Source organism: Leucobacter sp. cx-42 (assembly GCF_014529985.1).
Classification (GTDB): domain Bacteria; phylum Actinomycetota; class Actinomycetes; order Actinomycetales; family Microbacteriaceae; genus Leucobacter.
Genome location: NZ_JACVMU010000004.1, coordinates 1 through 114,179 on the forward strand (window position 1 = coordinate 1; position 114,179 = coordinate 114,179).

Annotated in this window: 100 protein-coding genes, 3 tRNA genes and 1 riboswitch; of the genes, 45 read left to right on the forward strand and 58 right to left on the reverse strand. The window is 62.6% G+C overall.

Features of this window, described 5'->3' with window-relative positions:
* Positions 1-76 precede the first annotated feature (76 nt).
* The 5 genes from ICM05_RS04310 to ICM05_RS04330 all read right to left on the reverse strand — a co-directional run bounded on the left by ICM05_RS04310 (position 77) and on the right by ICM05_RS04330 (position 4,403).
* Complete coding sequence (locus tag ICM05_RS04310) at positions 77-1,432, reverse strand: uracil-xanthine permease family protein (protein WP_188023358.1); 1,356 nt, start codon at positions 1,430-1,432, stop codon at positions 77-79.
* 51 nt (positions 1,433-1,483) lie between these two features.
* The gene (locus ICM05_RS04315; RefSeq protein WP_353055818.1) at positions 1,484-1,861 is read right to left on the reverse strand and encodes a cupin domain-containing protein; all 378 of its coding nucleotides are present in this window, start codon (positions 1,859-1,861) and stop codon (positions 1,484-1,486) included.
* The gene (locus ICM05_RS04320) at positions 1,858-3,279 is read right to left on the reverse strand and encodes an FAD-binding oxidoreductase (RefSeq protein ID WP_188023359.1); all 1,422 of its coding nucleotides are present in this window, start codon (positions 3,277-3,279) and stop codon (positions 1,858-1,860) included. Before ICM05_RS04320 ends, ICM05_RS04315 begins: the two co-directional genes overlap by 4 nt.
* Before the next feature lie 129 nt (positions 3,280-3,408).
* Positions 3,409-3,648 carry an HPP family protein gene (locus ICM05_RS04325; protein ID WP_188023360.1) on the reverse strand — a complete coding sequence of 80 codons (240 nt, stop codon included), beginning with the start codon at positions 3,646-3,648 and terminating at the stop codon, positions 3,409-3,411.
* Complete coding sequence (locus ICM05_RS04330) at positions 3,645-4,403, reverse strand: CYTH domain-containing protein (protein ID WP_188023361.1); 759 nt, start codon at positions 4,401-4,403, stop codon at positions 3,645-3,647. The genes ICM05_RS04325 and ICM05_RS04330 overlap by 4 nt, the downstream gene beginning before the upstream one ends.
* Before the next feature lie 52 nt (positions 4,404-4,455).
* Here ICM05_RS04330 and ICM05_RS04335 point away from each other — a divergent pair, with 52 nt between their 5' ends.
* Positions 4,456-5,004, forward strand: coding sequence for a hypothetical protein (locus tag ICM05_RS04335; RefSeq protein ID WP_188023362.1), 549 nt, complete (start codon positions 4,456-4,458; stop codon positions 5,002-5,004).
* Between the two features lie 31 nt (positions 5,005-5,035).
* Positions 5,036-5,863 carry an SDR family NAD(P)-dependent oxidoreductase gene (locus ICM05_RS04340; RefSeq protein WP_251364514.1) on the forward strand — a complete coding sequence of 276 codons (828 nt, stop codon included), beginning with the start codon at positions 5,036-5,038 and terminating at the stop codon, positions 5,861-5,863.
* Positions 5,864-5,867: 4 nt separating this feature from the next.
* Here the strand turns inward: ICM05_RS04340 and ICM05_RS04345 are convergent, their stop codons facing one another.
* Positions 5,868-6,299: a DUF3995 domain-containing protein gene (locus ICM05_RS04345; RefSeq protein WP_188023363.1), complete on the reverse strand. Its 432-nt coding sequence runs from the start codon at positions 6,297-6,299 to the stop codon at positions 5,868-5,870.
* A 203-nt stretch (positions 6,300-6,502) separates the two neighbouring features.
* Between ICM05_RS04345 and ICM05_RS12835 the strand changes: the two genes are divergently transcribed.
* Entirely contained in the window at positions 6,503-8,473 is a 1,971-nt protein-coding gene (locus tag ICM05_RS12835) for a TPM domain-containing protein (protein WP_215401742.1), read from the forward strand.
* Positions 8,474-8,587: 114 nt separating this feature from the next.
* A complete protein-coding gene (locus tag ICM05_RS04355; RefSeq protein WP_188023364.1) occupies positions 8,588-9,304 on the forward strand; it encodes a PspA/IM30 family protein in 717 nt (238 codons plus the stop codon).
* Positions 9,305-9,666: 362 nt separating this feature from the next.
* Here the strand turns inward: ICM05_RS04355 and ICM05_RS04360 are convergent, their stop codons facing one another.
* On the reverse strand, positions 9,667-10,191 hold the full coding sequence (locus tag ICM05_RS04360; protein WP_188023365.1) for a hypothetical protein: 525 nt from the start codon (positions 10,189-10,191) through the stop codon (positions 9,667-9,669).
* 144 nt (positions 10,192-10,335) lie between these two features.
* Here ICM05_RS04360 and ICM05_RS04365 point away from each other — a divergent pair, with 144 nt between their 5' ends.
* Positions 10,336-10,806 (forward strand): hypothetical protein, encoded by a 471-nt coding sequence (locus ICM05_RS04365; RefSeq protein WP_188023366.1) that lies wholly within the window; start codon positions 10,336-10,338, stop codon positions 10,804-10,806.
* A 332-nt stretch (positions 10,807-11,138) separates the two neighbouring features.
* Here the strand turns inward: ICM05_RS04365 and ICM05_RS04370 are convergent, their stop codons facing one another.
* Positions 11,139-11,549, reverse strand: a complete 411-nt coding sequence (locus ICM05_RS04370) for a hypothetical protein (protein ID WP_188023367.1) — start codon at positions 11,547-11,549, stop codon at positions 11,139-11,141.
* 157 nt (positions 11,550-11,706) lie between these two features.
* Between ICM05_RS04370 and ICM05_RS04375 the strand changes: the two genes are divergently transcribed.
* Positions 11,707-12,282 carry a site-specific integrase gene (locus ICM05_RS04375; RefSeq protein ID WP_353055819.1) on the forward strand — a complete coding sequence of 192 codons (576 nt, stop codon included), beginning with the start codon at positions 11,707-11,709 and terminating at the stop codon, positions 12,280-12,282.
* Positions 12,283-12,313: 31 nt separating this feature from the next.
* Here the strand turns inward: ICM05_RS04375 and ICM05_RS04380 are convergent.
* The 4 genes from ICM05_RS04380 to ICM05_RS04395 form a co-directional block, all read right to left on the reverse strand.
* Positions 12,314-12,386: transfer RNA gene (locus ICM05_RS04380), tRNA-Arg, on the reverse strand.
* Between the two features lie 191 nt (positions 12,387-12,577).
* Entirely contained in the window at positions 12,578-13,267 is a 690-nt protein-coding gene (locus tag ICM05_RS04385; protein ID WP_188023369.1) for a hypothetical protein, read from the reverse strand.
* 307 nt (positions 13,268-13,574) lie between these two features.
* Positions 13,575-14,927 (reverse strand): NADP-specific glutamate dehydrogenase, encoded by a 1,353-nt coding sequence (gene gdhA, locus ICM05_RS04390; RefSeq protein WP_188023370.1) that lies wholly within the window; start codon positions 14,925-14,927, stop codon positions 13,575-13,577.
* A 92-nt stretch (positions 14,928-15,019) separates the two neighbouring features.
* Positions 15,020-15,721, reverse strand: coding sequence for a metal-dependent transcriptional regulator (locus tag ICM05_RS04395; RefSeq protein ID WP_188023371.1), 702 nt, complete (start codon positions 15,719-15,721; stop codon positions 15,020-15,022).
* Between the two features lie 104 nt (positions 15,722-15,825).
* Here ICM05_RS04395 and serC point away from each other — a divergent pair, with 104 nt between their 5' ends.
* Entirely contained in the window at positions 15,826-16,944 is a 1,119-nt protein-coding gene (gene serC, locus ICM05_RS04400) for a phosphoserine transaminase (protein WP_188023372.1), read from the forward strand.
* Between the two features lie 514 nt (positions 16,945-17,458).
* Here serC and ICM05_RS04405 read toward each other — a convergent pair.
* Together ICM05_RS04405 and ICM05_RS04410 are read right to left on the reverse strand one after the other, a co-directional pair.
* Entirely contained in the window at positions 17,459-18,103 is a 645-nt protein-coding gene (locus ICM05_RS04405) for a DUF3027 domain-containing protein (RefSeq protein WP_188023373.1), read from the reverse strand.
* Between the two features lie 19 nt (positions 18,104-18,122).
* Positions 18,123-18,500, reverse strand: a complete 378-nt coding sequence (locus ICM05_RS04410) for a cold-shock protein (RefSeq protein ID WP_188023374.1) — start codon at positions 18,498-18,500, stop codon at positions 18,123-18,125.
* Positions 18,501-18,694: 194 nt separating this feature from the next.
* On the opposite strand from ICM05_RS04410, the gene ICM05_RS04415 reads away from it, so the two are divergent.
* Genes ICM05_RS04415 through ICM05_RS04425 form a run of 3 tightly spaced genes read left to right on the forward strand, consistent with a single transcriptional unit; the run spans position 18,695 to position 22,661 of the window.
* Entirely contained in the window at positions 18,695-18,961 is a 267-nt protein-coding gene (locus ICM05_RS04415) for a hypothetical protein (RefSeq protein ID WP_188023375.1), read from the forward strand.
* A 52-nt stretch (positions 18,962-19,013) separates the two neighbouring features.
* Entirely contained in the window at positions 19,014-20,885 is a 1,872-nt protein-coding gene (locus ICM05_RS04420; RefSeq protein ID WP_188023376.1) for a helicase-associated domain-containing protein, read from the forward strand.
* Between the two features lie 54 nt (positions 20,886-20,939).
* The gene (locus ICM05_RS04425) at positions 20,940-22,661 is read left to right on the forward strand and encodes a DNA repair helicase XPB (protein WP_188023377.1); all 1,722 of its coding nucleotides are present in this window, start codon (positions 20,940-20,942) and stop codon (positions 22,659-22,661) included.
* A gap of 60 nt (positions 22,662-22,721) precedes the next feature.
* On the opposite strand, the gene ICM05_RS04430 is transcribed toward ICM05_RS04425, so the two are convergent.
* Positions 22,722-23,309, reverse strand: a complete 588-nt coding sequence (locus tag ICM05_RS04430) for a helix-turn-helix domain-containing protein (RefSeq protein WP_188023378.1) — start codon at positions 23,307-23,309, stop codon at positions 22,722-22,724.
* Between the two features lie 188 nt (positions 23,310-23,497).
* Between ICM05_RS04430 and ICM05_RS04435 the strand changes: the two genes are divergently transcribed.
* The 5 genes from ICM05_RS04435 to ICM05_RS04455 all read left to right on the forward strand — a co-directional run bounded on the left by ICM05_RS04435 (position 23,498) and on the right by ICM05_RS04455 (position 29,649).
* Positions 23,498-25,153, forward strand: coding sequence for a thiamine pyrophosphate-binding protein (locus tag ICM05_RS04435; RefSeq protein ID WP_188023379.1), 1,656 nt, complete (start codon positions 23,498-23,500; stop codon positions 25,151-25,153).
* Positions 25,150-26,127 (forward strand): agmatinase, encoded by a 978-nt coding sequence (speB, locus tag ICM05_RS04440; RefSeq protein WP_188023380.1) that lies wholly within the window; start codon positions 25,150-25,152, stop codon positions 26,125-26,127. Before ICM05_RS04435 ends, speB begins: the two co-directional genes overlap by 4 nt.
* A gap of 79 nt (positions 26,128-26,206) precedes the next feature.
* Positions 26,207-27,322 carry an extracellular solute-binding protein gene (locus ICM05_RS04445; RefSeq protein WP_188023381.1) on the forward strand — a complete coding sequence of 372 codons (1,116 nt, stop codon included), beginning with the start codon at positions 26,207-26,209 and terminating at the stop codon, positions 27,320-27,322.
* 122 nt (positions 27,323-27,444) lie between these two features.
* Positions 27,445-28,146: a response regulator transcription factor gene (locus ICM05_RS04450; RefSeq protein ID WP_188023382.1), complete on the forward strand. Its 702-nt coding sequence runs from the start codon at positions 27,445-27,447 to the stop codon at positions 28,144-28,146.
* Positions 28,147-29,649, forward strand: coding sequence for a HAMP domain-containing sensor histidine kinase (locus ICM05_RS04455; protein WP_188023383.1), 1,503 nt, complete (start codon positions 28,147-28,149; stop codon positions 29,647-29,649). It begins immediately after the preceding gene.
* 113 nt (positions 29,650-29,762) lie between these two features.
* Here the strand turns inward: ICM05_RS04455 and ICM05_RS04460 are convergent, their stop codons facing one another.
* The 4 genes from ICM05_RS04460 to ICM05_RS04475 form a co-directional block, all read right to left on the reverse strand.
* Positions 29,763-30,230, reverse strand: coding sequence for a hypothetical protein (locus tag ICM05_RS04460; protein ID WP_188023384.1), 468 nt, complete (start codon positions 30,228-30,230; stop codon positions 29,763-29,765).
* Positions 30,231-30,461: 231 nt separating this feature from the next.
* Complete coding sequence (groL, locus tag ICM05_RS04465) at positions 30,462-32,081, reverse strand: chaperonin GroEL (protein ID WP_188023385.1); 1,620 nt, start codon at positions 32,079-32,081, stop codon at positions 30,462-30,464.
* Positions 32,082-32,272: 191 nt separating this feature from the next.
* Positions 32,273-32,911 (reverse strand): LytR C-terminal domain-containing protein, encoded by a 639-nt coding sequence (locus tag ICM05_RS04470; RefSeq protein ID WP_188023386.1) that lies wholly within the window; start codon positions 32,909-32,911, stop codon positions 32,273-32,275.
* Between the two features lie 94 nt (positions 32,912-33,005).
* Positions 33,006-34,154, reverse strand: a complete 1,149-nt coding sequence (locus ICM05_RS04475) for a hemin ABC transporter substrate-binding protein (protein WP_188023387.1) — start codon at positions 34,152-34,154, stop codon at positions 33,006-33,008.
* A gap of 159 nt (positions 34,155-34,313) precedes the next feature.
* Here ICM05_RS04475 and ICM05_RS04480 point away from each other — a divergent pair, with 159 nt between their 5' ends.
* Positions 34,314-35,357: an iron ABC transporter permease gene (locus ICM05_RS04480; protein WP_188023388.1), complete on the forward strand. Its 1,044-nt coding sequence runs from the start codon at positions 34,314-34,316 to the stop codon at positions 35,355-35,357.
* Positions 35,357-36,172, forward strand: a complete 816-nt coding sequence (locus tag ICM05_RS04485; RefSeq protein WP_215401743.1) for a heme ABC transporter ATP-binding protein — start codon at positions 35,357-35,359, stop codon at positions 36,170-36,172. The genes ICM05_RS04480 and ICM05_RS04485 overlap by 1 nt, the downstream gene beginning before the upstream one ends.
* A gap of 115 nt (positions 36,173-36,287) precedes the next feature.
* On the opposite strand, the gene ICM05_RS04490 is transcribed toward ICM05_RS04485, so the two are convergent.
* Both ICM05_RS04490 and ICM05_RS04495 read right to left on the reverse strand, forming a co-directional pair.
* Positions 36,288-37,196 carry an HtaA domain-containing protein gene (locus tag ICM05_RS04490; RefSeq protein ID WP_251364515.1) on the reverse strand — a complete coding sequence of 303 codons (909 nt, stop codon included), beginning with the start codon at positions 37,194-37,196 and terminating at the stop codon, positions 36,288-36,290.
* A gap of 93 nt (positions 37,197-37,289) precedes the next feature.
* The gene (locus ICM05_RS04495) at positions 37,290-42,980 is read right to left on the reverse strand and encodes an HtaA domain-containing protein (protein ID WP_188023390.1); all 5,691 of its coding nucleotides are present in this window, start codon (positions 42,978-42,980) and stop codon (positions 37,290-37,292) included.
* A gap of 200 nt (positions 42,981-43,180) precedes the next feature.
* Between ICM05_RS04495 and msrB the strand changes: the two genes are divergently transcribed.
* Both msrB and ICM05_RS04505 read left to right on the forward strand, forming a co-directional pair.
* On the forward strand, positions 43,181-43,606 hold the full coding sequence (gene msrB / locus ICM05_RS04500; RefSeq protein WP_188023391.1) for a peptide-methionine (R)-S-oxide reductase MsrB: 426 nt from the start codon (positions 43,181-43,183) through the stop codon (positions 43,604-43,606).
* Positions 43,603-44,220, forward strand: coding sequence for a nitroreductase family protein (locus ICM05_RS04505; RefSeq protein ID WP_188023392.1), 618 nt, complete (start codon positions 43,603-43,605; stop codon positions 44,218-44,220). Before msrB ends, ICM05_RS04505 begins: the two co-directional genes overlap by 4 nt.
* 29 nt (positions 44,221-44,249) lie before the next feature.
* Here the strand turns inward: ICM05_RS04505 and ICM05_RS04510 are convergent, their stop codons facing one another.
* The 6 genes from ICM05_RS04510 to ICM05_RS12925 all read right to left on the reverse strand — a co-directional run bounded on the left by ICM05_RS04510 (position 44,250) and on the right by ICM05_RS12925 (position 50,692).
* Entirely contained in the window at positions 44,250-45,215 is a 966-nt protein-coding gene (locus ICM05_RS04510; RefSeq protein WP_188023393.1) for a DMT family transporter, read from the reverse strand.
* Between the two features lie 197 nt (positions 45,216-45,412).
* Positions 45,413-45,488, reverse strand: a tRNA-Thr gene (locus ICM05_RS04515).
* A gap of 41 nt (positions 45,489-45,529) precedes the next feature.
* A complete protein-coding gene (locus ICM05_RS04520; protein ID WP_188023394.1) occupies positions 45,530-46,486 on the reverse strand; it encodes a thioredoxin domain-containing protein in 957 nt (318 codons plus the stop codon).
* Positions 46,487-46,546: 60 nt separating this feature from the next.
* Positions 46,547-49,270, reverse strand: coding sequence for a preprotein translocase subunit SecA (gene secA, locus ICM05_RS04525; RefSeq protein WP_188023395.1), 2,724 nt, complete (start codon positions 49,268-49,270; stop codon positions 46,547-46,549).
* A gap of 225 nt (positions 49,271-49,495) precedes the next feature.
* On the reverse strand, positions 49,496-50,128 hold the full coding sequence (gene hpf / locus ICM05_RS04530) for a ribosome hibernation-promoting factor, HPF/YfiA family (protein ID WP_188023396.1): 633 nt from the start codon (positions 50,126-50,128) through the stop codon (positions 49,496-49,498).
* Between the two features lie 96 nt (positions 50,129-50,224).
* Complete coding sequence (locus ICM05_RS12925) at positions 50,225-50,692, reverse strand: phosphoribosyltransferase family protein (RefSeq protein ID WP_353055824.1); 468 nt, start codon at positions 50,690-50,692, stop codon at positions 50,225-50,227.
* Here ICM05_RS12925 and ICM05_RS12700 point away from each other — a divergent pair.
* Entirely contained in the window at positions 50,669-50,857 is a 189-nt protein-coding gene (locus ICM05_RS12700; protein ID WP_251364516.1) for a hypothetical protein, read from the forward strand. The two genes, ICM05_RS12925 and ICM05_RS12700, sit on opposite strands and share 24 nt — an antisense overlap.
* A gap of 264 nt (positions 50,858-51,121) precedes the next feature.
* Here the strand turns inward: ICM05_RS12700 and ICM05_RS04540 are convergent, their stop codons facing one another.
* The 8 genes from ICM05_RS04540 to ICM05_RS04575 form a co-directional block, all read right to left on the reverse strand.
* Positions 51,122-51,856: a chlorite dismutase family protein gene (locus ICM05_RS04540; protein ID WP_188023398.1), complete on the reverse strand. Its 735-nt coding sequence runs from the start codon at positions 51,854-51,856 to the stop codon at positions 51,122-51,124.
* A gap of 71 nt (positions 51,857-51,927) precedes the next feature.
* On the reverse strand, positions 51,928-53,655 hold the full coding sequence (locus ICM05_RS04545) for an LpqB family beta-propeller domain-containing protein (RefSeq protein ID WP_188023399.1): 1,728 nt from the start codon (positions 53,653-53,655) through the stop codon (positions 51,928-51,930).
* A complete protein-coding gene (gene mtrB / locus ICM05_RS04550; RefSeq protein ID WP_188023400.1) occupies positions 53,652-55,361 on the reverse strand; it encodes an MtrAB system histidine kinase MtrB in 1,710 nt (569 codons plus the stop codon). The genes ICM05_RS04545 and mtrB overlap by 4 nt, the downstream gene beginning before the upstream one ends.
* A gap of 9 nt (positions 55,362-55,370) precedes the next feature.
* Positions 55,371-56,054, reverse strand: coding sequence for an MtrAB system response regulator MtrA (gene mtrA / locus ICM05_RS04555; RefSeq protein ID WP_188023401.1), 684 nt, complete (start codon positions 56,052-56,054; stop codon positions 55,371-55,373).
* Between the two features lie 43 nt (positions 56,055-56,097).
* The gene (locus ICM05_RS04560) at positions 56,098-56,538 is read right to left on the reverse strand and encodes a metallopeptidase family protein (protein ID WP_188023402.1); all 441 of its coding nucleotides are present in this window, start codon (positions 56,536-56,538) and stop codon (positions 56,098-56,100) included.
* A gap of 34 nt (positions 56,539-56,572) precedes the next feature.
* Positions 56,573-57,979, reverse strand: a complete 1,407-nt coding sequence (locus ICM05_RS04565; RefSeq protein WP_188023403.1) for a DUF5719 family protein — start codon at positions 57,977-57,979, stop codon at positions 56,573-56,575.
* A complete protein-coding gene (locus tag ICM05_RS04570; RefSeq protein WP_188023404.1) occupies positions 57,976-61,140 on the reverse strand; it encodes a glycosyltransferase family 2 protein in 3,165 nt (1,054 codons plus the stop codon). Before ICM05_RS04570 ends, ICM05_RS04565 begins: the two co-directional genes overlap by 4 nt.
* 128 nt (positions 61,141-61,268) lie before the next feature.
* On the reverse strand, positions 61,269-61,577 hold the full coding sequence (locus ICM05_RS04575) for a WhiB family transcriptional regulator (RefSeq protein ID WP_188023405.1): 309 nt from the start codon (positions 61,575-61,577) through the stop codon (positions 61,269-61,271).
* Between the two features lie 171 nt (positions 61,578-61,748).
* Between ICM05_RS04575 and ICM05_RS04580 the strand changes: the two genes are divergently transcribed.
* Together ICM05_RS04580 and trpS are read left to right on the forward strand one after the other, a co-directional pair.
* On the forward strand, positions 61,749-62,609 hold the full coding sequence (locus ICM05_RS04580) for an exodeoxyribonuclease III (RefSeq protein WP_188023406.1): 861 nt from the start codon (positions 61,749-61,751) through the stop codon (positions 62,607-62,609).
* Positions 62,610-62,714: 105 nt separating this feature from the next.
* Positions 62,715-63,734: a tryptophan--tRNA ligase gene (trpS, locus tag ICM05_RS04585; RefSeq protein WP_188023407.1), complete on the forward strand. Its 1,020-nt coding sequence runs from the start codon at positions 62,715-62,717 to the stop codon at positions 63,732-63,734.
* A 317-nt stretch (positions 63,735-64,051) separates the two neighbouring features.
* On the opposite strand, the gene ICM05_RS04590 is transcribed toward trpS, so the two are convergent.
* Positions 64,052-64,774, reverse strand: coding sequence for a hypothetical protein (locus tag ICM05_RS04590; RefSeq protein ID WP_188023408.1), 723 nt, complete (start codon positions 64,772-64,774; stop codon positions 64,052-64,054).
* Between the two features lie 165 nt (positions 64,775-64,939).
* Positions 64,940-65,086, forward strand: a riboswitch (FMN riboswitch).
* A 61-nt stretch (positions 65,087-65,147) separates the two neighbouring features.
* Between ICM05_RS04590 and ribD the strand changes: the two genes are divergently transcribed.
* From ribD to ICM05_RS04615, 5 genes are read left to right on the forward strand one after another with little or no spacing between them, the layout of a single operon-like run.
* Complete coding sequence (gene ribD, locus ICM05_RS04595) at positions 65,148-66,290, forward strand: bifunctional diaminohydroxyphosphoribosylaminopyrimidine deaminase/5-amino-6-(5-phosphoribosylamino)uracil reductase RibD (RefSeq protein WP_188023409.1); 1,143 nt, start codon at positions 65,148-65,150, stop codon at positions 66,288-66,290.
* A gap of 2 nt (positions 66,291-66,292) precedes the next feature.
* Positions 66,293-66,967 (forward strand): riboflavin synthase, encoded by a 675-nt coding sequence (locus ICM05_RS04600; RefSeq protein WP_188023410.1) that lies wholly within the window; start codon positions 66,293-66,295, stop codon positions 66,965-66,967.
* Positions 66,964-68,223 (forward strand): GTP cyclohydrolase II, encoded by a 1,260-nt coding sequence (gene ribA / locus ICM05_RS04605; protein WP_188023411.1) that lies wholly within the window; start codon positions 66,964-66,966, stop codon positions 68,221-68,223. The genes ICM05_RS04600 and ribA overlap by 4 nt, the downstream gene beginning before the upstream one ends.
* Before the next feature lie 28 nt (positions 68,224-68,251).
* On the forward strand, positions 68,252-68,782 hold the full coding sequence (ribH, locus tag ICM05_RS04610; protein WP_188023412.1) for a 6,7-dimethyl-8-ribityllumazine synthase: 531 nt from the start codon (positions 68,252-68,254) through the stop codon (positions 68,780-68,782).
* 10 nt (positions 68,783-68,792) lie between these two features.
* Positions 68,793-69,698 carry an endo alpha-1,4 polygalactosaminidase gene (locus tag ICM05_RS04615; RefSeq protein ID WP_188023413.1) on the forward strand — a complete coding sequence of 302 codons (906 nt, stop codon included), beginning with the start codon at positions 68,793-68,795 and terminating at the stop codon, positions 69,696-69,698.
* A 15-nt stretch (positions 69,699-69,713) separates the two neighbouring features.
* Here ICM05_RS04615 and ICM05_RS04620 read toward each other — a convergent pair whose 3' ends face one another.
* Positions 69,714-71,141: an MFS transporter gene (locus tag ICM05_RS04620; protein ID WP_188023414.1), complete on the reverse strand. Its 1,428-nt coding sequence runs from the start codon at positions 71,139-71,141 to the stop codon at positions 69,714-69,716.
* A gap of 77 nt (positions 71,142-71,218) precedes the next feature.
* On the opposite strand from ICM05_RS04620, the gene ICM05_RS04625 reads away from it, so the two are divergent.
* Positions 71,219-71,989 (forward strand): TetR/AcrR family transcriptional regulator, encoded by a 771-nt coding sequence (locus ICM05_RS04625; RefSeq protein WP_188023415.1) that lies wholly within the window; start codon positions 71,219-71,221, stop codon positions 71,987-71,989.
* Between the two features lie 104 nt (positions 71,990-72,093).
* The gene (locus ICM05_RS04630; protein ID WP_370566766.1) at positions 72,094-74,112 is read left to right on the forward strand and encodes an ABC transporter ATP-binding protein; all 2,019 of its coding nucleotides are present in this window, start codon (positions 72,094-72,096) and stop codon (positions 74,110-74,112) included.
* A 58-nt stretch (positions 74,113-74,170) separates the two neighbouring features.
* Here ICM05_RS04630 and ICM05_RS04635 read toward each other — a convergent pair whose 3' ends face one another.
* From ICM05_RS04635 to ICM05_RS04660, 6 genes are all read right to left on the reverse strand, one after another.
* A complete protein-coding gene (locus ICM05_RS04635) occupies positions 74,171-75,751 on the reverse strand; it encodes a hypothetical protein (protein WP_188023417.1) in 1,581 nt (526 codons plus the stop codon).
* Positions 75,733-76,515 carry an ABC transporter ATP-binding protein gene (locus ICM05_RS04640; RefSeq protein ID WP_188023418.1) on the reverse strand — a complete coding sequence of 261 codons (783 nt, stop codon included), beginning with the start codon at positions 76,513-76,515 and terminating at the stop codon, positions 75,733-75,735. Before ICM05_RS04640 ends, ICM05_RS04635 begins: the two co-directional genes overlap by 19 nt.
* Before the next feature lie 125 nt (positions 76,516-76,640).
* Complete coding sequence (locus ICM05_RS04645) at positions 76,641-77,729, reverse strand: acyltransferase family protein (protein WP_188023419.1); 1,089 nt, start codon at positions 77,727-77,729, stop codon at positions 76,641-76,643.
* Positions 77,730-77,896: 167 nt separating this feature from the next.
* A complete protein-coding gene (nusG, locus tag ICM05_RS04650; protein WP_188023420.1) occupies positions 77,897-78,766 on the reverse strand; it encodes a transcription termination/antitermination protein NusG in 870 nt (289 codons plus the stop codon).
* 54 nt (positions 78,767-78,820) lie between these two features.
* Positions 78,821-79,093, reverse strand: coding sequence for a preprotein translocase subunit SecE (secE, locus tag ICM05_RS04655; protein ID WP_188023421.1), 273 nt, complete (start codon positions 79,091-79,093; stop codon positions 78,821-78,823).
* A 55-nt stretch (positions 79,094-79,148) separates the two neighbouring features.
* Positions 79,149-79,224, reverse strand: a tRNA-Trp gene (locus ICM05_RS04660).
* Between the two features lie 156 nt (positions 79,225-79,380).
* Here ICM05_RS04660 and ICM05_RS04665 point away from each other — a divergent pair.
* Complete coding sequence (locus tag ICM05_RS04665) at positions 79,381-80,589, forward strand: pyridoxal phosphate-dependent aminotransferase (RefSeq protein ID WP_188023422.1); 1,209 nt, start codon at positions 79,381-79,383, stop codon at positions 80,587-80,589.
* 109 nt (positions 80,590-80,698) lie between these two features.
* Here the strand turns inward: ICM05_RS04665 and ICM05_RS04670 are convergent, their stop codons facing one another.
* Positions 80,699-81,616, reverse strand: a complete 918-nt coding sequence (locus ICM05_RS04670; protein WP_188023423.1) for a biotin--[acetyl-CoA-carboxylase] ligase — start codon at positions 81,614-81,616, stop codon at positions 80,699-80,701.
* 102 nt (positions 81,617-81,718) lie between these two features.
* Here ICM05_RS04670 and ICM05_RS04675 point away from each other — a divergent pair, with 102 nt between their 5' ends.
* The 3 genes from ICM05_RS04675 to ICM05_RS04685 all read left to right on the forward strand — a co-directional run bounded on the left by ICM05_RS04675 (position 81,719) and on the right by ICM05_RS04685 (position 84,241).
* Positions 81,719-83,323 carry an acyl-CoA carboxylase subunit beta gene (locus ICM05_RS04675; protein ID WP_188023424.1) on the forward strand — a complete coding sequence of 535 codons (1,605 nt, stop codon included), beginning with the start codon at positions 81,719-81,721 and terminating at the stop codon, positions 83,321-83,323.
* Complete coding sequence (locus ICM05_RS04680) at positions 83,320-83,595, forward strand: acyl-CoA carboxylase epsilon subunit (RefSeq protein WP_188023425.1); 276 nt, start codon at positions 83,320-83,322, stop codon at positions 83,593-83,595. The genes ICM05_RS04675 and ICM05_RS04680 overlap by 4 nt, the downstream gene beginning before the upstream one ends.
* 385 nt (positions 83,596-83,980) lie before the next feature.
* Complete coding sequence (locus ICM05_RS04685; RefSeq protein WP_188023426.1) at positions 83,981-84,241, forward strand: hypothetical protein; 261 nt, start codon at positions 83,981-83,983, stop codon at positions 84,239-84,241.
* Between the two features lie 15 nt (positions 84,242-84,256).
* On the opposite strand, the gene ICM05_RS04690 is transcribed toward ICM05_RS04685, so the two are convergent.
* The 3 genes from ICM05_RS04690 to ICM05_RS04700 all read right to left on the reverse strand — a co-directional run bounded on the left by ICM05_RS04690 (position 84,257) and on the right by ICM05_RS04700 (position 86,627).
* Complete coding sequence (locus tag ICM05_RS04690) at positions 84,257-85,126, reverse strand: hypothetical protein (RefSeq protein ID WP_188023427.1); 870 nt, start codon at positions 85,124-85,126, stop codon at positions 84,257-84,259.
* 89 nt (positions 85,127-85,215) lie between these two features.
* The gene (locus tag ICM05_RS04695; protein ID WP_188023428.1) at positions 85,216-86,058 is read right to left on the reverse strand and encodes a hypothetical protein; all 843 of its coding nucleotides are present in this window, start codon (positions 86,056-86,058) and stop codon (positions 85,216-85,218) included.
* The gene (locus ICM05_RS04700; RefSeq protein ID WP_188023429.1) at positions 86,055-86,627 is read right to left on the reverse strand and encodes an RNA polymerase sigma factor; all 573 of its coding nucleotides are present in this window, start codon (positions 86,625-86,627) and stop codon (positions 86,055-86,057) included. Before ICM05_RS04700 ends, ICM05_RS04695 begins: the two co-directional genes overlap by 4 nt.
* 76 nt (positions 86,628-86,703) lie before the next feature.
* Here ICM05_RS04700 and ICM05_RS04705 point away from each other — a divergent pair, with 76 nt between their 5' ends.
* Complete coding sequence (locus ICM05_RS04705; protein ID WP_188023430.1) at positions 86,704-87,399, forward strand: CoA pyrophosphatase; 696 nt, start codon at positions 86,704-86,706, stop codon at positions 87,397-87,399.
* A gap of 56 nt (positions 87,400-87,455) precedes the next feature.
* Here ICM05_RS04705 and ICM05_RS04710 read toward each other — a convergent pair whose 3' ends face one another.
* Entirely contained in the window at positions 87,456-89,048 is a 1,593-nt protein-coding gene (locus tag ICM05_RS04710) for a deoxyguanosinetriphosphate triphosphohydrolase family protein (protein WP_188023431.1), read from the reverse strand.
* Positions 89,049-89,117: 69 nt separating this feature from the next.
* Between ICM05_RS04710 and ICM05_RS04715 the strand changes: the two genes are divergently transcribed.
* The 3 genes from ICM05_RS04715 to ICM05_RS04725 all read left to right on the forward strand — a co-directional run bounded on the left by ICM05_RS04715 (position 89,118) and on the right by ICM05_RS04725 (position 92,976).
* Positions 89,118-90,353, forward strand: a complete 1,236-nt coding sequence (locus tag ICM05_RS04715; RefSeq protein WP_188023432.1) for a MalY/PatB family protein — start codon at positions 89,118-89,120, stop codon at positions 90,351-90,353.
* Positions 90,350-91,747 carry an O-acetylhomoserine aminocarboxypropyltransferase/cysteine synthase family protein gene (locus tag ICM05_RS04720; RefSeq protein WP_188023433.1) on the forward strand — a complete coding sequence of 466 codons (1,398 nt, stop codon included), beginning with the start codon at positions 90,350-90,352 and terminating at the stop codon, positions 91,745-91,747. Before ICM05_RS04715 ends, ICM05_RS04720 begins: the two co-directional genes overlap by 4 nt.
* 215 nt (positions 91,748-91,962) lie before the next feature.
* Positions 91,963-92,976 (forward strand): type IV toxin-antitoxin system AbiEi family antitoxin domain-containing protein, encoded by a 1,014-nt coding sequence (locus tag ICM05_RS04725; protein ID WP_188023434.1) that lies wholly within the window; start codon positions 91,963-91,965, stop codon positions 92,974-92,976.
* Positions 92,977-93,107: 131 nt separating this feature from the next.
* On the opposite strand, the gene ICM05_RS04730 is transcribed toward ICM05_RS04725, so the two are convergent.
* The 3 genes from ICM05_RS04730 to ICM05_RS04740 are packed head-to-tail and all read right to left on the reverse strand — an operon-like array spanning position 93,108 to position 95,145.
* Positions 93,108-94,280: a UDP-N-acetylmuramate dehydrogenase gene (locus ICM05_RS04730; protein ID WP_353055820.1), complete on the reverse strand. Its 1,173-nt coding sequence runs from the start codon at positions 94,278-94,280 to the stop codon at positions 93,108-93,110.
* Complete coding sequence (locus tag ICM05_RS04735) at positions 94,277-94,702, reverse strand: MaoC/PaaZ C-terminal domain-containing protein (RefSeq protein WP_188023435.1); 426 nt, start codon at positions 94,700-94,702, stop codon at positions 94,277-94,279. Before ICM05_RS04735 ends, ICM05_RS04730 begins: the two co-directional genes overlap by 4 nt.
* Entirely contained in the window at positions 94,699-95,145 is a 447-nt protein-coding gene (locus tag ICM05_RS04740) for a MaoC family dehydratase N-terminal domain-containing protein (RefSeq protein ID WP_188023436.1), read from the reverse strand. The genes ICM05_RS04735 and ICM05_RS04740 overlap by 4 nt, the downstream gene beginning before the upstream one ends.
* A gap of 154 nt (positions 95,146-95,299) precedes the next feature.
* Here ICM05_RS04740 and ICM05_RS04745 point away from each other — a divergent pair, with 154 nt between their 5' ends.
* Positions 95,300-97,066, forward strand: coding sequence for a biotin carboxylase N-terminal domain-containing protein (locus ICM05_RS04745; RefSeq protein WP_188023437.1), 1,767 nt, complete (start codon positions 95,300-95,302; stop codon positions 97,064-97,066).
* A 194-nt stretch (positions 97,067-97,260) separates the two neighbouring features.
* Positions 97,261-98,247: an LLM class flavin-dependent oxidoreductase gene (locus ICM05_RS04750; protein ID WP_188023438.1), complete on the forward strand. Its 987-nt coding sequence runs from the start codon at positions 97,261-97,263 to the stop codon at positions 98,245-98,247.
* Between the two features lie 13 nt (positions 98,248-98,260).
* Here the strand turns inward: ICM05_RS04750 and ICM05_RS04755 are convergent, their stop codons facing one another.
* Positions 98,261-98,968: an alpha/beta fold hydrolase gene (locus ICM05_RS04755; protein ID WP_188023439.1), complete on the reverse strand. Its 708-nt coding sequence runs from the start codon at positions 98,966-98,968 to the stop codon at positions 98,261-98,263.
* Positions 98,969-99,056: 88 nt separating this feature from the next.
* On the opposite strand from ICM05_RS04755, the gene ICM05_RS04760 reads away from it, so the two are divergent.
* Positions 99,057-99,773: a YafY family protein gene (locus tag ICM05_RS04760; protein WP_188023440.1), complete on the forward strand. Its 717-nt coding sequence runs from the start codon at positions 99,057-99,059 to the stop codon at positions 99,771-99,773.
* Here the strand turns inward: ICM05_RS04760 and ICM05_RS04765 are convergent.
* Both ICM05_RS04765 and ICM05_RS04770 read right to left on the reverse strand, forming a co-directional pair.
* Entirely contained in the window at positions 99,760-100,167 is a 408-nt protein-coding gene (locus tag ICM05_RS04765) for a cupredoxin domain-containing protein (protein WP_188023441.1), read from the reverse strand. The two genes, ICM05_RS04760 and ICM05_RS04765, sit on opposite strands and share 14 nt — an antisense overlap.
* Before the next feature lie 26 nt (positions 100,168-100,193).
* Positions 100,194-101,633 (reverse strand): NAD(P)H-quinone dehydrogenase, encoded by a 1,440-nt coding sequence (locus ICM05_RS04770; RefSeq protein WP_188023442.1) that lies wholly within the window; start codon positions 101,631-101,633, stop codon positions 100,194-100,196.
* Positions 101,634-101,822: 189 nt separating this feature from the next.
* On the opposite strand from ICM05_RS04770, the gene ICM05_RS04775 reads away from it, so the two are divergent.
* A complete protein-coding gene (locus ICM05_RS04775; RefSeq protein WP_188023443.1) occupies positions 101,823-104,537 on the forward strand; it encodes an aminotransferase class I/II-fold pyridoxal phosphate-dependent enzyme in 2,715 nt (904 codons plus the stop codon).
* Positions 104,538-104,715: 178 nt separating this feature from the next.
* Positions 104,716-105,519 carry a purine-nucleoside phosphorylase gene (locus ICM05_RS04780; protein ID WP_188023444.1) on the forward strand — a complete coding sequence of 268 codons (804 nt, stop codon included), beginning with the start codon at positions 104,716-104,718 and terminating at the stop codon, positions 105,517-105,519.
* Between the two features lie 143 nt (positions 105,520-105,662).
* Here ICM05_RS04780 and ICM05_RS04785 read toward each other — a convergent pair whose 3' ends face one another.
* From ICM05_RS04785 to ICM05_RS04800, 4 genes are read right to left on the reverse strand one after another with little or no spacing between them, the layout of a single operon-like run.
* Positions 105,663-106,844 carry an ABC transporter ATP-binding protein gene (locus ICM05_RS04785; protein ID WP_188023445.1) on the reverse strand — a complete coding sequence of 394 codons (1,182 nt, stop codon included), beginning with the start codon at positions 106,842-106,844 and terminating at the stop codon, positions 105,663-105,665.
* Positions 106,845-106,849: 5 nt separating this feature from the next.
* On the reverse strand, positions 106,850-107,635 hold the full coding sequence (locus tag ICM05_RS04790; protein WP_188023446.1) for an ABC transporter permease: 786 nt from the start codon (positions 107,633-107,635) through the stop codon (positions 106,850-106,852).
* Positions 107,632-108,555: an ABC transporter permease gene (locus tag ICM05_RS04795; RefSeq protein ID WP_188023447.1), complete on the reverse strand. Its 924-nt coding sequence runs from the start codon at positions 108,553-108,555 to the stop codon at positions 107,632-107,634. The genes ICM05_RS04790 and ICM05_RS04795 overlap by 4 nt, the downstream gene beginning before the upstream one ends.
* A gap of 5 nt (positions 108,556-108,560) precedes the next feature.
* Positions 108,561-109,685 (reverse strand): extracellular solute-binding protein, encoded by a 1,125-nt coding sequence (locus ICM05_RS04800; RefSeq protein WP_188023448.1) that lies wholly within the window; start codon positions 109,683-109,685, stop codon positions 108,561-108,563.
* Between the two features lie 341 nt (positions 109,686-110,026).
* Between ICM05_RS04800 and ICM05_RS04805 the strand changes: the two genes are divergently transcribed.
* From ICM05_RS04805 to ICM05_RS04815, 3 genes are all read left to right on the forward strand, one after another.
* The gene (locus tag ICM05_RS04805; RefSeq protein ID WP_353055825.1) at positions 110,027-111,301 is read left to right on the forward strand and encodes an NAD(P)/FAD-dependent oxidoreductase; all 1,275 of its coding nucleotides are present in this window, start codon (positions 110,027-110,029) and stop codon (positions 111,299-111,301) included.
* A gap of 9 nt (positions 111,302-111,310) precedes the next feature.
* The gene (locus tag ICM05_RS04810; protein WP_188023450.1) at positions 111,311-112,738 is read left to right on the forward strand and encodes a PucR family transcriptional regulator; all 1,428 of its coding nucleotides are present in this window, start codon (positions 111,311-111,313) and stop codon (positions 112,736-112,738) included.
* A gap of 112 nt (positions 112,739-112,850) precedes the next feature.
* Positions 112,851-114,173, forward strand: coding sequence for an NAD(P)/FAD-dependent oxidoreductase (locus ICM05_RS04815; RefSeq protein ID WP_188023451.1), 1,323 nt, complete (start codon positions 112,851-112,853; stop codon positions 114,171-114,173).
* Positions 114,174-114,179: the final 6 nt, after the last annotated feature.

Below are 114,179 nucleotides of genomic sequence, written 5' to 3' on the forward strand. Positions count from 1 at the left end.
GAGCTATTAACCCCCAACACCCAGTTGGGGGCTCACCCCCATGAAACGGGGTGCCGCGCCTCTCACGCAGATCCGACTACTTCTCGTCGGCGTTCACAACGATGCCGCCGGTCACCACCGGATCGGCGACGTCAGGCTCGCCACCGCGTACCTTCGCCGCAAGGCGCATGAGGTGGTAGACGCCAACTGCTGCGATCGTGCCGAGCGCGATGCCGTTGAAGACGATCGGGTTCGCTTCGCTGCCGATAGTGAGACCGAAGTCTGCAATTCCAACGATGAGCGCGACAGCAGCGGTGAACTGGTTGATCGGCTTCGAGAAGTCGACCTTGTTATCGATCCAGATCTTCACACCGATGAGACCGATGAGACCGTACAGTGCGACAGTCACGCCAGCAAGAACACCTGCGGGAACCGTGAAGATCACAGCGCCAACCTTCGGGCAGAAGCCCAGGAGAATCGCGATGATGCCAGCAACCCAGTACGCAGCGGTCGAGTACACACGAGTCGCCGCCATGACGCCGATGTTCTCGCCGTAGGTGGTGGTGCCCGATCCGCCGCCGAAGCCAGCGAGGATCGTCGACAGGCCGTCAGCCAACAGCGCGCGGCCCGTTACCGGGTCGAGGTCGCGGTTGATCATGAGGCCGACGCTCTTCACGTGGCCGACGTTCTCAGCGATGAGCACGAGAACAACGGGGATGAACATCGGCAGCAGGCCCCACAGGGTGGGATCGCTGAACGGGTTCGCGGGCAGGTGGAACTCGGGCAGGCCGATCCATGCCGCGTCCTTCACCGCGGTGAAGTCGATCTCACCGAAGAAGATCGCTGCGATGTAGCCGACAACCATGCCGAGCACGATCGACAGACGGCCAATGAGGCCGCGGAAGAGCATCGTAATGAGCAGCACCGAAACGATCGTGATGAGTGCGACCCATCCCGAGTTCTCGGTTGCGTTCCAGTTGTTCTTTACCGCCGGCGCAAGATTGAAGCCGATGAGGGCCACGATCGTACCCATGACGACGGGCGGCATGAGCGCGTTGATCCAGCCGGTGCCGAACTTCTGCACCACGACGCCGACGATCGCCATGAGCACACCGATCGACAGGATGCCGAACGATGCTCGCGACAGGTCACCCTCAGGGCCGCCAGCGAGGGCTGCCATGATCGGGGCGATGAAGGCGAACGAAGATCCCAGGTAGCTGGGCAGACGGTTACCCGTCAGCAGCAAGAAGAGGATCGTGCCGAGGCCCGAGAAAAAGAGCGTCGCGCTGGGCGGGAAGCCCGTAATGAGCGGTACCAAGAAGGTAGCGCCAAACATTGCGACAACATGCTGTGCGCCAAAACCAATGGTTTTGGGCCAGCTCAATCGCTCCTCAGGGAGAACGATTGCATCGGGTGCGACGCGCTTTCCGTCACCGTGCTGCTTCCAGGCCATCCCCTGTGTTCCTTTCGGTGGAGCTGAAATATTCCTCGAAAGACTTTAGCCCTATTCTGAGGCGATATACACCTTGCGGATGTGATTTTCCACAGTCCAGCGCGTGCGCGAGCCGCCAACGAGGCGCATCACGTCGCCCTGCGAGACTTCAACCGGCTCATCGATGACGTTGTTCTCGGCGTCGAGGAACTCGATCCGCGCCCCACCAGAGAGCACGACGAACAGCTCGTCGACTTCGGTATCGGTGACAACGCCTTCGCGCAGCTCCCAGATTCCTACGTCGGCCGAGCCCATCGTGCCGAGCTCTGCGATGCCCTGACGGGGCGAGCCCGACACGGTATCTGCGGCGTCAACCGCTTCAAGCTCGATGGGGGTGGTTGTCGCATTAACCACGAGATTCTTGCCCTCGGGAAGCAGTTCGGCGCTCACGAGTCGAATCCAAGGCCGAGCGCGTCAAGGGTCTTGAGCAGCACATTGCGCTTGCCTTGGTTGTGATCTGCGCGATCGAGCGCCCACCGGGTCGCATTGATGCCGATCGAAGCTGCAGGCTCAGGTGGGAACGGCAGCGGCACCTTCTTCACCATCTCGACCTCGGTGCGCTCAGTGACGCGACCCTCGAGACGGTCAACGATGACGTCGGCCGCGAAGTGCGTCGTGCCAACGCCGAGGCCGGTGAAGCCAGCAACGTACTGCACGCGACCGCCGAACGCCTCGCCGAAGAACGCGCAGAAACGGGTGCTCGTGTCGATGACACCAGCCCAGCGGTGCGTGAACTTCAGGCCTTCAAGCTGCGGGAACGTGGTGAAGAAGTGGCTCGCGAGGCGGCGGTGGCTCTCCATACGGTCTTCGTACTCGGCCTTGATCTTGCCGCCGGTGAAGTAGACCGCGTCGTACCCGCCCCAAAGGATGCGGTTGTCTGCGGTGAGACGCGAGTAGTGGAACTGGTTCGCCATGTCGGCGAGGCCTTCACGTCCCTCCCAGCCGATCGACTGCAGCTGTTCGTCAGTGAGCGGCTCCGTCATGAGGACGTAGTCGTACACCGGCACGGTGTGCAGGCGGTAGCGCTTGAGCAGCGACGGGAAGACGTTGGTGCAGAGCGCGGCACGTTCGGCGCTCACGGTGCCAGCGTCGGTCGTGAGGCGGATCGGGCCAAACTTGTCACCATCAAGCTTTGTGACCGCGCTGCGCTCGTAGATCTCAACGCCGAGCTCGGTCGCGTGACGCGCGAGTTCAGCGGCAAGCTTCGCTGGGTGGATGCTGGCGTTCTCGCGTGGCGAGAACTCGCTGCCGAGGAATGTGGGCGAGTTGATGCGCTTGCGGGTTGCCTCTGCGTCGAGCGTCTCGACGAGGGGGTCGGGGCTCTCACCGAGCCAGTCAACCTGGTATTCGGCGTTGGCCACGCTCAGTGCACCGTTGCGCTCGAACTCTGCATCGAGTTTGTTGTCTGCGATGAACTTCTCGATCGCGTCGAGGTTCTCGTACCCAAGACGGCGGAGGATGCCGGTCTCGTTCGGCCAGCGCGCCTCAGCGTTGGGTTCACCGTGGGTAATGCTCGCCTCGCAGAAGCCACCATTGCGCCCGGACGCCGCCCAGCCAACCTCGACAGCCTCGAGCAGCGCGACGCGGCGCTCGGGGTGCTCGGTCTTGAGCTTGATGGCAGTCCACAGGCCGGCGTAGCCGCCGCCAACGACAACGTCGTCAACGGTGATGTCTGCGCCAAGCTTCGGGTAGCGTGCTGCCGAATCGCGAATATCGTCGAGCCAGAAGCACGCGAGCTTGGTGTCCGCAAGAGATGCGTCAACCACATGCGCTGCGGGTGGGTTGGTCTCGAAAATGGTGGGTTCCATGAACGTCCTTGTCTAGTTGAACCCCTGCGTTATTTCCTACGCGGGTGTCAGTACCGCGTACGATCTTTCCACATCATCGCGCAGAACGCTAGTGATTAGTCAAAGCCATTGACTAATTTGTTGTGATCGTTATTTGCGGCGCTTCTTCTGGTCTTCTTCTGCGGGGGGACGCATAATTGCGCCTGTCGCGAGGCCCATCGCAAGACCTGCAGGAAGCCACAGCCAGAACTGTGTGAGCAGGCTCAAGATGAGACCCATCACCGCACCCATGATGAGCGCGACGATGATCTGCTTCCGACGCGCCTCTGGGCTCACCTCGGGCTTCTTGTTGTTCCCGTTACGGCCCGAGTTCACTGGCTTCTTGCTCATGCGTCCAGCCTACGCGCAGCCTCTTGATCGGCCTGATCCATAGCTGTGAGTTTTTCAACGAGCGCGGTGGGAGCGCCCTGCGCCTGCGCAATTGCGGCAAGCTGCCCCGCCGCGCGAGCAATCTTCGCAAAGCTCGGTGACACGCTTGCGCCAGCGGCGAGCAGCACGGGCTCAAGTGCGTCAAGCGCCGCAATTCCCGCAGCGCCATCAGCAGCGATCGATTCGGCTTCCCACTCGCGCCAGGCACGCGTCACCCCTGCCCGCTCATCGCGGGCGACCACCCGGTCGTCGGCCAGCTCAATGCGGTCGTTGCCTACCGTGTCCGTGAGGCGGATCGCGACTCGCGTCGTCGCGATCTCAGCGATCGCGATCACCTCGTCGGCGGCCTCGCCGATCCGCGCACGAATTTCGGCAACCAGCCCCGCGGGCATCTCAGCCGCTGGCGGCCAGCCGAGCTCGCGCGCACCAAGCGTGTTCTTTTCCTTCAGGTGCCAGCCAGCGTCGGAACCACCCTCGCGCACCCGCACCGCTACTCGCTGCTTGCCAAGTGCACCGTCGCGGGTATCAAAGTAGCGCGCAACCATGCGATGCTCAACGCACTCAGCGACCTCGAGCCCCGCCTCGGCGAACTCAGTGGGCACGACCGCGTCCCACGCGACGTCGTATTTGCGCTCGACCTCAATGGACTCCTGCCCGGCGGGCGCGCTCGACGCCTGGTGGGCCGAGGCCTGATTGACTGGTACCTGATTGCTCATGGGACAAGCCTAACGAGGGTCTCGCCTCAGCGCCGCTCGGTAAACTGTACGTGTGGATAACTTGGTTCAGCGCAGCCTCGCGTCCCTCACCGAGGTGCGAGCGCGACTCATCGCGGCAGAGGTGCAGCCAGAAGAATTTGCCGAGTTTGTGCCGGAGCGACGCAAGTTCCTCATCACTCGCGCAGCCCGCATGCGACCCGTTGGTCAGGTGTGGCGGCTCGGCACGCTGCTGCTGCGCGCCGACGATCCAGCACCCGGCGAGCCAGTGCTCTACGCCGCTGGCACGGTCACTCGCGCAGCCGAGCGAGGCCGCCCGAACAACACGTCGGTCTCCCGCGAAGAACGCCGAGAGATCGCTGCGGCGGCCCTGCGCGGCGGATACCCAGCAGGCACCTCCGTCAACTATGACGCTGTCGCGCTTCCCCTCACCGAGGACGGCATCGCTGAGTTTGCTGCCGACGCGTCGCTGCCGGTGGGCATTGCCGATGGTGAGCTCCGCGTGCGCTGGCGCGCCGGCGCTGCGCTCACCGGGGCACCGACGCTCGCCGCATACCTGTCGGAGCGACTTGAATTCTTGGTGCACCCGCCGCAAGGCGCCTAGGAGCTACCTTCAGAGGGCGTAGGCTCACACCATGGCAATGTCGCACACCGCTCCCCAGAACGACCGCGTAGCACTCATCTCCGGCGCTGGTTCACCCACAGGAATCGGCTTCGCTGCTGCCGCACGGCTCGTGCGCGCTGGCTATCGCGTGGCGATCGGGGCCACCACAGGGCGGATCCACGAACGCGCCGCCGAACTCAACGAACTCGCGACCCAGTTTGGCTCGGTCGAGGTGTCGCTCGGCAGCCCGGTCGCCATCGGTGTCACCGCCGATCTCACCACCGACGAGGGCGCGGAACACCTCGTCGAGAGCACACTTGCTGCATTTGGCCGACTCGACGTTCTTGTGAACAACGCTGGAATGACCTCAGTCTCTGACCCTGAGGATCCGCAGCCTGCCACCGCGCTCGATCGCGTCGGCTGGGAGCACGCGCTCACTCGCAATCTCACGACCGCGTATCTCGTCACACGCAACGCAATCCCGCACCTGTCCGCCGCTCCGCACGGCCGCATCGTCACGGTATCCTCCGTGTCAGGTCCGCTCATGGCCTACCGCGGAGACGTCGGCTACCACGCGGCAAAAGCAGGCCTCGTAGGTCTCACGCGCTCCCTCGCGGTTGATCTCGCAGAGACCGGCGTGACTTCCAATGCTGTCGCACCGGGGTGGATCAACACCGGCTCCGCAACCGAGCACGAGAACCGCATGGGTGATGCCACTCCCCTCGGCCGATCAGGTACCCCCGATGAGGTCGCGGCGCTCATCGAGTTCCTCGCATCGCCCGGCGCTTCGTACGTCACCGGCCAGGTCATCGCTGTTGATGGCGGCAATACGATCCAGGACGAGCAGGGCGGCTGGTAGCGGATCAGCGCTTCGCGCTCCCCAACCAGAGCGATACGCCCAGCACCGCGGTCAATGGCCGGTAATACTCTGCGTCAAGGCGCATGAACTGCTTTCCAGGCTTGGGAAGCCCGAGCGCCGCAAGCGCTGTCTCCCCGCCGAAGCAGGCACGCGCAAGCATGACGCTCCCCATGGCACGCACCCCCGCGCGTTGCGGCTTTCCTTCACCGAATGCGCCTGCAGCGAGCAATGCAGCAGCACCGGTACCCGCAGCGACGACGAGCGTCGGACCGGCGCTCGGCATTTCGGTTTTTGAACCCACCACGGCTTCAGCGAGCGCCTTCTTGTTCTGTGCTGGCCAAGACGATCCTGCAGCCCAGGCCATGTGAAGTGCTGAGACCGCAGCAAGCCCGGCCACCCCGACAATACGACCACTCACCGCAAGCATTCGACGCATGCGGCCAGCCTAGCTTTGCGAGGTCCGGGCCGACAGTGTTGTTCGCAGGGAAACCTCGAATTTCCACACCATTCATAGCGAGACCAAAACAATAACCTAGAAGGCTCTAGTGAAATCCGGGCGTCCCTCTTACACTGTGGACACAGCGGCCACATTGAAGTGTCCGCGCAGCATTGCGATTCGGGGGACCGCGCATGAGGCGCTTGATTGCATTATTTGGACTGATGGTGTTTGGTGGAGTTGCCTTGGGTGGCGCCACGCTGGCGGCTGCCACCGCTCCCCCGGCATTCAATGGCGCGTACATCATCGATGACACCTCAACCGGCGCGGTTCGCTCTGACATGAGCGCTCTCGAAGATCAGGTGCGCTCGTTCGCCGATGCGAACGGCGTGCAACTCTTTGTGGTCTATGTCGATGCGTTCGAGAACCCGGCAGACCCCGCGGCCTGGGGCGCAGCTACCGCCGAAAAGAACTACCTCGGCGACGATGGAGTCTTGTTGAGCATTGCCGTGCAAGATCGCATGTTCGATCTCAATGCGCCCGAAGCGCTCATTGATGATGCGCAGTACTCGAAGATCACCAATGAGTACGTGCGTCCGGCGCTCAAGGCGAGTGACTGGAGTGGCGTCGTCGAGCGAACCCTGACAGGAATTGACGAAGCGGTGCTGAATCCAAGTTCAAACGGGACTGGCATCGCGGTTGCAGTCATCGGCGGAGTCGTCGTGGTCGGAGCCGTCGCAGTCGGAGTGACCGTCGCTCGCAAACGGCGCAAGAAAACCCAGCAAGAAACGGCCGACGCACCCGCGTCGCTTGCAGAACTCGAAGCAACGGCGAGCTCGCTACTCGTGCAGGTTGATGATGACCTCCGCAGCAGCGAGCAGGAACTCAGCTTTGCCGAAGCACAATTTGGCGCTGCTGCGGCTGAGCCGTTTGCCGCCGCGATCACCAACGCAAAGGAGCAGCTCACTGCCGCGTTCGGCCGTCGCCAACAGCTTGACGATAACGAGCCTGACAGTGACGAGGACCGACGCGCATGGCTCACCGAAATCATCGACCGTTGCACCGCGGCAAAGACCTCCCTCGATGAGCACACCGCGTCATTCACGCGCCTGCGCGAGGTCGAGCAACGGGCACCAGAAACTCTTGCCCAGCTCCGCTCAGGGCACGCGGCGACGACCGAGCAACTCACTGTGGCGCGGCAGCGTGCAGCGGAGCTTGGCGCCACCTACGCGCCCGCGATCATCGCCCAGGTTCAGACGAATCTAACCGAGGCAGCGGAACGCCTCACGTTCACCGCCGAGTGCATCGCCTCCGCAGACGCAGAACTCGCAGCCGGAAAGACCTCTGCTGCTGCGGTGTCACTTCGCGCAGGTGAGGCCGCGCTCGACCAGGCGAAGCTACTCTCTGCGTCACCAGAGACCGCGGCAGCAGAGCTCACCGAGAGCGCCGCGCAATACGAGGCAGCTGCGGCAGACCTGCGCGCCGATCTCACCGTGGTCTCACAGCTCATCAATTCGGCGAGTGACGCCGACCGGCAGGCGCTGCAGCAAGCTGCTGCGCAGGTGAGTGAGCTTTTGGAACGCGGTACGCAGGGCGACCCGGTGTCTGCCCTCGCGGCAGCGGCCGCGGCAAACGTACAGATCGACGCGGCCATCGGCTCGGCCCGAGAAAATTCTGAGCGTACGCGCCGTGCCGAAGCCGCGCGTGACGGCGCACTCGTTGCCGCTCGCAGCGAGGTGCTGAACGCAGAGCAGTTCATCGCCACGCGACGCGGAGCAATCGGCGCAACGGCTCGCACCCGCCTGTCAGAAGCGCAGCGTCAGCTACAGCTCGCCGAGCAGCTCGCGCAGCAAGACCCCGCCCGCTCATACGAGGCTGCCCAGCAAGCGATTCAGTATGCCAGGGCGGCAAGCCAACTGGCAGACAACGACGTCTCTGGCTGGGGCGGCGGCGGTATGGGCGGCGGATCAGGCGCAAACAGCAACCTTGGCACTGCAGTGCTCGGCGGCATCATCGGCACCCTGCTCAGCGGCGGTGGCGGTAGTGGCGGCGGCTGGAGCGGATCTGGCGGCGGGTTCACCGGCGGCTGGGGCGGAGGTGGCGGCCGCTCTGGTAGCGGATCGCGCGGCTCCGGCGGCGGCGGGGGCAGACGCGGTGGTGGTGGTCGGTTCTAAAGGCGCACCACACAGCTCACACCGCGCCACTCACAACAGCTTGCGGGCGGACATCGCCTCGCACTCACACTTCCTCCGAGCTGCATCGGTGGATCAACTGGAAAGGAAGCCACCATGGCAAAGCAATCAATTCTTGGCCGTATTACCCAGCTCGCCAAGGCAAACATCAACGCACTTCTCGACTCTGCCGAGGATCCGGAGAAGATGCTCAACCAGATGGAGCGCGACTACAAGAACAGCATCGTCGATGCGGAGAGTTCGGTAGCCCAGACGATCGGCAACCTGCGGCTCATGGAAGCCGATCTCGCAGAGGATCAGGCCGCCGTGACCGAGTGGGGCACAAAGGCTGCCGCAGCCTCAGGACAGGCTGACACCCTACGTGCGGCTGGAGATACCGCGGGGGCAGAGAAGTTCGACAACCTCGCTCGCGTTGCGCTCTCGAAGCAGATTTCCTTCGAGAAGGAGGTGGCGAGCGCAGAGCCGAGCATCATCGCGCAGCAGAAAGTTGTTGAGCAGCTGAAGACTGGCCTGAGCACCATGCGCGAGAAGCTCTCACAGCTGCAGGCCAAGCGTGACGAGCTCGTTTCGCGCGGCAAGGTCGCCAAGGCGCAGGAACAGGTGCAGGACGCCGTCAAGGACCTAGACGTGCTCGACCCGACGAGCGAGCTTGGCCGCTTCGAGGAAAAGGTCAAGCGGCAGGAGGCTATGGTGCGCGGTCGCGCGGAGCTTGCCGCTTCGACGCTCGACGCCCAGTTCAATGAGCTCGACGATCTAGGCGAGCTCAGTGAAGTAGACGCGCGACTGCAGGCACTCAAATCAGGCAACGCCTAGTCCGCAAGTCTCACCATCGCCGGTCGCTGCGACCAGACGTTCACGTCATCGCAGCGGCCGGCGATGTTGTATGTGTGCGCCGATGTTGGATGTTTACCCCATAGAAGAATCGATTCTGCACAGGGCGAGACTCCAACTAGAGCGCCCTAAAATCATGCCAATCTACCCAACTCATGAGTTTCCTTAGTTGGGTCAGGTTTGGTGAATCTCAATGATTTGTTGCAAACTCTGTTGCCACATTTCAGCTGGTCCTTTCGCTGGAGTGCCCAAAATGATCCGCTGATGTCTTAGGGACGCAGCTAAAACGTGATGCAAATGTGCAAGATAGGTGCTGGTTTTCCGTCTCGTTCTTTGGCACTCATTTACGTGATTTCATTGCCCAAAGTGTCCGATATTGCGTCGTTTGACTGAGAGTTTTTCTTGCTGGCACGGCCACTCTTTTTGTGTTTTCTGCTCCCCCCAACGATTCTCCAAGTTTCAGCAAGTTGGTGAACAGCGACCCATCCAAAAGAGAACGCGCCCAAAATAAGGAGAATGAGCCCAATGCCCACAAACACGAACATTCTCACTGGGTATTCGTCCGAGTCAATGAGAAGAGGAGCAAAAGTCGCAATGATCGCAGCTGCAAAGTAGAAGCAAACTGAGAGAAGAAGCATGCGAGATGTGTCTTCCCATGGTTCTTCTTTCTTGGAAATCTTCCTCGAGAGATTCTGGACAGCCGCTCTTACATATTCGAAAGACTCTTGATCGTAGCTCTTTAAGCTTTCCAGGGTTCCAGTAAGTTTAACCAACCTATTCAACGGGCTACTAAGACTCAAATGGCCAAAGAAAGCAGCAAGCACACTACCCACGACACCCAGTACAGAAAGCAATTCCATCCATTCCATGTATACGATGCTAAGCACTTGTTTGGAAAAGAAGGCGGGGTATGCCGACGGTGTCCCATCGTTTGCCCCCCCTGGAATGCAACAGCTCACACGTTCCAGAGATGGTGCAAGATCTTTGAGGCTCTTTTATATAGAGTGAGCGCCATGGAGCTTGCAGCACTACTCATCTCAATCATTGGCGCCATTGCCGCCGGCGGCTCCGCAATCATGGCGTGGACCTCCCGCGCTGATTCGATCAAGGCTCAGGATCTAGCTCAAGCCTCAGCGGACAAAGCCACGACAGCCAACACACAAATGGCAGCAATCCAGACAAGCGTATTCAACAGCCCTCCCTGGTCATTTGAATGGTGGGACGGAGATACCTTTCTCCTCACGAACACCAGCCCCATGGATGCAGTGGACGTTACCATCGGAACAGTTCCGGATAACCTTGGGATCCGGATCGGGCTGACCGAGATGCCAGCGACCATCGGAGCTCGGAGTGCAGTAAAGATCATGTACGGGGCAACGATGGCAGATCCCTGGGTTACAAATATCGTCGTTACATGGTCAAGGGTCTCGGACGGCGAAAGACTCACTTGGGCTTACCCGATGCCACCTAAGCCAAGGGGCTGAAGAAAAGCCCGCGCCTCAGGCAGAACGGTCAGCTAATCCCCCCCCCCCCCCGGATAGCACCCCTACCCGCTACCAGAATCAGGCTCACGACATAGTGACTTTTTGTACTCAGAAGCATCGGTTTGACATTTGGCATTCCCCAATTGGTGCACCGGGCTGGTTGCAACCGCCTGAGTACCCCAAAACCTATACCAAACAAGGGCAAACGGCCCCTGCAGGTCAATTGGTAGAGCCTGGAACTGACCCTGAGTAAAAGTCACTATGCCGCGAGCCTGCCTGTGCGCCCCGAGGAGAGGTGGGTTCCCTGGGGTGATGGTGCCGACTGGTTGAGCCTACAGTTCGGGGGCGACGGTGCCGCTGATGATGTCGAGCTCGTGAGGTTTAGGGATGTAGGTGTCGCATTCGAGTGTGTATTCGTTGCTGCTGCCCACGTCACCGCTCCAGATGTATTGACGGAATGATTCGCAGGTTGTCTGCTCGTTGCCTGCTTGCACCATGACTTTGAGCTTTGGCGATTTGTTGCGGCCGTTGAGCTTCGCGGTGCGTTCGATGCGCACGTTCAGGTAAGAGCTCTTGTCTGCGGGGAATGATTCGAGTCTGCCGTTTGGTGAGACTAGATAGTCGCTGTCTTCCGTTATTCCGCTGAGTGGAACTGTCGCGTCATCATGTTGTGTTGGGTCTGCTGTGCAACCTGTGAGCGCGATTACTGCGAGTGGGAGAATGAGTAGGTAGCTTCTGCGCATGTTGGCAGGGTATCCCGTGGGTGGGAGTGTGCTTGTGGAGGGGCCAGGGTTATTTTGTGAGAGTGATCTTGACGACGTAGCTTTCCTGGTAGAAACCGAAGCCCACATGGATAGTGTGCCGCGTACGCCCACACGGTCACTGCTGAGGTCAACTTCGGTGCTCACCGAGAAGGTATATATCAGAGCGGAGAACGATGGTGTTCTTGCTGCCGTCCAGTGCCCACGCGATGCTGGGCTCGACATTGAACGCAGTGTTGTGAGCATCGGATCAAAACTTATCGAAGGCACTCCCAAGTCACACAAGATCCGGCGTGTACCAGTTCAATCAATCGTCTGGGATCTCCTCAAGGAGCACTGCGCAGACAGGAAGCCTCATGAGCTAATCTTCGGAAACGCATACGGGACTTTCGTCAGTCCACCCTCAGGAGGGCGTAGCGGACGCAACTGGTACAACTCAGCACTCACACGTGCGAATCTGCGCCAGATGCGAGTACACGACCTAAGGCACACTGCGGCCAGCCTCGCGGTGCAAGCTGGGGCGAACGTGAAAGAAGTTCAGCGGATGCTGGGGCACAAGTCCGCAGCAATCACCCTCGATATCTACGCTGACCTGTTCGATGAGGACTTTACCGACCTTATAAGCCGCTTGGATCACCAGATTGCCAGCACAGTTGTTGTCAATTCTGTTGCCAAGGGCAAGCCGGAGACAGAAAAAGACCCTCACCACGGCTAGATTACGCCAAAGTGCAGGTCATTTTGTTCCGTGCCCCAGAGAAGAATCGAACTTCCGACACCCGCTTTAGGAGAGCGGTGCTCTATCCACTGAGCTACTGAGGCGTGGATCGCGCCCGCACGGTCAGAGCGCTCAGACAGAGCCCCGCTGCGGCGAACACAACAGTGCAACCCTATCGCAATCACACCGTGCCTCGGCAACGACAAACGGCACAGCATCGGGTCGCACGCGTAAACGCGAACGGGCGCCCGACCGAATGGTCGAGCGCCCGTTCACAGGTAGTTTGGGGTCGGACTTAGCCGAGGCGGATGATGTAATCCGGGTTTGCGCCGTGGTTCTGGTGGCCAGCGAACACTACGGTGTCGCCCCAGCCGCCGTGCACTGCCGAGCCGCTGTCTACAGCAACTGCAATGTGGGGTGCGCCAGGCCATACGAGCAGGTCGCCTGCTGCAACGGTCAGCGGGTTGTACGGGTAGATCGTGCCGTAGCCGTCGAAGCTGCCAACACCGTGGTCGTAACCACCCTGGTCGCGACGCTCGGTGAGACCGATTGCTGCGAGCGAGTTCTGTACGAGGTCGGTGCAGTCCATGTTCTGACCGAGCTGTGCGAGAGCTGCGTTCACGACACCCGAAGCGCCAGCGCCCGAGGGAATCATGGGAGCGTCCGAGATAGCTGCTTCGCCCTCTGCGGCGGTTGCCTCAGGGACAACGACTACAGGCTTGGGGATCTCTTCGGTAGGTACAGCCGCGGTAACAATCGGCAGCGCCTTCTCTTCGAAGTCGGCTACAACGAGTGCCTGGGTCTGTGCGCTTGCCTGAACCGCTACGTCCTGAGTGGTCTCAGCTGCGTATGCGGGAAGGGCTACTGCGCCAAAGAGGCCGAGAGCGAGAGTTGCTGCTCCGGCTACCTTTGCTACTCGCTTTGCCTTGCCCTTGGTGGGCTGCGAAGCAAGCGCGATTTCAGTGCCAGCATTCTGATTGTTCACGAAAATAACTACCTAACGTTTCTGTCTCCCCGTACTTCGTTGTGCGAAATACGGTCGGTGCAGGACTGTTTAAGCGTAACGGAAGATTACGAATATGTCACGCTGAGGTCACGGAACGCTCAGGTTTGTTAAAAATTCCGCAGAATCATGCGGAATTTTGTGTCACAGTTTTTTCGACATCGAAACATCAGACGCAGCTTTTCGCGTCACTCGGCACACATGCGTACGGCCGCCAGCCCGATCGTAACCGGGTGGCGGCCGTACGCGAGGGATCCGCGCCCTCGTCAGTGCCCTATATATAGGTGCGCTAGATCACGCCCTGCTCAAGCATCGCCTGCGACACGGTCGTGAACGCTGCGGCATTCGCGCCGAGTACGTAGTCGCCTGGCTTGCCGTAACGCTCCGACGCCTCGTAGGTGGATTCGTGAACGTCGGTCATGATCGCGTGCAGACGGTTCTCGCTCGTGTCGAAGTCCCAGCGCGAGCGTGCCGCGTTCTGTCGCATCTCGAGCGCCGACGTTGCGACGCCGCCCGCGTTCGCGGCCTTGCCTGGGGCGAAGAGCACCCGCGCTTCCTGGAAGAGGGCAACCGCTTCAGGTGTTGTCGGCATATTTGCACCCTCAGTGACCGCTCGCACGCCACCGCGGATCAGTGCCTGCGCATCTGCAAGCCCAATCTCATTCTCGGTTGCGCACGGGAAGGCGAGGTCGACCGGCACCTCCCAGACTTTTCCGGTCGCGACAAAGCGTGAGCCTGGCTTGCGGGCCGCGTATTCCGAGATACGGGCTCGCTCGACGGTCTTGATCTGCTTGAGGAGGTCAACGTCAATACCGGCCTCATCGACGATGTAGCCAGAGGAGTCTGACGCGGTGATCGCGCGACCGCCCAGCTGCTCAACCTTCTGGATGACGTGGATCGCGACGTTTCCTGAACCGGAGACCGCTGCCGTCAGGCCTGCGATTCCCTGGCCGGCACGCTTCAGCATTTCTTCTGCGAAGAAGACTGCACCGTAGCCGGTTGCTTCGGTGCGCACCTCGGCGCCGCCCCAGCCGACGCCCTTGCCCGTGAGGGTTCCTGCCTCGTAACGCTGGGTCATACGGCGGTGCTGACCGAACATGTAACCGATCTCGCGTGCGCCAACGCCAATGTCACCCGCGGGGACGTCCATGTTTTCACCGATGTGGTGCACGAGCTCCGTCATGAAGCTCTGGCAGAAGCGCATGACCTCGCCGTCGGAGCGACCTGCGGGATCAAAGTCTGAGCCGCCCTTGCCGCCGCCGATCCGCTGCCCGGTCAGTGCATTCTTAAAGATCTGTTCGAAGCCCAAGAACTTCACCACCGAGAGGTTCACGCTCGGGTGGAAGCGGAGCCCGCCTTTAAAGGGGCCAAGTGCCGAGTTGAACTGCACGCGGAACCCGCGGTTCACTCGCACACGACCCGTGTCATCTACCCATGGGACCCGGAAAAGGATCTGTCGCTCTGGCTCGACCAAGCGGTCGAGAATTCCCGCCTCAATGTATTCGGGATGTTCCTGCAGAACCGGTGTCAACGTCTCGAGAACCTCATGCACAGCCTGCATGAATTCTTTCTCGCCAACGCTTCGCCGTGCTGCTGTTGCCAGCACCGCATTCACGTGTTCTTCTGCTGTTGGAAGCGACATCTTCGTCTCCTTCTATGCCCTGGTTATCGGCTCCATATTGTTTCTGGCCATCGTTGGCCTACCAGTGCCCAAAGGATTCACGCCGCTATGACTTAACGAACCCCTTCGGCAATGAAAATGTGCGCGGCAATCTCGATCGGAATCTCGATCACCACTTCCGTCGCGTCGCCTGAAACGCGTACGAATCCCCTGTCACGCGAGAAAGTTGCGCGGTTCCCGGGGGTGATCCCGGCCTGCCGCAAACTCACCAGCGTTTCAGGGTCAACCTGTGCCGGCTCAGCAAGTCGCAGCACCTCTGCTGTGACCTCAGAACCATTCACAGGAAGCAGTTCGAGCACGCTCACCACGTTCTTCTGAGCGCGGATCACCCCGCGTGCTCCAAGTTCTTCAAGTCCCGGAATCGGGTTGCCGTATGGGGACACCGTCGGGTGGTCGAGGAGTTCGAGGAGCCTGCGCTCAACCCGCTCACTCATCACGTGTTCCCAACGGCACGCCTCGTCGTGGACGTACTCCCACTCGAGACCAATCACGTCTGCGAGCAGGCGCTCTGCGAGACGGTGCTTGCGCATGACCTGCACAGCCTTGGTGCGGCCCTCTGCGGTCAACTCGAGACGGCGATCTTCCGTCACGTTGACCAGGCCGAGGCGCTCCATGCGACCAACGGTCTGCGAAACGGTCGGGCCTGAGTGGTTCAGACGCTCTGAAATTCGGGCGCGGAGAGGCGTCACGCCCTCCTCCTCCAATTCGAGGATGGTGCGCAAATACATTTCCGTCGTATCAATGAGATCTGCCATGCGCACTCCAATTCGCCCAGCTACCGCATTTTTGTGCGGAGCGACCATCACCCAGTTTATGACAACGGACGTGATGTGCGCAGGAATGAGCGTAGAATTGTCGCATGGCAGACATCTCCATCCCTGAAAACCTGCTCCCCGCCGACGGCCGTTTTGGCTGTGGCCCTTCGAAGGTGCGCGACGAGCAGATCTCATTCCTGAGCTCGCTCCAGCCCGGCACCCTCGGCACCTCGCACCGCCAGGCTCCCGTGAAGAACCTTGTTGGCAGCGTCCGCGAGGGCCTGTCTGAGCTCTTCCAGGCACCTGAGGGTTACGAGATCCTCCTCGCAAACGGCGGCGCGACCACATTCTGGGATTCTGCAGTCCACTCGCTCATCGAGCGCCGTGGCCAGTTCCTCACCTTCGGTGAGTTTGGCTCGAAGTTCTCGAAGGCAGCTGCGGCAGCTCCCTTCCTCGAGGCACCCGATGTTCGTGCGGCTGAGGCTGGCTCGCGCTCGTCGCTCCTCGCAACCGAGGGCGTTGACGTCTACGCGTACCCCCACAACGAGACCTCGACCGGTGTCATGGCTGACGTCGTTCGCGCACAGGGCGATGCGGGCGCGCTGACCCTCGTTGACGCAACCAGCGCAGCAGGCGGCATCGACTTCGATGCAAGCCAGGCTGACGTGTACTACTTCTCGCCCCAGAAGAACTTCGCTTCTGACGGTGGCATCTGGTTCGCAATGGTGTCGCCCGCGGCTATCGAGCGCATCGAGCGCCTCACCGCAGGCGACCGCTACATCCCCGAGACCCTGAACCTCGGTGGCGCACTGGATAACTCGCGCAAGAACCAGACGCTGAACACCCCGGCGCTTGCTCCCCTCGCAATGATGGACGAGCAGATCCGCTGGATGAACAGCAACGGTGGCCTCAAGTGGGCTTCGGCTCGCACCGCTGAGTCCTCGCAGATCCTCTACAAGTGGGCTGAGGCTTCGTCGGTCGCTACCCCCTTCGTCACGGAAGAGGCGCACCGCTCGCAGGTTGTTGTCACCATCGACTTCGACGACTCGATCGACGCATCGGCTATCTCGAAGGCGCTCCGCGCCAACGGCATCGTCGACACCGAGCCCTACCGCAAGCTCGGCCGTAACCAGCTGCGTATCGCGACCTTCACCGCGATCGAGCCCGCAGACGTGCAGAAGCTCACCGAGTGCGTTGATTACGTGCTCGAGCGCCTCGCGTAAGTCGCTGACGGCGACATAGCGTCCCATCGCCAGCACTTATTGGCGGATCACAGCAAGGCCCCGGAGTTTTCACTCCGGGGCCTTGCTGTATTCGTGGCCAGTGTGTTGGGCCTGGGAGCGCTAGCGATTCCCTTGGTCGGCATCGAGCTGGCGCACATCCCCTGTATTCGTTCCACCCCGCCGGGGTTTGGTGGATTCAAATCAGGCAGCCCGGCCTTTGGCCGGCCCATTCTGTATTCCGGCAGTGCTGGTGCGGGGTGGACCAATAGTGGCCATGCAGGGGAGGCACCCGTTTTGGAGTCCGAGACCGGGTCTAGACAGCACTCAACCCCACGAAAAGGGGCCGTTCTGCCGAGATGGCCCCTTTCTACTGCCAGAAAGTGGCCATCTCGAGAGAAACTATCGTTTTCGCGGGGTTGAGGTTATGGCGCTCGAACCTGCGCGCCAAAGCGACGCAAGGCCACGCAAGGCCACGCACTGCACAGCAGCGCGGGCCGCGCCGCAGCGACCCGAGTTAGTCCTCGAGGTCGTCGTCATCGAGATCGACGTCGTCTTCATCTTCCGACTCGGAATCAGCGCCAAGCTCATCATCGTCATCATCGCTGTCATCATCGTCGTCGTCAAGATCATCATCGACATCAGCGCCGTGCATGTCCGAGTCAGCCTCAGAGTGATCGTTGTCGTGAATGTCGTCTTCTGCATCGACGTCATCAATGTCAGCGAGCTCGGCAGCAGCGGCCTCAGCCGCGTCTTCCTCTGCCTGGCGAACCTGAGCTTCGCGGTACTGCGCAAGACGGGTCGACCAGGGTACCCACTCTGGCGCGAGCACTGCGTCGTCACCGGGCAGGAGTTCAACCTCGAGCACGGTCACTGGCTCATCTGCGCCGACCTTCGCGAGCGTCGCAGCCCAGCGCCAGCCAGGATAGCCAGCGAGCAGGCTCTCGAAGTACAGCGTGACGACGCCAGCTTCGTGCTCTTCGTGTCCAGCCTCGCCACCGATGGTTGCAGCATCGGTGATCTCTGCGAGCGCGGTGCGAGCAAGCTCCCGCTCTGCAAGCAGCGCGGTGAGGAGCGCACCAGCATCGACCGCACCAGCGTCAGTACCTGCGTCGGCACCTGCCGCACCGGTCTCCGCCACGTGAGTTTCTTCTTCGGTCATGCGCTCTTCCTCGCTCAATCTAGACATCAAAATCATCTGCGATATGACGCAGCATCGTCGCGACCTTGCGCGACATGGGACGGTCGGGGTACTGACCGGCCTTCAGGTCCGTGCCGACGCTGTCGAGCAGCTTCACGAGATCCTCAATGATGATCGCCATCTCGTCTGCCGACTTCCGTGAGCGGCGCGCGAGACGCGGGGTATCAATGACGCGCACCGACAGCGCCTGGGGGCCGCGGCGGCCTTCGCCGACGCTGTACTCAAGCCGAGTTCCGGCGCGAACGTCTGCACCATCTGGCAGCACCGAGGCATGCAAGTAGACCTGCGCGCCGTCTTCGCCCTGGATGAAGCCGAAGCCCTTTTCTTCGTCGTAAAACCTGACCTTGCCGTTCGGCATGCCTTGACACTCCTGTTTCGTCTCTGATTCGCAGGGGCGCGGATCGTTCACACTCAGCAAACCACCGACGTCTTGCGGATAAGGGGCAGAACAATCGTCCACCTGCCGGTCAACCGGCATATCTCGTCAAGCTTACCGCGCAATTCCCAGCATCGCCCTGGGCAGTTTCGAGCATCGCCGGTAGAATGGTGCGGATGGATACCGACAATTCTTCCGCTTCGGTGATCGAGCGCGTCCTCGCGTACGCGACTATTGCGATCATCGCTCTCGCGCTTATTTCTTTCTTTGTCACGCTGGCTGCCGGTTTGAACGGCACCGCTGACCTCGCTGCGGGCTTCTGGCCGTACGTGTACGGCATGACGATTTACGGTCTGCCCGCTGGTTTCGCGCTGCTCATCGCACTGGTCATTACCGCGCAGGTTCGCCGGAGCCGCGCAGCAAAGAAGTCGCGCAAGTCGTAGTCCTCCGGGACACGGCCTCTGCACTCGGAACCTGCACAAGGAACTCGGCACTATGAGCGGAACCCTGGCGCTTGCTACCGCGATCGCGGATCTCGATCGCGACGGACTGACGTGCCTTGTGCGCGCCCGTCGAGTCAGCTATCCCGATCAGATCAACGACAGTATTGACCTTGCGCAGGCGCTCTTGCGTCCTGAGTCGGTGCAGAGCGTCCTGCGCACGCTGAATCATGCGCAGTTGCGAGCGCTGGCACGCCCAGCGAAGGCGCGTCCGGCTGAGATCAGGGCGCTGAAGCAGCTTGGCCTCCTTGGCCGCTCCCCTGAGCAGCCGACGGCGCAGCTACCAGAGGTCGATGCGATGCTTGCGGCCCTTGGTGCGGAGCACGGCTGGGACGCAGATCAGCAGGCGCCAGCGCCTTCCACCGCTGCAGCACCGTCTGAGCTCGCGCACTGGTATGTGCCGGCGCTGACGATGATGGGGCAGGTCGCTGCGGTGATCCGCGCCCTGTCTCAGGCGCCGCTGCGCCTGAATCGCACGGGCAAGCCGCAGACGACCGCGGTTCGTGGGCTCGCCGAGCAACACGGCACTACCGAGGACGAGGCGTTCGCCGTGCTCGCGCTCGCGCGTGCGGCTGGGCTGCTCGTCGCGTCTGATGCTGATTCGCTTGTGCCCGCCGCGGCTGGGCTGCGTTGGTTGGCGGATCCGCAGGCTGAGCGCTGGCTCACCCTCGCTGCCGCGACGCTCCCCGCTCCGGAGGTGTTGTCCTACGCGCTCGCAGATCGCGCGAATGTGACGGCAGCACTCGCCGATCTGCCGCTGCTCTTCCCCTTCGTTTCGCAGGCGACCCGTGACGAGGCCGCCTGCACCGCTGCCACCTGGGACGCACTTGGCGTCACGGTTGATGGCCAGCTTTCCGCTGCTGGCGTTGCCATGCTCGCGGGTGATCTTGCGGCTGCCCGCGCGGCAGCAGCTGACGAACTTCCCGCGCCGGTTCCCGGCGTCTACGTGCAGCCTGACCTGAGCGTGGTCGTTCCTGGTCCGCTCGCGGCAGCTGACGAGGCCGCGCTTGCGGAGTGCACGATCCCCGAGCACATTGGCGTCGCTTCAACGCTGCGCGTGACCGAGGCAGCGATGATGAGCGCGCTCGACCGCGGCGTGAGTGAGGCAACGATCCGCGCCACGTTTGCACGACTGTCACTCACGGGCGTTCCGCAGCCGCTTGACTACCTCATTTCGGCCGCGGCATCGCGCACCGGCAGCCTCGTCGTGCACGAGCACGACGGCTTCAACGGTCGCGCACGGCTGGAGGTGCGCGATCCTGCGCTCACCGCGACGTTGCTCGTCGACCGGACGCTCGCACACCTGCAGCTGCACTACGCTGAGCCCGTTCCAGGCGAGTCCACCGAGCGTGACGATCGCACCCTGTATTCACAGTTGCGTGCCGATCACGTATTGAGCGCGCTGGTTGAGGCCCGGTATCCCGCGATGGCACCGACCATTGTGGCGGATCCCGCACCAGCTGAACCGGGTGCCTCGGCGCCCGGAGCTGCCACGGCCGAGACTGCCGCAGCAGCCGCAGCAGCCGCAGCAGCCGCAACAGCAGCAGCAGCGGTGACACCGGCAGCGAGTGACGCCGAGCCAGCACCCGTCGACAGCATCACCGCGCTCGTCGACCGCGTCTCGAGCGTGAACTCGCAGAGCGACGGTCTTGGCGACATTCCCGGTCGCCTCGCGCTCGCGCACAAAGACAAGCTGACAATGCGTGTGACGGTGGAGATCCGCGGTGATCGCCGCGACTTCGTGGTGACACCGATCTCGATCGGGGCCGGTCGCGTGCGCGCGCTTGACGTGCAGGCTGGCGTAGAACGCACGTTCCCCGTTGCCGCAATCACGGTCGCTGAACCAGCTGAACTTCCGAGCAAGTAGCGAACCACGCCGCGCCCTGCCGAAGTTCGGGAGTCGCCGGTAGAATAGGTCGTTATGACTCTCGGTCCTCTTATCGTTCAAAGCGACCACACTGTTCTGCTCGAGGTGGCACACCCCGACGCTGAAGAGGCGCGTCACGCGCTTGCCGTGTTCGCTGAGCTTGAGCGTGCTCCCGAGCACATTCACACCTACCGCGTCACGCGACTCGGTCTGTGGAACGCGCGCGCGGCAGGCCACACGGCCGAAGAGATCCTCGAGACGCTGAACACGTACGCGAAGTTCCCGGTTCCGTCTGGCGTCGCGAGTGAGATCGCCGACACCATGCGCCGCTACGGCCGGCTCACGATTGAGCGCAAACCGCTCACCGAGGAGGAGATCGCTGCTGCGCAGGCTGCCCCGCTGCCCACCTCGGCAACGGAGGCGCTTGCGGCGACCGCTGGCGCACTCATCCTGCGTTCGGAAGAGCCAACGATCCTCCGCGAGGTCGTGAGCGCGAAGAAGATCGCTCCGCTCATCGAGACGAAGCTCGACGAGCACACCTACGTGATTGCCCCGTGGGCGCGTGGCGAGCTCAAGCAGCAGCTCGTCGCTCGCGGCTGGCCCGCAGAAGATCTCGCGGGCTACACCCCCGGCGAACCCTACGACATCGAGCTCGCACAGAGCGACGGCGAGGGTGGCTGGCAGCTGCGCGACTACCAGCAGCGCGCGGTTGACGCGTTCGAGAAGGGCGGCTCCGGCGTCGTCGTGCTCCCCTGTGGTGCGGGCAAGACCATCGTTGGTGCCGCCTCGATGGCTGCCGTCGGCGCGAAGACGCTGATCCTTGTGACGAACGCGGTCTCGGCACGCCAGTGGCGCGACGAGCTGCTGCGCCGCACGAACCTCACCGCTGAAGACATCGGCGAGTACTCGGGCCAGGTGAAGGAAGTGAAGCCCGTCACGATCGCGACCTACCAGATCCTCACGAGCAAGCGGAAGGGTGAGTACGCTCACCTATCGCTCCTCGATGCTGAGGACTGGGGCGTCATCGTCTACGACGAGGTGCACCTGCTTCCCGCTCCGGTCTTCAAGCTCACCGCTGACCTGCAGGCACGCCGCCGCCTCGGTCTCACCGCGACGCTCGTGCGTGAGGACGGTCGTGAAGGTGACGTGTTCAGCCTCATCGGCCCGAAGCGGTACGAGGCAGCGTGGAAGGACATCGAGGCGCAGGGCTTCATCGCGCCCGCTGAGTGCTTCGAGGTGCGTATCGACCTGCCAGAGGGCGAGCGCTACCAGTACGCGGCTGCCGAAGATCAGGACCGCTACCGCATCGCCTCCTCGACCCCCGAGAAGGAAGAGATCGCGCGCCGCATCATCGCGAAGCACCCCGGCGAGAGCGTGCTCGTGATCGGCCAGTACATCGACCAGCTCGAGTCGATGGCTGCCTCGCTCGGCGCTGCCCTCATCACGGGTCAGACCCCGGTGAACGAGCGCGAGGACCTGTTCAACGCGTTCCGCACGGGTGAGATCAAGACCCTCGTTGTCTCGAAGGTCGCGAACTTCTCAGTCGATCTCCCTGATGCTTCGGTCGCGGTGCAAATCTCTGGCTCGTACGGCTCGCGCCAGGAAGAGGCGCAGCGCCTCGGTCGCCTGCTTCGCCCGAAGGGCAAGGACGTCAAGGCGTCGTTCTACACGCTCATCGCACGTGACACCGTCGACCAGGACTTCGCGCAGAACCGCCAGCGCTTCCTCGCCGAGCAGGGGTACGCGTACACGATTCTCGACGCCGACCAGATCTAGGTCACATCAGGGCGCGGATCACGGCAGCAACGCCACGATCCGCGCCCTCTTCGTGCCCGGCTACGCCGAGGTCAAGACCCACATCACCCGGGTACGGTAGGTCCCAGACGGGTTGCGCCAGGTGTGCGCATGGCGCGCATCGAAGGTGACGGCGTCGCCCTCCCCGATGAGGTAGGTGTCACTCTCGATCGTCAGTTCGAGCACGCCCTCAAGCACAACCACGAACTCGCGGTCTACCGGGAGTCGGTAGGGTTCGGTCACGGATCCGCCGCCGGGTTCGATGGCGGTTTCGATGACTTGGAGTCCGCTCTGCCCGGGTGGCGTGAGGATGATGTCTTCAAGCCCGTTCCCCATGAGGTGCGACGGCGCGCGTTCTGCGTTGCGGCTGACATGCACGGTGGGCGGATCGAACAGGCGCCCCATCGGCATCGTCAGCGCATCACAGATCGCGGCAAGCGAGGTGATCGACGGGGAGGTGAGGCCACGCTCCACCTGCGAAATGAAGCCCTTCGTGAGGCCGGTGAAGTCGGCGACGCTGCTGATCGTCATGCCGCGTTCTTCACGGGCGACGCGAAGCCGGAATCCGATCTGTGTGAGCTGGTCCGTGCCGGTATTCAACGGTGGTCGCGCGGTGGTCAGCTCCGTCATGCGATCGCTCCTCGTCGTGTGATCTACCCCGATGTGTCTACCTGAAGCATACGGCTTCGTTACAAATCGATGATTGACCTTCCTCACACTGCGTGTTTAGTATCACTGCAAAGAGTAACGTGCCACAAAACATTGGGGTTGTGGCACACATCGATTGCAGACAATGACGTCTGCGCAGGAGGGGTCACATGCGACTCGGTCAGGCCATCAGTTCACTACTCACCGAATACGGTGTGGAACACATCTTCGGCATCCCTGGCGTGCACACGCTCGAGCTGTTCCGCGATATCGACAAGAGCGGGCTCAACGTCACCATCCCACGACACGAGCAGGGCGCAGGATTCATGGCCGACGCCTACACCCGCACCACCGGCAAGCCAGGCGTGTGCTACCTCATCACCGGCCCCGGCGTGCTCAACGCGCTCACCCCCATCGGCCAGGCCTGGCATGACTCGATCCCCATGCTCATCATCGGATCGACCGTCACCCGCCCCGAGCTCGGCGCCCACCGCGGCACCCTGCACGACACTCCTGATCTCGCAGATGTGCTCCGCCCATTCACGCTCATCAGTGAGACCGTCACCACCCCAGAGCGCGCGATCGAGCTCATCGACGAGGCATTCACCCGCTGGGAGACCGAGCGCCCGCGCCCCGTCTACATCGGAGTCCCGCGCGACATGCTTGAAGAAGAGGTCGGCGAGATCCACCGCCCTGCGGCGAGCGCGTCGGTCGCGGCAGGCGCGACGGCGGCGGCTCCCCCGGTTCCTGGTGCGACTGCGGCAGCCATCGACGAGGCGGTGGCGCGGATCGCAGCAGCCAAGCGCCCCGTCATCATCGCCGGCGGCGGTGCTCGGCATGACGGCCCTGCGGTGCAGGAGTTCGTGGAGCATCTTGCGGCCCCGCTCATCCTGACTGGCAATGCGAAGGGGCTGCTCACCACCGATCATCCGCTGAACGCTGGCATCAGCATGCCCTTCCCTCGCACGCAAGAGCTCGTGGAGGACGCCGACCTCATCATTGGCCTCGGCACCGAGCTGTCGGACTTCGAGGTGTTGTTCACCGGCTCCCCCGAGCCCAAGATGGCTGACATCGTGCGCGTCGACATCGACCCCACGGTCACGCACCCAGACCAGATCCGGCCGACGCTGCAGATGCGCGTCGGTGACTTCCTCGCGCACGCGCTCGCACACCTGCCAACGCTCGCCCCGGAGGTGTCGACGGCGGGCATGGCACGGGCAGCGGTCGCGCGCCAGGGGCTCGCTGAGGCACGTGAGGCGGATCCGCACACCCCATGGATCGCCGCCATCGAACGTGCGCTCCCCGCAAACGCGATTCTCACTGCAGACTCGGCGCAGGTCGCCTACCAGTCGCACCACTTCCTCACGCTTGACGAGCCTGGCCGTTGGCTCGCTCCCTACGGTTACGGCACGCTCGGTCCCGCGCTCCCGATGGCAATTGGCGCCGCGATTGGCAAGCCCGATACCCCGATCATCTCGCTCGCTGGCGACGGGAGCTCGCTCTTCACCCTCACCGAGCTCGCAACCGCACGCGACCTTGGTGCGAACGTCACCCACATCATCTGGGACAACGGCGGCTACCGCGAGATCGAGGTCTCGTTCGCGCGCACCGACATCATGCCGGCCGGCGTTCGCACGACCGCACAGGACCTCGGCATGATCGCGCGCGGCTTCGGCGCGCACGTCGTTCAGCCGACCACCCCGGAAGAGCTCGAGGCCGCCATCAAGGTCTCGACCGTCACCCCGGGCCTTTCCGTCATCGTGGTGCAGGCGCCAGCCGACCACCGCGTTGAAGCCGATTCACTGAACCCAGGAGCAGACGCATGAGTCTCGACTTTCCCTACGTACGTACCCCCGGCCCGGACGGCCGCGAGATCACCGGTCAGGTAGATTTCTCGCAGGTTCCGCGCTTCGCGGGTCCCGGCACCTTCGCGGGGCTTCCCCGCCTCGCCGACGTTGGTGAGTCAGCCGCCGGTGTCATCGGCATCCCCTTCGACTCAGGCGTCACCTATCGCCCCGGCGCACGCTTCGGCCCCGAAGGTATCCGTAGCGCAAGCCATCTGATCCGCCCCCATCACGTCGAACTCGATTCGTTCCCGTTCGCCAAGCACCAGGTCGCCGATGTTGGCAACCTTGCGGTGACCCCGTTCGGCATCGAGACCGCGATTGATGCGATGGTGACCGGCCTCACCGCTGCGCGCGAGCGTGCGGGGAAACTCGTCATTCTCGGCGGTGACCACACGGTCGCGTACCCGTCCATCAAGACGCTGTTCGACAAGCACGGCCCCATCTCGGTCCTGCACTTCGACGCACACATTGACACGTTCGGCACCTACTTCGGCGCTTCGACGCACCACGGCACCCCGTTCCGACGCGCGGCCGAGGAAGGGTTGCTGGATCCTGAGGGCTGCATGCACATCGGAATCCGCGGATCGCTCTACGATCACCACGACCTCTCCGATGATCGGGCGCTCGGCTTCCAGACGGTCCACGCAAGCGAGTTCCTCACCACCGGGCTGCACGGCATCGCCGATCAGATGCGCGCCCGCCTCGGTGATCGTCCCGTCTATGTCTCCGTTGACATCGACGTGCTCGATCCCGCGTTCGCACCAGGCACGGGTACGCCCGAGCCAGGCGGACTCTCGAGCCGCGAGCTCCTGTTCCTGATTCGCAGCCTCGCTCCCCTCAACGTCGTCGGCGCAGACGTCGTTGAGGTCGCGCCCTCGTACGACCACGCCAACGTGACCTCGCTCGCTGCGGCACACGTGGCCTACGAGTTCCTTTCGATTTGGGGTCTCTAGCCCCGCTCCTTCCCCGGTGGCGGTGCTTCGGCACCGCCACTCCCCGCGAGCACGCTCGCACCAGAGAAATGGAAGTTCAATGACGAACCCCATCAGAACCACAAGTCTCCTCGCATCTCTCGGCGCCGCAGCACTCCTGCTGACGGCATGCTCCGGTGGCGGCAATGACGCAGCCCCCGCAGCAGACCGTGACTTCGGCACTCCCGTCGCCGGCCAGATCAAAGAAGGCATTCTCGAGGGCACGACCCTCACGTACGCCGGCCCGGGCGGCATCTTCCAAGAGGGTCAGGACGAAGCCATCTGGCAGCCACTCGCCCAGACCTCCGGCGCCACCATGCAGATGGACGCATTCGACTCCGGCAAGCTCAAGGCGATGGTCGACAGCGGCAACGTGTCGTGGGACATCGTCGACACGACCCAGGTCGACTCAGCGCGCGGTTGCGGCACCATGTACGAGAAGATCGACCGCTCGCTCATCGATACCTCGAAGCTCCCAGAGGGCACACTCACCGATGAGTGCATGATCCCCAATGTCATGTACGGCTTCGTGATCGCGTACAACACCGAGGTCTTCGGCGACAATCCACCCAAGAGCGCGGCCGACTTCTTCGACACCAAGAAGTTCCCCGGCAAGCGCGCGGTCCCGCAGACCACCTACGTTGACCCGCAGAACCTCGAGTTCCCGCTGCTCGCCGCCGGTGTCGATCTCAACGAGCTCAAGCCAGAGCACATCGACCAGGCACTCGACATGTACCGCGACCTCGGCGACGACATGATCGGTTGGACCACGGGCGCACAGGCGCAGCAGCAGCTCGAGTCAGGCGAGGCCGTGATGGGCTTCGTCTGGTCAGGTCGCGGCTACGGCGCAGCAGAAGCCGGCGCCCCCATCGCCCCGGTCTGGGACGAGTGGCTTGTCGCGATCGACTCCACCGCGATTCCGAAGGGTGCCAAAGATGTTGCTGCCTCCCACGCGGCAATCAACTACTACCTTGGCGCGGATCAGCAGGCCGCAATGACCGAGCTCAACTCCATGTCGCCCGTCAACGTTGATGCGAAGCCCGATGTCGATCCGCTCCTCTCGGATTGGCTCGCAAGCACCCGCTTCGAAACCGGCAAGGTGTCGAACATCGATTTCTGGGTCGAGAACTACGACGCGATGTCGACCGCTTGGGCTGGCTGGGTGACCGGCAACTAAGCGATCCACCCGTTCCAGAGGTTGCCGGATGTCTTGTGCAAAGTGTCACAGGCATCCGGCAACCTCTGTAGGGTGTCACAGACTTCCAGCAACCTCATAGCAAATTGTCAGAGACTGAAATCATGACTACTCAGCACAAGGGCCCCCGTATCCTTATCGTCGATGACGAGCCCAGCATCCGCGAGTTGCTCAGCACGAGCCTCCGCTTCGCTGGATTCGGTGTCCGAGCGGTCGGCAACGGCGCCCAAACCATTTCTGCAGTTCTTGAAGAAGAGCCCGATCTCATCGTGCTCGACGTGATGCTCCCCGACATGAACGGCTTCAGCGTCACCAAGCGTCTTCGGTCGGCGGGCTACACCGCCCCCATCATCTTCCTCACCGCGAAGGACGACACCGAAGACAAGGTCGAAGGCCTGAACGTTGGCGGCGACGACTACGTCACCAAGCCTTTCAGCTTGGACGAGATCATCGCGCGTATCAACGCGGTGCTTCGCCGCACCATCCAGGACGACGAAGAGTCGATGCTCGAGGTCGGCCCCATCTCGATGGACCAGGACACCCACGAGGTCTCCGTCGGCGGTACCCCCGTCGAGCTCTCCCCCACCGAGTTCAAGCTGCTGCGCTACCTCATGCAGAACGCCAACCGCGTGCTGTCGAAGGCGCAGATTCTCGACCATGTCTGGGAGTACGACTTCAATGGCGATGCTGGCATCGTTGAGTCGTACGTCTCGTACCTGCGACGCAAGCTTGATCCGCTCACCGATGAGTCCCTCATCCAGACCAAGCGTGGCTTCGGTTACATGCTCAAGGCGGAAGCGAAGTAATTGCATCCTCTTCGTACGTTCAGCGAACGCTGGGCCGATGTTTCACTGCGAACGAAGATCACCGGCGTTACGGTCTTCATTCTCTTCCTCGGCCTCATCGTGGCGGGCGTGGGCACCCTCGGGGTGCTCCGCCCGATGCTGCTTAGCAGCCAAACCGCAACGCTGAACCAGCTTCGGCTGGACCCAACGGCGGCCCTCGCAACAGGCGCCGACCTGAAACAGCTCACCCAGAACGACGTCATCTTCGCTGACGGCCGCTACTACACGGCCTTGCTGAACACCGATGGCACCGTCCGATACAACAACAGTCGCGACGTCGACGGCAAACACCTGCCGCTCGTCCCTGCTGAGCTCGACATCTCCTGGGTGGTCGATCACGCCACCGACCTCTTCGAACTCGAAGCAATCGACGGCACCCACTGGCGCGCGGTCACCATCCCGATCTACTTCGATCAGGAACCCGGTGGCGCGCTTTTGATCGCCGCCTCGACGACGGCCATCAACCAGATGGTCGCCCAATATGTGATGATCTTCACGTGCTTCGGCATCGCGGTCATTCTGCTCGGCGCTGCCCTCACTCGGGTGCTCGTTACGACGACCTTCCTGCCGCTCGCAGAGGTTGAACAGACCGCACTCGAGATCTCGCGCGGCGACTACTCCAAGCGCATCATGGTGACGAGCCCGCACACCGAAGTAGGCCATCTCGGCGAATCGCTCAACACCATGCTCGACAGACTCGATGGCTTCATCGAAGACAAAGAGCACACGATTCTCCGCATGCGCCGTTTCGTCGGTGACGCTGGCCACGAGCTGCGCACGCCGCTCGTATCGGTGCGCGGGTACGCAGAGCTGTACCGCATGGGTGCCCTGCAGACCGACGAGCAGATCGCCCAGGCGATGGACCGCATCGAGAAGGAAGCCATTCGCATGACCTCGCTCGTCGAGGACCTGCTCGCGCTCGCCCGTCTCGATGAGCGGCGCCCGCTCGAACTCGCTGCGCTGCCGCTCAACCAGTTTGCGCACGACGCAGCACTCGATGCTGGGGCTCAGGCTCCCGATCGCGCGGTGACCGTCGTAGAGGACCCGACAGACCCGTACGTGCTCGGCGACGAGCACCGTGTGCGCCAGCTCATGACCAACCTCATCGGTAACGCCATGCGTCACACCCCCGACGGCAGCCCCATCGAAATTGTCATTTCGACGCCGGAGGTGCCCGAGGGCGCTGCACCGGTGGCGTGCTTCGAAATCGTGGACCACGGCGAGGGCATCCCCGAGCAGATTCGCGAGAAGATCTTCGGCCGATTCTGGCGCGCAGACACCTCGCGCAACCGGGAGACCGGCGGCTCAGGCCTCGGCCTCGCGATCGTCAAGTCCATCGTTGAAGCGCACGGCGGCAAGGTCGATGCGCGCGAGACGCCAGGTGGTGGCGCCACGTTCCACGTGGAACTGCCGCTCTCGCCCGTGTCGCAGGACACCGTGCCGATCGGGTCGATCAAGCGGTAGGTCCGCTTCCGGGTTCCGAACTCCAAGTTGCTGCGCTCCTGGATCTCGGAACTCCTGCGCTCCTGGCTCTCGCTCAACCTCGCAAGAAGAGGCGTTGTTGCCGAAAAGGGGAGTTATTCACGTGAATAACTCCCCTTTTCGTGTGAACGGGCCCGTTTAGCGGTGCTGGACTCGTCTTCGCCAGGCAGCTCAGAGTGCGCGGCGTCAGTCAAGTTCAATGGCCGGTCTGTGGGAAGGTGCGGTTCATTACGCCTCAGCTGGCACAGCGTGTAGAGACCTGCGACGACAACGATGAAGACACCCATGCCAATGAAGTTTGGTTCGAAGGAGAAGAACGGCTGCTCTCTGGTTCCGTGCGCGCCGTCGCCCACGCCCCTGAGGATTCCAGGAACGTGTAATTCATTTGTCGTGCCCGGGATATCTGCAATCGCGATGAGGCTTCCTCCGATGCAAATGACTGTGAGGATCGCTCCACCGAGCATCACGCCAACCACGAAGTAACCAATTGTTGTAATTACACGTTTCATGAGCGCCCGTCCGATGCGTAGTTTGTCCTGGTTCGGTCCATCCACGCTAGCCATGGGCTACGCCTGTGCACAGCGGTGACGTGATCTGCGCTTTGGTTCTTGTCACTCGCGGAGCGGGTCAGGTGGCACGGAGGCGTGCAATAGGGATGCACTGCGGTGTGCTTTGCTGTGCCGCTTTGTGCGTGTGGATGGCCTGTGATGCAGGCCCCGGTGCGAGGGGCGGGCGCCTACACAAAAGCGGGGGCCGCACCAATCGGTGCGACCCCCGCCAGAAGTGTCTCAGACTTAGAAGTCCATGCCACCGGTGGGATCAGCTACTGCTGCACCTGCGGGCTCGGGCTTGTCTGCAACAACTGCCTCGGTGGTGAGGAAGAGGCCAGCGATCGAAGCTGCGTTCTGCAGAGCCGAACGGGTCACCTTTGCGGGGTCAAGGATGCCCTGCTCGATGAGGTTGCCGTACTCGCCGGTTGCAGCGTTGAGGCCGTGACCGTTGGGGAGGTTGGCTACGCGATCAGCAACAACGCCGGGCTCGAGGCCTGCGTTGAGAGCGATCTGGCGGAGGGGAGCCTCGATAGCGGTCTGAACGATCTTCGCGCCAACAGCCTCTGCACCCTTGAGCTCGAGGGTAGCGAATGCTTCCTTGCCAGCCTGGATCAGTGCGACGCCGCCGCCGGGGAGAACGCCCTCTTCGACTGCTGCCTTTGCGTTGCGGACTGCGTCCTCAATGCGGTGCTTGCGCTCCTTGAGCTCAACCTCGGTAGCTGCGCCAGCCTTGATGACTGCAACGCCGCCTGCGAGCTTTGCGAGGCGCTCCTGGAGCTTCTCGCGATCGTAGTCGCTGTCGGTGTTCTCGATCTCGCGACGGATCTGCTGTACGCGACCCTGGATTGCGTCCTCTTCGCCGCCACCCTGAACGATGGTGGTCTCGTCCTTGGTGATGATGACCTTGCGAGCGGTGCCGAGCATGTCGAGGGTGGTGTTCTCGAGCTTGAGGCCAACCTCTTCCGAGATGACCTGGCCGCCGGTGAGGATCGCGATGTCCTGGAGCATTGCCTTGCGGCGATCGCCGAAGCCAGGAGCCTTTACAGCTGCCGACTTGAAGATGCCACGGATCTTGTTGAGCACGAGGGTAGCGAGTGCTTCGCCCTCGACGTCCTCAGCAATGATGAGGAGCTGCTTGCCCGACTGGATGACGGGATCGACGACGGGGAGGAGGTCCTTGATGTTCGAGACCTTGCTGTTGACGACGAGGATGTAAGGCTCCTCGAAGACAACTTCCTGGCGATCTGCGTCGGTGACGAAGTATGCCGAGAGGTAGCCCTTGTCGAAGCGCATGCCCTCGGTGAGCTCGAGCTCGGTACCGAAGGTGTTCGACTCCTCAACGGTGACGACACCTTCCTTGCCGACCTTGTCGATAGCCTCAGCGATCAGCGCGCCGATCTGCTCGTCAGCTGCCGAGATCGAAGCGGTTGCTGCGATCTGGTCGGTGGTCTCGATCTCCTGTGCGTTAGCGAGGAGCTGAGCCGAGACAGCTGCAACAGCCTTCTCGATGCCGCGCTTGATAGCGATGGGATCGCTGCCAGCCGCTACGTTGCGGAGGCCCTCGCGGACGATTGCCTGTGCGAGAACGGTAGCGGTGGTGGTGCCGTCGCCTGCGACGTCGTCGGTCTTCTTAGCGACCTCCTTGACGAGCTCAGCACCGATCTTCTCGAAGGGCTCGTCGAGCTCGATCTCACGAGCGATCGAAACGCCATCGTTGGTGATGGTGGGAGCGCCCCACTTCTTCTCAAGAACAACGTTGCGGCCGCGCGGGCCAAGCGTCACCTTGACAGCATCAGCGAGCGTGTTCAGGCCACGCTCGAGTCCGCGACGTGCTTCCTCATCAAACGCAATCATCTTTGCCATGTGTTCGCCCTCCTGGACGTTCGTGGATAACCCGTGGCGCAGGGGGTACCCGCGCTCACTTCTAGCACTCAGTCGATTCGACTGCTAACTCCAATTCTGGCACTCGAACCTGCCGAGTGCAAGAAATCTCGCTCGCGGGCAGCGAACAACCAGCCTTGCGGAGCTGGCTCCAGAGTCGATGCCGACTCGGGCTAGGCCGCAGGCTCAGCCGAGGCGTCTGCTGCAGCGCCAGCAATAGGCGGCACGGTATCCGAACCGGGTCCCTTGTAGTCTGCGCCGAGCAACACAACGAGACGCGCGTCGTACTCTGCGTATGCCTCGTTCTGGTAGGCAGCAATACCGCCCAATTCCTTACCCAGACCGATTGCGGCTGCTTCGTCAGCGGGGTCTGTGTAGAAGACAGCGGAAATCTTAATGTCATTCGTATCAGCGGTGATCGCGCCAACGACGGCCCCCAGACCCTCGGTGCGGATCGCAACGTCAACGGCTGCAGCAAGCGCGCCATCATTCGCGGTGCCCTCGAGAATCGTGATGGTTGCCTCAGGATCGAGCTTGCCTGCCACCTGCTGCGAAGATCCGGTCGCTTCTTTCGCACCCTGCAGTGCGGTGCTCGTGGCACCCGTTCCGAGCGTGAGCCACAGCACGCCAGCGGTCGTGAGAATCGCGACGCCGAGCACACACGCGATCAGCGTCTGCCAGACGAAGCGGGGGCGCGGGTTCACGCGGTGAGCACCAACACGACCGGAGTGTTCAACAGCGTCGAAGCGGTCAGCCGGATATTCCTGGCGTACACGCGTCGTCGCCTGCTTCTCCTCGGTGTTGCTTGGCACTGACTCCCCTATCGCATGGTTCACACGAACGGGGACACCCGTCGCTTGCATTCAGCGTACATTGCTCGTCTGCAAGATTGCAGCCGAGCGCGTGCTACTTATTGCCGCCAAGGCCCGCGAGTGAATCGGGAGCGTACAGTGCGCGAGCAAGGCCATCAATGACGTTGGCGCGCTGGGTGTAGGAGAACATCTGGGTGTCGTCGATATCGACGATGCGGTTGTTCTTCCCTGCCGTGGTCTGCGCAATGCTTGGCTGGGCCTTGATCAGGCCGTCAACACCGTTGGCGCTTTCAAGACCCTTGGTCATCACCAGGATGACATCGGGATCGAGCGCCACGAGCGCCTCGTCGGTCATGGGCTTTTCACCCTTCAGGCCAACCTCTTGCGCGACATCGAGCGCGTCAACCGAGTTGATGAGCGAGTCAGCGCCAGAGCCCTCACCGAAGAGGTAGTAGATGCCAGCGGTGCCACGTACATACAGGAACGCCACCCGGGGTCGCTTCGACTCATCAGCGGGAACGAGCTGCTCAATTTCAGCTTCCTTCGCCGCGATATCCGCAGCGAGCTGTGCGTTTACTTCTTCAGCGACAGAAGGAATACCGAGCGCAGCGGCAATCTGCTTCGAGGCATTGAACGAGGTCTCCGGATCGACTGCGCGATCCACCATCACGACGGGGACACCGAGATCGCGCAGCTGGAGCAGCACGTCGAGCGGGCCAATCGAGCCGTCGGTGAGAATGACGGTCGGGTTCAGGCTCATGATCGTCTCGGCGTCGATCTCGTGTCCGCCCTTGGTCACGAGTGGGAGGTCCTCCGAGCCGGGGAAATCAGTCGAGACGTCACGACCGACCATCTTGTCGCCGAGACCAAAGGTGTACACGATCTCAGCAATCTCGCCGGTCTGCGACAGCGCGATGATCCGCGAATCGTCAGTGACCGTCACTTCCTTATCGCCACCACGGTCCTTCGAGACCACGGTCACGGGCAGCTGCGGCTCCGGGGTATCGGAGATCGGCTCGAGGACGGGGCCGGACACCACAACGTTCGTGGGCCCGACGTAGCTCGTGGGATCCGCCACCGGTGTCAGTTCACTGATCGGTGGGAGGTCAATCTGCTCACGCACGGTCGCATCGGTCGTCCCGGCCTCGGTGCCGACCTGGCAGCCGGTGAGCCCAAGGGTCAGCGCAGCGACGATCGCGAGTGACCCGGTAAAACGTCGACGAACAGCGGTTGTGGTGGACATGATCCCCTTCCGAAAGGCAACTCAGCAAGCCTAACCTTTAGAAGATATGATGAAGTGAGAATTCCCCTGGAGTTTCTGTTGACATCGGCTCCCTTGCAGCCAATCCGCTCAGTTTAGAAAGCGACGTTCGTGCCAAAAAAGCCGTCCGACAGCACAGCTGTGTCGCGTCATTCGCTGCGTACCACCACACTCTTCACCCTGCTGACGGTAGGGCTCATCGCGGCGGTACTCATCTCTGCAGGCACGGGTCAGCTGGCGATCCCGCCGTCTGAAGTGCTTGGCTCGCTTCTGCATAAGATCGGCATCGACATCCTCCCGATGCCGACCCATCCCGCTGGCGACGCGACGCTGTGGGGCATTCGTTTCCCGCGCATCGCGATGGCCATGCTCGTGGGTATCGGCCTTTCGGTTTCTGGTCTCATCATGCAGGCGATCTTCGGCAACCCGCTCGCTGAGCCCGGTGTCATCGGTATCTCCTCAGGCGCCGCTGTTGGCGCTGGCCTCTCGATCGTCTTTGGCCTCACCATCTTCGGTGAGTGGACGACGGCAATCCTTGCGTTCCTTGCGGGTCTCGCTGCAACGTTCACCGTCTACGCCATGAGCCGCGCTGATGGCCGCACGGAGGTCGTCACGCTCGTCCTCACCGGTATCGCTGTCAACGCTATTGGCGGCGCAGGCATCGCACTCCTCACCTTCCTGGGTGATACCCAGTCGCGTGAGCAGATCGTGTTCTGGCAGCTCGGCAGCTTCCAGGGCAGCCGCTGGTCGCAGGTGCTCGTCATCACGCCGATCATTCTCGTCGGCATGCTCGCGGCCTATTTCTCTGCGCGCAAACTCGACCTCCTCGCCCTGGGTGAGCGCAACGCTCGTCACCTCGGCGTCAACGTTGAGTTGCTCCGTATCCTCATGATTTTCGTGGTGTCGCTGCTCGTTGGCGCATCGGTCGCGTTCGCCGGCATCATTTCGTTCGTTGGCCTCGTGGTTCCGCACTTTATGCGCGGTCTCATCGGCCCGGCACATCTACCTCTCGTGACCGCTTCGGCGCTCGGTGGCGCACTGCTGATGACGGTGGCGGATCTCGCAGCACGCACCATCGTGCCCATGGCAGAACTTCCCATCGGCCTCCTTACCGCCATCGTCGGTGGTCCCTTCTTCTTCTGGCTCCTGCGACGAACGCGCAAGCGGAACGGAGGGTGGGGATAATGGCCGGCCGTCACATCGCTCTCCCAGAGGCCGTGCCCGCTGGCGAGATCATCTGCGCAACCGAGGGCGTCTCACTCATTCGTGGCGGTCGTCACCTGCTCGACGATGTCAACATCGAGCTGCGCGCCGGCGAGGTACTCTCGCTCCTCGGCCCGAACGGCGCTGGCAAGTCCACGCTGTTGAGCCTCATGTCTGGCGACCTCGATCCTGATGAGGGCGCAGTCAAGTTCCACGGCAAGAAGATCTCTGAGTGGTCGCTGCTCGACCTCTCACGTCGCCGCGGAGTCCTCCTGCAGGACAATCAGCTCCTCTTCCCCTTCACCGTCCACCAGGTGGTCGAGATGGGTCGTGCGCCGTGGCGCCGAACCAACCGTGAAGACGAAGACAACGAGGCCATCGCCGAGGGCATCAAGGCCGCAGATATCGCGCACCTTGGCAGCCGGCGGGTGCCGTCGCTGTCAGGTGGCGAGCGCGCACGTACCGCGTTTGCGCGCGTGATTGCTGGCCGTTCTGGCATGCTCATGCTCGATGAGCCAACCGCGGCTCTCGATCTCAAGCATCAGGAGGCCGTGCTGAGCCTTGCTCGCGCACGCGCCGAGGCGGGTGACGCGGTGATCGTCGTGCTGCACGATTTGAACCTCGCCGCCGCGTACTCCGACCGCATTGCGCTGCTTCGCAAGGGCAAGATCGTGGCCTGTGACGCTCCTGAAGCGATTCTCACGCCCGAGATCCTCACTGACGTGTACGAAACCCCGGTTGAGGTTATTCCCCATCCCGTGACCGGTAAGGGCATCGTCCTTCCGCATCGCGGTTGATTTGTAGGGGGCGGATCAGCGCCGCTCTGTTCCGAGCAGCCGCGATCCGCCCCTTACACGCAAAAAGGCGGCCGACCCATCTCTGGGTCCGGCCGCCTTTTTGTGCGGTCAGAGGTTACTCTGCAGGCGTCTCCGACGATGCGGGTGCCTCGGTTGCCTGCTTCTTGCGGCCACCGAGGAGCATGCCGCCGGTCACACCGATGACGACGAGCGCGATGCCGCCGATGGTGATGGGGATCCAGGGGATCTGCTGCTCGGCAGCTGCGGGCTCTGCAACCTCGGCGTTGTCACCGGTCGTCGTGGGCTCTTCAGGCGCAGCTTCGGCCACGTGCGAGCCGAGCTCACAGCCGGAGACGGTTGCGGTGAGGTTGATGGGGTCGAGTTCTTCGCCTGCGACGTACGAGCCGTACTCACCGTTGAACGCCGCTGCGCCCTCGGCGGTGAGGCGGGGAATCGCGCCGTCAATCTTGAGCTCGGTTCCCTCGGTCGACAGCGCGGTCGTGAGGTCCATCTTGGCAACGCGCATCGAGGTCGTCTGTACCGCGCTTGCGTCGCCGCTGTCGGTCGCGCCGATCTTCAGTGCGAGGTAGGCAGCTTCTTCGCCGTCGAACTCGATGACGGGGTCAGCGAGATCGAACTGGAGTGCGCCTTCGTGACCGGTGAAGTGCACGGCACCGGTGAAGCTGATGAGACCGTCAGTAAAGTCGCTGGGGAATGCGCCAACGGACTTGTCCCAGATGAAGTCGGGGGTCTCGTACTTCATGTCATCGCTGACGGTCCATTCGCCGTTGGCGATGGTGCCACTGATGTACGCGCGGAAGCGTGACTTCACACCCCAGTGCAGGTTCGAGGATTCGACGGTGCACGTGGTTGCGGCGCTTGCCTCATGACCCTCGTGAGCCGACAGCGGGGTCGCGGTCGCCATTGCGGGGGTTGCGAGCGCGCCTGCAGCAATCGCCGCGGCGACTGCCAGCTTGGTGCCGGTCGCGGTCGCACGGCGCAGAGTGTTGGGCTTGTTGTTCATCAGGATGAGTCCTTCCAGACGGTCACACAAATCGTATCGAACAGTTGGGGCCTGCTCACGTTGTCGCGAGCAGGCCCCAGGCTGTATGTGGTGTTATTCGATCGTTCGGCGCTGACGCACGACGAGTGCCGCACCCACCACTGCGAGGATCAGCAGGAGGATCGCTGCAGTCCACCAGAGCCACAGCATGCTGCCGGTCGCTGCGAGGTCGCCCGCGGCTGCCCTCTCGACCGCGGCTGACTGTGCAGTCACGATCTCGTTGTCTGCCGTGGCTTTGGCCTTCTTCGCCTCTTCCTTGCTGAGAACGGTGATCTTGACGCCAGCGTTCTTGCTGCCCTGGAGGGTGAGCGTGTGCTCGCCGGGCTTCAGATCCTTGGGGAGGTTACCGATCCAGCGAACCACACCGTTTTCGTCTGCGCCTGCCGCATCGTCGAGGACGATCGGATCGGAGTAGACCACGACGAGGATGTCGCGCTCGTTGGGCTCGAAGCCGCTCGCCTCGAACTCAACCTCTGCGCCAGCGACGAGCTTCTTCTTGTCGGTGATCAGCGTGATGCCGGTCGTCGCAGGAGGAGCGTCAGCTGCAGTGCGCTTGGTCGAAGGTGCGGTCTGCTCGGTCGAACCGTAGCTCGTTCCGTTTGCCGCACCAACCGTGAATGAGAGCGGATCGGCCGAGAACGAACCTGCACCGCTGCCACCGCCGGCTGATCCGCCACCCGAGATGACGCCACCAACGGGGACACCGCTCCAGGTAACTTCACCGTTCGAGCCGACAACCTTGCTTGCCGAACCGAGGTCGAGCGTGAAGGTACGACCGCCAGCGTTCATGGTTGCCGAGCTTGCGCTGTTCACCGTGATGACGGGGTTGCTGAAGCTCTCAACCATTGCACCGTTGTGACCAGTGAAGGTCACGACGCCCGAGAACTGTACGGTACCGGTCTGCGACGCGGTGTTCCAGTTGCTCGATGCCTGCGGGAAGACGTACGCTCCGCCGCTGCGGCCGACGCCCTCAGAGGTGACTGCACCCTTGGCGATCTTGCCGGTGGTGTAGCCAGCGAATCCGCTCGAGACACCCCAGGTCAGCGAACCAGGCTGCTTCGAGTTGCCCTGGGGAACCACGACGGGCTTGGGCTTCTCGACGGGCTTGGTTTCAGGCTTGGTGGGCTTGGTCGGGTTCGTCGGCTTGACGTCCTTTGCCTTACCAACGGTGAAGGTTACGGGGTCAAGAACCTGCCCAGCCTTGTAGTAGCCAGCGAATACTGCAGCACCATCGGCGTTAACCACGGTCTTTGCATCAGTCCAGGTAATTTCACCGTTCTTGCCCTTTACAGGCTTGGGAAGGGTGATGTCAGCAACATTCGCACGCGTGATCTTGCCCTTCTTGTTCCAGGTCTCGACCGAGAGCATTGCCTTAGTGTCACTCGTCACAGTGATCGTCGGGTTCTGGAAGAGCAGGTTCAGTACGCCACCGTGTGCGGTGAACTGGACGTAGCCAGCGTAACGAGCCTCGCCCGTGGACTTCTTTTCGTTCCACTTGCCGCCGGTCTGCTGCGGGAAGGAGAAGATCTTGTTCTTTTCCTTTACGAGCTTGCCGTCGGTAGCGATGGTTCCGCCGCCCTTGATGTAGTCGTAGAAGCTCTCCTTGACGCCCCACTGGAGCGAGCCGGATGCCTTCTTACCAGTCTCACCGGTGCCAGGCTTCTCGGGTTCGGGCTTTTCTTCGCCACCGGTTCCCGGGTTCTCACCATCGCCGTCACCGGGCTCTTCAGGGTCAACGACCTCAGAAGACGATCCAACGGTGAAGGTAACAGGATCCATTTCCTGGCCGGCCTTGTACTGTCCGAACAGAGCTACAGCCTCCGCGCGGAGCGAAGTCTTAGCGTCCTTCCAGGTAATAGAGCCGTCTTCAGCGATCTCCTTCGCAGGAAGAGCGATATCTACGACGGGAATCTCTTCAACCTTGCCATTTGCATCCGTAGTGATGAATGACATTACTGCGGTAGAAGCATCCTTGACCGTAATCACGGGATTCTTGAATGCCATCGAGAGCGCGTAAACGCCAGTTTCGTCGTCCCTATGAGCAGCGAGCTTCACCGTGCCCGAATAGCGAATTTCACCAGTCAGGTCGTCTGCGTTCCAGCTTCCACCCTTCTGCTGGACAAAGTTGAACATGTTGTTCTTGTCGTTGGTCGCCGAACCAGTGACGCTGCCGTCGCCTGCGCCGTACTTGATGTAGTTAACGAAAGAACTCTTGATTCCCCACTGCAGAGCACCGGCTTCGGGCTCAGGTTCGGGCTCGGGTTCCGGCTCCACAGGCTTTTCAGCCTTGAAGTTAATCAGCGTGCCAAGCTCCTGCTCGGCGTTGACCGACCCTACGCCACCTGCATAGGTGTAGATGCCGTAGTTGCCCCCATCAAGCGATGTTGCAGGCGCCTTCAGCGTGATCTCAGCAGTGAAGCTTCCGGTGACCGGATCAAGAATTACGAGCTGAGATCCGATCTCTTCCTTGTGCTTGTCAGGAACCTCGTTATTAAACGTGTCCTGAGCGAGAAGCCACTTTCGGCTTTCCTTGTTCATGAGACGAGTTGAGGAGTTGGCTCCCTGCGAAGGCTGCCATTTGTCGGCGAATTCACCGAACACAAGGAACGTTCCCTGCGGGCTGCCATTAGGAATCGGACCAGCAGGAAGTCCTACTCTGTTGGCGTAAGGGTCGAATCCGCTGCCCTTGATGACAAGCTTGTCACCCTCATAGACTTCTTCATCTTTGAGAAGCGTCGTTCCGTCAGCCTTGTAGACCTCGAACTTCGGCTTGCCCATTACTGGAGCGGGGCGGGTGTTGTCGTTGTCGTAATCAAGGAACAACGACAGCTCCTGGCTCGCATTGTCCATCTTTCCAGCACCATAGGTGTACACACCGTAGTTACCATCCAGAACCGCAGCACCAGCACCGGTATCAGCAAGCGTCAACTCAGTCTCCCAAGTTCCATCCTCATGGATCTCAGACCAAGCCTTCTTCACGCCCGCCTGCATACCTGCCGAAAGCTTGTCCAGCGAAGCCTGCGTCATCGCCCACTTCTGAGGACCACCCGGACGACTCGTGCTCTCAGCACCAGTCGAAGGCTTCCAGTCATTAGCGAACTTGCTGAACACTACATAGTGGCCGGTCGAGACACCCACGGGCAGGTGGCTACCAGAACCCTCAGTCACCTTGTTCGACTCAGGATCAAAACCAGTGCCCTTGATCACAAGAACATCGTCCTTGTAAACCTTTGCGTTCTTCGCGAGAGGCTCATCCGAACCCTTCAGGAACACCTGAATCTCAGGAGTCCACTCCTTCGGGCGGGTGTTGTCGTTGTCGTAATCAAGCAGGAGCTCAAGCTCCTGGCTCGCGCTATCCATGCCACCAGCACCATAGGTGTAAACACCATAGCTACCGTCAGCAACAGCAGCACCAGCACCGGTATCAGCAAGCTTCAGCTGAGTCTCCCAGGTGCCATCCACATTGATCTCAGCCCAGTCCCTCTTCACTGCCGCCTGCATACCCGGCGCAAGCATGTCCAGCGAAGACTTCGTCATAGCCCACTTCTGCGGACCACGCGGACGAGTCGTGTTCTCAGCACCAGCCGAAGGCTTCCACTCAGTACCAAACTTGCTGAACACAACGTAGTGACCAGTCGACACACCCTGCGGCATGTAGCTGTCAGCAGCAGTCACTTTGTTCGACTCAGGATCAAAACCAGTGCCCTTGATCGTCAGAACATCATCCTTGTAAACCTTTGCGTTCTTCGCGAGAGGCTCATCCGAACCCTTCAGGAACACCTGAATCTCAGGAGTCCAAACAGGTCGGGTGTTGTCCTTATCGAAATCAAGCAGGAGCTCAAGCTCCTGGCTCGCGTTATCCATGCCACCAGCACCATAGGTGTAAACACCATAGCTACCGTCAGCAACAGCAGCACCAGCACCGGTATCAGCAAGCTTCAGCTGAGTCTCCCAGGTGCCATCCACATTGATCTCAGCCCAGTCCCTCTTCACTGCCGCCTGCATACCCGGCGCAAGCATGTCCAGCGAAGACTTCGTCATAGCCCACTTCTGCGGACCACGCGGACGAGTCGTGTTCTCAGCACCAGCCGAAGGCTTCCACTCAGTACCAAACTTGCTGAACACAACGTAGTGACCAGTCGACACACCCTGCGGCATGTAGCTGTCAGCAGCAGTCACCTTGTTCGACTCAGGATCAAAACCAGTGCCCTTGATCGTCAGAACATCATCCTTGTAAACCTTCTCGCCACCAGCAAGAGGCTTCGAACCACCGTTCAGGAACACCTGAATCTCAGGAGTCCAAACAGGTCGGGTGTTGTCCTTATCGAAATCAAGCAGGAGCTCAAGCTCCTGGCTCGCGCTATCCATGCCACCAGCACCATAGGTGTAAACACCATAGCTACCGTCAGCAACAGCAGCACCAGCACCGGTATCAGCAAGCTTCAGCTGAGTCTCCCAGGTGCCATCCACATTGATCTCAGCCCAGTCCCTCTTCACTGCCGCCTGCATACCCGGCGCAAGCATGTCCAGCGAAGACTTCGTCATAGCCCACTTCTGCGGACCACGCGGACGAGTCGTGTTCTCAGCACCAGCCGAAGGCTTCCACTCAGTACCAAACTTGCTGAACACAACGTAGTGACCAGTCGACACACCCTGCGGCATGTAGCTGTCAGCAGCAGTCACTTTGTTCGACTCAGGATCAAAACCAGTGCCCTTGATCGTCAGAACATCATCCTTGTAAACCTTCTCGCCACCAGCAAGAGGCTTCGAACCACCGTTCAGGAACACCTGAATCTCAGGAGTCCAAACCTTCTCGGGAACGGCAGCGGTCGAAGTTGACAGCTTAATTGTCGAAGCAGCCTGACCGGCGTAACCGCTGAAGTTATCGATAGGAAGCTGAGCTGCAAAAGTCGTTGCAACATCGGTCCAGGTGCGAAGCTCATTAGCCTCAGTCGCAGCACCAAGCGCGGGGAGCGTTGCAATGTCAGCGAGAGCAACATCGCTCGCGCTGCTCGTGTTCGAGGTGCTCATTTCGGCCTTCAACACCGCGGAGCCGTCAGCAGCCACAGTTACCTGTGGGTTCTGCATCGCAATGGCAAAGCCATGCTCCGGGTGGTTCCACTCAACACCACCGGTGTAGTTGATCACACCAGTACCGGTCTTGGGGTTGTACGTGGTCGACGCAGCCTCAGGGAAGCTCACGCGGCCCATAGCGCCAGCGGTCGCTCCGCCGTAAGCATTGACCTGGCCGCCGCTTCCAAGCAGGTAGCCAACCCAGCTGTCCTTGAAGTTCCAGGTCAGCTGACCACCATTGGCACGAACGGGCTCGAGCGACTCGGGAAGCGCAGCCTTCGCAGCGCGCGCAGCGGTCTTTGCTGCGGGCTTATCAGCAGTGACAGCCTTGCCCTCTGCGGGAGCGTCTTCCACGACCTCAGCCGCGGGAGCCTCTTCAACCGCTGCAGGGGTCTCTTCGACGGGGGCTGCGTCGCTGCCCTGATCCGCCGACTCGTTCTGCGCGTCACCCTCGGTCACCTCGGGCGACGAAGTTTCGCCAGCCGCGGGAGCCGTCTCGGCCTCTACAGCGGGAGCCGATTCCTCAGTGCTTGCAGCAGGAGCTTCACTGACTGCGGTGGGCTCAGGTTCGGCTGCGTAGGCTGCTCCGCCACCAACGAACGCACCTCCGGCCACCAAGGCTGAAACAAGCACCGCGGCGACCGCACCACGCGCTTTCAAACGGGCAAACATGCGCAAGAAACTCCCTGCTAGAGACTGATGATTTTCAAGATCAGAGGGTGGTTAGGCTACCCTTACTCACTTGAACCATCTATTAGTCTGACGAATATCATCTGATGATGCAAGTTCGCACACTAATTTGAGACAATCCGTGAGGCAGGGACTGGCATCTCTCGCCTACACTGAATGCATTACTACGGGGAGGAAATCACATGAGCAAGCCAATCGAATCTGCCGACTACCCGCTGCAGCGCACTGGCGAAGAGTGGCGCAGCCAGCTCTCGGCGGCCGAGTTTGAGGTGCTTCGCCAGGGCGGCACCGAGCGCGCGTGGACGGGCGAGCTGCTCGACGAAGAGCGCGCGGGCCTGTACACCTGCCGCGCCTGCGGTAACGAGCTGTTCCTTGCAGGAACCAAGTTTGACTCGGGCTGTGGCTGGCCGAGTTTCTACGAGAGCATCCGCGAGGGTGCTGTCGAACTGCTTGAGGATCGCTCGCTCGGCATGGTCCGCACCGAGGTTCGCTGCGCCAACTGCGGCTCGCACCTCGGCCACGTCTTCCCCGATGGTTTCGGCACCCCGACCGGCGACCGATACTGCATGAACTCTGTTTCGCTTTCGTTCACCCCGGAGGCGGAGTGACCCCCGCACAGTCTCCCGAAGTCCCAACCGAAAGCGCGCCGGCGCTTGCCGCGATCCGCGCCCGCCGATCGCATTCAAAGGTCACGCCGCAGGCACCCACGACCGCGGAGCTGCAGGCGCTCATCGAGCCACTGGCATCGGTGGCGGATCACGCAACGCTCCGTCCGTGGCGTTTCATCGAGCTGCGTGGCGACGCCCGCGAGGCGCTCGGATTCGCACTCGCGGAGGCAGCGGCTGAGGCTCGCACCACCCCCCTCTCCCCCGATGCGGAGTTCAAGAGCACCGCAAAGTTCTTGTCGAAGGCACAGCGGGCCTCGCTCGTGCTCGCGATCGTGGTGAGTCCGCGCACGCATCCCAAGGCGCCGCTCTGGGAGCAGGAAGCTGCTGCGTCAGGTGCCGCGCACCTGCTCGGCCTCGCACTCCACGAGGCGGGCTGGGGCTCGATCTGGCGGAGCGGACCGCATACCCGATCCGCGCCCGTGCACCGCGCGCATCGACTCGCGCCAGAGGAGTATCTGCTCGGCTGGCTCTACATCGGTGGTATTCCGGCGGATGAAGACCGGCCGAAGTTCCGACGCGCGCTCGATCTCAACCGCGTACTGACCGCCCTGTAACGCTGCGTGGTGCGTGGTGTGCGCTGTGGCTAACCCGCGGCGCGCTTGCTCGGCAGTGCGGCAATGACCACACCGAGCAGCGCGATCGCGGCGCCACACAGGAGCGACACCGTCACACCCGCCGAGAGTGGCAAGAACACCTCGAACGCGACCGCAGCCACCAGCTGGCCGGCAACGTTCGACATGCTCAACATGAGCACGCCCGCGGTGCGCACGAGCGCGGCCGCGATGGCGATGAAGAGGACGCCGATCGGTCCGCCAAAGTACAGCCACGGCGTCGCAGGCAGGCTCTCGGGAAGCCCGTTCAGCAGTACCGAGACCAGCGCCGCAACGCAGAGCGTCGAAGCGCCAACGATGAAGTTGCCGAACGTCGCAGTCAACGCGCTCTGGGCGGCGGATCGCACCAGCCCATTCGCCACCGACTGCATCGACACTGCAGCGCCGAAGAGCACCGGCAGCACCAGCCACAGCAACCCCAGCCAGTCGTGCACGTCGACAAATGCGGTAATCGCGACCGCGATAATCACCAGTACGGCGCCCGTGAGTCGGGTCGGCGAGGTCTGCATCCGGCCGCCTGGGCCGAGGCCGGTCGTATCGAGCACGAGCCCACCGATGACCTGGCCAGCCACGATACCGATCGTGTAGAGCGCGACGCCAACAATCGGTGTGATGGTGCCCTGACCCAGCACGAAGAGCGCGCCACCGAGCCCGCCAAAGAGCGCCCAGACAGGAAGTCTGCCGGTCGTAATCTCCTTGCGCACGAGCCCAATGCCGCGGCGCCCCTTCGGCGAGCACACCACAATCACCGAAACCAGCACGAGACCGATCGTGAACGAGAGCGCGGCCGCAACGTAGCCGTTGCCGAGTTCGACGCTCAGCTGGCCATTCATGCGCGACTGCGTGGCCACCAGCATGCCCGCGAAGCCCGACAGTAGCAGGGCAGCCCACACCGGCGTTCGCGAGGATCGTCGTGCTGGTGTTGCGCTGTTGGTCATGCATTCAGCGTAGCGCGTCGACGTTGCGGCGCTGGACCCCTCACATGGGATGTGCCGTAGCTATGTAATCGGCCATCAATATGTTGTTTGAGGCCGAATTCGCCATATTTAGGCTCGATTGCATATTGAAGACCCGGGCCAAGCCGAGCCAAGCCACCCCAGAAACACCGAAACCCCCACCGAAGTGGGGGTTTCGTTGGAGCCGCCTGTCGGACTCGAACCGACCACCTGCGCTTTACAAGGGCGCTGCTCTACCAGATGAGCTAAGGCGGCGTGCAGAGGGCGATCACTGACCGCCCTCTGACAGCATAGTGCTATTCGGCGGTCGCTGTCTCATTCGTAGCGGCCTGCTGCTCAATTTCGCTCTTGAGCTTCAGGATGTACTGCTCGAGATCGCCATCGCGGTTCGACACCCACTGCTGACCGTTCACAATGACGGTGGGGGTGCTGATGAGCGCCTGCTTGCCCTCGGGCTGCAGTGCACCGGTGTTGGGATCTGCAACGAGCAGTGCGCCCTCAGCGAGGCCGGGAACGCCATTATCGCTCAGCGTGCTGTAGTTCGCATCGAAGAACCCGCGGAAACGCTGTTCCTTCATGCAGCTCTTCAGCTCGCTCGTAGCTTCCACACCGACGCTCTTTGCCACGTCGAGGAGTTCCTGATCAGTCAGACCGGTCGTACCCTCTTCAGGCTGGACATCTTCACTCAGGAGAGTGTTGTGCAGCTTAAAGGCAAACTCGGGCTGCTCTTCAACGACACAGCCAACCATGTTTGCTGCGCGCGTGGAGTAACGGGTGCCGCTCGACTGCGGGTCAAGGAAGGTCACAGGGTAGACCTGCAACTGCACATCGCCGCTGCCAACGTACTGCTCAATCATCGAGCCATACTGACCTTCGAATGCGCCACATGCGGGGCACATGTAGTCGACGAAGATCGTCATGTCGATGGGGAGCTCATCGCGGTTGACCTTGGGCGCCTTGCGCTCCGAGGTCGGATCCTGCATCGCCTTGCTCTTGACGACCTCGAGATCCTTGCCGAAGATGATGCCACCGGTCGCCATGTTGGCGGGGCCGGGGCCAGCAGGCTTCATGCTGGTCGAGATCACAATGCCAACAACTGCGATGATCGCGATAATGCCGAGAACGACGCCGCCCTGGATGTACAAGCGCGAACGCTTCTCACGACGCTTCTCAGCAGCACGCGCCTGGCGTGCCTGCTCGCGCGCCTGCTCACGACGCTCATTCTTCGTGAGCTTCTTCTGGGTATCAGACATATCTTTTCTCCCTGTGGCCGCCAAAATGGCGGCCACAGTTACGGGTTACGTGGGTAGTCGTTACTTCTTCTTGTTTGCGCGACGCTGTGCACGGTTTGCGTCACCGGTGTTCTGACCGAATGCACCGCGGCCACCGGCCTGGGGCTTCTCGGCGGGAGCACCCGCACCGCTCACCTTCGCTTCACCGTCTTCGGTGGGAGCGCTGTAGCTCAGCTTCGACGCATCGGGAGCAGTGTTCTCATCGAGACCGCCACCCGAGAGATGCACATGGTCGTGAGCCTCGGTTGCGGGACGAACCTGAACCTCAAGGTTGAAGAGCAAGCCGGTTGCTTCTTCCTTGATCTGACCCATCATGCCTTCGAACATCGAGTAGCCCTCGCGCTGGTACTCGACCAGTGGATCACGCTGTGCCATCGCACGGAGGCCAATGCCCTCCTTGAGGTATTCCATCTCGTAGAGGTGGTCACGCCAGCGACGATCAATGGTGGTGAGCACGACGCGACGCTCGAATTCACGAGTTGCTTCGCTGCCAAGCTGCTCTTCGCGCTTGCTGTATGCGACGTCTGCGTCGGAGTTAATCTCACGGCTCAGGAAATCGCGGTCGATACGGGACGCGGATCCACCAGCCTCAGCAAGCACCTCGTCGGCGGTGATGCCGATCGGGTACAGCTGCTTCAGGTCGTTCCAGAGCGCATCGAAGTCCCAGTTGCCGTCAGCGCCGTGGGTATCGACGATCGCGTCGATGGTCTGCTTGCGGAACTGCGCGACGCGCTGAGCGATGTCTTCGCCGTCAAGGATCTGTGCGCGGTCGCCGTAGATCGACTTACGCTGGCGGTCGAGGACGTCATCGTACTTGAGGACGTTCTTGCGGATCTCGGCGTTACGAGCCTCAACCTGGCTCTGCGCGCTCTGAATTGCGCGTGAAACAACCTTCGACTCGATCGCGAGATCGTCGGGGAAGCCATCGCGGCCCATGAGGGCAGCTGCTGCGCCCGAGTTGAACATGCGCATGAGGTCATCAGCGAGCGACAGGTAGAAGCGGCTCTCACCGGGGTCACCCTGACGGCCTGAACGACCGCGAAGCTGGTTGTCGATACGGCGCGACTCGTGACGTTCGGTACCAAGGACGTAAAGACCACCGGTCGCGATGACCTTCTCTGCTTCTTCGGCGACGGCGGTCTTGACCGCTGCAAAGACGTCGTCCCAGGCGTCTTCGTATGCCTCGGGATCTTCGTCGGTTGAGAAGCCGCGTGCGGTCATCTCCTGGACTGCGAGGAACTCAGCGTTACCGCCGAGCATGATGTCGGTACCGCGGCCAGCCATGTTGGTTGCGACGGTGACGCCGCCGAGGCGGCCTGCCTGCGCGATGATCGACGCCTCGCGTGCGTGGTTCTTCGCGTTGAGGACCTCGTGGCGAACGCCAGCCTTTGCGAGCAGACGCGAGATGTACTCACTCTTCTCGACGCTGGTGGTACCGACGAGTACGGGCTGTCCAGCCTTGTGACGTTCAGCAATGTCAGCGACAGCAGCCGCGTACTTTGCCTCTTCTGACTTGAAGACGAAGTCAGGCTGGTCCTTGCGCTGCATCGTGCGGTTGGTCGGAATGGGAACGACGCCGAGCTTGTAGGTCGACATGAATTCGCCGGCCTCGGTCTCTGCGGTACCGGTCATGCCCGAGATCTTCTCGTACAGGCGGAAGTAGTTCTGCAGGGTCACGGTGGCGAGCATCTGGTTCTCAGCCTTGACCTGCACGCCTTCCTTCGCCTCGATGGCCTGGTGCATGCCCTCGTTGTAGCGGCGACCGGCAAGAATACGGCCGGTGTGCTCGTCAACGATGAGTACTTCGCCGTTCAGCACAACGTAGTCCTTGTCGCGGGTAAAGAGCGCGCGCGCCTTGATCGAGTTGTTGAGGAACGAGATCAGCGGGGTGTTCACCGATTCGTACAGGTTGGTAATACCGAGGTAGTCCTCAACCTTTTCAATGCCGGGCTCAAGCACACCAACGGTGCGCTTCTTCTCGTCGACCTCGTAGTCGACGCCTGGCTCGAGCGTCTTGACGATGCGAGCGAACTCGGCGAACCAGCGGTTGCCTTCGCCCGACGAGGGGCCCGAGATGATGAGCGGCGTACGCGCCTCATCAATCAGGATCGAGTCGACCTCATCGATGATGACGAAGTTGTGGCCGCGCTGTACGCGCTCGCCAGCGGTGCTCGCCATGTTGTCACGCAGGTAATCGAAGCCGAACTCGTTGTTCGTGCCGTAGGTGATGTCTGCGTTGTACTGCTCGCGGCGTTCTGCCGGGTCCTGGCCCGAGACGATGCAGCCGGTGGTCATACCGAGTGCACGGAAGACACGACCCATGAGGTCGCTCTGGTAGCTCGCAAGGTAGTCATTGACGGTGATGATGTGCACACCCTTGCCCGTCAGAGCGTTGAGGTATGCGGGCAGGGTCGCGACGAGGGTCTTACCCTCACCGGTCTTCATCTCCGAGATGTTGCCGAGGTGCAGGTTCGCGCCACCGATGAGCTGCACATCGAAGTGACGCAGACCGAGCGTGCGGCGCGCAGCCTCACGCACGACAGCGAACGCTTCGGGAAGCAGGTCGTCAAGGGTCGCGCCAGCCTCAAGGCGGGCACGGAACTCGGCCGTTTCGCTCTTCAGCTCCTCATCAGTGAGTTCCTGAATGCCGGATTCGAGATCGTTGATGAGCTTGGCCTGACGCTGAAGCTTCTTCAGCACACGACCTTCGCCCATCCGAAGCATCTTCTCGAAAACTGTCGCCACGTGTGTCTCCTGTACGGTAATAGCGATGATCCGCCTTTACACGGCACCGTCGTTGCCAAAATGTGACAACTCATCTCAGCTTAGCAACCAGGGGCGTTGCAAGCAGCTGAGAAAGCTGTACTGATTCTTCAGATTTCCACGACACATTTACGTGCGGCCCCAAACAGGGCGAGCGGGGTGGCGGATCCTTGATCCGCCACCCCGCTCGGTTACTGACTCATCTACTTACTCGTCATCACTGAGTGCGATTACGCCGTAGTTCCATCCCTTACGGCGGTAGACCACTGAGGGCTTGCCCGAGGTCTCTTCAATGAAGAGGAAGAAGTCGTGACCGACGAGCTCCATCTGGTCAACTGCTGCATCGACCGACAGCTGCTCAGCGGGGAACTCCTTCGAACGGATGACGACGGGCGAGTATGCCTCGTCTTCTTCCGTTGCGACGACGGGGACTGCTCCCGTAGCGACTGCGTCAATGACCTCAGCCGACGCGGGGGTCACACCGACGCCTGCGAAGTCTGCTGCGGCTGCATCACCGAGCGAGAGGCGGCCGCGACCACGACGGTCAGCCTGGCGGTCCTTCAGTCGACGGATGCGCTCGAGCACCTTCGCGTACGCAATGTCGAAGGCCGAGTACTTGTCGCCACCGGTTGCTTCAGAACGAATGACAGGACCGGGGCCAACGAGCGTCACCTCGACGCGATCGCCCTGCTTGGGGCTTCGGTCGCTGAGCCGTGACACGGTAACTTCAAACGCCTGCGCTTTCGGAAGCAGACCGGCAACCTTCTCCGCTTTCGAGTTCACATATTCCTCGAAACGATCGGTGACGCCAACGTTCTTGCCTCGGATGTGCACGTCCATGGTGACCTCCTGTGATAGCTCAGGCGGGTGCCTCGGTTTGACGCACCGTAACGCCTTACCCGAACCTTACTCGGTTCACTTTGAGTTAATCCACCCCTAATTTTCGACACTGTCATTTCTCTCAGCTCGACACATAGCTAAAACACAAGTCACCTGTGCGCCAACGCCAATTAATGCCTCGGCAGCAGCTGAAATTGTGGCTCCAGTCGTCACAATGTCGTCGATCAAGATGACCTGTCGACCGCGTAATATTCGCTCGCAGCGAGCAGGTACACGCACACGCCGCGCGTTTCGCATGCGGTCTCGCGATGACAGACCCACCTGGCCGCTTCTGCCGCGGGTGGCGACGAGCCCGGAGTACACGACGGCGCGGAGTGCGTCCTCTCCAGTTTGGCCATGCGCTTGGCTGCTCCGTCGCGTGCGGCGCAGCGCGCGCTGCGCGAGAACCGTCATGTGTGCGTAGCCGCGGCTGCGCACACGCGACCGGCGCGACGGCACCGGGACAATCAGTGGCGCTGCCAGAGCACCAGCAGGACTGCCGTGGTCGTTCAAGTTGCCGCGCATGTTCGCTACTGCTTGGCGGTGCTGCCTCTCCTCGGAAACAAGTGTCAGCGCCTCCGCGAGACCAACGGCCAGCCGGTCCCCCAGCGCACGGTGCAGCCCATACTCACCACCGTGTTTGAATCGCACAAGCAGGTCACGCACGACCCCCGCGTACTCGCCGCATGAGAGTGTGAGCCAACGCCCCGCAACCTCTCCCCTACCAACGGTGCAGACACGCACCTCACGGGCGCAGGGGTCGCACAGTTCTCGATCCGCGCGCCCGCACCCAGCACACGCAGTCGGCCACACTACAGCGAGCAGATCGAGCGCAAGTTCGCGCAGAAGTATCAGGAACCGGGGAGCATCAGTCATGCACCGATTGTGGGGCGGTGGGCAGCTGATCCGCGCCCAGAAAAACGAGGCGTGTGGATAAGTGTCTCAGCGGGTGCGCTACTGCAGTACCTCGATGATTTCTGCGGTTTCAAGGAGGCGTCCGGTCACGCGAGGTGACTCAAGCAGGAGGCCATCGCTGTCGGCGATCAGCTCCCCGACAACCCCGGAAAGATCTTCGAGCCGCTCGGCTTCGATCGCGAGGAGCCAGGGGAAGTCACCAAGACCGTATCCTGCAAACTGGTGCACCACGATGTCACCATCGAGAGTTTCGAGTTCATCATCATCGCCGTCCAACTCGTCGATGGCTTCCTCAAGGAGGAGCGCATCGTCCTCGTCGAACCCGGGCAAATCAAGGAACTCGGCGAATGCCGAGAAGTCCAGGAGCCCAGGCGAAGCGGGTGAGACCGACAGCCACTGCAGCGGCTCGCTGTCGAACGCTTCTCCCTCGTTAGCGAGGCCAACCGTGCTCCAACTGCGGATCAACGGCCGGATGAGCCCGGTACGGCGAATCTGACGCAGACCCCACTGCAGGTCTTCGACCGCGGCGCCGTGCAACACGACCATGAGGTCAGCGTCATTCCGCAGCCCGCTCACGTCGTACCAACCACGCAGCGCGACGCCCTCGTTTGCGAAGCTCTCGACCACATCATCCAGTTCACGGACAGCACTGGCAACGTCACGCCCGTCAAGCACCATCGGGTGCGTTGAGCTCAGGCGGAACGTTGCGCACAAGACCGCCGAGTGGCGCTCTTCGACATCGGCGTGGGCCGGGACACCTCGAGTTTCAGTCATGTCCTCATACTCCGCCGAAAGTCTTGTCCTGGCAAGAGCCGGTTCGCAACGGGTACGAGAACTTCTCGTGACTAGCCGCGAGTGGCGAGCGCCTGTACGTCGGTTTCCACGCGCTGCCAGCCGCCGCCCTGCGGCGCGAAGACGAAGTCAGCCGAGCTCCGCACGCGGATCTGCGCGCGGCCGCCACTGCCAGACACCTGAATGCCGTCCGGCACGCTCCCCTGCTCATACGAGAAGACGCCTACGCCGCCGACGGTGACCTTCGACGTCGAGCTGCCGGTCCCGGTGAGGGTGACGAAGCGGGTGTGGTCGATCCAATCAAGATCGATTGGTGTTCCGGTTGCCCACATTTCTTCCACGCCGTCCTCGGCGATGCCGATCGGCTTGCCTGCTTCGTCTCGGGTAACCCCGGCGACGAGCACCACACTGTTCGGCCCGTCTTCCACGAGCGCAGCGATGAGGTTGCCGCCAGGTGCAACACGTACCGCTGCAACCTCCCCCGCGTTCGACCACGGCAGTCGAATATCGCTCTGCTCACCGCTGTCTGCGGTGAGGCGAGCAAGGCCGGGAGCATCAGCTGCAACGGTCCAGACCCAGCCCCAGTCGTCGATGCTCGGCTCGAGCAATTGCGCACGACTGTCGACTGGAATGGTCTCGGCCTGCGTCACCAGACTCACGCCGCCCTCATGGCGCACTGCGGCGAGCGCGTCATTCTTGCCGAGCGAGACGGCATCTGGGTCAAGCTCGGTGATGGCCGAGCTGAGGTTTGCCATGGGATGAATCACGCCGCTGGAGATGGGGCCGAAACCGTCTTCGCGCACGCCAATGAGCTGGCGCCCGCGGGTCTCTGGCTTGGACTGCTGGTCGGTCTCTTGATCTTCTGCGATGACCACGCCATCGATCGAGAGTCGCACGCCTGAGCACCCCGGCACGGCCTGAAGACTCGCAAGCAGCTGGTCGAGCATCTTGCGCTCGTCGGCGTGGGTGGGCGGGGTGAATCCGGTGAGATCGACCTGCGCAATGCCATCAATAATGACCACGGCATCGCCGCGCACCTCGGTGCCAGCGGGGAATGCGTTCTCGACCTGGGTCACGAAGAGACTGCTCGGGCCCTCGAGAAGTTCGGTCACGATTTCTGTGGGCAACGCTGCGCGGTTGAGGAACCACCGTGTCTCAGGCGTGAGCTGTCCGTTGCGATCCACGAAGTAGAGCTGATGCGCAGACCAGATCGATGAGAAGTTTGCCCGGTCGACGATGATGCCAGCGGGGGCTGAGGCGATCCGCCACTCATTTCCGACCATCTCGAACTCGAAGCGCATGTCGATGCTCGGCCCTGGGCGCGCTGGCAGCAGTGTGCCTGACTCGTCGATCTCGGCGGATTGCGAGACGGAGAGAAGACCGGTGTCGTTTGCTCCCTTGCGGAACGGTCGCGTGCCCTCGTCAATGATGACGCCAGCGTACGGGTCCCACTGCTGGGCATAGTCAGGCGTGAGGAATTCGCGGGCGACCGCATAGTCATCGGTGCTCGAAGTCGCGGCAAGCACGAAGCCGCGCACAAGGTTTTCCTGGCTCGAACCGACGAGTGGGCCCGACGGGTTGAACTGCACCTGCTGCTCGCCCTGGGCAAGGTCGGCAAGACCGACCTCAACCGGTCCGTGCGCAGGAATTGCCGCGCATCCCGCGAGCAGACCGAAACCGAGCGTGAGCGCAATCGCCGCACCAACACGGCGGGACCGAGGCCCGACGGTTGCAGGTGCGACCGGCAGGACCGAACCACTGAGTCGACGTTGGCGGATCATGCGCCCTCCTCCTTCGACGTTCCCGTCACGCGGCGCAGCTTCCGCTTCAGCCAGTTTCCGGTGACCTGCACCGTGCCCTCCACTGCCGCATCCTCTGGAATGAGGGGCAGCGGCGAGACACCGACAGCCTTGCGGGACGAGCGTGGCAGGGTGAGGCGGAAGTTCGATCCCTCGCCAGGTGCCGACCATGCCTCAAGCGATCCCTGATGTGCGGTCGCGTCTTCCAAGGCGATGGCGAGGCCGAGGCCCGTTCCGCCGAGGGTGCGCTTGCGCGAGGGATCCGCGCGCCAGAATCGGTCGAACACGTGCTCAAGCGCGTCAGACGTCATACCGACACCCCAGTCACGCACCGAGATCGCAACCGCGCTCTCGTTCGAGTCGATCGTGATGACGACGGGCTTGCCCTCGCCGTGCTCGATCGCGTTACCGACCAGGTTCGACACGATGCGGCGGATGCGCCGCGCATCAACCTCGATCGGTGTGTATCCACCAATCGGACGCACCTCAATGAGACTCGATGACAGCGGACGCAGCTGGTCAGCAATCTCTTCAACGAGCGGCACGATCTTGGTCGATTCACGTTCGAGCGTCACGTGACCCGCGTCGTACCGGGAAATCTCGAGCAGATCAGCGAGCAACGATTCAAAACGCACAAGCTGCGTTTCCATCACCTCGACCGCGCGCTGTTGCGACGGGTCGAAGCTGTCGCGCTGTGCCTGGAGCACGGCACTTGCGAGGCGGATCGTCGTCAGCGGCGTCCGGAGCTCATGCGAGACGTCTGACACGAAGCGCTGCTGCATCGCAGACAGTTCATCGAGCTCGCGGATACGCGCCTGAATCGTATCTGCCATCTCGTTGAAGCTCGTTGAGAGCTGGTCAAAGTAGTGGTCGTTCTGCCTCGGCATTCGCGCAGAAATATCGCCGCCAGCAACGCGCTTACTCGTCTCGGCAGCCGAGCGGATCGGACGGAACACGATACGACTCATCGTCCACACCAGGGCACCGATCAAGAGCATCATGCCGACAGCAGCGAGCAAGAACGTTCGCTGCACGAACGCGAGCGTCTCCTGAGTGTTGGAGAGGTCGTATCCGATGTACAGGTCATACGTCCCAGCGCCAGCGGGGAACACCAGCGTCGAAGCGACCACCAGGCCTGGTGACTGCGTACCGTCCTGATTGATGAACGTCACCGGCTGCAAATACTGCGGATCGTTTCCATCGCTCAACGCTTCCGCGAGCTCAGGGGTGACCGCGTCCATAAGCGCCGAGTTCGTGTTGAACTCCTGCGGTGCTTCAAGGAACGGAGCTTGACCTGGCTGGCGACGCACGTAGATCATCTGGCTGGCCGAGGTGTCTTGCACCGTTCGGCGCACCGAAGCAGACAGGGTGGAAAGACCGCCGCGATCCGCCGCATCGTAGGCATCGATGAAACGCTGCGCCGCAAGCGTCGCTCGCGCGGCATCTTCCAGGGACTGGCTCTTGCGCGAGCTGTACAGGTCACTGCTGATGCTCGCGAGCAAAATCGCGCCGGTCACGACAACGATGAGACCTGTGAGCACGCCCGTTGTCGCCATGGTGCGCACCATGAGCGAGTCCTGCCACAGGCGGCGCAACGGACCAAATACCGGGTCAATCAGGCGAATGAAGCGCAGTCGCGCGCGACGCAGCGCAAGGCTGAAGCGCGACCGCTTCCCGGAGTCAGCCACGAGAGTGCCTTACTGGAAGCGCGCGCCGGCGCGGTAGCCAACGCCGCGAACCGTCGTCACGATGACGGGACGGTCGGGGTCAGGCTCAATCTTCGCGCGCAGGCGCTGCACGTGGACGTTCACGAGGCGGGTATCAGCCTTGTACTGGTACCCCCACACGCGCTCAAGCAGCACCTCGCGAGTGAATACCTGCTGGGGCGTGCGCGCGAGAATCACGAGCAGATCAAATTCGAGGGGCGTCAGCGAGATCACCTGGTCACCGCGGCGCACTTCGTGGCCGGTGACATCGATCTCGAGATCGCCGATGTGGAGGCGTTCACCAGCAGTTGCCGGCATCTCGCGCAGACGTGCCTTGATGCGCGCGACAAGCTCGACCGGGTTGAACGGCTTCACGACGTAGTCGTCGGCGCCGGCTTCCAGGCCGCGCACGACGTCTCGCGTATCGGTGCGCGCGGTCAGCATAATGACCGGAACGCCCGACTCCTCACGAATCACTTCGCAGACCTCAATGCCGTCCATGCCGGGCAGCATCAGGTCGAGAAGCACGAGATCGGGGCGTACCTTGCGGAACACCTCAACAGCCTCAGTGCCGTCAAAGGCGTGCTCGATTGCGAAGCCCTCACCCTGAAGCACCATGGTCAGCATTTCAGAGAGGGCCCGGTCGTCGTCAACCACCAAGATCCGTGCAGTCATGACACCATTATGCCTGTCACGTGGCGCGGATCGGGACAACCTGTCAGAAGTGTTCAAATCGCCCGGGCAAGAGTTCCCATGGTTCTCGCCCAAGGTACTCACACACGGCCCGATAGACGCAGTGCTCGACAAAGTACCTGCGGTGCTCTTCATCATCGACGTGCAGGCCACGGGCGCGCTGGATCGGCATGCGATACAACACGATCGTGCGCTCCGCCCGATTCACGTTGTAGAACAGCGGCATCTGACTCTCGTCGGTGCCACGCACCTCGGGGTATGGCGCAGTCTGGAAGCCAATCTGCACGTTCTGAAGCTCGTCTGAGAACTCTGCTTGCAAGTAGTCAACGACTGCTCGCGCCCAACGTTCAAACTTCGTCACCCGGTTGCCGGGGTCCATAATCGACGGCCCAGCCATCGACGACCGAATCGGTCGCCGATCGTGCCGACGTGCGACGCCTCGCGACAATCGATCCCGATGACTCATAGTGGTAATTCTAAGACGTGATGCTGGGCGCGGATCACCGCAGGTACACCGTCAGCTCGCCGTCACGGTCGATCTCTGGCACGATCGGGTAGCCAGCGATGCGGTTGTCGCCAACAATGCGCACTGCAGCGTAGACGGGAGCATCGGTCGAGAGCACGGACGCGTCGCTGAGCGCGATGGGTACCGCTGCACCCGCAGGCACCTTGACGTTTGCGGTTGCACCGCCGGTTGCACGAACACTCACCTCAGCGGTGGTCGTGCCGGGATTGGTGACCACGAGCTGTCCGCCCTTGACTGCGGGCACCGCGGCTTCAGTGTCAGCCGCGATGACGGGAGCAGCCGAGAGCCATTCGTAGTCCTGACTTCCGAGCATTCGTGCGGCTGCGCGTGCGGCCGAGTACACGGGAACGTCTGACTCAACGATGACGGCGTTTGCCTTGGTCGGCCACTTGTTCACGACGAGCTCGCCAACGGTGTCGGGAGCCAGATTGATCGTGCCGAGTTCGGTGCTCGAACCCGAGGCATCGACGGCGCGCACGCGGGCGACACCCTCAGCGCCGTCTGCCGCGATCACGCGAACCGACACCGGAACCTCGTCGCCGTCACCAGCATCGCTTGCGCGGTTTTCGCGACCAGAGACATCTCGGTGCGTCACCGCGGGGATGACCGAGGTCATCGCAGGACGCAGCTGACGCGTGGTGGAAGAAATCGCGAACGGGGTGAGATCGACAATGTGAGCAACATTGAGCGATGCCGTTACCGGAGCACCCGTGCTCGTCACCTGGACGGCGAGACGTGCGCGATCGGGAGCGAATCCGTTCAACGACACGGTCTGCTGACCGCCAGCCGGGACGATGACGCCTGCAGCCTCTGAGGCATCGATCCGCCCATTTTCATCGAACACCGCAAGGTGCACGGTCGCAATGACGCCAGAGGGATTTCCGATCGTCACGGTCGTTGAGACGCCGAGCGTGGACGCGCCACCGATGAGCCACTGGCTGTTCGCGGGCTCGGTGCAGGTCGACGCAGCTGCGCCGGCAACCGTCGCGGTCTTCACGACCGCATACTGCGCCGCACTCATTGTCTCACCGGTCGCACCGGTGAACGTCTTTCCACCGTCGGTTGACCCGTTGTTCGGGTGCAGTGTCTGCTCCCCCGCGGTCACTCCGTCAGCCGCCGCAAATGCGACGCCAACCGAGCCGACAGGAATCGAGACATCTGGCTGGCTCGGGTCAGCGCCAAGCTCGCCAAACGGTCCGGCGCAGACGAGGCGCTGCTCGCCCCCCTGCTGCGTATCGACGTTGAGCGCGAGCGGCGGGCGCTCCACCTGGAAGCCTTGGCCGGTGCCAAGCGCGATCGCTGCGGTTGCTGCGATACCGGTAATGATCAGACCAGTGGCGGCGCGAACGCTGCCCCGAACAATGTTGGTGCGGCCGCTCATGAGCGCGCCTCCTCGGTGTCGGTGTCGGTTGCTTCGGGCGCGGCGGGAGCCGCGGGAGCCTCAGGCACCTCGACCTCGACCTCGACCTCGACCTCGGTCTCGGTCTCGGCCGCGGGTGCCGCTACCGGTTCAGCCGCTGCCACAGCGTCGACCTCAGCATGAGCATCAGCCTCGGGAGCTTCGGTATCAGCGGGGGCATCGACCACGGCCTCGACCGGAGTCTCAGCTACCGCCGCAGCGTCAGCCGCAACCACGGCGCCCTTCTTGGGCTTCCTGGGCTTCTTCACCTTCTCAGGCTTCGGTTCTTTTTCAGGCTTCGGCTGCTTCTCGGGCTTCGGCTCTTTCTCGGACTTTGCGGCCTTCGGCGGCTTCACCTTCGCAGGCTTCACGCGGCGCTCAGGCTGTTCGACGACCTCACCGGTCGGGAGCGCGAGCATGAACATGCCGAGGAGCACGATGACCTGAATGATCCAGATCGTGTGACCGCTGAGGTTGGTACCCGCGAGCACGCGCGAGGTGGAACCCTCGTCTGCCTTCTGCACGACATCATCAGCCACGCGCCAGAGCAAGCCTTGCTCGGTCGAACCTGCGCTGAGCAGTTCAACGTGCTGTTCGAAGATGCGCTGCATCTCCGCGTCTGCGCTGGCGTCTGGCCCGGGGGTGAGGAGCACGAAGCTCACGCCAGCATCCTGCAGGCGCTGCTCAACACTCGCGTCACCGACTGAACCGAGTGCGCCGACGAGATCCGCGATCTCCTTGTCCTGCGCAGTCGGTTCCTTACGGAAGTCTGCGGTACGCATCTGGTCCATGCGCGTACCAGCACCAATGAGCACCTCAGCTCGTACCGCGCGGTCGCCCGTCGCGGTGAGGACGAGGGTGCGCGTGGTGGTGTTGCCTGCGCCAGCTGCCTGCACGATGGCGGGAGTCTGCTGGTGCTGCTCAGCGAGCGGAACGTTGCCAGTCGCAAGCGTCAATGCCAGCGGGCCCACCGCGACGAGCGCGCCAACCACTGCGACCGAAATGACCGCGGGAGCGGCGCGACCAATGAGTTCAGCACCGAGCGCAGCGAGCGAGACGATCGCGAGCCAGTACAGCGCGAGCCCCGATCCGGGCCACAGCGCGACTCCGGTGTCACCACTCGTCGTGAGGACGAAGTTGCTCGACATGATCGCGATGAACATGCCAAGTCCGCCGAACAGGGCGCTCAACACCGTGACCGCGATGCGACCCGTGTAGAGACCGAGCAGGGCGAGGAGCGCGAGCGGCAGCATGAGGATACCGACCAGCAGGGTCGCAGGTGCGCCACCCAGGCCGATGGCCTCGAAGATCTTGCCCCAGCCCTCAAGGCCAAACTCGGGGAAGCCGAGCAGCAGGTGCCAGGTGTTGCCCGGTTCGAAGGGCGACACAGCGCCGGGATCCATGAAGATGTTCAGGGGCGATCCGCTCCACAGCGCGTGAATGATCTTCGGTGCGAACAGCACCGCTGGTGCGATCGCGACCGTGAGCACGCGAGCAATGCCGCGCACGCTACTGAAGAGACCGATAACCAGGAACACGAGCGCGACCGGCAACAGCACGGGAGCGCACGCGAGCGCGACGGCAGCGAGCAGCGAAGCGGTGCCAGCCCAGCTCCAGGACTCGCGACAGCGGGTCGCAGCGAGCAACAGCCACGGCAACACGATCGCGAGAATTAGGGTCGTCAGACGCCCGGCAGCAATGGAGCCGAGCAGTACCGGGCTCAGACCGAAGCCAAGCGCCGTGATCGCACGGCCGGCACGGGACTCGGTGAGCTGCGCTGCCCAGGTCCAGGCACCCATGGCCGAGAGCGGGATCGCAACAATCACGAGAATTACGAGAGCGTGCGACGGGTTCCAGAACGTGAGCGAGCCAAGTACCGCAAGCACCCAGGTGAACGGATCAGCAGGAACACCATCGATCATGCGGGTGTTGTGCCATAGCTCGGCAAAGTCGCTGAGCGGCGCCATTCCGCCACCAATGAGACTCGTGTGCGGAATCGCCCACCAGGTCATACCGATCGCGAGCACAAACGTCGCGATGAGCACCGCAAGACCACCGGTCGAGATGAAATGAATCTCGCGCTTCTGTCGCCCCTGCGCAGCAAGGATCGCCTCACGGTCGATCATTCGCGCGGTGCGAACGTACTTCTGGTCAATGCGCAATTGGCGGATCGCGGGCCAGCCGACGTGGGAGGCCGCTTTCACGCGCTTCCGCGACTGCACGAGCATCTTGGGTCGCAGGAACACCGACCATGCCGAGACGAACTCGGCAAACATGTTGCCCGGCTGCTCGCGGATCAGCGCCCACGCGACGCGTGCAATAGAGAGGAACGGCAGGCCGATCCACATCAGCGCCGCAAGATATGCGGGCGCGTAGGCGATGCGACGGTGCAGGTGCGAGGTCCTCGCCTGGCGGTGCGCCTGACGCAACACCGAGCGGCTGCGGTCGATGCGGGGGCCGGCGACGCCGCTGCGTGCGAAGCGGACGCGCGATTCTGCGGCAACCTCAACGCGGTAACCAGCGAGGCGGGTGCGCACCGAGAAATCGAGACCGTCATCGTAGGTCGCGTAGGCAGGGTCGAAGCCGCCGAGCTGTTCCCAGACGTCGGCGCGCACGAGCATGCCGACCGGGCCAACGCCCATGACGTCCTGCATGTGGTCGTACTGCTGCTGATCGAGCTCCTGGCGGCGAAGCAACCAGCGCGAGCCACGCTTCGTCAGGCTCTGACCAAGTTCGATGATGCGCTCGGGGTGATCCCAGTCAACGAGCTTGGGGCCTGCGACGACGACCGAAGGGGCCACCTCAACGCGGGCAAGAATGTGGTCGAGCGCCTCGGGCTCAGGGCACGCGTCTTCGCTGAGCAACCAGAACCAGTCAGTCTCGTCATTTGAAGCCGCCGGTGACTGTGGCCGGTTCTCAACGCCCTGCGCAACCGCACGGCCGAACGACACCTTCGAGGGCAGCGCGACAATCGCGTCCACCCCAGCCTCGCGGAGCTGATTATCCACGCGAGTGCCGCCACCGTTGTTTACCGCGACAAGGGTCGCCGGCACACGGGTCTGCGACCTAATCCCAGAAACTGTTTCGTTGAGCCATTCTCCGCCCTGGTTGGCGACGAGAACGACGGTCACTTTGCTGCGCATATGGCGGCCAGTTTAGGCCGCTACACCTGCGGAAAGCTGGAGGCGTGCCGCATTCTGTCGATCAGCAAGATCGGCAAAATGGGCAAGCGGGTGCCCCCGGGAGATCGGTGGGCGCGGATCCGCTGCTGTTAGATAGCTTCGCGACGCAGCTTGCGACGCTCACGCTCTGAAAGGCCACCCCAGATGCCAAAGCGCTCATCGTTCTCGAGAGCGTACTCGAGGCACTCAGCGCGCACCTCGCAGCTCTCGCAGATGCGCTTTGCTTCACGGGTGGATCCGCCCTTTTCAGGGAAGAAAGCCTCAGGGTCGGTCTGTGCACACAGCGCGTCACCCTGCCAAGCAAGAACTTCGTCTTCCTGGCGGATGCCCGGCATTCCGAGCAGAACCGGATCTACGTACCAATCACCCGGGATGTGAGCGCGCGCTGGTGTCGTCATCTGTACATCTCCTCCGGGTAAAACTTTTTTCCGAGCCACGTCATCGTGGGTCGTCAATAATTACACCGTTGTGATTCAGATAAGTCAAGTCCGAAAGTGTAAACCGTGGTTCGCGAATTCTTGGGCTTTGCGAGGCTGCGTGTCGTCAATATGCGCCATAGAATGACAGACATGTCTGAATTTCTGCGCGTTGCATCGGTAAACGTCAACGGCATTCGTGCCGCTTTCCGTAAGGGCATGGGCGAGTGGCTCGACGCGAGTGGCGTCGACGTACTCGCGCTCCAGGAGGTACGTGCTCAGGACGAGCACCTGCAGGAATTCCTTGGTGAACGTGGTTGGCATTGGCTCCACGATCCGTGTGAAATCAAGGGTCGCGCGGGTGTTGCGATCGCCAGCCGTGTCCCGGCAACCGCACACCGCGTCGGTCTCGGTGCTCCCGATGAGCAGGAGTCGATCCAGTCGTCTGGCCGTTGGCTTGAGGCTGATTTCCCCCTCGGTGATTCGAGCATCACGGTCATCAGCAACTACACCCACTCCGGTGAGGTCGGCACCCCGCGCCAGGACGCGAAGTTCGCGTTTCTCGAGGCGATGGGCAAGCGAATGACCGAGCTGGAAAATGAGTACCAGAACGTCGCAATCGTGGGCGATTTCAATGTTGGCCACCGCGAGTTCGACATCAAAAACTGGAAGGGCAACGTCAAGAAGTCGGGCTTCCTTCCCCAGGAACGCGCATTCTTCGACCGCTACTTCGGCGCGCGCGGCGAGACCGTGACCGGCGTTGACGGTTCAGAGGGTCCCGGCCTTGGCTGGGTCGATGTCGGGCGCACCTTCGCTGGCGAGATTGACGGCCCCTACACCTGGTGGTCAAACCGCGGTCAGGCGTTCATCAACGACACCGGTTGGCGTATCGACTACCACGTCGTCACCCCCGCGCTTGCTGAGCGCGTTGTTGACTACCGGGTCGACCGCTACCCCTCGTACGACGCCCGCTGGTCGGACCACGCGCCCGTCATCGCGGACTACCGCATCTAACGCGCACCCTTCGCAGCGCCTCGCTCACACGCGTGGGGCGCGGATCGCGAAGCGCATCGCACCACACTTTCGCCGCCGAAATATATAGAGCATAAAGAAGCAGTAATGACTGAACAGAACACCCCCGCAAAGCCCGTCATCTTCTCTGGCATGCAGCCTTCGAGCGACTCGCTCCAGCTCGGCAACTACATTGGCGCCCTCAGCCAGTGGACGCAGATGCAGGAAGACTACGACGCGTTCTTCTGCGTCGTGAACCTGCACGCAATCACCGTTCCGCAGGACCCCAAGGAGCTCGCCGCTCGTACCCGTCGCACCGCTGCGCAGTACATCGCTGCTGGCATCGACCCAGCGAAGTCGACCCTGTTCGTGCAGTCGCACGTTTCGGCACACGCTGAGCTGGCATGGCTCCTCAACACCCTCACCGGGTTCGGTGAGGCGAGCCGCATGACCCAGTTCAAGGACAAGACGCAGAAGAAGGGCATCGAGGCGTCGTCGGTTGGTCTCTTCACCTACCCGATCCTCATGGCATCTGACATTCTGCTGTACCAGGCGAACGCGGTTCCCGTCGGCGAGGATCAGCGTCAGCACGTCGAACTCACCCGTGACCTCGCGCAGCGCTTCAACTCGCGCTTCGGCGACACCTTCGTCGTGCCCGAGGCAGTCATCCCGAAGGGTTCGGCAAAGATCTACGATCTGCAGAACCCGACCGCGAAGATGTCGAAGTCTGCCGAGACCGAGGCTGGCCTCATCAAGGTGCTCGACCCGTCGAACGTGACGACGAAGAAGATCATGCGCGCCGTGACCGACGACGAGGCTGAGATTCGTTTCGACCGCGAGGCAAAGCCCGGCGTCTCGAACTTGCTCACCATCTTCTCGGTGCTCGGCAACCGCACCATCGAGTCGCTTGAGGAAGAGTTCGCTGGCCTCGGCTACGGCCACCTGAAGAAGGCTGTCGCTGAGGTCGTCGAGGCTGAGCTCGCCCCCGTGCGTGCGCGCACCGAAGAGCTGCTCGCTGACCCCGCAGAACTCGATCGTCTCCTCGCAGGTGCGGCTGACCGCGCCAACGAGGTCGCTCAGGCTTCGCTCAACCGCGCATACGACGCAATGGGCATCCTGCGCCGCTAAGTCGGGTCCACCAAGCAGTTCACTCTGCGTGCTCGCTGGCCAGGGTACTTTCCAAGAGTTCCACCTCGCGTCCCCAGCCACTTCGTGGTGAGACACGGACGCTCCAGACGGCAACTCACTAGCCGGCGACACTCAGCGATTCGTGATCTCCCAACAGTAAATGGCTCCCTCAGAACTATCTGAGGGAGCCATTTACTGTTGGGAGATCGACGCTTGCGCCAATTCACCGAGTTTTGTCCCAGATTCAATAGGCTGCCTATTCGTTGCATCCGTTTCTTCGTTCCATATGCGTCTGCAGCCTCAGTTAAAGACCACGGCTACGCGGCGCCTCGCGCTCGTATCTCTTCGCGGCAGTCCAACCGGAACTCTGTGATGGACTCATCAATTTCTATAATTGTTTTTCCAGCCACGTAGTCTGACCATCGTGCCTCCGATCGATCGCTTTCAAGCTCAGGGTTCTCCCATGCGCCGACCAAGTTCTCGACGGAGAATGAACGAGATTCCTTGACGGCGTTCAAGAGCTCTTCGCGGAGAACCCTCGTGTATCTCATTAAGTCGAGACCAAGATCCAGCATGCTACCTGCTGATTTCATACCCCGCATCTCCAAGCCGCCTTCGATGTCGACGAGAAGACGAACTACCTTTGAACTGTGCTCACGCATATTCTTTGCTTGGTCTGAGAGGGTCGTGATCGCGTCGAGGCGCTCGTTGTAACTGAGATCCGGCTCGAGAGGGCTCCGAAGACCATGTCGGATAAACGTGATCGTGTCTTCCGCCTCGAGTACAAGCCCCCACATCTGACTAACCGCAGCATAATGCGATTGTTTATGTTGGCTAGCCAGCATCTCTTTTTCTACGTCTACCAACGATTTGGTGTGACTAACATATGACCAAGTCACGGCTAGAAGCGCCAGCGATGAAGCGACGGTAAGACCTGGTCCGAAATCCATCCCGGTCTTTGATGCAACCCAAGTAATTACAAAAGCAATAACCAAGATGGCAATCACAATCAATAAGAAATAGAGGATTCGCTTCTTCACAACATAGATACTGGCATGGAAGTTACCCAAGGGAAGACAGCGCCACGAGACCATAACGAGGTTACTCGCGCACCACCCTTTTTATTCCCGTGATCCGCCACTTTTTCTGCGTTCCGCTCCAGGCAGAAATTTCCCCGCTCCCAGGCGGCAGCTACTACAGTGGAAAACGTGTTCCGGGGTTGGTGAGATTCCAAACCGGCGGTGAAAGTCCGCGAGCACTCGCAACCTGCGGGTGTTGAACCGGTGAAATTCCGGTGCCGACGGTAGTAGTTCGTGAGTGTGCGGGCTTAGTCCGGATGAGAGGAACGCAGCCCGTCGGCGACCCCGACGGCGTTCTGCGCACCCGGTCACGCTTGAGAAATGGCGGATTCGGATGATTGAGCAGACATCGCAACGCACTGTCGTTGATGCGATGCAGCGTGCGCTCACAATCGCAGCGCGTGGCCCCGCCGAGAACGCAAACCCGCAGGTGGGATGCGTCTTCATCGACGCCGATGGCCGCATCATTGCTGAGGGCTGGCACGAGGGTGCAGGCACCCCGCACGCAGAAACTTCCGCGCTCGCTCGCATTCCTGCCGAGTGGCGCGATCGCATGGCCGAGCTGACCGCTGTGGTCACGCTCGAGCCATGCAACCATACCGGCCGCACCGGCCCGTGCGCTGTGGCGCTCGCTGATGCCGGAGTTGGCGCGGTCGTCTACGCACTCACAGATCCCGGTAAGACCGAGGGCGGCGGATCCGCAACGCTGCAAGCAGCCGGCATCAGCGTCACCGGCGGTGTCCTCGCCGCTGAATCACAGGCTTTGCTGCGCGGCTGGCTCGAACGCCAGGCCGCAGCTGCGGCGAGCGCGCAGGCAGCGTTGCATGGCGAGGAGTCGGAGGCTGCGGCCGCGATCCGCCTCCCGCGTGTGATGGTGAAGTGGGCGCAGACTCTTGACGGTCGTGCCGCGGCAGCTGACGGTTCGAGTCAGTGGATCACTGGTCCCGAGGCGCGCGCTGACGTGCACCTTCGGCGGGCACAGGCTGACGCGATTCTTGTGGGGACGGGGACGTTGCTCGCTGATGATCCGTCACTCACGGCGCGGGCTGCTGACGGCTCATTGCTGGTTCCGGCCGCTGAGCAGCCGATTCCGGTCGTACTCGGGCGGCGCGAGATTCCGGCTGAGGCGAAGATCTTGGCTCATCCGGCACTTGCTGGTCGCGGTCTTGCGGCACCGATCCGCCTCACTGGCGAAGATCTCGCGGCCGACTTTGCGGAGCTTGCTGCGCGCGGCATCACCTCGGTCTTTGTCGAGGGCGGCCCCAAGGTTGCGAGCGCGATCATCGCGGCAGGCCTCGCAGACGAAGTGCTCGTCTATGTCGCTCCCGCGCTCCTCGGCGGCGAGAAGCTCGCGGTCGGCGATCTCGGCATCGCGTCGCTGGCAGGCATCGTCCGCCTCGACCGCCCCCAAATTTCACAGCTCGGCGACGACCTCCTCGTCACCGCCGCGCTGACCACCAACACAGAGGAGAACTGATCATGTTCACCGGACTCATTGAGGAAATCGGCGAGATCGTCGACATCTCCCCCGTGGGTGACTCGCTGCGCCTCACCATCGCTGGCTCGCTCGTCACCTCAGACGCCACCCACGGCGCATCCATCTGCGTCTCTGGCGTCTGCCTCACCGTCATCGAACAGGGTGCAACCGCGGATGGCCGCGGCACGTTCACCGCAGATGTGATGGCGCAGTCGATCCGCATGTCGGCGCTCGGCGATCTCACGGTCGGCAGCCGCGTAAACCTCGAGCGTGCAGCCCGCCTCGATACCCGCCTCGGCGGACACATCGTGCAGGGCCACGTCGATGGCACCGCGACGCTCCTCTCTATGACACCAGAAGACAACTGGAAGACCTACCGCTTCGCGATTGGCGCAGAGCTCGCTCCCTTGCTTGTAGACAAGGGTTCCGTGACGCTTTCGGGTACGTCACTCACCGTCTCGAACATTTCGCCAGCAAGCGACGCAGATCAGTGGTTTGAGGTTTCGCTCATTCCTGAGACGCTTGTAGCAACCATTCTCGGCGCGCTCACCCCCGGTGACCGCGTCAATGTCGAAACTGACATCATCGCTCGCCACGTCGCGCGCATGCTCCAGTTCGACCGCCCGGTCCACGAACTTCCCTCTTCCATCACCACCAACGAAGGATCCCTCTCATGAGCATCCCTGGTATCTCCACCATCGAAGAAGCGATTGCAGCGATCAAGGACGGCCGTCCCGTCATCGTCGCTGACAACGAGAACCGTGAGAACGAGGGCGATGTCATCCTCTCGGCTGAGCTGGCGACCCCCGAGTGGATCGCGTGGACCGTGCGCTGGTCGTCGGGTCTGCTGTGCGCCCCGATGTCGAATGAGATCGCGAACCAGCTCGACCTCCCAATGATGGTGGAGCGCAATGAAGACGTGCGCAGCACCGCGTACACCGTCACCGTCGATGCGGCTGAGGGTGTCACGACCGGCATCAGCGCGAGCGATCGCGCGCACACTCTGCGCACCCTCGCGAACCCCGATTCATCGCCGACGAGCGTGAACCGTCCCGGCCACGTGCTCCCGCTGCGTGCGGTTGACGGCGGCGTGCGCGTGCGCGACGGCCACACCGAGGCCGGCGTCGAGCTCATGCGCCTCGCTGGTCTGCGCGAGGTCGCAGTGATCGCCGAGATCGTCGCAGAAGACGGCGAGATGATGCGTCTGCCCGGCCTCGTCGAGCTCGGCACCCGCGAAGGCGTGCCGGTCATCACGATCGAGCAGCTCATCGCGTACCTCAACGAGCACGACCCTGAGGGCTGCCCCGCACCCGCAGATCGCCACAGCCGTCGTGTCAGCCGCCGCGCTGACACCCTGCTGCCGACCTCACACGGTGACTTCCGGACCCTCGCGTACCGCGACCGTCGCACGGGTGTGGATCACCTCGCGCTCGTCGCGCTCAATGCGCAGGGTGAGCTGCCGGGGAAGGACGCGCTCGTACGCGTCCACTCGGAGTGCATCACCGGTGAAGCCTTTGGTTCGCTGAAGTGTGAGTGCGGCCCGCAGCTCGAAGCAGCAATGGATCGCGTACACGAGGAAGGCGGCGTTGTCGTCTACCTGCGCGGCCAGGAGGGTCGTGGCATCGGCCTCGCGAACAAGCTGCGCGCGTACCAGCTGCAGGAGCAGGGCGTCGACACCCTTGATGCCAACGTTCGCCTCGGCTTGCCCGCCGATGCACGCGATTACACCGCTGCCGCAGAGATCTTCGCTGATCTCGGTATCCCCTCGGTTCGCCTGCTCACGAATAACCCTGACAAGGTGGCGCAGCTCGAGGAGCACGGCATCGTCGTGACTGAGCGCGTTCCCCTCGTCGTTGGTGTGAACGAGAAGAACGTCGGCTACCTCAACGCGAAGCGTGACCGCATGGGGCACCAGCTGCCCGATTCGATCTAACCCACCGACCGGATTCCAAGGAGTAATTATGAGTGGCGCAGGAGCACCTGACCTTCGCGTAGACGCAACCGGCCTCCGGGTCGCCGTCATCGCGGGCAGTTGGCACCAGGAGATCATGAACGATCTCATCAAGGGTGCGCACGAAACCATCATGGGCATGGGCGCGGATCACACCCTGTTCCGCGTGGGAGGCGCCTTCGAGTTGCCCCTCGCCGCGCAGGCTGCGCTCACCCCTGCTGAGCAGGGTGGCGGCGGCTTCGACGCGGTGGTGTGCCTCGGCATCATCATTCGTGGCGGCACCCCGCACTTCGATTTCGTCGCGAACTCCGTAACCGACGGCCTCACCCGCGTGCAGCTCGATACCGGCCGCCCTGTCGGCTTCGGCATCCTCACGACCGATAACGAGCAGCAGGCAATCGATCGATCGGGCGCACCCGGTGCTCCCGAGTCGAAGGGCAAGGAGGCTGCCGAGGCAGCACTCCACCTCGCGGTGACTGCGCGTCGTATTCGTACCGAGGGGCCAACGATGCAGCTCGTGCCGGGCACGCCGCAGGGCTAAGCTCGGTCACATGAATTCGAGAGCGCGCAACGTTGCACCGCACAGGCGAGCATTGGCCAACGCCCTGGCCGCGTGTGCACTCACGGTAGCTTGCGCGCTCACACTCACGGCGTGCGCTGAGACTGACTCAGCGCACGCCGCTGGTGTTTCTGGCGGCTCTGCTGCCACTGCTCCTGCCTCGGCTCCCAGGCTCCTGCCGAAGGGCGCGACCCCCGACTACCAGCTCGGTGGCGCGTATAAGCCGGCAGCCGGGGTCGGCATTGTGGGTCGCGATCGCTCGGATCCGCCAGCCACAGGTGTCTACTCCATTTGCTACGTGAACGGCTTCCAGACGCAGCCGGGCGAGCTGAAGTCGTGGCCGAAGAGTCTGCTGCTGCAACGCGGTGGCAAGCCGGTCTATGACCCAGCGCGGCCAGACGAGGTCATCCTCGATACGTCGACGGCGACATCGCGCTCCGGGATTTTGAAGCGCGTGAAGCCGTGGATCGAAGACTGCGCTCGCGCCGGGTACGACGCCGTCGAGTTCGACAACCTCGACACGTTCGAGCGCTCTCACGGTGCGCTCAAGCAGTCCCACAACGCGGCGCTCGCGAAGTCATTCGTGCAGGTCGCGCACCAGGCGGGCCTTGCCGCCGGGCAGAAGAACGCTCCGGCGTATGCGGCCTCGCTCAAGAAGTCGGCTGGCTTCGACTTTGCCGTGGCCGAATCGTGCGGTGCCTACAACGAGTGCGGCTTCTACACGAAGACGTACGGTTCGCAGGTGATCGATGTTGAGTATCCCGAGGGTCTCAAGGACGCAGGCACGACCTTCGCGAAGGTCTGCAAGGCGCAGGGCAAGCCCAAGTGGATGGTGCTGCGCGACCGCGACCTCACGACGCCAGGGTTGAAGGGGTATCGCTTCCAGAAATGTCAGTAGCACCCGTGGACCGAATCAGCGCTGTCGCTCCGGCTTCGGCTTCGGCACAAGGAACGCAGCGATCACGCCAACAAGTGACACCACGGCTGCAGCCCCAAAGAGCGCCGAGAATGTACCAGTGCCCTGTGTGCCGGCAGCGGTCAGACCCACAGTGGTGAGCACGAGCGTGGCAATCGGGGTGCCGAGCGCAGAACCGACCGTGCGCAGCACGCCGTTCACCCCAAGCGCGGCGCCCAGACCAGCCGCTGGGACATTGCCCGCGATGAGTTCGGCGATGACCGCAAAACCAATCCCGTTTCCCAGGCCAATGAGACTGAAGAACACTACGACGACCCACAACGACTCGGGGCGAACCGCAATACCCACGCCACCAAGCAGCATCACCCCGAGTGCGAGTGCTGCAACCCAACGCCCACTCATACGGCCGAGAAGCCAGGGCGTGAGCCGCCCACCAAGAAAGACCAGAATAGCTCCAGGCAAGAGCGCGACACCGGTCGCGGTGACGCCAAGCCCGTGCCCGACACCGTGCGCGGGCGAAGCCTGCAACAGTACGGGCAGTCCCACGTAGAACACGTACGGAATGAAGCCGAGGAAGACGGTGAGCAGGTTCGTGGCTGCGAGCGCGCGGTGTGTGACCAGGCGCGGATCCACCAGGGGCGCGGCAACACGACGTTCAACGAGCACGAGCGCGATCAGGCTGATGACGGTGACTCCTGCCAGCCCAAGGATGACCGGTGAACCCCACCCCCAGCTCGCACCCTGAGATACCACGAGGAGAAGCGGCAGCAGGGTTGTCACCAACAGCACAATGCCGCCCCAGTCGGGACGGGTTTTGACTGCTGGCGCAGCCGAACCAGGCACCTGCCAGAGCACCAGGGCGATGGAGAGCAGGCCGAGCACGCCGCCAACAATGAACAGCCAGGGCCAGCTCAGGAAGTCGACCACCGCGCCGCCGACGACAAGCGCGAGTCCTGCACCGAGTCCAAGCGTGCCTGACAGCCAGCCAATTGCGGTCGCCTGAGCACTTCCAACAAGCTGCAACCGCACGATCGCAACGGCGAGTGGGAATGACGCAGTGGCCGCACCCTGTAGCACTCGACCAGCAAGGAGCAGCGGCAACGTCGAGGCAATTGCCGCGAGGGCGGCGCCCGCGACAAAGATCAGCATCGCCAAGATGAGAATGCGACGATGTCCGAAGCGATCCCCCAGCGAGCCGATAACCGGCGCTGCAACGGCGCCGCTGAGCAGGTATGCCGTGAGAATCCATCCCGCGGTGGCGCTGTCTACCTGGAGTTCAGCGGCAAACACCGGAAGAGCAGGGACCAACAGCGTCTGCATCATTGAGAACGCGAGTACCGCCGAAGCGAGCGCGAGGGTTAGACCAGCGCGTGAGACTCGGTGTTCCGGAGATCGTACAAGTGCCTGAGCAGTCTGCGTCGTCATTTTCACCTCTCAAATTCGGAACGGAATGTTTCGTTCCGATTGGAAATGGTAACACCGAACTCAGTACTATGGAAACCATGACCGATGAAGCCGGGCCTCCACTCGCGGCCAAGCTCACTACAGCCGCCGCACCGTCAGAGACGCCTGCGGCCGCAACAGCGCCACTCCGCGGTCGCGCACGCGAAGCCCGCGATAACGACCGCATCCTGCTGCAGGCAGCGCGTGAGGTCTTCGCCCAACGCGGCTGGCAGGCTCCCATGTCAGCGGTTGCCGAGCACGCAGGAATCGGCATCGCAAGTATCTACCGCAGGTTTCCCAGCAAAGACGACCTCGTATTGCGACTGCGATCACTCGCACTGTGTGAAGTGACCGAGGTCGCGCGGGCAAGCCTCACGGGAGAAGTCGCCGCAGAGCCGCTCACGCCCGGCCTCACTGAAGCGATCCACAACCATCGGGACTCCAGCACCGTGGCCCGCTTCCTCCGGCTCCACATCACCATGGCAACAGGTCCGCTCACGGTCGGGTCCTGGCGCCAAGCACTCACATCACCCGAGATTGAGCAGAACACTGTCGAATTGCGATCCGCTCTCGATGTCCTCATCGCACACGACACCGAGGCCGGGTACGTCCCACATGATTTCACTGCGGCCGATCTCATGCTTGCCGTCGTCCATTTACGACCGAATCTTCCGACCAGCAATGAGCGCGCCACCGAGATCCACATACGCCATCTTGAGCTCTATCTCCTCGGCCTTGCAGCCGCTGCGGAAACCCCGTCCCTCGTGAGTGGTTTCGGAGCAACTTGGGAAGAATGGCTCGCCTTCCACACCGTTGAAGACCCCGCATAGCCACCCACTCTCCACCCACCAGCACACAACTCGCATCTCGTTTCCGTCACGAGTGCCAAAGGTGTGTCATTCTCGGGCTTCCACCCAGCGGTCTGGCGTAAAGTATTGGGGTGGCTGAAACATCTGATGTAACCGCTCCCGGGTCGACCAACGAATCACCGAACGCTTCGTCGAAGCGTTCGCGTCGAGGCGCATCGAGGCCCGGCCGCAGCGCATCGTCGCAGCCGCGTGGCCCACGCGCTTCGTTCAAGGAGCTCATCCCCTACCTGTTCGAGCAGCGCAAGCTGCTCGTCGTGGCGCTCGTACTCGGCATCGTCGCCGCGATCGCGTCGCTCGTGCAGCCCCCGATGCTTGGCCTCATCATCAACAAGGTGCAAGCGGGCGAGGCCCTCGGTGGCCTCCTCGCTATCCTCACCGGCATCGTTGTCGTTGGCGCGATCCTCAGCGGCATCCAGCACTTCGTCCTGCAGCGCATGGGTGAGGGCGTCGTCCTCACGAGCCGCAAGCGCCTCATCGCGAAGATCATGAACCTGCCGATCTCGCAGTTCGATCAGCGTCGCACCGGCGACCTGGTCTCCCGCGTGGGCAGCGATACGACGCTGCTGCGCGCGGTCCTCACGCAGGGCCTTGTCGAGGCAATCAGCGGCCTCCTCGTCTTCGTGGGTGCGCTCATCGGCATGCTCGTCATCGATCCCGTGCTGTTCGGTATGACCTTCGCGGTTATCGTCGTCGCACTCATCACCGTTGTGCTGATTTCGGGCCAGATCCGCCCGGCTGTTGCCCGCTCGCAGGAGAAGGTCGGCGACCTCGCCGCCCAGGTTGATCGTTCGATTTCGTCGATCCGCACCATTCGAGCCGCTGGCGCGACCGAGCGCGAGGAAGCCGCGACCGTCAAGGATGCGACCGAGGCGTACACGCTCGGTCTCAAGGTCGCGAAGATCTCGGCCTTCATCGTGCCGATCTCGTTCCTCGCGATGCAGCTCTCGTTCCTGATCGTGCTGGGCCTCGGCGGATTCCGCGTCGCTACCGGCGCCATCACCATCGCGCAGCTCGTCACGTTCATCATCTTCCTGTTCCTCATGGTCATGCCGCTCGGCCAGGCATTCGGCGCGATCTCGGCGGTCAACCAGGCGCTCGGTGCGCTCGGCCGTATCCAGGAGATCACTGCGCTCGAGACCGAGACTGAACGGGACGCGGATCGCTCACCCACCGGCCAGATCGTCCCGCTCGCGACCGTGAGCGATGACGCCGCTCCCGCGATCCGCTTCGAGGACGTCCACTTCAACTACCGCTCGGCAGCACCCGAGCGCGCAGATGCCCGCGATCTCGTGCGCTCGTCGGGCCGCGGCGCCCGACGAGACATGGAAGCGGCCCCTGCCACCATCGTTGAGACCCCGGTGCTGCACGGCGTCACCTTTGATGTCCCCCGCGGATCACGCGTCGCCCTCGTCGGCCCCTCGGGCGCCGGCAAGTCCACCATTCTTGGCCTCATCGAGCGCTTCTACGATCCCGCAGCTGGCGTCGTCGCCCTGCACGGCGCAGACCTGCGCCTGCTCGACCGCCGCGAGCTGCGCTCGCAGATGGGTTACGTCGAGCAGGACGCTCCCGTGCTCGCAGGAACGCTGCGCGACAACCTGCGCCTGGCGTCGCCCGACGCGTCCGACGCCGCGTGCGAGCGTGTGCTGCGCGCCGTGAACCTCGGCGGCCTGCTCGACCGCACGCAGGAGCAGCTCGACCGTGGCACCGTGCCCGCACTCTCGTCGGTGCTCGACCTGCCCGTCGGCGAGAACGGCATCATGCTCTCCGGCGGTGAGAAGCAGCGCCTCGCGATTGCGCGTGCACTACTCACCGCTCCCCCGATTCTGCTGCTCGACGAGTCGACTGCATCGCTCGACGGCGTGAACGAGCGCCTCATGCGTGAGGCCCTCGACTCGGTCTCGACCGGTCGTACCCTCATCGTCATCGCGCACCGCCTCTCGACGGTTGTCGACTCGGACAAGATCATCGTGCTCGACGGCGGCAAGGTCGTCGGCGAGGGTACGCACGCTGAGCTCGTCGAGTCCACTCCGCTCTACCGCGAGCTCGCGCAGCACCAGCTGCTCGTGCCGAAGGACGAGGCGTAAGGGTTCCGGATACGCGAAAGGGCGCCGCACAGGTTTTCTGTGCGGCGCCCTTTGCACGTTAGGCCGTGGGGAATGCCCTGATGCGTGCCAGCAGCGCGGGCGCATTTCGGTCGAACGCATTGCCACCGAACACAATGCCGAGCGCGGCTACGATGAGGCCCCAGACGACGCCGACGGCCAGCGTCAGCCAGCCGAGCGGCGCTGACGACATGACGATGCTCGCAATACAGAGGCCGACCACAGGCAGGCTGAGCAGACCGGTCACGCCAATGACTGCAAACACCGCGAGGCCATTCAGGAAGGTCTGGCCAGGCACCGTCTTGAACGGATTATCGCCGGGTGCCGCGACGGGCATCACGAGCAGCGCGGAAGACACCGCTGCGACGCCGAAGCCAACAAAGAGTACGCCGACCGCCGTGCCTACCGCAGGCAGCAGGTAGTTCGCATAACCCGCCACAATGGGCGGCACGATGGCGAGCAGCAAAATCAGCGGGGTGATGACGATCGCAGAAGCAAGGAGCCGGCCGGCCCGATCCGCGCGCCCACGCGCACCCGTCGCAAGTACCGAGGCAAATGCCGTGCCATCGTATGAAACGTCGGTGTAGGTGGCCGTGCACATCATGAACGCAGCTAAGACGCCTGAGAGCGCGAACGGAATGCTCTGCACGCCAGAGGTGAACAGCATGAGGATCGGGAACAGCGGGAGCACGATGAGCTGGCGCATGTAGCGCGGATCGCGCAGCCAGAACGTGAGCGACCGCGCCAAAGTCGCGCCGAACGGTCCGGTCGGCAGCTTGCCGAAGAGGCCGAGCTCGCCTGCCTTTGCCGTGTGCGTCGACTTCTTGGCTGGCGTGCTGACGCGGCGATCAAGCGTGTAGCCCCAGAGCAACCAGAGCGCGACAATCGTCACGAGTGCAATCGCGATACGAGCGAGCGCAAGGAGCCAGTTGCCTGCAAGCGCGTCACCTGGCACCGCCCAGATCGCGCCGATCGGCGTCCATTCCAGCACCCTGGTCAACTGGGCGAATCGACCAGCAAGATCGGTCGCATCGGACAGCACGGCCGTGACCGCGGTCATGATCGGCCCGGTCAGAATCAGCAGGAAGAGCGCGATCGTACCGAGGAGCTCCTGCCACCTGCGACCACCGCTCGACGCCGAGACCGCCCCCAGCAGACGGCTCGCGAGCACACACAAGACAACGCCGATGAGCGCGCAGGGCACCGCGACGATCGCAGAGACGGGCGAGCGTGACCACGCAATGACTGTCGTGAGTGCTGCCAAGGTCGTGATGATGCCAGGAACACCGGTGAGACCAGTACCCATGAGTACCTGCATGACCTGCGTGCGAGAGAGTGGCAACGGGGCCAGGTGATCCGCGTCGACGGTTGAATCCATGCCAGCCGACACCAGTGGGCCAATGACCCAGCCGAGCGTGAGCGCGGCGCCGCCAATCACGACGGCGGATCGCGTCGCATCAGCGTCAGCAAACACCAGCAGCCCGACCATGCCAGCGGCGGCAAGGAACAGGAGCCAGAGGCCACCGAAGATACCAAAAACGAGGCCGACAATGCGCCAGGGACTCCGGGTGAGGGTGTTCCCGAGAATTCGGAAACGGAGCTTTAGGATTGTCGCAACCACGTCGGTCCCTCCGAAGTGTGGCGGCCACCCACGAGTGTGAGGAAGCGCTCCTGCAGGGTCTCGCCCGCACGCACGTCAGCAACGGTGCCTGCCGCGAGCAGCTGCCCCGCAGCGATGATCGCAACGTGGTCGCAGAGGCGCTGGACCAGATCCATCGAGTGGCTCGACACAATGACCGTGCCACCCGAAGCGGTGTAGCTGCGCAGTACGTCCTCAATGTTGGCAGCCGAGACCGGGTCAACGGACTCGAACGGTTCGTCGAGCACGAGGAGCTTCGGTGCGTGGACGAGCGCGCATGCGAGTGCAATTTTCTTCGTCATGCCGGCCGAATAGTCGGTGACCATCTTGCCTGCCGCTGCGCCGAGATCCATCATGGCGATGAGGTCGGCTACGCGCTGGGGAATCTCTTCGCGCGGGACGCCAAAGATCATCGCCGTGTAGGTGAGCAGCTGATCACCGGTCAGTCGGTCGAACAAGCGAACACCGTCGGCCAAATTACCGATCATTGCCTTCGCTGGAACCGGATCTTCCCACACGTCTACGCCATGGATCCAGGCGCGCCCCGCGTCAGGCCGCAGCAGGCCCGTCACCATCGACAGCGTCGTGGTCTTGCCAGCGCCGTTCGGGCCGACCAAACCGTAGCAGGAGCCGGTGGGCACCTCGAGGTCGATGCCTGCCACCACGAGGTTCTCCCCGAACTGCTTCACAAGCCCGGAGATGCGTAGGGCGGCCTCGCCCGATTGTTCCGATTGGATACCCGTCATGCCATCCAGCCTAGTTTGGCAATTGGACGGCCTTCAAGGGTGTGCGCTGACCTGAGCGCCAAGACCGCGCCTCAGCGGCGTACTGGTCGTGATTCAGTGGCGCTTCGGTCACGCCTCGGCGCGCTTCAGTCGCGCTTGAGCATCCAGTCGAACTTCGGCTCGACAACGATGGCAAACACCTTGGTGACCCACTTCATCGACAGCAGCATCGACAGTCCGATCGCACCCACGATGAGCATCAGGAAGCCCCAGTTGCCGAGCTCGCCAGCGGCGTCAATGACACCGGCCTCACGAAGGCTCCAGATGACTACGCCATGCAGCAGGTATACGAACAGCGTGCGCGAACCCCATGGCGTCATGCCGTTCTCTACGCGCGGCACGAGAATCAGCAAGGCAAGCGTCATGATGCCGGCAATCAACATCAGGATCGCGGTGATGAGAATGCCGAGCCCCGCGGTGGCCCACCAGCCGTGCGGAACGAGGTCGCCAAGAGGCGCGTTTTTGAAGAGCCACTGGTAGCTGTCTCGGTGGGTGAGCCACTTGTCGATCCGCCAACTGCTCTTGTGCATTGCGGGCAGGAAGAACGCAGCCGCGATGAGCGCAAGGGTACCGGCGGCGGCAATGCGGGTGAGCGCGCGCGGGCGCATGAACCAATCGCCGCCGAGGAGGTTTTGGTCCTTGATCTTCCAGCCGATGACGAAGAAGGGCAGGAAGGCAAGGGTGCGGGCGACCGAGAAGTTGGTGCCGATGACGGGGCTGAGTCCGCCGATCAGGGCAAGCACGATGGAGAACGTCAGCGGGTGACGCAAGCGCGCAATGTACGGGAAGATGATTCGCAAGGTTGCGAGGGTGACGAGGAACCAGAGCGTCCACGAGGAGTTCACCAGGAAGCCCTTGCCCGGGGTCTGGTCATTCACTACGAACTTGATGATCGCCCAGATGCCTTCCCACAGGAGCCAAATAACGATGAGCTGAATGGTTGAGCGGATCGCCTTCGGGTTCACCTCTGGCTTCACGAAGAGCCCAGACAGCATGATCATTGCTGGCATGTGGAAAAGGTAGAGGAACGCGTAGGCCGCAAAGCCAAAATCGGTCGTGGTGCGGATCGTCGAGATCATATGGCCGATCACAACAAGCACGATGAGCACGAAACGGGCGTTATCCCAGAGCGCGACGCGTACGCGGGGCGCCGCGGACTTGGGCGCGGAAGTCACAGAGTTCACCCTGCAAGCTTAATCAATGCGCGGGATGCGGGTTTGCCTCGGCCGTCGTTGGGTGGGTGGGGAAACTCACCGCGCCATGTGCAAGCGCCTTCCACCAACCCCGGAAACAAGAAAGCGCCTGTCTGGAATCCCAGACAGGCGCTTTGCTTCGTAATTACTTACGCAAGCTTGGTGACCTGGTCGAAGCCGAGCTCGACCGGAGTCTCGCGCTCGAACAGCGACACCAGAACGGTGAGCTTGCCCGAAGCGGGGTTGATCTCGCTGATGGTACCGGGGAGGCCCTCGAACGAACCCGACTTGATCGTGATGGTCTCACCAATCTCGAAGTCGATCTCAACCTGACCCTGTGCGACTGCGTTTGCAGCTGCCGAGCCCTTCTGAGTTGCGGTTGCGTCGAGCTCGACGGTGCTCTTGAGCATCTCGAAAGCTTCGTTGAGGCGCAGCGGGACAGGGTTGTGAGCGTTGCCCACGAAGCCGGTCACACCAGGGGTGTGACGGACAACCGACCAGGTGTCCTCGTTGAGGTTCATGCGAACAAGAACGTAACCCGGGATACGAACGCGGGTGACCATCTTGCGCTGGCCGTTCTTGACCTCCATGACCTCTTCCATTGGGACCTGGATCTCGTAGATGTCATCTACGGTGCCCATGACCTCACGACGGTTCCAGAGGTTCGACTTCACCTTGCGCTCGTAACCTGCGTAGGTGTGAATGACGAACCACTTACCGGGACGGCGGCGGAGGTCCTTCTTGAAAGCCTTGAGAGGGTCAACAGCCGAGTCGGTCTCTTCCGACTCGCCGTCTTCGCCCTCGGTTGCCTCAGCCTCTGCGTCGCCAGCAACTGCGGCGTCTGCATCTGCTTCGGTCTCTTCGTCTTCGATAGCTGCAGCAGCGGCGTTTGCCTCTTCTGCCGAATCAATATCGAGAGCGTCTTCTACAGCCTCATCAGCGACCGAATCGGTCGACTGCACCAGCGCGTCGAGCGCTGCGTCGAGATCTGCCTCGGGGTTGATCTGATTCTCAGTCATCTCAGTGCTGCCTTTGCTTCTGTAGGGGGAACGTGTACGTCTCGCGCTAGCCGATTAGGCGGGCAGCGAACCAAACACGAACACTGCAAGCCAACCGAATACCTGGTCGAGGACCCACACGAGTGCCATCATGACGACAACGAAGCCGATCACAACGAGCGTGAAGTTCACGAGCTCTTTGCGGGTCGGAGTGACGACCTTCTTAAGCTCGGAGAAAACCTGCTGGATGAAAAGGATGATTCGACCGAAGAAGCCTCGCTTCTTCGCATCGCTCGAATGAGCGCGAGTGTCGATCGGATCGACGCCTTCAACTTCCGTACTACTCATTCAGGCTTTCCTTTCCCAACAGGTGCCCGGTCGCAGTTATCTGCGACCGGGTATCTGGCAGGGCGGACAGGACTCGAACCTGCAACCTACGGTTTTGGAGACCGTTGCGCTACCAATTGCGCCACCACCCTATGGTTCATTGACCATGAATTCACCCACCAAACTCTCTCACGCTGAGGGTGTCAGGCACAAGAAATTTTGGTAGAAGTCAACTACCTCGGATTACATTACGGGATTCCGAAGCAAATGTCGAACTGAGCATACGGATTCCGGGTACGATTAATGCCGTGAGCAGCATCTCCCGTCTTTCAAAGAAAATTTCGGCCATTGGCGAGTCCGCGACCCTGAAGGTCGACGCTAAGGCAAAAGCACTTCAGGCAGAGGGTCGAAAGGTCATCAGCTACGCCGCTGGTGAGCCCGACTTCCCCACGCCCAAGCACATCGTTGACGCCGTACGCGACGCCCTCGATGACCCGAAGAACTTCCGGTACACCGCAGCAACGGGTCTCCCCGAGTTGCGCTCCGCTGTCGCAGCAAAGACCGCTCGCGACTCGGGCTGGGATGTCGAGGCATCGCAGGTCATGATCACTAACGGCGGCAAGCAGGCCGTGTACCAGTCGTTCCAGGTTCTTCTTGATCCGGGCGACGAGGTCATCGTTCCTGCCCCCTACTGGGTGAGCTACCCCGAAGCGATTCAGCTTGCCGACGGCGTTCCCGTCGAGGTATTCGCTGGCGCTGATCAGGGCTACAAGGTCACCGTTGCGCAGCTCGAAGCAGCACGCACCGACAAGACCAAGGCAGTCCTCTTCGTGTCGCCCTCGAACCCGACCGGCGCTGTTTACACCGCTGAAGAGACCAAGGCTATTGGCGAGTGGGCTCAGGAGCACGGCCTCTGGGTCATCGCCGATGAGATCTACCAGAACCTCGTCTACGGCGGCGTTCGCGCAACCTCGATCGTCGAGGCTGTTCCTGCACTTCAGGACCGCGCAATCCTCGTCAACGGTGTCGCAAAGACCTACGCGATGACCGGCTGGCGTCTCGGCTGGATGGTTGGCCCCTCGGACATCATGAAGGGTGCAGCAAACCTGCAGTCGCACATGAGCTCGAACGTGAACAACCTCGCTCAGCGTGGCGCGATCGCAGCCCTCAACGGCCCCCAGGAGCCCATCGAAGAGATGCGCGTTGCCTTCGAAGGCCGCCGCAACCTCATCGTTGACGAGCTCAACAAGGTTCCCGGCTTCCACTGCCCGATGCCCGACGGCGCGTTCTACGCGTACGTCGACGTCGCTGGCGCACTCGGCAAGACCTACCGCGGCGTTACCCCCGCGACGTCGCTCGAGCTCGCTGATCTCATCCTCACCGAGGCTGAGGTTGCAACCGTTCCCGGCGAGGGCTTCGGCCGCGGCGGCTACCTCCGTCTGAGCTACGCGCTCGGCGAGGGCCCCCTCCTCGAGGGCGTGCAGCGCATCCAGGCACTCATGGCTGAGGGTAACTAACCCTTACCAAGCACAGAGGCCGGACCCAGCGATTCAGCTGGGCCCGGCCTCTTGCATTGCGGCCGCGGCCGCGGCACGCATGAGCACACGGCCGCATGCCGCGCACGGACTACCGCAGGTGTTCGACGTCGCCAGCGTGGACGATCAGCTGCTTCCCCGTTGGACGATCAACGACCAGCGCGCCGTCGTCCGCGAGCCGCACCGCACGACCATCCACGATCTCGCCGCCTGGCAGGTGTACGCGAACCTCGCTGCCGAGCGTCACAGAATCACGAGCGGCGCGGATCCGCACCCCCTGCGCCTCACTCTTCGAGCGCGCCACGAGCGCGAGCAATCCCGTGCCAATTTCGCTCATGACCCGGTCGAGGATCGCTGCTCCGCGCGGATCAAATGCCGAAATGCCCGGTTCACCGAACGAGAACTCATCACCCTCGTAGATGTCTTCTCCGAGGTAGGCGCCGGCCGCGAGGAGCGAAGTCGACCGCTCGGTTGGCAGATCCCACTCAGCGATGAAGAGGTTGACGCCCATGCCCACGATGACGTCGCCATTCGGCAGCATCTCGCACAGGATACCGCAGAGCTTCTTGCCTGGGCTGTTGTGTTCTGCGTCATGCTCGTCGCGCACGTGCACGTCGTTCGGCCACTTCACACCGACGCGCCGCGTCTCAGGAACCTCGTCGCCGTCCTCCAGCGCGCGCTCAGTGAGCTCAGAGAAGAAGGGCTGCAGTGCGGCCGATACCGCCGACCCGGCCAGCAGCGGGAGCCAGCTGATGTCGAGGCTTGTTGGCGCGGATCCGCCCCCACTCCGAATGAGCATCGACATCGCGAGGCCAGTGCCCGGGGGCATCTCCCAGCCGCGGCCGAGACGCCCGCGGCCCGCCGTCTGCTGAACGGTCGCGAGGACCGTGCCGTGCGGGACAGCATCACCTTCGCGTTCAACGAGCTCACGCAGCTCGGCATTGGTTGAAGACGACCGCTCGCGCCATTCAACGCGGGGCAGAGCGGTGCTGGAGCGTGGCAGGTTCATACGGGCGAGCGTACCTGATTGTGATGATTCCACAACGATTTACCGATCCCGCTGGAGAACCTCTCCCACTTTCAGCATGGGGTCCGCGATAGTCTGGAAGACGTGACTGCAGAGAACTCATTCTCCCCGGAAGATCTGGCGACTACCGCCGGACGCATTGCCGACCACCGACGCAAGTATCAAGAGGCCGTTGGTGACCGTGACGCTGCCGCTGCTGCAAAGCAGCACGCTCGTGGCAAGCTGACCGCTCGTGAGCGCATCGCGTCGCTCCTTGACCCGGGTTCGTTCGTCGAATTCGACAAGTACGTACGCCACCGTTCGCACGGTTTCGGCATGGAAAACAACCGCCCCTTCGGCGACGCAGTCGTCACGGGTGCCGGTGAGATCCACGGCCGTCAGGTTGTCGTCTTCTCGCAGGACTTCACCACCTTCGGTGGCTCGCTCGGCGAGGTCGCAGGCGAGAAGATCGTCAAGGCGATGGAGTTCGCGCTCAAGACCGGTGCACCGCTCATCGGCATTCTGGATTCGGGTGGAGCTCGTATTCAGGAGGGCGTCGTTTCGCTCTCGAACTACGCAAAGATCTTCCGCCTGAACACCAAGTGCTCCGGCGTGATCCCCCAGATTTCGCTCGTGATGGGCCCGTCGGCAGGTGGCGCGGTGTACTCGCCCGCCCTCACCGACTTCGTCATCATGGTCGACAAGACGAGCAACATGTTCGTCACCGGCCCCGACGTCATCAAGACCGTCACCGGCGAGGAAATCGGCTTCGAAGAGCTCGGTGGTGCGCTCACGCACAACCAGACGAGTGGTGTTTCGCACTACCTCGCGAGCGACGAGCACGACGCACTCGACTACGCACGTACCCTCGTGAGCTTCCTGCCTGACAACAACCTCGCAGAAGCTCCCGTGTACGACAGCGAGGCTGTTCTCGAGATCACCGAGGCGGATCGTCGCCTCAACTCGATCATCCCTGACAGCCCGAACCAGCCCTACGACATGAAGGAAATCGTCGAGGCTATCCTCGACGGTGGCGACTTCCTCGAGGTGCAGCCGCTGTTCGCGCCGAACATCCTCATCGGCTTTGGTCGTGTCGAGGGTCGCTCGGTCGGCATCGTCGCGAACCAGCCCAACCAGATGGCTGGCACGCTGAACATCGCAGCGAGCGAGAAGGCTGCACGCTTCGTGCGCTTCTGTGACGCATTCTCGATTCCCATCGTGACCCTCGTCGACGTTCCCGGCTACCTGCCCGGCGCAGACCAAGAGCACCAGGGCGTCATTCGCCGCGGTGCAAAGCTCCTCTACGCATACGCAGAGGCAACCGTTCCCCTCGTGACCATCATCACCCGCAAGGCTTACGGCGGAGCGTACATCGTCATGGGCTCAAAGGAGATGGGCGCGGACTTCAACATCGCTTGGCCTACCGCTGAGATCGCCGTTATGGGCGGATCGGGCGCAGTCAACATCCTCTACCGCAAGGAGCTCGCAGCCGCTGCTGAGCGCGGTGAGGACGTTGAGGCACTCCGCGCACAGCTCACCGCGCAGTACGCGGCAGACGTCACGTCGCCGTTCCTCGCGGCAGAGCGCGGCGAGCTCGACAACGTGCTCGAGCCCGCTGGTACCCGCCTCGCAGTCATCAAGGCCCTCCGCGGCCTCCGTGGCAAGCGCGAAGAACTGCCCGCTAAGAAGCACGGCAACATCCCGCTGTGAGCGATCAGCTGCTTCCCCCCGACGCCTCTGCTCGCGACGCTCTGCGCCGCGAGCAGGCAGGCTCGGATGATTCGGTACTTCGCGGCGAAGACATCACCTTCGTCACGAAGAATGTCAGCGACGAGGAGCGCGCGGCAGTTATCGCGGTACTCACACAGGCACGCGCTGACGAAGCGCGCCGTGTAAAGCGTCGCGAACGCCGCGAGCGCGAGCCCTGGGCTCGTTCGCAGCGCGTCTCAGAAGGCATCGCAGACCTGCTCATCGAAGGCTAGCTTCTACCGTTCGGGCTCGGCTTCGGTCCGGGCCTGGCTTTCGGGCTCGGCCCCGGCCCCGGACCCGGCCCCGTGAGCATCCCAACCCCGCGAGATCGACCCTTTCTCTCGAGATCATGAGTTTCTACGCCTAGAAACTATGGTTTTCGGCAGAAAGCGTCGATCTCGCGGGGTTGACTCGTTTCTGGGCGGCGGCGCCCACACCTGCGCCATGGTCTTGTGATGTATTGGCTGGCCGGTGCCAGCAGCGCCAGCAGCACGTGGCACAGTTCTCGGCTCATCCCACGTCAGGCCTTGCGGGGCCGAGTATCCCAGCGAATACGCTCTGAACAATTTCTGCAGAAATTGTCATGCAGTCTGAAGAGTGCGAGCGCGGGAGGTTCCGATGTGGCTCACCAAGAAGGTCACGCAGGTCAGCATTGTTGTCGCCCTCATCGCGGTATTCCTCGCAATGGTGTGCGTTGCGCTCGCTGCGGTGCACTACGTCATTGCACTGCGCTCCGGAGACAATCGCGGCCTCCCTGTGACGCTTGCGATCGGGTTGTACGGCAGCGCGACAGTCGTCTGCGTCAGTAGCGCGCTCGCGACATTTGCGGGCACGCTCTACTTGCTCGCGAAACGACGCATTCGGCAACAGCTCAAGTAGGGCCGAGTATCGAAGCTACTCTGCTGTCGCCAAAACCCCGGGGTCGTCATCATCGATCGCCCAGAAATCAAGACCCGCAAGCGTGGTGCCGTCTTTGAGGTGCAGGTCGTAGGTCATGTCCTGCTCTGTGCCGAAGACCTCTTCGTATTCCTCCGCTCCCGTTTCGGGAACGAGGTAGTTGCCGTTCTCGTCGAGCTCTCCCTGTGGCCACCACAACAGGTAGTTCCCGTTCGCTACGGTCGCAGTAACTGCAAGATCACCAACGTGCAGGGTGACTCCGGCCACATTTGCTCCGACGCCGCCACCCGTCATGGCATTTGGTCCGTCGGGTCCCTCACTGCCAAACATGGCTTCGCTCAAAAGCTCATCGGGTTCCGGGGTGTACTCAGGCGCTGTCCCGTCACGCCCGCTCCAGCCGTTGAGCAGAACTTCGGAGGTCTTCGATCCTGGTACTAAGGCGACGAGACAGCTCCCGTAACCTCCCACCTCATTGTTCCCGTCGAACAATATCGCCACAGCATTTCCACGTCGCTCTGACGCCAGCACACGTGTGGTTGCAACTGTCATGGGAACCTGTGACAGGCTTTCCTCTCCGCTGCACGCAGCCACCGCAACGGCCAGATCCGCGTCTGAAACTGCCGAAGGCTCGGCCGTCCACTGCGCGTTTATCTCAACCACCGAATCATTTCGAAGGATGACCACAGCGGCGATCCCGACGAGCATCGCTGCTGCGACGATGCCGCCAACCGCCCAAAAGACGCGGCGGCGAATCAGCTGTCTCCGCGTCGGCAGGGCATCGGGAGGGGTCTCCGCATCGAGGAGCTTGTTCGACCCCGGCGCTGTCTGGCCAGCATCGGCATTGTGGCGATACATTTCAAGGTTCATTGCGGCTCCACCTTTGCAGTTCCTTCCAGGCTACCCACGAACGTGACCGTAGTTGCGCAAGATGCGAGTGGATGTCACTCACCAAGCACTCACTCACCCGTTGGGCTGCTCCATTCCTCCGCCTCCTCGGGTGACAGGGGTTGTACCCCAGTTTTCGTCGTCCCGTCCGTGAGCGTGAGGTCGAAGGTGATCTGCCCGAAGGGGTGCGGAGACGAGAACAAGCGAAGGTCCGATGTTGGCCACCATGCGGCATAACGGCCGTCTGCAACCGTCGCTTGCACGGCGGTGTCGCCGAAGCGCACAGTGACGGCCGAGACATCCGGCCCAACTGCGCCCGATGCGATCGATGCTTTGCCTCCTGCAAGATCCAGATCCCACACGACTCCACCGACCATGTTCCCCGGAGGTGAGGCAGGTGCCGCGCTATCGCCGAGTTCCGCGCCACCTGTAGCCGCAAGCACCCGGCTCGCACCGGGCGGCAATTCGACCAGGCAGGTAAGTACTGTCTCTGGATCCGCGCCCCACAACGTCAGGCCGATGAGATCACCACGCCGCTCCGACAGCACAGTGGTTGGGCTCTTGGGGATCTCCAGGTCGAACTCGGCGAGCGTCGCGCGGCAGGCCTCCCGTGCTACGTCGAGTTCGATGGGGGTGACGGGCTCGGTGGTTGCGGTCCAGGTCGCGATTGCGGGCACCTTGGCGGATCCTTGCTGCGGCAACACCAGCATCGCCACCGCTGCGCACGCGCCTAACGCAACGACCACGCCGACGCGCATCGTGAGACCCGCTCGCGGTCGCTCGCGCAGGCGCTGGCGGCGCTTTGGCGGCGCACTTACGATCTCCTCGAGTAGCCGATCCGCCGCCGCTCGCTGGCGAACGTCAGGATGGGTCGCCGCAGCATCAAGCGCGCGGATCTTGTCATCAATATTCATCGTGCCTCCTGCGCCGCGGCTTTTGGGGTTGATGGGGTGGTCGAGCCAGTGTCAGTGTCAGTGTCGGCGAGCAGCGTTCTGAGCGCGGATCGGGCGCGCGAGAGGCGCACTCGGTAGGTTCCAGGTCTGATGCCCAGTGCGGCTGCAGCGGATTCCGCGTCGAGTTGCTCGAAGATCGCGAGCGCGAGCACCTCTTGTTGCGCGTCGGAGAGCTGTTTCCATGCGGCAGAAAGATCCGCCAGAAGCTCGACTATTTGTAACTCGGTGTCCATCGCGGGTTCGGCGCGATCTGCGTGCGTGGCAAGGTGCACGGCAAGTGCTCGACGTCGCGCGGTACCACGGCGCTCGTTCAGGAGCGTGTTGCGCACGATTCCGAAGACCCAAGCGCGACGCGCATCACTGGTCTCTGGGGCACGGTCGAAGCGACGCCACGCGACCGTCATCGCAGTTGCGACGGCTTCTTCGGCGTCGGTGGGTTCAGCTCGTCGCAGAGCAAATCGCAACGCATCATCGTAGACGTCGGCAAAGAGACGTCGGTACGCGCGCTCGCGATCTTGAGTATGGGCCATATCTTTCACATGTCCGGCTAGAGGCTGGTCGTTACAGCTCCGGCTCAGAATACATTCGCAGGGTTAAGCTTTCGATATGTCACTCACTCCCGATGTTGCGCGCGCACGCGAAGAACTGAGCGCGCTCCTTGAGCGAGGCATGGACCTGCGGATCACTCCGCAAGCGCCACCGAACGACCGGCCGTACCGGCATTCTTCCGTGTTGATCTTGTTTGGCGCGCTTGACCGAAAGCCGAGTTTGCGAGCAGACTCGTCACCGGTTTCACGTGATCTTGACGTGCTGCTCATGCGGCGCTCGTCACAGCTGCGGCATCACGCTGGAGAGATTTCGTTCCCGGGCGGCGGTGCCGAAGCTCACGATCCCGACGCAGTCGCGACCGCGTTACGTGAGGCGAACGAAGAAACTGGACTCGACCCTGCTGGGGTCGAGGTGCTCGGCACGCTTCCCGAGGTGGCCATCCCGGTGAGCAACAATCTTGTGACCCCTGTTGTCGGCTGGTGGTGCGCACCAAGCGAGGTACGTGCCGACGAGAGCGAATCAGTGGAGGTTTTCCGTGTGCCGGTCGCTGACATGCTCGATCCCGCATCACGCGGAACCTCCGTGCTCCGCCGCGGCGGCCTCTCGCACCGTGGCCCGGCATTCCAGCTGACCCCAAAGTTGGGGCGTCACATCGTGTGGGGGTTCACCGGAATTCTCCTCTCGTCGATGTACGACGAATTAGGTTGGACCCAGCCCTGGGATCGGAAGCACGAGTTTCCGCTCAGCAAGTAGCCCTCACGCGCCACCCGGGTATCGGCCGATCGAGCGTTGGTCAGTTGGGCCCCGCGCTACAGCACCGTTCCGTTGAGCTGTGCGTGTACCTGTACGGCCTGCTGGTCGCTGAGACCTGCGACGTAATCAAGGATTGCACGTGTGCGACCCTGACGAATCAAGCCCGGAATTGACGTGTCACCTGTGAGCAAATCTGGGCGCGATTCTCGAAGCTCCATCAGGCCTTGCGTGCCTTCCTCCACCCATTCCAGCAGGCTTCGTGGCGCATGTGACGCGTCAACTGGATCGGAGAGCCAGGCATCGAGCCCGAGCGTGATGCTCTCGATGATGCGGGACTGGCCGCGCTGCCGCAGGGCATGCTCGGGACGTTCGAGGACGAAGTGAGCGTGCACGAACTTCAGCACCATCACCTCGTGCCACGCCCGCTGGTTGAGTCGTACGTATCCGCCGCGAACATTGGGGTGTTCATCGACGACAATTGACGAGCGCAGGCGCTCGATCCATCGACGCGTGAACCCAGAAATCGCGCGCTCGCTCGTGATGCCTCCGTCGTAGGGCACGGCGAGTAGTCCGTCGCCAATCTCCTCGGCAACAATGCGGACAGCCTCAGCGAATGCATCGTGTTCTGCGATCCAGCTGTCCTTGAGCTGCAGGCGTCGCCACAGCAACTCGAGGGATTGCCCGGGTTCCCGGGTATCAAGTTCAGCCTCGTTCGCTACCGCGAGCGACCCCTCGACTGCGAGCCACGCAGAGAACTCACGCAGCACCTCACCACGCTGCAGCACCCCGGCCTTCGCAAAGTCGTCCAGATCGTGCACTGCGTAGGCGATGTCGTCCGCGAGGTCCATGACCGCGCACTCGACGGTCTGCATCCCTGACGGGATCGCAGGGAACGCTGCCAGCACCTGCTCCATCTCAATTGCTTCAAGCGCGTAGGAAGAAAACTTGTCAGCACCCGTTTCAACATTGATGCCTGCGCCGCGGGGGCGATCCGCCGCTTCGATGTCAGTGAGCGGGATGCCTGCCCAGGCCGCCCGCGTCCACGGGTACTTGAGCGTCGCGGCGCGCGTGGCCGCGGTGAGGTTCAGTCCGTCGAAATCGCGGCCGAGGGTATCGAGGTGCGTGAGAATACGGAACGTCTGCGCGTTGCCTTCGAAGCCCTCGGCAAGGCCGAGGCGGGTGCGGGCGAGGCGGTCGAGCACACGCTCCCCGAGATGCCCGAAAGGCGGGTGCCCGAGGTCGTGCGCGTGAGCTGCAGCCTGGGCCACCACGGTGTCGCAGCCTCCGAGGGTGGTGACGATACGCCCGGTATCGTCACGCTCTGCAGTCTCTCCGCGTTCGAATGCTTCCCACTGTGCAGCGTGCCCCGCAAGCTGTGCAGCAATGACACGCGCCACTGCGCTGACCTTGAGCGAGTGCGTGAGTCGGTTGTGCAGCACCGGACCAACGCCTGTCTGCGGGACGACCTGGGTCACATCTGACAGTCTCGCGAAGTAGGAAGAGAAGCGGATTCGTTCAAGATCTACTCGGAAGGCCTCGGGCGTATCTGGGCTCTCTGCGAACTGCAGCGCATTTTCAAATGCAGCATGCTGCGAGGATTCAAGCTCAGCGTGGCGGCGAGCGGTGCGGTTGCGTGCGAACGTCTCCATGTCCTCAGAATATGACACCCGCTTACAAAAGGGTTCGGCAAAATCGGTCGCGGGCGTGAAGATGAGAGTATGAGCGACTGTACCGATCCCAGCGGCGTCCCGTTTCCCGCCCTCGACCCCGCATTGCTGCGCACCGAACGCACAAGTTTGAAGTGGACGCGATTCCCCGCCGACGTGCTTCCGATGTTCGTCGCTGAGATGGACTTCACGATCGCACCCGAGATTAAGCGCGCACTCATTGAGCGGATCGAGAACTCGGACATCGGCTACCTCGACAGCCCTGGCCCGCTGGCTCCCGCATTCGCAGGTTTTGCCCGCGACCGTTGGGGTTGGGACGTCAACGAAGATCATGTGCGCCTTGTCACCGATGTCGCTACCGGCGTCGTTGAAGCGCTTCGCGTTGGTCGCCCTGCTGGGGGCCGACTCGCGATTCCTGTTCCGACGTACCCCGGCTTCTTCGAGATGCTTGAAGAGCTGTCGTTTGAGACCGTGCAGGTACCGCTCGTCGTGCCCGGTCCCGGCACCGGCGAACCTGGCGGCCTCGATCTCGAAGCAATCGAACGCGAGTTCGCTGCGGGCATTGACGCGTTTATTCTCTGCAACCCGCATAACCCGCACGGCATCGTGTTCACGCATGCTGAGCTCACCGCGCTTGCTGAGCTCGCTGCGAAGTACGACGTGTTTGTTGTTTCGGACGAGATTCACGCTCCGCTGGTTCACGACTCGGCCGCGTTCGTGCCATTCGCTCCGGTCGCGGCTCAGGCTGGCGCTCTCGCGCTTGCGTCGACCTCTGCGAGCAAGGGGTGGAACATCGCCGGCGCGAAGTGCGCAGTCTTGGTCGCGGCTGACGATCGCTCGGCAGAACTGCTCGACCAGCTTCCGCCCGAGGCAGTCACTCGTTCCAGCATCCTCGGGTTGCACGCTGGAGTGGCCGCCTTCACTGAGGCACGTGACTGGCTCGACCGAGCTATTGCGCAGATCAAGGCCAACGATGACCTGCTCGCTGAGCTCGTCTCCGTGCACCTTCCCGGCGTCGTGCACACGCGCCCCGCGGCAAGCTACGTTTCGTGGCTTGATTTCCGCGAGGCAGGGCTCGGCGACAATCCCTACGAGCGCATCCTGAATGACGCAAAGGTCGCCTTCAACAACGGCGCATTCTTTGGTGAGGGTGGCCAGGGCCATGTGCGGATCAACCTCGCGTGTGCGCCTGAGACGATCCGTGAGGCGATCCGCCGAATTGCCGCCATTCTCCCGTCGACTGCCGCCGACGCACACACCACTACTGTCGAAGGAACCGCACGATGAGCGCAGCAGCACGTCCCGAATACGACTGGGCTGGATACGGCTTCGACACCCGTCAGGTGCACGTCGGCGATTACGAGGACCAGAACCATGGCGTGCGGATCCCGCCGCTTGCGCTCTCAGCTGGCTACGTCTTCGAAGATTTTGATGACTGCGTCGAGCGGTTCCAGGGTCGCCCGGCACGCGGTTCAATGGAAGAGCCTGACTTCTTCCCACAAGAGCCTCCTTCGGCCATTTACTCTCGACAGGGAAACCCAACGAACACGGTCGCTGAGCAGCGTCTCGCGTCGCTCGAGGGTGGAACCGAGGCAGTTGCCGTGTCGAGCGGCCAGGCAGCAATCTCGTCGGCGCTCTTCACGCTCGCCCAGAGTGGCGATCACATCGTGTCGACCGCGTCAATCTACGGCGGCACCCGCATTCTCTTCGGTCGTAGTTTCAAGCGCTTCGGCATCGAGGTCGATTACGTCTGGGACGCAAACGACGATGCCGAGTGGGAGGCAATGATCCGCCCCAATACGAAGGCGATCTACACGGAGACTATTCCGAACCCACGCAACGACGTCACCGATTTGCACAGGATCGCGTCAATTGCTGCGAAATACAATCTTCCGCTCGTTGTGGACAACACTGTCGGCACCCCGTCACTCATCCGTCCGATTGAACACGGTGCGAACATCGTCGTGCATTCCACGACCAAGTTCCTGACCGGTCACGGCACCGCAGTGGGCGGCGCGATCGTTGATGGCGGCACGTTTGACTGGCCCGCAGCCGAGGCAGCTGGCCGAAGCTACCCGCTCATCAACAACGCACCACGACCTGGCGCACGTTCGATCTTCGAGCGATTCGGTACAGCGCACGCCTACGCCCGCGCAGCCCGCGAGCAGGTCGTGAACGATATCGGCCCCGCACTCTCACCGTTTAGCGGGTTCCTGCTGCAGCAGGGCATGGAAACTCTGTCGCTGCGCATGGAACGTCACGTTGCGTCTTCACAGCGGATCGCAGCGTGGCTCGAGACCCAGCCCGAGGTTGAGTCCGTGGACTACGCCGGCCTCCCATCGAACCCGCTGTTCGACCTCGCAGCACGCGACTATGGCCTCGACGCGACCGGCACCTACGCAAACACCGGCTCCGTCTTCGGTGTGACCGTGCACGGCGGCATCGATGGTGCACGCGCATTCACCGACGGCCTGCGCATCTTCTCGCGCATGACCGGCATCGGCGACACCCGATCAATGATCATCCACCCCGGGACGTCGACGCACGCGAGCTTCACGCCTGAGATCAACGAGCGCCTCGGCATCACCCCCGGCCTGCTGCGTCTGTCAGTCGGCATTGAGAGCGTCGAAGACCTCATCACGGATCTGCGCGCCGGCCTCGATCGCGTCGCCGCGTTGTAGCGTTTTCCCGCTCCTTCGGGCTCAACCCCTCGAAAGGCCCTGTTTCACCCGAAACAGGGCCTTTCTTGCGCCAGAAAGGGGTGTTTTCGACAGAAAACCCCATTTTCGACGGGTTGAGGGAGCGACTGGCGAAGTCGAATCGGGGCCGCGAAGCTTATCCACAAGCGTCGATTTCGCTCCTTGTTCGTCTGCCTCCAGCGCACCAAACTCGTGGCATGCTCAACACGTTGTCTCCAAAACCCCCGTCACCTTCGACCCCGAGTTCGCCCTGCGATCAAGCCATCGCGGACGCGCTCGCGCACGCAGATGCCGAACTGCGCACCCGCAGCCAGCTCGTGCGCCTCGGACTTTCAGACCAGCAGATCGCCGCGCGGTGTGAGGCCAAGGAGTTGGTGCGGATCCGCCGCGGAGTCTACGTTCCCCACGATTATTGGCGTGATCTGTCGTCTGAAGCCCGTCACCTGACGCAGATTGTCGCCACGACCCGTACTGCGGTTGAGCCGCCGGTCTTCTCGCACCACTCGGCGGCGATTTTGCACGGTCTGCCGATTTACCGTTTCCAGCAGGCGCGCGTTCGCTCTACCAGCGTTGCTCACACCGATCCCGGGCACACTATTGAGCGATACGGCCTGCGGTTTACGGCGCTCGACCGCACGGTGCTTGATGTCGCATGCACGTCCACGCACGAGGTCGCGGTCGGCGTGCTTGACCAGGCTGCGCGGTACACCACGGCCGGCGGGCTCGCGCTCAGCGCATGGCAAGCAGCGTTGCTCACAACTATGGACGCGGAAGGAATGCAGCGCGGCTGCCGGCGGGCACGGAATCTCATCGGCATCGTGGATCCCGCCGCCGATTCGCCTCTGGAAAGCGTGAGCAGGCTGTACCTCATGGCGCTCGGACATGAAACCCGCACCCAGGTAGAGGTGCGCGCTCGAGATGGCGGGCTGTATCGGCTCGACTTTGAGCTGCCGGAGCACAACGTCCTCGGCGAAGTCGACGGGATCGTGAAATACCGCGATCCGACGATGCTCGCGGGCCGCTCCCCCGATGCTGTATTACTGCAGGAGAAGCGCCGCAACGACTGGATCGTCGGGCAGACCGGCAAACGCCTCATTCGATGGGGCGCCACCGAACTTCGCTCGGTCAATGACTTTTCACGGTGGCTTGTACAGATGCGGATCCCCACCCCGCCCCGTTCGGCGTCTCGACGCGGGGAGCTTCTCGTATGAGGTGCGGCGTCCCAAACACGGCGAAAGGGGCCGTTTCTCTCGAAACGACCCCTTTCACACCGCAGAAACTATCGATCTCGGCAACAAGTACCAATCTCGAGGGGTTGAGCGATGCGCTCGAGATTGAGCGACTACACGTGCAGACCGTACAGGTTGGGCTCGGGCACCAAGATGACACCGAATTCCTGCTGGACACGCTGTACAACGAAGCGGGCAAGCTCGGCGACGTCAGCAGCGGATGCGCCCCCACGGTTCGTCAAGGCAAGTGTGTGCTTCGAAGAAATCGCAGAGCCAGATCCAGGCAGACGGAAGCCCTTCGGCACCCCTGCGTTCTCGATGAGCCACGCAGCAGACAGCTTTACACGCTGTTCAGCGGCTGGCGGGGCGACCCGAAGCTCGACACCGCGAGCAAGCTCCTCGAACGTCGTTGCGACCGCTGCTGGCTCAACGTTGCTCACAGGGAAGCGCGGAGCATTTTCCGGAAGAGTACGGGCAAACGACTCCGACACAATCGGGTTCGTGAAGAACGAGCCCGCGCTCCAACTGTCGCGATCATCCACATTCAGCACCATGCCCTTGCTCGACCGAAGCCGCAGCACCGAGTCACGAACGACGCCGATCGGCACCTCGGCACCAAGTTCGACACCGAGTGCACGCGCCAGCTGCTCGTACTGCACGGGAGCGGTGGCGGATCCGCCATCGCCCTCGCGGAGCAACAGATCAATCGACAGCACAACACCTTCGAGGCCCTGCTTGATCACCGAGTCACGGTAGCCAAGCTCAAGCTCGGCCACCGACATCCGGCGAACCTCGCCGTCAGACGCAAAATCACCAGGAAGGAATTCAATCGAATGCAGTACATCCGAAAGCTCCTGCCCGTATGCACCAATGTTCTGCACAGGGGCAGCACCTGAGAGCCCGGGGATACCAGAAAGCGCTTCGATGCCAGCAAGTCCCTGAGCGACGCAGGTTGCGACAAGTTCGTCCCAATCCTGACCAGCCTGCACGCGCAAGCGCACCGTGCCGGGGGCGAGATCGGGATCAGCGATCCGCTCGATTCCGCTCGTACGAACAAGCAGCACAGTGCCGGGGTAGCCAGCATCGGAGACGATCGTGTTTGATCCGCCACCGAGCAGAAGCCATGGCTCGCCCTCGTCCCACAGTTCCTCAGCCATTTCGACGAGATCTTCGCGGGTCTTCGCGACGAGCACGCGCTCGGCCGGGCCGCCCACGCGCATCGTCGTGAGCTCGGCTAGGGTCGGAGCGGTCTCCGCAGCGGATTCCGCCACTGCACCGTGCTTCACGCGAACGCCGCGAGCAGCTGAGCCTTACCCAGCACGGTCGAACCGTCGAAGACCACCTTGAGGTCAATGCGCGCGGTGCGAGCATCAGCGTCAAGCGCGCCAACGGTAGCGGTAACGGTCACGGTTGCACCTGCAGCGGCGTCAACGGGAACCGGGCGGGTGAAGCGTGACTGGTAGTCCTTGACCCAAGCCGCGGTGCCGAGCCAGTCGGTCGCAACCGAACCCGCTGCACCCATAGTGAGCATGCCGTGCGCGAGCACGCCGGGGAGACCGACCGACTGCGCGACGTCATCACGGTAGTGGATGGGGTTGAAGTCGCCCGAGGCGCCTGCGTAACGCACGAGGGTGTCACGACTGAAGTCGAGCTCACGCTCAGCGACAACATCGCCGACGGTGAGGTTCTCAAATACTGGAGAGGTCATGCCTCTTCTCCTCTCACGACGAGGGTCGAGATCGCAGTGACGACATGCTCGCCTGCCGCGTCAACGATGTTGCTCGACGCAGTCACCATCGAGTGACCACCGAGCTGCTTCACTGCAGCGATCGTGAGCGTCGCGGTGAGCTCATCGCCAGCAACGATCGGACGCGTGTAGGTGAAGCGCTGATCACCGTGAACGACGCGGCTGAAGTCAACGCCAGCTTCCTCGTCAGCGAGCAGCTGCGCGAGGGTCGACTCCTGAACAACAACGGCAAACGTCGGAGGTGCAACAACATCAGCGAAACCAGCAGCCTGTGCAGCTTCAACATCGGTGTGCAGCGGAGAAGCGCTGAGCACGGCGCGCGCGAACTCGCGGACCTTCTCGCGACCTACGAGGTACGGCTTAGTGGGCGGATACTCACGCCCCTGAATCTCTGGATTGACCACTCGTTCAGTCTACAGAGCGCGCCTCGGGGGCGGTATCGCCCGGCCCGCAGTGCGCGGATCCGCCTCACTCCTGTGCCATCCAGCAATAGATTCCGGGCGAGGTTTGTTGGGAATATCCAAGTTGAGAGACATCCACTGGAATAGGCTTAACCTTATGTCGCGCATTCGTAAAGTGCTCATTGCCAACCGTGGAGAAATCGCAGTACGTATTATTCGTGCTGCCCAGGACAGCGGTATTGCATCCGTTGCCGTGTACGCGGATCAGGACCGCGACGCACTCCACGCCCAGCTTGCCGACGAGGCATACGCCCTGCACGGCACCACCAGCGCCGAGACCTACCTGGTTGTAGAGAAGCTCCTCGCAGTTGCTCGCCGCTCGGGCGCAGACGCCGTTCACCCCGGCTACGGTTTCCTCGCTGAGAACGCGGCGTTCGCGCAGGCAGTCATCGACCAGGGCCTCACCTGGATCGGCCCGAGCCCCGAGGCAATCGAACGCCTCGGCGACAAGGTCAGCGCACGTCACGTTGCTGAGAAAGTTGGCGCTCCGCTCGCTGCCGGTACCAGCGATCCCGTACAGAACGCTGACGAGGTTCTCGCGTTCGCTGACGAGGTCGGCCTTCCCATCGCAATTAAGGCTGCCTTCGGCGGCGGCGGTCGTGGTCTGAAGGTTGCGTATGAGCGTGACGAGGTTGCTGAGCTCTTCGAGTCGGCAACTCGTGAGGCTGTTGCGGCGTTCGGTCGCGGCGAGTGCTTCGTCGAGAAGTACCTCGAAAAGCCCCGCCACGTCGAGACGCAGTGCCTCGCCGACGCCCACGGCAACGTTGTTGTCGTTTCGACGCGTGACTGCTCGCTGCAGCGCCGTCACCAGAAGCTTGTTGAGGAGGCGCCCGCGCCGTTCCTCACCGATGACCAGATCGAGCGTCTCTACAGCTCGTCGAAGGCCATCCTTAAGGAGGTCGGCTACGTCGGCGCAGGTACCTGTGAGTTCCTCGTCGCGAAGGACGGCACCGTCTCGTTCCTCGAGGTGAACACCCGCCTCCAGGTTGAGCACTGTGTCTCGGAAGAGATCACGGGCATCGACCTCGTGCGCGAGCAGTTCCGCATCGCAGAGGGCGGCACCATCGAGTACGGCGACCCCGTTGCGAAGGGCCACTCGTTCGAGTTCCGCCTCAACGGCGAAGATCCCGGCAACGGCTTCCTTCCCGCTCCCGGCCCGGTTGCGGTCTTCCGTCCGCCGCTCGGCCCCGGCGTCCGCATCGATACCGGTGTTCAGTCGGGCGATGTCATCTCGGGTTCGTTCGACTCGATGCTCGGCAAGCTCATCGTCACCGGCGCGACTCGTGAAGAAGCTCTCGAGCGCAGCCGCCGCGCACTGGAAGAGTTCGAGATCCAGGGCCTGCCCACGGTTCTCCCCTTCCACCGCAAGATCGTTCGCGATCCCGCGTTCACTGCGCCCGACGGCAAGTTCGGCGTCTACACGCTGTGGATCGAGACCGAGTTCAACAACGACATCGAGCCGTGGGAAGGCGAGAACACCGTTCTCGCTACGGATCCGCGCCGCCAGACCGTTGCGGTCGAGGTCGATGGTCGTCGCGTCGAGGTGTCGATGCCGATGACGCTCCTGCCCGCCTCTGATCTGGACGTCACCCGCGGCCCCGCACCCAAGCGCGCAAAGGGTGCTGGCGTCTCCGGCGCAACCGGCAACGCAGTCGTCGCGCCCATGCAGGCGACCGTCGTGAAGGTTGCCGTCGAAGAGGGCCAGCAGGTTTCTGAGGGCGAGCTCGTAGCCGTTCTCGAGGCGATGAAGATGGAGCAGTCGCTCTACGCACACCGTGACGGCATCGTCACGGCAATCGACGCTCCGGTCGGCCAGACCGTCCCGAGCGGCCACGTGCTGCTCAGCATCACCGACGCCGAGTAAGTTTCGGTCGCTGTGCGGGGCGGGCCTCAGCCAACCCCGCACAAACAGGTGCTTCTCCCGAAAAGGGGTCTTTCATACGTGTGAAAGACCCCTTTTCGTGTGTAAGAGGCCCTTTCGAGGGGTTGAGCCAGCGCCCCGCTGGCTCAACCCGCAGCCCAGGGAATACCCCCGGTCCCTGCAGCGTTACACCCAGCATGAGCGCGCTGCCACTTTCCATTCTTGATCTCGCAACGGTAGACCACGGCGGCAACATCGCCGAAGCTCTCCGCCATTCCGTAGAGTTGGCCCGCACAGCCGAAGCGCTGGGGTACGACCGCATGTGGTACGCCGAGCACCACAACATGTCAGGCATCGCGTCGAGCGCCACCGCTGTCCTCATCGCGAACGTTGCCGCGCAGACGGAACGCATCCGCCTCGGATCTGCCGGCATCATGCTGCCCAACCACTCGCCGCTCGTCATCGCCGAGCAGTTCGGCACGCTCGCGACACTGCACCCGAACCGCATCGATCTCGGACTCGGCCGCGCGCCCGGCTCGGACGGCGCGACCTTCCGCGCGCTGCGCCGTACGCATCAGTCGTCGGAGAACTTCCCGAATGATGTCGTCGAGCTGCAGCAGTACCTCGGTTCGAGCCTCCCGGTGACGGGCGTGAACGCGTACCCCGGTCGCGGAACCAACGTCCCCCTCACCATCCTCGGCTCAAGCCTCTTTGGCGCGAACCTGGCTGCACAGTTGGGACTCCCCTACGGCTTTGCCTCGCACTTTGCTCCCGACGCGCTCACGACCGCGGTGGCGCACTACCGCGCGAACTTCCGGCCGAGCGAGCAGCTCGCGAAGCCCTATGTCCTCGCAGCGGTGAACGTCGTGGCCGCCGACACTGACGAGGAGGCCGAGGCACAGTTCACCCGCGGCGAGCTCGAGCGCGTGCGCAAGTTCCTTTCCCGCGGACGCGACGCCGAACTCACCCTCGACCAGGCCGGCGAACTCTACGACACCCCCGCGGGCGAGCAGATTCGCGGCATGCTCCGCTATACCGCGATCGGTGGCCCGGAGCGCGTCCGCGAAGAGCTCGAGGCCTTCGGCAAGCACGCCGACGCTGATGAGCTCATCCTCGCGTTCGCAGCACCCACGCACGCCGAGCGCTTGGCCGGGGCGCGGATCGTCGCCAGCACACAGCCCTAAGTGCCGCGCCGCGTCAGGAAGCGGCGGCCTCCTGCAAGAGGGACGCGAGCTCACCTGGTTTGCTCCACATGGGCCAGTGCCCGGTCGGTAGGTCAACGAACGACGCCTGCGTGAGCTTGGTGATTTCGGCGAACATCGGGTGGCCAGCGGCCGCCAGTTCGAGCACCTGGGCACTCGGCATCGAGGAGCAGACGAACGTCGTCGGAACCGTATGCCGACCCTCGTTGGTGAGGACGATCTCGTCGCGCATCACCGGTGCTGGCTGCGGTACCGCGCGCGCGACAAAGCGCTCAAGCTGCGCCGTGGTGAGCCCATCGAGGCTTGCCTGCTGTCCCAGCGTGGCAAGCTCTGGCAGCGGCACCTCGCGAATCGTTCCAGGCAGATCCGGCGCAAACACCGTGCCTGACGCAACCGGACCAGAGTCCACCCAAACGATTCGCTGCACCAGTTCGGGGTGCCGGTCGAGCACGAGACTCACCGGCCCGTTCGCGCCGCTGTGGGCAACCAGCACGCAGGGGCGATCCGCCGTGACCTCATGCTGCGCAAACACCGTAAGGATTCCTGCGACTTGATCTTCGAGCGTCCGCGTCGCACGGTCAGGGTCGGCGGGGTCGAGTCCGGGCAGCGTCATCGGCACACAGCTTGGGAAGCGCTCCCGCACCTCGTCCCAGGCCCACGCCCCGAGCCAGTGACCGGCAATGCACACAGTAGTTGTTGTCATGGTTCCACTTTCGCATCCCCGTTGGACAACGGTATGTCACTATTTATGACATGAATTCACATCTCACCAGATCGTCGAGGCTCGAGCTATGAAGCGCACCGAACGCCTCCACGCGATGTCTGAGATGCTGCGTCGCAGCGGTGCCCGCGGCATCTCTGCTGAGCGCCTTGCGCGCGAGTTTCACGTCTCCGTTCGCACCGTAAAACGTGACATCGATGCGCTTGAAAACAGCGGTGCACCGATCTGGGCGCAGCCCGGACCCGGTGGTGGGTATGGTCTGGCGGCTGGCGCAACGCTCCCACCCGTCACGTTCTCACCGACCCAAGCCGTCGCGCTCATGGCAGCGGTCTCTGCCGCGGCCGACGCTCCGTATGCAGATCTCGCTCACGCGGGCGTACGCAAGATTCTGGACGTCCTCGACCCCCTCACCCGGCGCAAAGCTGAGGCGCTCGCTGACCGGGTGTGGATCAACGCCGAACAGCCCACATCCCGGGCAACACGATCCGCGCTCGAAACGGCGATGGCAGAGCAGAAGGTCGCCCGCATCAGCTACGTCTCTGGCGCAGGCGTTGCCACCACTCGCGACGTCGAGCCTGTGCTGTTCGCTGCAACGAACGGCCAGTGGTATCTCATTGGCTGGTGTCGGCTCCGCGACGCGATGCGCTGGTTCAAGCTGTCACGCATCGAGCGAGCGAGCGTCACCTCGCTCGCCTGCACCGGCTACACCGTCGCCGAGGTCGGCGAACCACCTGCGGGTGCACGGCCGGTCTACGAGCGCGGGCTGCCGGACTCTACGAAACGGTGATCGTGCCTCGCATCTCGGGGTGAATCGAGCAGTCGTATCCGAACGTGCCAGCCTTCTCGAAGACGTGCACGTAGCTGCCCTCGCGCATGAGCTCACTCACGAAGCTCCGGTCATCGGCGACCACGTCGTGATCGGCTGAGTGACCCTGGAAGATCCACTCAACCGCGTCACCGGGGCGAATCGTCACCTCAGCCGGGTGGTATTCGTTGTCCACAACGGTGATCTGCACGACGGGCTTCACATCGGGGCCTGCAGATGGCACGACGGGCGGCTTGGGCTGCACGCAGCCAGCCAGCGCGAGCGTACCCGCTGCCGCGACCGCGACACCAAGCACACCGGTGACGAAGTTGCGGCGGCTGAGGGCTGCGGTGATCCGCGCCTGATCAATAGTCATCAGAATTAACTCCCTAAGCGTGCCGGTTAGCGAACGTGCATCGCACGAGCGGCGTCAGTGATCGCGCCGGTGAGCGACGGGTACACGGTGAACGCCGAAGCGACCTGGTCAACGGTGAGGCGGTGCTCGACGGCGAGCGCGAGCGGGAAGATCAGCTCACTTGCGCGGTGCGCGACGATGACGCCACCGATGACCGTGCCTGACGCCTTCCACGCGAAGAGCTTGACGAAGCCGTCAGTGAAGCCAATCATCTTGGCGCGCGGGTTCGTGTGCAGCGGGATCGTGTGTTCGATCGCCTTCGCCATATCAACCGCGCCTTCGAGCGAGCGCTCGTTCCAGCCAACGGTCGCGATCTCGGGGTACGTGAACACGTTCGATGCGACGTTGCGCAGGTCGATCGGGCGCACGAAGTCACCGAGCGCGTGCATGATCGCGGTGCGACCCTGCATCGAAGCGACCGATGCGAGCGGGAAGAAGTCGGTGCAGTCGCCGACTGCGTAGATCGAGGGGACGCTCGTGCGGGCGACCTTGTTGACGCGGATATGGCCGCTGTCAGTCAGGTCGATGCCTGCCTCTTCAAGACCGAGGCCCTGGGTGTTCGGAATCGAACCGACCGCCATGAGGCAGTGCGAGCCTTCAACGACGCGACCGTCAGCGAGCTGCACGCGAACGCCACCGTCGACGACCTCGACCGCGTCTGCGCGCGACTTCGACATGACGTTCATGCCGATCTTCTTGAACTCGCGTTCGATGACGGCTGCGGCGTCGGGGTCTTCGCCCGGGAGCACCTGGTCGCGGCTCGACACGAGGGTGACCTCTGCGCCGAGGGTGCGGTACGCGTTGGCGAACTCTGCGCCGGTCACGCCCGAGCCGACAACGACGAGATGTTCGGGGATCGACTGGAGGTTGTACAGCTGCTTCCAGGTGAGGATGCGCTCACCGTCGGGCTTTGCCGAATCGAGCTCGCGGGGGCTCGCGCCAACCGCGACGACGACGGTGTCGACCTCGACGCTGTCGAAGTCGGTGCCGCTGTCGCCATCTTCGGTTGAGACGAGCACACGGTTAGAACCGTCGAGTCGGCCGGAACCGTGCACGATGCGTACGCCAGCGCTCTCGAGCTTCTCGCGCATGTCGGTCGACTGTGCGCCTGCCATTGCGAGGAGTCGCTTGTTGACCGCTGCGAGGTTCACCGCGATCTCGGGGCGCACGGGCTTGCCGTCTGCGCCGGGCACGAATGCCTGCACGCCGAGCTTGCCCGAGTCGCGCACTGCCTGCGCCGCACCAGCGGTCGCAATGAGGCTCTTCGACGGGACAACATCGGTGAGCACGGCCGAGCCACCCACACCCGCACGCTCGATCAGCGTGACCTCTGCTCCGAGCTGTGCGCCCGCGAGCGCTGCTTCGTAGCCGCCTGGTCCGCCGCCGAGGATTGCGATGCGGTGCTTACGTTCATACGCCTTAGCCATACTCACCATTTTAGGCACTCTTCACGTCTATATCTGCAGCGAGCATATTGCGCTCAGTAAGATGTGTCTCGGATCCGCTTCGCCGGAGAGCGCTCCGTCGCCAGGTTTCTCCGGAATAACAATGATGTGGGAGAGATAAGTTCAGTGACGAACACAACACCCGAGTCTGCTCTAGAACGAGATCCCGGAATGCCCACCAGCACGTGGCGCTTGCGCAGCGATGCATGGGAATACCTGCGATTTGTCGTGAAGCGGCTCGCCCTTGGTACCGATGAGTCCCGTGACATCATGGCCGATCCTGAGATCACGCGGTCGCTTCGAGCACTGCGTACCATCGAGATGTACTGGGCCGGTTTTGGTCAGCGCTATGTCCAGAACGTGGCCGACCTCATCGAGGAGGGCAAGTACGAACTCGCTCTCGACCGCATTGGGCGTGTGGTGCACCGTCTGCGTGGCTCGTCCGAGCACGGTGAACCGCGCGAGGACATCACCGATGATCCCGAGCTCGCTGAGCAGTTGCATATGGACGCGGATCCGCGCCAGCGCTTCGAGGTACTCATCGTCGACGAGACCACCGAGGCTGACCGGGACGCGACCCGTGCCGAGGCACTCGCGCACCGCAGTGCGGCTGATGACTTCATCTACGAGTACGTGATCGTGCCGAGCGCGGATGACGCGGTCGCCGCCATCCTCACCAACCCGAACATTCTGGCGTGCGTGATCCGCCCCGGTTTCAGTCAGCGCACGCGACAGAAACTCAGCCGCGATCTCACCGCAACCATTGAGCTGGCCAAATCGCAGACGTCGACCCATGCATCGGCGCCCTCTCCGAAGAGCCCGCTGTCGTCCGTGCAGCGCGTGGTTGAGCTCGCAGACACCCTCATTGAGATCCGCCCCGAACTCGACCTGTATCTCGTTGCCGGCGCACACATTGAGGATCTCGCTGGTGCGCTCACTCGCCGGTTCCGTCGTGTCTTCCGTCGCGACGACCAGATCGAACTGCACCTGTCGCTCGTCCGCCGCATCTCGCACCTGTACGACACCCCCTTCTTCTCGGCGATTCAAGATCACGCACGACGCCCGGTCGGTGTGTTCCATGCCCTCCCGGTCGCACGCGGCGGATCAGTCCTCTCGTCACAGTGGGTCAAAGATCTCGCCGACTTCTACGGCGTGAACCTACTCCTCGCAGAGACTTCGGCAACCTCGGGCGGTCTTGACTCACTGCTCGCGCCTGTCGGCCCGCTGAAGAAGGCACAGGACCTTGCCGCCCGCGCGTACGGTGCGAAGCGTTCCTATTTCGTCACCAACGGCACCTCGACCGCGAACAAGATCGTGCACCAGGGGCTTGTTGCCCCCGGCGACGTCGTGCTCGTCGACCGCAACTGCCACAAGTCGCACCACCACGCGATGATGCTCACCGGCGGTCGCCCCGCGTACCTCGAGGCGTACCCCCTCGATGACTTCGCGTTCTACGGCGCTGTGCCCATCAGTAGCGTGAAGCAGCTCCTGCTCGACTACCGCGCAGCTGGCCGCCTCGATGAGGTGCGCATGCTCACGCTCACGAACTGCACGTTCGACGGCCTCGTCTACGACCCCGTCCGCGTCATGTCAGAGTGCCTCGCGATCAAGCCGGACCTGGTGTTCCTCTGGGACGAGGCGTGGTTCGCGTTTGGCGGCTTCCACCCTGTTACCCGGCGCCGCACCGCAATGTTCGCCGCGAAGCACCTCGAAGACACGCTTCGCACCAACGCACACCGTGAGGCGTACGAAGCGCAGCAGGCCGTGCTCTGGAACGAGGACGGCACTCCCGCTGCCGACGACGTCTGGCTGGCCGAACGACTGGTGCCGGCGCCTGATGCGCGGATCCGCGTCTACGCAACGCAGTCCACACACAAGACGCTCACCTCGTTGCGCCAGGGTTCGATGATTCACGTCTACGACCAGGATTGGGAGCGCGACGCGAAGGACCCCTTCGACGAGGCGTACATGACGCACACCTCGACGTCGCCGAACTACCAGATCCTGTCGACGCTCGACATCGGCCGCCGCCAGGTCGAGCTCGAGGGGTACAAGCTCGTACAGCAGCAGCTCGACCTCGCGACGAGCCTCGCGCAGGCGATCGCGCGGCACCCGCTGCTGCGCCGCACCTACCGTGTGCTCACCGCGAAGGAACTCATTCCCGCAGGCGTCGGTGGCGCAAGCGGTGCTGCCCGCACGGGTCGCCCCATGCCGCTGCGCGATGGCCTCTCAGAGATGTGGAAGGCGTGGGAGAACGACGAGTTCGTCGTCGAGCCCTCACGCGTGACCGTTGAGATCAGCCGCACCGGCGTTGACGGCGACACGTTCAAGCACGATTACCTCATGGACCGCTACGGAATCCAGGTGAACAAGACGAGCCGCAACACGGTGCTGTTCATGACGAACATCGGCACGTCGCGCAGTGACGTCGCCTACCTCATCGAGGTGCTCGTGAAGCTTGCCGAGAAGTTTGAGGAGAAGCAGGCGCAGGGTGATCCTGAGGTGGCATTGGTCGAGGCTGGTGAGTCGGCCGCGCCCGAATACCCGGCACTGCCCGACTTCACGTCGTTCTCGCCGGCGTTCGCGCCGTCGCCCGTCACGACACCCGTGCTCCCTGATGGCGCGCTGCGTGAGGCGTACTACTCGGGACAGCGCCGCGGCGGCGTCGAGTTTGTCCAGCCAGAAGAGCTGATTGCCCGCCTCGCGCGCGGTGAGCAGCCCGTCTCGGCGAACTTCGTCACGCCCTACCCGCCCGGGTTCCCCGTGCTTGTGCCCGGCCAGGTGTTCTCGAAGGAGATCATCGACTTCATGTCTGCGCTCGATACCCGCGAGATTCACGGCTACGACGCACGACGCGGATACCGAGTACTCACTCCCAAGGGCTAACCCGCCGAAAAGGGGTGTTTCTCCCGAAACTTGGGCTTTCATACGCATGAAAGTACCCATCTCGAGAGCAACACCCCTTTTCGCTGCCCTGGAGGCAGAACCAGGCAGCCCAGCGCCAACACAGCGCCAACACCACGCAACTCTGGCGCTTCCAAGGCAACCCTCCTAGGCTGAATTCATGGATCACCAGACAGCCGCAACCGAGGCCGCAGCAACCATCGCGATCATTTCGGGCGTTCCCCGCCATGACATCGCGTTGACGCTTGGCAGTGGGTGGGGAAAAGCTGCAGAAACGCTCGGCGACGTCGTCGCCACGATCCCCGCCGAGAAGGTGCCGGGGTTTCACCCGTCTGGCATTCCCGGTCACGCTGGGACGCTGACGTCGATCCGCCTCCCCGACGGTCGCCACGCGCTCATCATCGGAGCACGCACGCACCTCTATGAGGGCCGCGGAGTTGCCGCGGTCGCGCACGGCGTCCGCACGGCAGCAGCCTGCGGTGTGAAGATCATGATCCTCACGAACGGAGCCGGCGGGCTGAACCCCGCGATCAGCGCTGGCGAGCCAATGATCATGGCGGATCACATCAACCTCACCGCGACCTCCCCCATCGTCGGCGCTCACTTCGTCGACCTCACCGATCTCTACGCTGAGCGCTTGCGCGCGATCGTGCGTGAGGTCGCCCCCGGCATCGCCGAGGGAGTGTACGTGCAGGTGCCGGGTCCGCACTATGAAACCCCCGCAGAGTCTCGCTATCTTAGGGCCATCGGAGGCGATGCGGTCGGAATGTCAACGGGCATCGAAGCGATCGCCGCACGTGAGGCCGGCATGGCAGTCTTGGGGCTCACCCTCGTCACCAACCCCGCGACCAACCTTGGCGATTCCCCGCTGAGCCATGCTGAGGTCGTTGCTGCTGGCCGCGAGGCAGAGCCCCGACTTGCAGCGTTGCTCACAGACGTCGTCGCGCGTCTCCCGCGCGAGTAAGCATGACCCGGGCGCACCGATCCGCGCCTGTGAACGCAGCCCACACGGCACAGGGCCCGGCCACACGCGCGATGCGTGGGACCGGGCCCTTCCAGTTGCCGGTGCGGTGACCAATACCGCGGCCGGCTGCAACATCGGCCGGCTTAGGTCGCCGACTCGCCAGCCTCGCCGGTGTCGACGAGCAGAACGCCCGACTTCACAGCCCAGAGCATGGTTGCGGTCTGGCCGCGCTCGAACGCGCGTGCCTCGTGGCTCAGACGCACCGCACCCTCGGTGCCATCAGGCAGCTCGACGGTGTAGCGACGCGATGAGCCGAGGTAGGTGACATCCGTGATCGTGACGGGGATGGCGTTCCAGCCCTCGGTCGCCACGGTACCTGCTGCCTCAAGGCGCAGATTTTCGGGGCGGATCAGGATAGCGAGATCCTCGTGCGCACTGCGGCCCTCAGCAACGACGCGGTGGCCCGCGACGGTGATCGCGGTGTGCTGATCGCCAGCTGCCTCGCCCGTGCCGAGCAAGACGGTCGACTCACCAAGGAAGCGACCAACGAAGAGCGTGCGAGGGGTCTCGTACAGCTCTTCCGAGGTGCCGACCTGCTCGATCTTGCCGTTATTGAAGACCGCGATGCGGTCAGACATCGAGAGGGCTTCTTCCTGATCGTGCGTCACGTAGACGAACGTCGAGCCGACCTCGCGGTGGATGCGCTTGATCTCAGCCTGCAGCCACTCGCGCAGCTTCTTGTCGAGTGCACCGAGGGGCTCATCCATAAGGAGCACGCGGGGTTCGTAGACAAGTGCGCGAGCGAGTGCCACACGCTGCTGCTGACCGCCGGAGAGCTCCGAGGGGAAGCGATCACCGAAGTCACCGAGTCGCACCATACCGAGCGCTTCAGCGACCTTGGTCTTCTGATCCGCCTTCGACATCTTACGGCGCTGCAGCGGGTATGCGACGTTCTCTGCGACAGTCTTGTGCGGGAACAGTGCGTAGTTCTGGAACACCATGCCGATGTCGCGCTTGTGCGCTGGCAGCTTCGCAACCGGCTTGCCGTAGATGTGCAGCATGCCCTCGGTGACCGAGGTGAAGCCAGCAATCATGTTGAGCGTCGTGGTCTTGCCCGAGCCCGAGGGGCCCAGGAAGGTCATGAACTCACCGGGCTCGATGACGAGATCGATGTCATCGACGACGGTGTTCTCGCCGTACTTTTTGGTGACCTGGTTCAGGCTGATGCCTGCCTCATTGATCGCCGAGATGGTGCTGGTGTTCAGGCCCTCGTTGCGGAGTTCCTGCTCGTGACCTGCGGGGACGGGGATGTCGTTGTGAGTCATCGCGTTCACGCTGCTACTCGCTTTCTTTTTCGCGTCGCGAACTGTGCCGACAGCATGACGACGACGGATACCACCATCGTGAGCACTGCTACGGCTGCCACAGTCGGATCATTGGTCTGCGTCACGCTGTTGTAGATCTTCACCGGCAGCGTCTGCAGTGACGGCGACTGGATGAAGAGCGACAGAATGACTTCGTCGAACGAGGTGACGAAGGCGAACAGTGCGCCTGCGGTCACACCCGGTGCGATGAGCGGGAGGGTGATGGAGAAGAACGTCCGCATACGGCCCGCGCCGAGGCTGGCCGAGGCCTGCTCAAGGCGAGTATCGAAGCCAGCCAGCGACGCCATCACGTTGGTGATGACGAGCGGCATGGCCACGATGGTGTGTGCGAGAACGAAGCCGGGCAGGGTGCCGAGCAGGTTCATGCGCAGGAAGAGCGAGTACAGGCCGACCGCGAGGACGATGCCGGGGACAATCATCGGGAGCAGGAAGTAGCCCTCGACGAGGCTCTTACCGCGGAACTTCACCTTCGAGAGGCCGAGCGATGCCAGCACACCGACCGTCGTTGCAACGATCGTGGTGAGGATTGCCACCTGCAGCGATGACCCGAGGGCCTTCATCCAGGACGCATCGGTGAAGAAGTTCTCGTACCACCGGGTCGAGAAGCCCTTCGGCGGGAAGTTGAATGAGGGAGCCTCGTTGAACGACATCGGAACGATGACGAGCGTGGGCAGCACCAACCAAATGATGATGATGATGGCGAAGACGCCAAGGAGACGTTTCGTGGTCACTTCTTATCCACCCCCGGGAAGAGGCTCTGGCCCTTGTTCAGCTTCGACACGATGACGAGGATGAGGATCGTACAGATCAGCAAGAACATGCCGAGTGCCGTTCCTTGGCCCCACATGAGGAAGACCGAGATCTGCTGCTGGATCAGTGCGGAGATCATGATCTCCTTCGACGAACCGAGCAGGGCGGGGATGATGTAGAAGCCGAGGCCGAGAATGAAGACGGTCACGCCGCCGGCGAAGATGCCGGGACGCGAGAGCGGCAGGTAGACGGTGAAGAACGCGGTGACCGGGTTCGCACCGAGGTTCGATGCTGCGGGCAGCAGTCGCTTGTCGATCTTGGCCATCGCTGAGTACAGCGGCAGCACCATGAACGGCAGGAGCACCTGTGACATACCGAGCGCGACACCAAAGGTGGTGCGGATCAGGGGCACGGGGCCAATCCCGAACCACGCCATGAGGATGCCGTTGATGGGACCGGTGTCCTGGAGCAGTACCATCCACGCGAGCGTACGCACGAGGATCGAGGTCCAGAGCGGCAGCATGATGAACAGCTGCAGCAGGTTTCGGGTGCGGTCGGAGACGACCGTCATGAGGTACGCGTACGGGTACGCGAGGAGCAGACACACGATCGTGACGATGAACGCCGTACCGAAGGTGCGCGTGACAACAGCGATGTTCGCCTGGGTGGTGAACAGCCACTTGTAGTTCTGCAAGCCCAGCTCAGGATCAGTCACCGAACGTAGGGCGACGTCGAACAGTGGCGCCAGGAAGAACAGGGAGACAATCGCGAATGCCGGGAGCAGGAGAAGAAGCGGGCGCCAGTTGCGTGGCCCCCGCTTCTTCCCAGCGCCGGCACCCGCACCAGAAACAGCCAACGCCTCAGTGACGGTGGTGTTTCCAGGAGCAGAATGACCGGACATGATGATTAGTTACCCGTTGCCCATCCAGCCCATGCTGCGGAGAGGGCGTCGTAGTTCTCGACCCAGAAGTCCACGTTGGGCTTTACAGCGGTGTCCATGTGCGAGGTCGTCATCCAGGTCTCGAGCTGCTTATCGAGCTCGGGTTTCGACTTGGTGTTGACTCCGCCGTACGAGGTGAGCTTGGTCATCTCGGCCTGCTGCAGTTCACCAATCGAGAAGTTCACTGCTGCGAATGCGGCCTGCTTGTCCTTCACACCCTTGGGGATGCCGTTCGAGTCGACCATGAGCATCCACTCGTCCCACATGGGAGCGATAGGTGCACCAGCCGAAGCTGCGCCGTAGCCACGGCCCGACCATACGAGACCCATGACTGCCTCGCCCGACTCGAGCTGCTGCTGCGCCTGAGCGCCGGTGGTCCAACCGATGACGTCATCGCCGAGCTTCTTGTACTCGTCGAATGCGCCCTCGATGTCGGCGGGCTTCAGGTCGTTGACATCCTTGCCCTGAGCGACGAGTGCGAACTCGACGGTCTGGGGATCAACGTAGGTCGACTGGCTCACGGTGCGCTTGCCGGGGAAGTTCTTCGTGTCGAAGAAGTCCGCTGCGCTCGTGGGCGGCTTGTCGCCAAAGGCTTCGGTGTTGTACGCGACAACCAAGCCGTACAGAATCTGCGGGGTCATGCACTTGTCAGTGATGGTGCCCTCGGGGATGTTTGAAATGTCGATCTGATCGTAGTCGTACTCTTCAAACAGAGTGCCACAGCCGCGCGCGGTGTCGAACTGGGTCGTGTTCACGATGTCCCAGGTCACGTTGCCTGCGTCGACCATTGCCTTGAGCTTGCCTGCGTCGAATGCGTCCTGGTTAAAGGTCGCGCCCGATGCCTCTGCGAACGGGTCCCAGAGCGCGGCCTTCTGGCCGTCCTGGAAGATACCACCCGAGCCAGCGAAGGTCAGCGTGGTGCCTTCGAAGGCACCTGCCTTAACCTCGCCTGCGACCGGGGTACCGAGATCACGTACGGGAGCAGCTTCTTCCTTGCCGCCGCCACCGCTACAACCAACGAGCGTCAGCGCGAGTGCCGCTGCACCCGCTACCGCGGTCAGGCCGCGGCGAGCTTTCGCATTTTTCACCATTTGAGATGGTCCTCTCACTTCACTGTGATTGGTACCGGGGCGCGCTTACAGGTAAAGCATCGTTACTTCCCCTGCTTGAACCGAACCTCTACAAGCAATCAGCTCGTCGCCCTCGGATGAACATTGAAGCTACACGGCATTTTCACCGATGCTCACTTGTGTTACGTGTTCGTTACCGCTCTCGAGATATCTCATACATTCGTACACGTACGGTCTTATGAGCGGTACGAATGGGAGGTGCGAGGCGAAACAAATGTGCGTAATTTTCCAAATACTGGCGCAACGTCGCGTAGTGTCATTGCCAAGCTTGCGCCGTACGAATGTAAATCGCACTCGCAAACATCTACTTCGGTAGGAAACAACAGAGCAAGGAGGCTCTACCCGTGAACATCATCGTGATTGGTGCCGGTCTTTCCGGTCTCACCTCGGCTTGGGAACTGCACAAAGCAGGCCATGAGGTCACTGTGCTCGAGGCTCGCGACCGCGTTGGCGGCCGTACCTGGAGCACCACACTCGACAACGGGGTCATCACTGAGCGTGGTGGCGAGTACGTATTCCCCACCGAGTTCGCGATTCGCAAGCTGGCAGCCGAGGTGGGGGTTCCCCTGCTGACGCACGGTGTGCGGTACGGTCGCCGAACCACCAACGGCCACGTCATCTCGTTTGATGATCTTGAGCGCACGAGCGCGCAGGTACAGGCAACGCTCAAGGGCATGATGGACGACGGTGAGCGCAATGTTTCGCTCGCAACCGCGTTCGAGACTGCCCTTGGCGCCGATTACCTGCAGGATCCCGTGTACCGCCGTACCGTCACTTCGAGCGCTGCTGACCCCACGCGCGTGAGCGCGGAAGCTGTCATTCTGCACGAGTCTTCCACCGTCAATGGTTATGTAGAGGACGGCGCCCGCTTCCTGCGCGGCAACCAGTCACTCTCCATCGAACTTGCACGGCGCCTCGGTGACCGCGTACGTCTCGAGCACCCGGTGGCGCGGATCGACCAGTCCGCGACCGGCGTCCAGGTCGAGCTGCAGGACGGCACCCGCCTCGAAGCTGACGGGGCGATCCTCTCGGTTCCGTTCCCCATTCTGCGCGAGCTGGAGCTCGGCTTCGATCTTCCCGAGGCACAGCAGCGCGCGCTCGACCACCGGTTCATGGGCGTCGCTGCCAAGCTGGGCGTCCCGCTGAACCGCGTCGATAACGACATTGCACTGCAGAACACGAACCACACGTGGTGGTCGTGGCGTTCGATGTCGGTTGACGGCGAGCATCGCATCAATGCGCTGTCGAGCTTCGCTGGCGGCCCGGATGCGCTCGCTGCGCTGCAGGTCACCGAGGGTTCCGCCACCTGGCAGGCCGAGCTGCAGAAGATGCGTCCCGAGCTTGAGCTTGCTGGCGATGTCTTGCTCACCACCTGGGCAGATGATCCCTGGGCGCGCGGATCGTACACCGCTCCCGCCCTCGATTGGGAGGCGGCAGACGCCACCGCGTTCGAGACCTCGGCAGGCCGCGTTGCAATCGCTGGCGAGCACACCGGTCTCGCCCAGTCGCTTTCTGGCGCGGTCGCGTCAGGTTACCGCGCGGTTGCCGCACTCACGCAGGCGCTCTCGGCAGGGTAATACGCACACATGACACTCACTGTTGGCGAGTTGATCGCGCTTCCTTCTGTGAAGACGTGGTCGCTCACCCCTGGCGTTGGCGAGCATCGCAAGATCTCGTGGGCCCACTCGTGTGAACAGCCTGACCCTTGGCTGTGGCTCGGTGAGGGATCTCTCGTGATGACCACGGGCCTCGGTGTGCCGGTGTCTGTGGCGGATCAGTGCACCTACTTTGCTGGGATGCACAAGGCCGGCATTGCCGCGGTCACGATCGGTGCTCACATGTCGGCCCCTCCGCTTGCGGAGGAGGCTCTCGCATATGCGTCTTCACTCGGCTTGCCCGTACTTGAAACCGCATATGAGGTGCCCTTCCTCACGCTCGCTACCGCCGTCATTGAGGCGGCACAAGAGCAGCGAGCTCGTCGTGTGCGCCTCACAGAGCGGATGTATGCCGCGCTGCGTACACACGCGACGGAAGAGGATTCTGAGCCCTTGCTTGCCGAACTCAGCGCACTGCTCGGTGGCACGTTCGCCATCGAGCCAGCGCTGCCTGGCGGCGCCAGAGGCAGCATTGAAGAGGTCGAGCCTGGCCGGTTCACCACGTCACTCGTCGCACCAGGCGATCCCGTGCTGAGCTTCAAGGTCGTCACGGAGGAGCCCGACTATGGGCTCCTCCAGCACTCCGCGGGCATCGTCGGCACCGCACTGTCAATCTCGGCGGCTTCCCGCCGCCGAGATTGGCTGTACGGCTCAATTCTGCTCGGCAACCTCGCTGACGGCACGATGCCAGCGGGATTTGCCCGCGGGCTACTCGAGTCACACGGCCTGTCTGGATCGCTCCGCTTCTGCGTGTGGGCGTACACCGACAGTCGTGAGTCACTCGATGCCGTCCAGGCGGTCGCCGCTGCTGAAGGATCCGCCGCAATCGCCACAGTGAAAGACCACCAGACGATCGCACTGATCCGCGCCGATGACTCGGCCCTGCTCGAGAGGTTCGGCGAGCAGTTCAAGGTCGTGGGTGCGAGTGCACCGTTCACCGACCTGCTCGGGTTCCAGACTGCGATGCGGCAGGCGAGTGTGACGCTCACGCGCGCCCGAACGGCCGATCAAACCGGTGCAATTCGGTTTGATGATGCCGAGCCATCGTCGTTGTTCCTCCCGAGTGATGGCGATCAGTTGCGCGCTATCACCCAGCAGGTACTCGGCCCACTCCAGGAGTATGACGCCCAGCGCGGCACCGACCTTATGGAAACGCTCCGTGTGTTCCTTGAGGACAACCGCAGTTGGGTGCGTGCATCCGAGCGCCTGTTCATTCACCGACAGACACTCGTTTCGCGGATCGCGCGCATCGAAAGCGTGCTCGGAAAGGACCTCGGAAAGATGCAGGATGCGTCTGACTGTTGGCTCGCCATCCGTGCGGCTGTGCGCTGCGGCGCCCTCGAACCAGAGGACACATAGGCCGCGTACAAACGTATGAACGCCATCCCGGCTCCGCTGCCACTTCGGCGCAGTCATTACGTTTCACCTCCGTACTTTTTGTAATGTCAATTTTTCGATCACAGAGGATCTCATGACCACCACCACTCCCGACGTCAACGCCGACGTCGACGTCGTAGTTATCGGCGCTGGCTTCGCTGGCCTCGTCGCCGCCCGCGAACTCAGCCAGGCAGGGCACGACGTGCTCCTCATCGAGGCGCGTGACCGTATCGGCGGCCGCACCTGGACTGATGATCGTCTCGGCCACCCGCTCGAAATGGGCGCGAACTGGGTGCACTGGGTGCAGCCGCACGTGTGGGCTGAAATGTCGCGCTACGGCCGCGAGATGATTCGCAGTCCCAAGGCCGACGAAGCGTATTGGCATGACGCCGACGGCACCCCTGTCAAGGGCACGCTTGAAGAGTTCATGGCGCTCATCAGCCCGGGCCAGCAGCTCCTCATCGACGACGTCCGCTCGGTCATGCCACGTGGCCCAGAGCCCACGGTCGGCGAGATCCAGGCGCTCGACAGTGTCTCCATCGAGGAACGCATGGGTCAGCTCGGCCTCGACCCCGCAGCGTATGCGGCCAACGCCTCGGTCTGGACCGGCCACGTCAACGCTCCCCTCTCAGAGGTCGGCCTCTCAAGCGCGATGCGCTGGGTATCAGCAACCGGCGGTCACTGGGAACTCATGCACGAAGCATCGGCAACCTACCGCGTGGTGGACGGCATGCGCGCATTCACTGCCGAGATCGCGAAGGACATCAGCGGCGAGATCCGCCTGAACACCACCGTCGCAGCCGTCTCGCAGGGCGACGCTGGCGCCGTCGTCACCACGACCGATGGGGCGCGGATCGCTGCTCGCCGCGTCATCAGCACCCTGCCCGTCAACGCGATCGCAGGCATCGACTTCACGCCAGCCCTCCCCGCTGCGTGGCAGCGTCAGAACGCGGAGCGCGTTGCCTCGCGCGGTACCAAGGTGTGGCTGCGAGCTGAGGGCCACGTTCCCCGTTTCTTCGCCTACGCGAGCCCGACCGACCCGCTGTCGGTGCTGAAGGCAGAGTTCTACTGCAATGATGAGCGCGGCGACTACACGATTCTTGTTGGCTTCGGGGCGGATCATTCCAAGATCAACCTCGAAGACCTCGCTGACGTGCAGGCCGCGGTCGACCTCTTCCGCCCAGGTCTCGAGATCACCGAGGTGGAGGCGCACGATTGGATGACTGATCCGCTCTCGCAGACCACCTGGATGACGCACCGCCCCGGCCAGCTCACCCGCGACCTCGCGGAGCTGCAGGAACCGCAGGGTGTGCTCCACTTCGCGTCGACCGACAACGCCAACCTCTGGGGTGGCTTCATCGATGGCGCGATCGAGAGCGGGCTCCGCGAGGCGCGTCGCGTCGCTGCCGCGCTGTAGCCGCAG

What these genes read in the sequence shown, in the direction of transcription:
- ICM05_RS04725 (WP_188023434.1), top strand. Translation starts at nt 91,963, where the DNA reads ATGCTCAACACGTTGTCTCCAAAACCCCCGTCACCTTCGACCCCGAGT.
- ICM05_RS04360 (WP_188023365.1), bottom strand. Translation starts at nt 10,191, where the DNA reads ATGGAATGGATGGAATTGCTTTCTGTACTGGGTGTCGTGGGTAGTGTG.
- ICM05_RS04785 (WP_188023445.1), bottom strand. Translation starts at nt 106,844, where the DNA reads ATGACTCACAACGACATCCCCGTCCCCGCAGGTCACGAGCAGGAACTC.
- ICM05_RS04545 (WP_188023399.1), bottom strand. Translation starts at nt 53,655, where the DNA reads ATGATCCGCCAACGTCGACTCAGTGGTTCGGTCCTGCCGGTCGCACCT.
- ICM05_RS04580 (WP_188023406.1), top strand. Translation starts at nt 61,749, where the DNA reads ATGTCTGAATTTCTGCGCGTTGCATCGGTAAACGTCAACGGCATTCGT.
- ICM05_RS04460 (WP_188023384.1), bottom strand. Translation starts at nt 30,230, where the DNA reads ATGGCTAGCGTGGATGGACCGAACCAGGACAAACTACGCATCGGACGG.
- ICM05_RS04425 (WP_188023377.1), top strand. Translation starts at nt 20,940, where the DNA reads ATGACTCTCGGTCCTCTTATCGTTCAAAGCGACCACACTGTTCTGCTC.
- ICM05_RS04495 (WP_188023390.1), bottom strand. Translation starts at nt 42,980, where the DNA reads ATGTTTGCCCGTTTGAAAGCGCGTGGTGCGGTCGCCGCGGTGCTTGTT.
- ICM05_RS04370 (WP_188023367.1), bottom strand. Translation starts at nt 11,549, where the DNA reads ATGCGCAGAAGCTACCTACTCATTCTCCCACTCGCAGTAATCGCGCTC.
- ICM05_RS04345 (WP_188023363.1), bottom strand. Translation starts at nt 6,299, where the DNA reads ATGCGTCGAATGCTTGCGGTGAGTGGTCGTATTGTCGGGGTGGCCGGG.
- ICM05_RS04445 (WP_188023381.1), top strand. Translation starts at nt 26,207, where the DNA reads ATGACGAACCCCATCAGAACCACAAGTCTCCTCGCATCTCTCGGCGCC.
- ICM05_RS04395 (WP_188023371.1), bottom strand. Translation starts at nt 15,721, where the DNA reads ATGGCAGATCTCATTGATACGACGGAAATGTATTTGCGCACCATCCTC.
- ICM05_RS04415 (WP_188023375.1), top strand. Translation starts at nt 18,695, where the DNA reads ATGGATACCGACAATTCTTCCGCTTCGGTGATCGAGCGCGTCCTCGCG.
- nusG (WP_188023420.1), bottom strand. Translation starts at nt 78,766, where the DNA reads ATGACTGAGAATCAGATCAACCCCGAGGCAGATCTCGACGCAGCGCTC.
- ICM05_RS04430 (WP_188023378.1), bottom strand. Translation starts at nt 23,309, where the DNA reads ATGACGGAGCTGACCACCGCGCGACCACCGTTGAATACCGGCACGGAC.
- ICM05_RS04420 (WP_188023376.1), top strand. Translation starts at nt 19,014, where the DNA reads ATGAGCGGAACCCTGGCGCTTGCTACCGCGATCGCGGATCTCGATCGC.
- ICM05_RS04320 (WP_188023359.1), bottom strand. Translation starts at nt 3,279, where the DNA reads ATGGAACCCACCATTTTCGAGACCAACCCACCCGCAGCGCATGTGGTT.
- ICM05_RS04615 (WP_188023413.1), top strand. Translation starts at nt 68,793, where the DNA reads ATGAATTCGAGAGCGCGCAACGTTGCACCGCACAGGCGAGCATTGGCC.
- hpf (WP_188023396.1), bottom strand. Translation starts at nt 50,128, where the DNA reads ATGGACGTGCACATCCGAGGCAAGAACGTTGGCGTCACCGATCGTTTC.
- ICM05_RS04685 (WP_188023426.1), top strand. Translation starts at nt 83,981, where the DNA reads ATGTGGCTCACCAAGAAGGTCACGCAGGTCAGCATTGTTGTCGCCCTC.
- ICM05_RS04800 (WP_188023448.1), bottom strand. Translation starts at nt 109,685, where the DNA reads ATGGTGAAAAATGCGAAAGCTCGCCGCGGCCTGACCGCGGTAGCGGGT.
- ICM05_RS04325 (WP_188023360.1), bottom strand. Translation starts at nt 3,648, where the DNA reads ATGAGCAAGAAGCCAGTGAACTCGGGCCGTAACGGGAACAACAAGAAG.
- ICM05_RS04755 (WP_188023439.1), bottom strand. Translation starts at nt 98,968, where the DNA reads ATGACAACAACTACTGTGTGCATTGCCGGTCACTGGCTCGGGGCGTGG.
- ICM05_RS04710 (WP_188023431.1), bottom strand. Translation starts at nt 89,048, where the DNA reads ATGGAGACGTTCGCACGCAACCGCACCGCTCGCCGCCACGCTGAGCTT.
- ICM05_RS04405 (WP_188023373.1), bottom strand. Translation starts at nt 18,103, where the DNA reads ATGACCGAAGAAGAAACTCACGTGGCGGAGACCGGTGCGGCAGGTGCC.
- ICM05_RS04365 (WP_188023366.1), top strand. Translation starts at nt 10,336, where the DNA reads ATGGAGCTTGCAGCACTACTCATCTCAATCATTGGCGCCATTGCCGCC.
- ICM05_RS04520 (WP_188023394.1), bottom strand. Translation starts at nt 46,486, where the DNA reads ATGTCTGATACCCAGAAGAAGCTCACGAAGAATGAGCGTCGTGAGCAG.
- ICM05_RS04340 (WP_251364514.1), top strand. Translation starts at nt 5,036, where the DNA reads ATGGCAATGTCGCACACCGCTCCCCAGAACGACCGCGTAGCACTCATC.
- ICM05_RS04760 (WP_188023440.1), top strand. Translation starts at nt 99,057, where the DNA reads ATGAAGCGCACCGAACGCCTCCACGCGATGTCTGAGATGCTGCGTCGC.
- ribH (WP_188023412.1), top strand. Translation starts at nt 68,252, where the DNA reads ATGAGTGGCGCAGGAGCACCTGACCTTCGCGTAGACGCAACCGGCCTC.
- trpS (WP_188023407.1), top strand. Translation starts at nt 62,715, where the DNA reads ATGACTGAACAGAACACCCCCGCAAAGCCCGTCATCTTCTCTGGCATG.
- ICM05_RS04575 (WP_188023405.1), bottom strand. Translation starts at nt 61,577, where the DNA reads ATGACGACACCAGCGCGCGCTCACATCCCGGGTGATTGGTACGTAGAT.
- ribA (WP_188023411.1), top strand. Translation starts at nt 66,964, where the DNA reads ATGAGCATCCCTGGTATCTCCACCATCGAAGAAGCGATTGCAGCGATC.
- ICM05_RS04670 (WP_188023423.1), bottom strand. Translation starts at nt 81,616, where the DNA reads ATGAACCTGCCACGCTCCAGCACCGCTCTGCCCCGCGTTGAATGGCGC.
- ICM05_RS04435 (WP_188023379.1), top strand. Translation starts at nt 23,498, where the DNA reads ATGCGACTCGGTCAGGCCATCAGTTCACTACTCACCGAATACGGTGTG.
- speB (WP_188023380.1), top strand. Translation starts at nt 25,150, where the DNA reads ATGAGTCTCGACTTTCCCTACGTACGTACCCCCGGCCCGGACGGCCGC.
- ICM05_RS12925 (WP_353055824.1), bottom strand. Translation starts at nt 50,692, where the DNA reads ATGCGCGGCAACTTGAACGACCACGGCAGTCCTGCTGGTGCTCTGGCA.
- ICM05_RS04565 (WP_188023403.1), bottom strand. Translation starts at nt 57,979, where the DNA reads ATGAGCGGCCGCACCAACATTGTTCGGGGCAGCGTTCGCGCCGCCACT.
- ICM05_RS04810 (WP_188023450.1), top strand. Translation starts at nt 111,311, where the DNA reads ATGACACTCACTGTTGGCGAGTTGATCGCGCTTCCTTCTGTGAAGACG.
- ICM05_RS04620 (WP_188023414.1), bottom strand. Translation starts at nt 71,141, where the DNA reads ATGACGACGCAGACTGCTCAGGCACTTGTACGATCTCCGGAACACCGA.
- ICM05_RS04715 (WP_188023432.1), top strand. Translation starts at nt 89,118, where the DNA reads ATGAGCGACTGTACCGATCCCAGCGGCGTCCCGTTTCCCGCCCTCGAC.
- ICM05_RS04640 (WP_188023418.1), bottom strand. Translation starts at nt 76,515, where the DNA reads ATGACGGGTATCCAATCGGAACAATCGGGCGAGGCCGCCCTACGCATC.
- ICM05_RS04310 (WP_188023358.1), bottom strand. Translation starts at nt 1,432, where the DNA reads ATGGCCTGGAAGCAGCACGGTGACGGAAAGCGCGTCGCACCCGATGCA.
- ICM05_RS04750 (WP_188023438.1), top strand. Translation starts at nt 97,261, where the DNA reads ATGAGCGCGCTGCCACTTTCCATTCTTGATCTCGCAACGGTAGACCAC.
- ICM05_RS04775 (WP_188023443.1), top strand. Translation starts at nt 101,823, where the DNA reads ATGCCCACCAGCACGTGGCGCTTGCGCAGCGATGCATGGGAATACCTG.
- ICM05_RS04815 (WP_188023451.1), top strand. Translation starts at nt 112,851, where the DNA reads ATGACCACCACCACTCCCGACGTCAACGCCGACGTCGACGTCGTAGTT.
- ICM05_RS04705 (WP_188023430.1), top strand. Translation starts at nt 86,704, where the DNA reads ATGTCACTCACTCCCGATGTTGCGCGCGCACGCGAAGAACTGAGCGCG.
- ICM05_RS04690 (WP_188023427.1), bottom strand. Translation starts at nt 85,126, where the DNA reads ATGAACCTTGAAATGTATCGCCACAATGCCGATGCTGGCCAGACAGCG.
- ICM05_RS04700 (WP_188023429.1), bottom strand. Translation starts at nt 86,627, where the DNA reads ATGGCCCATACTCAAGATCGCGAGCGCGCGTACCGACGTCTCTTTGCC.
- secE (WP_188023421.1), bottom strand. Translation starts at nt 79,093, where the DNA reads ATGAGTAGTACGGAAGTTGAAGGCGTCGATCCGATCGACACTCGCGCT.
- ribD (WP_188023409.1), top strand. Translation starts at nt 65,148, where the DNA reads ATGATTGAGCAGACATCGCAACGCACTGTCGTTGATGCGATGCAGCGT.
- ICM05_RS04330 (WP_188023361.1), bottom strand. Translation starts at nt 4,403, where the DNA reads ATGAGCAATCAGGTACCAGTCAATCAGGCCTCGGCCCACCAGGCGTCG.
- ICM05_RS04765 (WP_188023441.1), bottom strand. Translation starts at nt 100,167, where the DNA reads ATGACTATTGATCAGGCGCGGATCACCGCAGCCCTCAGCCGCCGCAAC.
- ICM05_RS04510 (WP_188023393.1), bottom strand. Translation starts at nt 45,215, where the DNA reads ATGACCAACAGCGCAACACCAGCACGACGATCCTCGCGAACGCCGGTG.
- ICM05_RS04540 (WP_188023398.1), bottom strand. Translation starts at nt 51,856, where the DNA reads ATGACTGAAACTCGAGGTGTCCCGGCCCACGCCGATGTCGAAGAGCGC.
- ICM05_RS04410 (WP_188023374.1), bottom strand. Translation starts at nt 18,500, where the DNA reads ATGCCGAACGGCAAGGTCAGGTTTTACGACGAAGAAAAGGGCTTCGGC.
- ICM05_RS04795 (WP_188023447.1), bottom strand. Translation starts at nt 108,555, where the DNA reads ATGTCCGGTCATTCTGCTCCTGGAAACACCACCGTCACTGAGGCGTTG.
- ICM05_RS04450 (WP_188023382.1), top strand. Translation starts at nt 27,445, where the DNA reads ATGACTACTCAGCACAAGGGCCCCCGTATCCTTATCGTCGATGACGAG.
- ICM05_RS04570 (WP_188023404.1), bottom strand. Translation starts at nt 61,140, where the DNA reads ATGCGCAGCAAAGTGACCGTCGTTCTCGTCGCCAACCAGGGCGGAGAA.
- ICM05_RS04560 (WP_188023402.1), bottom strand. Translation starts at nt 56,538, where the DNA reads ATGAGTCATCGGGATCGATTGTCGCGAGGCGTCGCACGTCGGCACGAT.
- ICM05_RS04735 (WP_188023435.1), bottom strand. Translation starts at nt 94,702, where the DNA reads ATGACCTCTCCAGTATTTGAGAACCTCACCGTCGGCGATGTTGTCGCT.
- ICM05_RS04485 (WP_215401743.1), top strand. Translation starts at nt 35,357, where the DNA reads ATGGCCGGCCGTCACATCGCTCTCCCAGAGGCCGTGCCCGCTGGCGAG.
- ICM05_RS04355 (WP_188023364.1), top strand. Translation starts at nt 8,588, where the DNA reads ATGGCAAAGCAATCAATTCTTGGCCGTATTACCCAGCTCGCCAAGGCA.
- ICM05_RS04720 (WP_188023433.1), top strand. Translation starts at nt 90,350, where the DNA reads ATGAGCGCAGCAGCACGTCCCGAATACGACTGGGCTGGATACGGCTTC.
- groL (WP_188023385.1), bottom strand. Translation starts at nt 32,081, where the DNA reads ATGGCAAAGATGATTGCGTTTGATGAGGAAGCACGTCGCGGACTCGAG.
- serC (WP_188023372.1), top strand. Translation starts at nt 15,826, where the DNA reads ATGGCAGACATCTCCATCCCTGAAAACCTGCTCCCCGCCGACGGCCGT.
- ICM05_RS04625 (WP_188023415.1), top strand. Translation starts at nt 71,219, where the DNA reads ATGACCGATGAAGCCGGGCCTCCACTCGCGGCCAAGCTCACTACAGCC.
- ICM05_RS04780 (WP_188023444.1), top strand. Translation starts at nt 104,716, where the DNA reads ATGGATCACCAGACAGCCGCAACCGAGGCCGCAGCAACCATCGCGATC.
- ICM05_RS04695 (WP_188023428.1), bottom strand. Translation starts at nt 86,058, where the DNA reads ATGAATATTGATGACAAGATCCGCGCGCTTGATGCTGCGGCGACCCAT.
- ICM05_RS04600 (WP_188023410.1), top strand. Translation starts at nt 66,293, where the DNA reads ATGTTCACCGGACTCATTGAGGAAATCGGCGAGATCGTCGACATCTCC.
- ICM05_RS04770 (WP_188023442.1), bottom strand. Translation starts at nt 101,633, where the DNA reads ATGGCTAAGGCGTATGAACGTAAGCACCGCATCGCAATCCTCGGCGGC.
- mtrA (WP_188023401.1), bottom strand. Translation starts at nt 56,054, where the DNA reads ATGACTGCACGGATCTTGGTGGTTGACGACGACCGGGCCCTCTCTGAA.
- ICM05_RS04745 (WP_188023437.1), top strand. Translation starts at nt 95,300, where the DNA reads ATGTCGCGCATTCGTAAAGTGCTCATTGCCAACCGTGGAGAAATCGCA.
- ICM05_RS04475 (WP_188023387.1), bottom strand. Translation starts at nt 34,154, where the DNA reads ATGTCCACCACAACCGCTGTTCGTCGACGTTTTACCGGGTCACTCGCG.
- gdhA (WP_188023370.1), bottom strand. Translation starts at nt 14,927, where the DNA reads ATGTCGCTTCCAACAGCAGAAGAACACGTGAATGCGGTGCTGGCAACA.
- msrB (WP_188023391.1), top strand. Translation starts at nt 43,181, where the DNA reads ATGAGCAAGCCAATCGAATCTGCCGACTACCCGCTGCAGCGCACTGGC.
- ICM05_RS04490 (WP_251364515.1), bottom strand. Translation starts at nt 37,196, where the DNA reads ATGAACAACAAGCCCAACACTCTGCGCCGTGCGACCGCGACCGGCACC.